General features: G+C 47.5%; 95 protein-coding genes (2 of these 95 only partly in view). 35 read left to right on the forward strand and 60 right to left on the reverse strand.

Translation table 11 applies throughout. The features are described 5' to 3' along the window. Positions 1–1,113, forward strand: the 3' portion of a protein-coding gene (tyrS, locus tag ACT6NV_RS08050; RefSeq protein ID WP_445383967.1) for a tyrosine--tRNA ligase. It extends 183 nt beyond the left edge of the window; only the last 1,113 of its 1,296 coding nucleotides appear in the window; its start codon lies off the left edge, out of view; the stop codon is at positions 1,111–1,113. 54 nt (positions 1,114–1,167) lie between these two features. On the opposite strand, the gene ACT6NV_RS08055 is transcribed toward tyrS, so the two are convergent. From ACT6NV_RS08055 to ACT6NV_RS08065, 3 genes are all read right to left on the reverse strand, one after another. Continuing rightward, positions 1,168–2,163, reverse strand: coding sequence for a LuxE/PaaK family acyltransferase (locus ACT6NV_RS08055; RefSeq protein ID WP_445383968.1), 996 nt, complete (start codon positions 2,161–2,163; stop codon positions 1,168–1,170). 54 nt (positions 2,164–2,217) lie between these two features. Continuing rightward, positions 2,218–2,532, reverse strand: coding sequence for a T9SS type A sorting domain-containing protein (locus tag ACT6NV_RS08060; protein WP_445383969.1), 315 nt, complete (start codon positions 2,530–2,532; stop codon positions 2,218–2,220). A gap of 175 nt (positions 2,533–2,707) precedes the next feature. Further along, positions 2,708–3,016 carry a T9SS type A sorting domain-containing protein gene (locus ACT6NV_RS08065; RefSeq protein ID WP_445383970.1) on the reverse strand — a complete coding sequence of 103 codons (309 nt, stop codon included), beginning with the start codon at positions 3,014–3,016 and terminating at the stop codon, positions 2,708–2,710. 233 nt (positions 3,017–3,249) lie between these two features. On the opposite strand from ACT6NV_RS08065, the gene ACT6NV_RS08070 reads away from it, so the two are divergent. The 9 genes from ACT6NV_RS08070 (at position 3,250) to ACT6NV_RS08110 (ending at position 9,644) form a co-directional block, all read left to right on the forward strand. Continuing rightward, positions 3,250–3,933, forward strand: coding sequence for a response regulator transcription factor (locus ACT6NV_RS08070; RefSeq protein WP_445383971.1), 684 nt, complete (start codon positions 3,250–3,252; stop codon positions 3,931–3,933). Continuing rightward, complete coding sequence (locus tag ACT6NV_RS08075; protein ID WP_445383972.1) at positions 3,933–5,012, forward strand: sensor histidine kinase; 1,080 nt, start codon at positions 3,933–3,935, stop codon at positions 5,010–5,012. The genes ACT6NV_RS08070 and ACT6NV_RS08075 overlap by 1 nt, the downstream gene beginning before the upstream one ends. A gap of 36 nt (positions 5,013–5,048) precedes the next feature. Next, positions 5,049–5,726: a tRNA (guanosine(46)-N7)-methyltransferase TrmB gene (gene trmB / locus ACT6NV_RS08080; protein ID WP_445383973.1), complete on the forward strand. Its 678-nt coding sequence runs from the start codon at positions 5,049–5,051 to the stop codon at positions 5,724–5,726. After that, complete coding sequence (locus ACT6NV_RS08085) at positions 5,723–6,352, forward strand: LysE family transporter (protein ID WP_445383974.1); 630 nt, start codon at positions 5,723–5,725, stop codon at positions 6,350–6,352. The genes trmB and ACT6NV_RS08085 overlap by 4 nt, the downstream gene beginning before the upstream one ends. Positions 6,353–6,363: 11 nt before the next feature. Further along, positions 6,364–6,705 carry an MGMT family protein gene (locus ACT6NV_RS08090; RefSeq protein ID WP_445383975.1) on the forward strand — a complete coding sequence of 114 codons (342 nt, stop codon included), beginning with the start codon at positions 6,364–6,366 and terminating at the stop codon, positions 6,703–6,705. A gap of 99 nt (positions 6,706–6,804) precedes the next feature. Continuing rightward, on the forward strand, positions 6,805–7,944 hold the full coding sequence (locus tag ACT6NV_RS08095) for a P-loop NTPase (protein WP_445386680.1): 1,140 nt from the start codon (positions 6,805–6,807) through the stop codon (positions 7,942–7,944). Between the two features lie 2 nt (positions 7,945–7,946). Beyond that, a complete protein-coding gene (locus ACT6NV_RS08100; RefSeq protein ID WP_445383843.1) occupies positions 7,947–8,186 on the forward strand; it encodes a NifU family protein in 240 nt (79 codons plus the stop codon). 41 nt (positions 8,187–8,227) lie between these two features. Continuing rightward, on the forward strand, positions 8,228–9,289 hold the full coding sequence (locus tag ACT6NV_RS08105) for an NAD(P)/FAD-dependent oxidoreductase (RefSeq protein ID WP_445383976.1): 1,062 nt from the start codon (positions 8,228–8,230) through the stop codon (positions 9,287–9,289). 22 nt (positions 9,290–9,311) lie between these two features. Continuing rightward, on the forward strand, positions 9,312–9,644 hold the full coding sequence (locus ACT6NV_RS08110; RefSeq protein WP_445383977.1) for a ferredoxin: 333 nt from the start codon (positions 9,312–9,314) through the stop codon (positions 9,642–9,644). A 112-nt stretch (positions 9,645–9,756) separates the two neighbouring features. Here the strand turns inward: ACT6NV_RS08110 and ACT6NV_RS08115 are convergent, their stop codons facing one another. The 3 genes from ACT6NV_RS08115 to ACT6NV_RS08125 form a co-directional block, all read right to left on the reverse strand. Then, entirely contained in the window at positions 9,757–10,134 is a 378-nt protein-coding gene (locus ACT6NV_RS08115) for a HEPN domain-containing protein (protein WP_445383978.1), read from the reverse strand. Positions 10,135–10,189: 55 nt separating this feature from the next. Next, the gene (gene nifJ, locus ACT6NV_RS08120) at positions 10,190–13,720 is read right to left on the reverse strand and encodes a pyruvate:ferredoxin (flavodoxin) oxidoreductase (protein WP_445383979.1); all 3,531 of its coding nucleotides are present in this window, start codon (positions 13,718–13,720) and stop codon (positions 10,190–10,192) included. 226 nt (positions 13,721–13,946) lie between these two features. Then, positions 13,947–14,300, reverse strand: coding sequence for a 4Fe-4S binding protein (locus ACT6NV_RS08125; protein WP_445383980.1), 354 nt, complete (start codon positions 14,298–14,300; stop codon positions 13,947–13,949). A gap of 148 nt (positions 14,301–14,448) precedes the next feature. Here ACT6NV_RS08125 and ACT6NV_RS08130 point away from each other — a divergent pair, with 148 nt between their 5' ends. Further along, entirely contained in the window at positions 14,449–16,308 is a 1,860-nt protein-coding gene (locus ACT6NV_RS08130; protein WP_445383981.1) for a 2-oxoacid:acceptor oxidoreductase subunit alpha, read from the forward strand. 2 nt (positions 16,309–16,310) lie between these two features. Next, entirely contained in the window at positions 16,311–17,321 is a 1,011-nt protein-coding gene (locus ACT6NV_RS08135) for a 2-oxoacid:ferredoxin oxidoreductase subunit beta (RefSeq protein WP_445383982.1), read from the forward strand. 22 nt (positions 17,322–17,343) lie between these two features. Here ACT6NV_RS08135 and ACT6NV_RS08140 read toward each other — a convergent pair whose 3' ends face one another. The 7 genes from ACT6NV_RS08140 to ACT6NV_RS08170 are packed head-to-tail and all read right to left on the reverse strand — an operon-like array spanning position 17,344 to position 22,777. After that, positions 17,344–17,919, reverse strand: coding sequence for an electron transport complex protein RnfA (locus ACT6NV_RS08140; protein WP_445383983.1), 576 nt, complete (start codon positions 17,917–17,919; stop codon positions 17,344–17,346). A 1-nt stretch (position 17,920) separates the two neighbouring features. Beyond that, positions 17,921–18,526, reverse strand: a complete 606-nt coding sequence (locus tag ACT6NV_RS08145) for an RnfABCDGE type electron transport complex subunit E (RefSeq protein WP_445383984.1) — start codon at positions 18,524–18,526, stop codon at positions 17,921–17,923. Positions 18,527–18,530: 4 nt separating this feature from the next. Then, a complete protein-coding gene (locus tag ACT6NV_RS08150; RefSeq protein WP_445383985.1) occupies positions 18,531–19,127 on the reverse strand; it encodes an RnfABCDGE type electron transport complex subunit G in 597 nt (198 codons plus the stop codon). 2 nt (positions 19,128–19,129) lie between these two features. Continuing rightward, positions 19,130–20,140, reverse strand: coding sequence for an RnfABCDGE type electron transport complex subunit D (locus tag ACT6NV_RS08155; RefSeq protein WP_445383986.1), 1,011 nt, complete (start codon positions 20,138–20,140; stop codon positions 19,130–19,132). Beyond that, on the reverse strand, positions 20,137–21,471 hold the full coding sequence (gene rsxC, locus ACT6NV_RS08160) for an electron transport complex subunit RsxC (RefSeq protein WP_445383987.1): 1,335 nt from the start codon (positions 21,469–21,471) through the stop codon (positions 20,137–20,139). Before rsxC ends, ACT6NV_RS08155 begins: the two co-directional genes overlap by 4 nt. Then, a complete protein-coding gene (locus tag ACT6NV_RS08165) occupies positions 21,464–22,342 on the reverse strand; it encodes a Fe-S cluster domain-containing protein (RefSeq protein WP_445383988.1) in 879 nt (292 codons plus the stop codon). Before ACT6NV_RS08165 ends, rsxC begins: the two co-directional genes overlap by 8 nt. Before the next feature lie 6 nt (positions 22,343–22,348). After that, positions 22,349–22,777 carry a SoxR reducing system RseC family protein gene (locus ACT6NV_RS08170; RefSeq protein ID WP_445383989.1) on the reverse strand — a complete coding sequence of 143 codons (429 nt, stop codon included), beginning with the start codon at positions 22,775–22,777 and terminating at the stop codon, positions 22,349–22,351. Between the two features lie 223 nt (positions 22,778–23,000). On the opposite strand from ACT6NV_RS08170, the gene ACT6NV_RS08175 reads away from it, so the two are divergent. Continuing rightward, entirely contained in the window at positions 23,001–25,178 is a 2,178-nt protein-coding gene (locus ACT6NV_RS08175) for an acylase (protein ID WP_445383990.1), read from the forward strand. A 14-nt stretch (positions 25,179–25,192) separates the two neighbouring features. Here the strand turns inward: ACT6NV_RS08175 and ACT6NV_RS08180 are convergent, their stop codons facing one another. From ACT6NV_RS08180 to ACT6NV_RS08200, 5 genes are all read right to left on the reverse strand, one after another. After that, positions 25,193–25,843, reverse strand: a complete 651-nt coding sequence (locus ACT6NV_RS08180) for a hypothetical protein (protein ID WP_445383991.1) — start codon at positions 25,841–25,843, stop codon at positions 25,193–25,195. An 83-nt stretch (positions 25,844–25,926) separates the two neighbouring features. Further along, complete coding sequence (locus ACT6NV_RS08185) at positions 25,927–27,045, reverse strand: D-TA family PLP-dependent enzyme (RefSeq protein WP_445383992.1); 1,119 nt, start codon at positions 27,043–27,045, stop codon at positions 25,927–25,929. Positions 27,046–27,048: 3 nt separating this feature from the next. Next, complete coding sequence (locus tag ACT6NV_RS08190) at positions 27,049–27,513, reverse strand: RidA family protein (RefSeq protein WP_445383993.1); 465 nt, start codon at positions 27,511–27,513, stop codon at positions 27,049–27,051. A 7-nt stretch (positions 27,514–27,520) separates the two neighbouring features. Then, on the reverse strand, positions 27,521–28,837 hold the full coding sequence (locus ACT6NV_RS08195; RefSeq protein ID WP_445383994.1) for a gluconate:H+ symporter: 1,317 nt from the start codon (positions 28,835–28,837) through the stop codon (positions 27,521–27,523). Between the two features lie 174 nt (positions 28,838–29,011). Continuing rightward, entirely contained in the window at positions 29,012–29,905 is an 894-nt protein-coding gene (locus ACT6NV_RS08200) for a metallophosphoesterase (RefSeq protein WP_445383995.1), read from the reverse strand. A 128-nt stretch (positions 29,906–30,033) separates the two neighbouring features. Here ACT6NV_RS08200 and ACT6NV_RS08205 point away from each other — a divergent pair, with 128 nt between their 5' ends. After that, positions 30,034–32,394, forward strand: a complete 2,361-nt coding sequence (locus ACT6NV_RS08205; RefSeq protein ID WP_445383996.1) for a GAF domain-containing protein — start codon at positions 30,034–30,036, stop codon at positions 32,392–32,394. On the opposite strand, the gene ACT6NV_RS08210 is transcribed toward ACT6NV_RS08205, so the two are convergent. Next, a complete protein-coding gene (locus ACT6NV_RS08210; protein ID WP_445383997.1) occupies positions 32,395–33,600 on the reverse strand; it encodes a Pycsar system effector family protein in 1,206 nt (401 codons plus the stop codon). Positions 33,601–33,637: 37 nt separating this feature from the next. On the opposite strand from ACT6NV_RS08210, the gene ACT6NV_RS08215 reads away from it, so the two are divergent. Beyond that, positions 33,638–37,363 (forward strand): metallophosphoesterase, encoded by a 3,726-nt coding sequence (locus ACT6NV_RS08215; RefSeq protein ID WP_445383998.1) that lies wholly within the window; start codon positions 33,638–33,640, stop codon positions 37,361–37,363. On the opposite strand, the gene ACT6NV_RS08220 is transcribed toward ACT6NV_RS08215, so the two are convergent. Beyond that, positions 37,337–38,146 carry a hypothetical protein gene (locus tag ACT6NV_RS08220; RefSeq protein ID WP_445383999.1) on the reverse strand — a complete coding sequence of 270 codons (810 nt, stop codon included), beginning with the start codon at positions 38,144–38,146 and terminating at the stop codon, positions 37,337–37,339. The two genes, ACT6NV_RS08215 and ACT6NV_RS08220, sit on opposite strands and share 27 nt — an antisense overlap. Positions 38,147–38,396: 250 nt before the next feature. Between ACT6NV_RS08220 and ACT6NV_RS08225 the strand changes: the two genes are divergently transcribed. Continuing rightward, positions 38,397–40,049, forward strand: a complete 1,653-nt coding sequence (locus ACT6NV_RS08225; protein WP_445384000.1) for a solute:sodium symporter family transporter — start codon at positions 38,397–38,399, stop codon at positions 40,047–40,049. 33 nt (positions 40,050–40,082) lie between these two features. On the opposite strand, the gene xylA is transcribed toward ACT6NV_RS08225, so the two are convergent. From xylA to ACT6NV_RS08270, 9 genes are all read right to left on the reverse strand, one after another. After that, the gene (gene xylA / locus ACT6NV_RS08230) at positions 40,083–41,408 is read right to left on the reverse strand and encodes a xylose isomerase (RefSeq protein WP_445384001.1); all 1,326 of its coding nucleotides are present in this window, start codon (positions 41,406–41,408) and stop codon (positions 40,083–40,085) included. A 3-nt stretch (positions 41,409–41,411) separates the two neighbouring features. Next, the gene (locus ACT6NV_RS08235) at positions 41,412–42,893 is read right to left on the reverse strand and encodes a xylulokinase (protein WP_445384002.1); all 1,482 of its coding nucleotides are present in this window, start codon (positions 42,891–42,893) and stop codon (positions 41,412–41,414) included. Positions 42,894–42,989: 96 nt separating this feature from the next. Then, positions 42,990–43,895: an AraC family transcriptional regulator gene (locus ACT6NV_RS08240; protein WP_445384003.1), complete on the reverse strand. Its 906-nt coding sequence runs from the start codon at positions 43,893–43,895 to the stop codon at positions 42,990–42,992. A gap of 55 nt (positions 43,896–43,950) precedes the next feature. Continuing rightward, a complete protein-coding gene (locus ACT6NV_RS08245) occupies positions 43,951–45,312 on the reverse strand; it encodes a vanadium-dependent haloperoxidase (RefSeq protein ID WP_445384004.1) in 1,362 nt (453 codons plus the stop codon). Positions 45,313–45,324: 12 nt separating this feature from the next. Further along, positions 45,325–48,564, reverse strand: a complete 3,240-nt coding sequence (locus tag ACT6NV_RS08250) for a VCBS repeat-containing protein (protein ID WP_445384005.1) — start codon at positions 48,562–48,564, stop codon at positions 45,325–45,327. Further along, entirely contained in the window at positions 48,561–51,902 is a 3,342-nt protein-coding gene (locus ACT6NV_RS08255) for a VCBS repeat-containing protein (protein ID WP_445384006.1), read from the reverse strand. The genes ACT6NV_RS08250 and ACT6NV_RS08255 overlap by 4 nt, the downstream gene beginning before the upstream one ends. An 8-nt stretch (positions 51,903–51,910) precedes the next feature. Then, positions 51,911–55,192, reverse strand: coding sequence for a VCBS repeat-containing protein (locus tag ACT6NV_RS08260; RefSeq protein WP_445384007.1), 3,282 nt, complete (start codon positions 55,190–55,192; stop codon positions 51,911–51,913). Positions 55,193–55,367: 175 nt separating this feature from the next. Then, positions 55,368–56,975 (reverse strand): RagB/SusD family nutrient uptake outer membrane protein, encoded by a 1,608-nt coding sequence (locus ACT6NV_RS08265; protein ID WP_445384008.1) that lies wholly within the window; start codon positions 56,973–56,975, stop codon positions 55,368–55,370. Positions 56,976–56,994: 19 nt separating this feature from the next. After that, the gene (locus ACT6NV_RS08270; protein ID WP_445384009.1) at positions 56,995–60,120 is read right to left on the reverse strand and encodes a SusC/RagA family TonB-linked outer membrane protein; all 3,126 of its coding nucleotides are present in this window, start codon (positions 60,118–60,120) and stop codon (positions 56,995–56,997) included. A gap of 353 nt (positions 60,121–60,473) precedes the next feature. Here ACT6NV_RS08270 and ACT6NV_RS08275 point away from each other — a divergent pair, with 353 nt between their 5' ends. The 5 genes from ACT6NV_RS08275 to ACT6NV_RS08295 all read left to right on the forward strand — a co-directional run bounded on the left by ACT6NV_RS08275 (position 60,474) and on the right by ACT6NV_RS08295 (position 68,400). Then, positions 60,474–61,508 carry a LacI family DNA-binding transcriptional regulator gene (locus ACT6NV_RS08275; protein ID WP_445384010.1) on the forward strand — a complete coding sequence of 345 codons (1,035 nt, stop codon included), beginning with the start codon at positions 60,474–60,476 and terminating at the stop codon, positions 61,506–61,508. A gap of 111 nt (positions 61,509–61,619) precedes the next feature. Then, the gene (gene pgmB, locus ACT6NV_RS08280; RefSeq protein WP_445384011.1) at positions 61,620–62,291 is read left to right on the forward strand and encodes a beta-phosphoglucomutase; all 672 of its coding nucleotides are present in this window, start codon (positions 61,620–61,622) and stop codon (positions 62,289–62,291) included. 4 nt (positions 62,292–62,295) lie between these two features. Further along, complete coding sequence (locus tag ACT6NV_RS08285) at positions 62,296–64,602, forward strand: glycoside hydrolase family 65 protein (RefSeq protein ID WP_445384012.1); 2,307 nt, start codon at positions 62,296–62,298, stop codon at positions 64,600–64,602. Positions 64,603–64,684: 82 nt separating this feature from the next. Continuing rightward, the gene (locus ACT6NV_RS08290; protein WP_445384013.1) at positions 64,685–66,508 is read left to right on the forward strand and encodes a glycoside hydrolase family 13 protein; all 1,824 of its coding nucleotides are present in this window, start codon (positions 64,685–64,687) and stop codon (positions 66,506–66,508) included. Continuing rightward, the gene (locus ACT6NV_RS08295; RefSeq protein ID WP_445384014.1) at positions 66,505–68,400 is read left to right on the forward strand and encodes an alpha-amylase family glycosyl hydrolase; all 1,896 of its coding nucleotides are present in this window, start codon (positions 66,505–66,507) and stop codon (positions 68,398–68,400) included. The genes ACT6NV_RS08290 and ACT6NV_RS08295 overlap by 4 nt, the downstream gene beginning before the upstream one ends. A 51-nt stretch (positions 68,401–68,451) precedes the next feature. On the opposite strand, the gene ACT6NV_RS08300 is transcribed toward ACT6NV_RS08295, so the two are convergent. After that, positions 68,452–68,883, reverse strand: a complete 432-nt coding sequence (locus tag ACT6NV_RS08300) for a hypothetical protein (RefSeq protein ID WP_445384015.1) — start codon at positions 68,881–68,883, stop codon at positions 68,452–68,454. Between the two features lie 178 nt (positions 68,884–69,061). Here ACT6NV_RS08300 and ACT6NV_RS08305 point away from each other — a divergent pair, with 178 nt between their 5' ends. Continuing rightward, positions 69,062–69,772, forward strand: coding sequence for a glycerophosphodiester phosphodiesterase (locus tag ACT6NV_RS08305; protein WP_445384016.1), 711 nt, complete (start codon positions 69,062–69,064; stop codon positions 69,770–69,772). Continuing rightward, positions 69,772–71,058: an NAD(P)/FAD-dependent oxidoreductase gene (locus ACT6NV_RS08310; protein ID WP_445384017.1), complete on the forward strand. Its 1,287-nt coding sequence runs from the start codon at positions 69,772–69,774 to the stop codon at positions 71,056–71,058. The genes ACT6NV_RS08305 and ACT6NV_RS08310 overlap by 1 nt, the downstream gene beginning before the upstream one ends. On the opposite strand, the gene ACT6NV_RS08315 is transcribed toward ACT6NV_RS08310, so the two are convergent. Together ACT6NV_RS08315 and glpK are read right to left on the reverse strand one after the other, a co-directional pair. After that, positions 71,055–71,786 (reverse strand): MIP/aquaporin family protein, encoded by a 732-nt coding sequence (locus ACT6NV_RS08315; RefSeq protein WP_445384018.1) that lies wholly within the window; start codon positions 71,784–71,786, stop codon positions 71,055–71,057. The two genes, ACT6NV_RS08310 and ACT6NV_RS08315, sit on opposite strands and share 4 nt — an antisense overlap. Position 71,787: 1 nt before the next feature. Next, positions 71,788–73,305 carry a glycerol kinase GlpK gene (gene glpK / locus ACT6NV_RS08320; protein WP_445384019.1) on the reverse strand — a complete coding sequence of 506 codons (1,518 nt, stop codon included), beginning with the start codon at positions 73,303–73,305 and terminating at the stop codon, positions 71,788–71,790. Positions 73,306–73,407: 102 nt separating this feature from the next. Between glpK and ACT6NV_RS08325 the strand changes: the two genes are divergently transcribed. Continuing rightward, positions 73,408–73,968 carry a DUF1697 domain-containing protein gene (locus ACT6NV_RS08325; RefSeq protein WP_445384020.1) on the forward strand — a complete coding sequence of 187 codons (561 nt, stop codon included), beginning with the start codon at positions 73,408–73,410 and terminating at the stop codon, positions 73,966–73,968. Here ACT6NV_RS08325 and ACT6NV_RS08330 read toward each other — a convergent pair. Next, the gene (locus tag ACT6NV_RS08330; RefSeq protein ID WP_445384021.1) at positions 73,965–74,447 is read right to left on the reverse strand and encodes a TspO/MBR family protein; all 483 of its coding nucleotides are present in this window, start codon (positions 74,445–74,447) and stop codon (positions 73,965–73,967) included. The two genes, ACT6NV_RS08325 and ACT6NV_RS08330, sit on opposite strands and share 4 nt — an antisense overlap. 75 nt (positions 74,448–74,522) lie before the next feature. Between ACT6NV_RS08330 and ACT6NV_RS08335 the strand changes: the two genes are divergently transcribed. From ACT6NV_RS08335 to ACT6NV_RS08355, 5 genes are all read left to right on the forward strand, one after another. Further along, positions 74,523–75,605, forward strand: coding sequence for a diphosphomevalonate/mevalonate 3,5-bisphosphate decarboxylase family protein (locus tag ACT6NV_RS08335; protein ID WP_445384022.1), 1,083 nt, complete (start codon positions 74,523–74,525; stop codon positions 75,603–75,605). 151 nt (positions 75,606–75,756) lie between these two features. Continuing rightward, positions 75,757–76,695: a mevalonate kinase family protein gene (locus ACT6NV_RS08340; protein WP_445384023.1), complete on the forward strand. Its 939-nt coding sequence runs from the start codon at positions 75,757–75,759 to the stop codon at positions 76,693–76,695. A gap of 11 nt (positions 76,696–76,706) precedes the next feature. Then, on the forward strand, positions 76,707–77,612 hold the full coding sequence (locus ACT6NV_RS08345) for a geranylgeranylglycerol-phosphate geranylgeranyltransferase (RefSeq protein ID WP_445384024.1): 906 nt from the start codon (positions 76,707–76,709) through the stop codon (positions 77,610–77,612). Then, positions 77,609–78,571: a carbon-nitrogen hydrolase family protein gene (locus ACT6NV_RS08350; RefSeq protein WP_445384025.1), complete on the forward strand. Its 963-nt coding sequence runs from the start codon at positions 77,609–77,611 to the stop codon at positions 78,569–78,571. Before ACT6NV_RS08345 ends, ACT6NV_RS08350 begins: the two co-directional genes overlap by 4 nt. A 29-nt stretch (positions 78,572–78,600) precedes the next feature. After that, a complete protein-coding gene (locus ACT6NV_RS08355) occupies positions 78,601–79,482 on the forward strand; it encodes a pseudouridine synthase (protein WP_445384026.1) in 882 nt (293 codons plus the stop codon). A 7-nt stretch (positions 79,483–79,489) separates the two neighbouring features. On the opposite strand, the gene argH is transcribed toward ACT6NV_RS08355, so the two are convergent. The 10 genes from argH to ACT6NV_RS08405 all read right to left on the reverse strand — a co-directional run bounded on the left by argH (position 79,490) and on the right by ACT6NV_RS08405 (position 89,895). After that, positions 79,490–80,776: an argininosuccinate lyase gene (argH, locus tag ACT6NV_RS08360; RefSeq protein ID WP_445384027.1), complete on the reverse strand. Its 1,287-nt coding sequence runs from the start codon at positions 80,774–80,776 to the stop codon at positions 79,490–79,492. A 31-nt stretch (positions 80,777–80,807) separates the two neighbouring features. After that, positions 80,808–81,887: a M20 family metallo-hydrolase gene (locus tag ACT6NV_RS08365; protein ID WP_445384028.1), complete on the reverse strand. Its 1,080-nt coding sequence runs from the start codon at positions 81,885–81,887 to the stop codon at positions 80,808–80,810. Beyond that, positions 81,884–82,663 (reverse strand): acetylglutamate kinase, encoded by a 780-nt coding sequence (gene argB / locus ACT6NV_RS08370; protein WP_445384029.1) that lies wholly within the window; start codon positions 82,661–82,663, stop codon positions 81,884–81,886. Before argB ends, ACT6NV_RS08365 begins: the two co-directional genes overlap by 4 nt. After that, positions 82,660–83,604 carry an acetylornithine carbamoyltransferase gene (locus ACT6NV_RS08375; RefSeq protein WP_445384030.1) on the reverse strand — a complete coding sequence of 315 codons (945 nt, stop codon included), beginning with the start codon at positions 83,602–83,604 and terminating at the stop codon, positions 82,660–82,662. The genes argB and ACT6NV_RS08375 overlap by 4 nt, the downstream gene beginning before the upstream one ends. Then, positions 83,601–84,728, reverse strand: a complete 1,128-nt coding sequence (locus tag ACT6NV_RS08380) for an aspartate aminotransferase family protein (protein ID WP_445384031.1) — start codon at positions 84,726–84,728, stop codon at positions 83,601–83,603. Before ACT6NV_RS08380 ends, ACT6NV_RS08375 begins: the two co-directional genes overlap by 4 nt. A 2-nt stretch (positions 84,729–84,730) precedes the next feature. After that, positions 84,731–85,525 (reverse strand): pyrroline-5-carboxylate reductase, encoded by a 795-nt coding sequence (gene proC / locus ACT6NV_RS08385; RefSeq protein WP_445384032.1) that lies wholly within the window; start codon positions 85,523–85,525, stop codon positions 84,731–84,733. Between the two features lie 27 nt (positions 85,526–85,552). Continuing rightward, a complete protein-coding gene (gene argC, locus ACT6NV_RS08390; protein WP_445384033.1) occupies positions 85,553–86,527 on the reverse strand; it encodes an N-acetyl-gamma-glutamyl-phosphate reductase in 975 nt (324 codons plus the stop codon). Continuing rightward, entirely contained in the window at positions 86,524–87,711 is a 1,188-nt protein-coding gene (locus ACT6NV_RS08395) for an argininosuccinate synthase (protein WP_445384034.1), read from the reverse strand. The genes argC and ACT6NV_RS08395 overlap by 4 nt, the downstream gene beginning before the upstream one ends. Next, positions 87,711–88,325 carry a GNAT family N-acetyltransferase gene (locus ACT6NV_RS08400; RefSeq protein WP_445384035.1) on the reverse strand — a complete coding sequence of 205 codons (615 nt, stop codon included), beginning with the start codon at positions 88,323–88,325 and terminating at the stop codon, positions 87,711–87,713. The genes ACT6NV_RS08395 and ACT6NV_RS08400 overlap by 1 nt, the downstream gene beginning before the upstream one ends. Before the next feature lie 208 nt (positions 88,326–88,533). Further along, a complete protein-coding gene (locus tag ACT6NV_RS08405; RefSeq protein WP_445384036.1) occupies positions 88,534–89,895 on the reverse strand; it encodes a mannosyltransferase in 1,362 nt (453 codons plus the stop codon). A gap of 137 nt (positions 89,896–90,032) precedes the next feature. On the opposite strand from ACT6NV_RS08405, the gene ACT6NV_RS08410 reads away from it, so the two are divergent. Further along, positions 90,033–90,542 (forward strand): VOC family protein, encoded by a 510-nt coding sequence (locus tag ACT6NV_RS08410; RefSeq protein WP_445384037.1) that lies wholly within the window; start codon positions 90,033–90,035, stop codon positions 90,540–90,542. Positions 90,543–90,550: 8 nt separating this feature from the next. Here ACT6NV_RS08410 and ACT6NV_RS08415 read toward each other — a convergent pair whose 3' ends face one another. Genes ACT6NV_RS08415 through ACT6NV_RS08430 form a run of 4 tightly spaced genes read right to left on the reverse strand, consistent with a single transcriptional unit; the run spans position 90,551 to position 95,655 of the window. Continuing rightward, complete coding sequence (locus tag ACT6NV_RS08415) at positions 90,551–92,035, reverse strand: cellulose synthase family protein (RefSeq protein WP_445384038.1); 1,485 nt, start codon at positions 92,033–92,035, stop codon at positions 90,551–90,553. A 2-nt stretch (positions 92,036–92,037) separates the two neighbouring features. Next, positions 92,038–92,727: a glycosyltransferase family 2 protein gene (locus ACT6NV_RS08420; RefSeq protein ID WP_445384039.1), complete on the reverse strand. Its 690-nt coding sequence runs from the start codon at positions 92,725–92,727 to the stop codon at positions 92,038–92,040. 43 nt (positions 92,728–92,770) lie between these two features. Next, on the reverse strand, positions 92,771–94,354 hold the full coding sequence (locus tag ACT6NV_RS08425) for a 4Fe-4S binding protein (protein ID WP_445384040.1): 1,584 nt from the start codon (positions 94,352–94,354) through the stop codon (positions 92,771–92,773). After that, positions 94,351–95,655, reverse strand: a complete 1,305-nt coding sequence (locus ACT6NV_RS08430; protein WP_445386681.1) for an NAD(P)/FAD-dependent oxidoreductase — start codon at positions 95,653–95,655, stop codon at positions 94,351–94,353. The genes ACT6NV_RS08425 and ACT6NV_RS08430 overlap by 4 nt, the downstream gene beginning before the upstream one ends. A 106-nt stretch (positions 95,656–95,761) precedes the next feature. Here ACT6NV_RS08430 and ACT6NV_RS08435 point away from each other — a divergent pair, with 106 nt between their 5' ends. Both ACT6NV_RS08435 and ACT6NV_RS08440 read left to right on the forward strand, forming a co-directional pair. Next, positions 95,762–96,760 carry a glycoside hydrolase family 113 gene (locus tag ACT6NV_RS08435; protein WP_445384041.1) on the forward strand — a complete coding sequence of 333 codons (999 nt, stop codon included), beginning with the start codon at positions 95,762–95,764 and terminating at the stop codon, positions 96,758–96,760. 29 nt (positions 96,761–96,789) lie between these two features. Beyond that, on the forward strand, positions 96,790–97,830 hold the full coding sequence (locus ACT6NV_RS08440) for an N-acetylmuramoyl-L-alanine amidase family protein (protein WP_445384042.1): 1,041 nt from the start codon (positions 96,790–96,792) through the stop codon (positions 97,828–97,830). Here ACT6NV_RS08440 and ACT6NV_RS08445 read toward each other — a convergent pair. From ACT6NV_RS08445 to ACT6NV_RS08480, 8 genes are all read right to left on the reverse strand, one after another. After that, the gene (locus tag ACT6NV_RS08445; RefSeq protein WP_445384043.1) at positions 97,793–98,524 is read right to left on the reverse strand and encodes a TIGR04283 family arsenosugar biosynthesis glycosyltransferase; all 732 of its coding nucleotides are present in this window, start codon (positions 98,522–98,524) and stop codon (positions 97,793–97,795) included. The two genes, ACT6NV_RS08440 and ACT6NV_RS08445, sit on opposite strands and share 38 nt — an antisense overlap. Beyond that, entirely contained in the window at positions 98,521–99,276 is a 756-nt protein-coding gene (locus ACT6NV_RS08450; protein ID WP_445384044.1) for a DUF547 domain-containing protein, read from the reverse strand. Before ACT6NV_RS08450 ends, ACT6NV_RS08445 begins: the two co-directional genes overlap by 4 nt. A gap of 63 nt (positions 99,277–99,339) precedes the next feature. Continuing rightward, positions 99,340–100,164: a purine-nucleoside phosphorylase gene (locus ACT6NV_RS08455; protein WP_445384045.1), complete on the reverse strand. Its 825-nt coding sequence runs from the start codon at positions 100,162–100,164 to the stop codon at positions 99,340–99,342. Position 100,165: 1 nt separating this feature from the next. After that, positions 100,166–100,786 (reverse strand): TIGR04282 family arsenosugar biosynthesis glycosyltransferase, encoded by a 621-nt coding sequence (locus tag ACT6NV_RS08460; protein WP_445384046.1) that lies wholly within the window; start codon positions 100,784–100,786, stop codon positions 100,166–100,168. 189 nt (positions 100,787–100,975) lie between these two features. Beyond that, positions 100,976–101,107 carry a hypothetical protein gene (locus ACT6NV_RS08465; RefSeq protein ID WP_445384047.1) on the reverse strand — a complete coding sequence of 44 codons (132 nt, stop codon included), beginning with the start codon at positions 101,105–101,107 and terminating at the stop codon, positions 100,976–100,978. Positions 101,108–101,165: 58 nt separating this feature from the next. Next, a complete protein-coding gene (locus ACT6NV_RS08470) occupies positions 101,166–101,336 on the reverse strand; it encodes a DUF6747 family protein (protein ID WP_445384048.1) in 171 nt (56 codons plus the stop codon). A 412-nt stretch (positions 101,337–101,748) separates the two neighbouring features. Beyond that, entirely contained in the window at positions 101,749–102,279 is a 531-nt protein-coding gene (locus ACT6NV_RS08475) for a GyrI-like domain-containing protein (protein ID WP_445384049.1), read from the reverse strand. After that, entirely contained in the window at positions 102,279–103,676 is a 1,398-nt protein-coding gene (locus tag ACT6NV_RS08480) for an alpha/beta hydrolase family protein (protein ID WP_445384050.1), read from the reverse strand. Before ACT6NV_RS08480 ends, ACT6NV_RS08475 begins: the two co-directional genes overlap by 1 nt. A gap of 348 nt (positions 103,677–104,024) precedes the next feature. Here ACT6NV_RS08480 and katG point away from each other — a divergent pair, with 348 nt between their 5' ends. Then, complete coding sequence (gene katG, locus ACT6NV_RS08485; protein WP_445384051.1) at positions 104,025–106,271, forward strand: catalase/peroxidase HPI; 2,247 nt, start codon at positions 104,025–104,027, stop codon at positions 106,269–106,271. A gap of 117 nt (positions 106,272–106,388) precedes the next feature. On the opposite strand, the gene ACT6NV_RS08490 is transcribed toward katG, so the two are convergent. The 5 genes from ACT6NV_RS08490 to ACT6NV_RS08510 all read right to left on the reverse strand — a co-directional run bounded on the left by ACT6NV_RS08490 (position 106,389) and on the right by ACT6NV_RS08510 (position 111,526). After that, complete coding sequence (locus tag ACT6NV_RS08490) at positions 106,389–106,763, reverse strand: VOC family protein (RefSeq protein WP_445384052.1); 375 nt, start codon at positions 106,761–106,763, stop codon at positions 106,389–106,391. Between the two features lie 28 nt (positions 106,764–106,791). Beyond that, positions 106,792–108,321, reverse strand: coding sequence for a glycosyltransferase family 39 protein (locus tag ACT6NV_RS08495; RefSeq protein WP_445384053.1), 1,530 nt, complete (start codon positions 108,319–108,321; stop codon positions 106,792–106,794). A gap of 4 nt (positions 108,322–108,325) precedes the next feature. Further along, complete coding sequence (locus ACT6NV_RS08500) at positions 108,326–110,497, reverse strand: molybdopterin cofactor-binding domain-containing protein (protein ID WP_445384054.1); 2,172 nt, start codon at positions 110,495–110,497, stop codon at positions 108,326–108,328. A gap of 14 nt (positions 110,498–110,511) precedes the next feature. Beyond that, entirely contained in the window at positions 110,512–110,985 is a 474-nt protein-coding gene (locus ACT6NV_RS08505; RefSeq protein WP_445384055.1) for a (2Fe-2S)-binding protein, read from the reverse strand. 73 nt (positions 110,986–111,058) lie between these two features. Continuing rightward, complete coding sequence (locus ACT6NV_RS08510; RefSeq protein WP_445384056.1) at positions 111,059–111,526, reverse strand: GNAT family N-acetyltransferase; 468 nt, start codon at positions 111,524–111,526, stop codon at positions 111,059–111,061. A gap of 204 nt (positions 111,527–111,730) precedes the next feature. On the opposite strand from ACT6NV_RS08510, the gene ACT6NV_RS08515 reads away from it, so the two are divergent. Further along, positions 111,731–112,264 carry a DinB family protein gene (locus ACT6NV_RS08515; protein WP_445384057.1) on the forward strand — a complete coding sequence of 178 codons (534 nt, stop codon included), beginning with the start codon at positions 111,731–111,733 and terminating at the stop codon, positions 112,262–112,264. Positions 112,265–112,315: 51 nt separating this feature from the next. After that, on the forward strand, positions 112,316–115,343 hold the 5' portion of the coding sequence (locus ACT6NV_RS08520; RefSeq protein WP_445384058.1) for a VPS10 domain-containing protein. 248 nt of this gene lie beyond the right edge of the window; 3,028 of the gene's 3,276 nt are visible here — the first part of the coding sequence; the start codon lies at positions 112,316–112,318; the stop codon falls past the right edge of the window.

Raw genomic sequence — 115,343 nt, forward strand, 5'->3', positions numbered from 1 at the left:
GGACACAAACCGATTGCCCTCATTGGTGGGGCAACAGGGATGATCGGGGATCCTTCAGGAAAGTCTTCTGAGCGAAATTTACTGGATGAAACCACCCTCAGACTGAACCAGGAAGCCATCAAAGGGCAACTCTCCCGTTTCCTGGATTTTGACAGTGAGGCAGCCAATGCGGCCATACTGGTCAACAATTACGATTGGATGAAAGACTTTAGATTTCTTGAATTTATCCGGGATGTGGGCAAGCATATTACGGTGAATTACATGATGGCTAAAGATTCCGTGAAAAAGCGTTTATCTGAAGACTCAAAAGAAGGGATGTCCTTTACGGAATTCACCTACCAACTGGTGCAGGGATATGATTTTTTATATCTGTACCGCAATTACGGATGCAGCCTTCAAATGGGAGGTAGCGACCAGTGGGGGAATATAACCACCGGGACGGAACTGATCCGCCGCATCGAGGGAGGGAAAGGATATGCCCTCACCTGCCCGCTTATTACCAAGGCAGACGGAACCAAATTCGGAAAAACAGAAAGCGGGAATGTGTGGTTGGATGCCCATCGCACCTCTCCGTATAAATTCTATCAGTATTGGCTGAATACTTCCGACCATGACGCTGCCAAATACATCAGGATTTTCACCTTTATGAGCCGTGCCGAAATTGAGGACCTGATCAGCCAGCATCAGGAGGCACCCCACCTGAGGCAGTTACAGCGAAAACTGGCAGAAGAAATCACAATCATGGTACATTCAAAACAGGATCTGGAAAATGCCGAAATGGCGAGTTCTATCCTGTTTGGTAAAGCCACTGCAGAAGAGCTGAAGAAACTGGATGAGGCCACTTTTATGGAAGTTTTTGAAGGGGTTCCCATGGCTGAGGTTAAGAGGGATGCCATTGAAAATGGGATGGACATGATTGCAGCCCTTTCCGCAGAAACAGGTTTTCTGAAGTCCAACGGAGAGGCGCGGAGGGAACTTCAGCAAAATTCCATTTCAGTCAATAAAGCAAAGGTTACGGATAATTATACGATTACCCCTTCGGACCTGATAAGCGATAAATTTATACTGCTACAGCGGGGGAAGAAAAATTACTTTGTGCTGATTGTACAGTAAGGCAGACAGTTGCTCCAAGGAGAACCTTTTGCCCTGTTAAAAAATACTCACCCTTTAGAGGGCCATCAGGTTGCATCCACGAATATCGGAATGGTCGAAACGACCGAGTACCTCAAATTGCCCCTTAGGTTTTAAGCGTCCCAGGTCCTGGGTAGCCAGAAAGGAACAGGAATACTGATTGGCCAGGTCAATAATATTGATCCCTCCTGTTCTCTCGGGTTCCAGAAAACTTAAAGGATCTTCGGTATCCCTGAGGAGTACCCGCATCCAGGGAGGGCTTTGGAATAAGCCATTTCCTTTTGAATAGGCCTGAGAAAGCAGTTCGGTCATCCCGTATTCGGAATGGATTTTAGGAAGGCCAAGACCCCTGCAAAGAATTTTGTGTAATTCTTCGCGAACCATTTCTTTTCTTCTTCCTTTCATGCCCCCGGTTTCCATGGCGATGGTATTTTTCAGGCTCAGGGGATGGTTTTGGGCCAGATCCAGCAGCGCAAAGGAGACCCCGATAAGCAGTACGGGGCTACCCTGATCATCTATTTTCTGCAGTTCTCTGGCGAAGGCCTTCAGATCTGTCTTAACAAAGCCACTCTGTGGATGCCCGCTGCGCCTGATCAGTTCGGATACCATATAAATCAGGGATGATCCGGGCCTTTCCTGGTAAGAAGGCAGGAGTGCGAGGACACAAAAATTCTGAGCCGGCCCATAGAAAAGTTCAAAGGCCTTTAAAAAACTCTCGCGATAGAGCTGCAGGTCTGCTACCGGGTGCCTGCTTAGCTTACTTCCTGTAGTTCCGCTGCTTGTGAAAACAGTTTCAGGTCGAAGCCCGTTTTGAATGATGGAATGGGTTTTGAAAAATTCAATGGGGAGAAACGGAATATTTTCAATTCTTTCAGTGTTGGAAGGGTTGCGCCCCAGGTAATCACAGAACTCCCTGTAGGGTGCCAGATGCTGGTATTGATTCTGAAAAGTTTTCAGGCAAAGAGCCTGAAAATCTGCTTCATTTTCAATTTGAAATATTTGTTCAGGATGCATTGGAAATACAATGCTCAAAAGTAGCTAAATTTCGGCTGTTTGAAAATTAGAGGGGCAGGAGAGGGGTCGTTTTTACCGGACGACAAGTTTTTTTGTAGCTACCAGGTCTTTCTGTCTGATCTGTACCATGTAGACCCCTGGAACCAACTGGTCTATCGTAAGGCTGTTGGTTGTGGTCCGCCGCTCAATAACCACCTTGCCAAAAAGGTCAAATATCATGATGGTTTTGGGCGATTTGTCTGAAGTTTCAATGTAGATCACATTCTCAAGTGCAGGATTTGGATGCAACTTGAACTCAAGTGCTTCCTTGCCGGCAGAATCGTCTTTGCTTTGGGCAGAAAGGGTATAGCAGCCCAACAGGCATATGAGCAGGTATAAATACCTCATTGTAGGTTATTGATTTGGGATCAACGCTTTAAATATAGAGCAAAGCCGAAAAGTCCAGTTGCTTTTGTTGTGTAATTCGCGTTTTTGTAGGTGAATTCAACGCCGCTTTCCGTTGATCGATAAATCAATACACTTTATCGATGGTATAAATGAGCCAACATCTCCCTTAAGAGAGCTATTTTACAATAAGTTTACGGGTAGCCACTTTATCTTTTTCATATACCTGTATCAGGTATACGCCTGCTTCCAGCCGGCTCAGGTTTAACTCGTTGCCCAGGATTTTTGTTTCAAGCACGGGAGTGCCTAAAACGTCGAATATCCGAATGGTTTTAGGGGCATTATTGGCAGTAACGATGTACAATTTACCCTGGGTAACCGGGTTTGGGTATAATTTGAAGCCTTCAATATCCCCCCTGCTCTGAGTTTGCTGCCCAAATCCAGTACTGACAATCAAAAAGAAAACAAAGGTGTAAAAGTGCTTCATACGCAAGTAGCAACAAATGCTGTGCCACAAAGATATTGTTTTTGCTTTCCAATAAACCTCCGGAGCCTTTAATTTAGGATAAAAATCGATGAAATGCACACTTAAGATTCCATTCGGGGAATTTTTGATGGACAGATGTTATCAAATTGTTAGGTTTACGAAAATCGGTCTTTGGGTTATTTGTCTTGCGGTATTATCTTTATTTTTGATAAGTACTCTTTAAACCTATCTTCATGAAAAAGCAGGATATCAAGATATTACTGGTAGACGATGAACCCGATATCCTGGAAATCCTCAGCTACAACCTCTCCTCGGTGGGATATCAGGTTTTTACGGCTAAGAATGGAGTGGAAGCCATAGAAAAGGCAAAAAAGAAATCGCCCCATCTGATCATCCTCGATGTAATGATGCCAGAGATGGATGGTATTGAAGCCTGTGAAATCCTCCGTAAGACCAAAGGGCTCGAGAATACAATAATCTGCTTCCTCACGGCCCGGTCTGAAGACTACTCACAGGTGGCCGGCTTCGATGCCGGGGCAGACGATTATATTACCAAACCAATCAAGCCAAAAGTATTCCTGAGCAAGGTAAAGGCACTGCTTCGACGCCTTAGGGAAGATGAGGGCCCTGCTGAGATCATGAAAGTTGGCAATCTGGTGATCAATCGTGAAGAATACAAGGTGGTCAATAATGGAGAGGAACTCATCCTGCCGCGAAAAGAATTTGAATTGCTGGCGCTTCTTGCTTCCAAGCCAGATAAAGTATTTAAGAGAGAAGTAATTCTGGACCGGGTCTGGGGTCAGGAAGTGGTGGTAGGCGGGCGTACCATTGACGTACATATCCGCAAGCTGCGGGAAAAAATTGGGGACGACCACTTTAAAACCGTAAAGGGGGTTGGCTATAAGTTCGTGGAATAATGGCCATAAAGCTTCGAAAATCCTATCGATTTGCACTTCGCTCCTCCGTATATATTTCTTTGGTAATCTGCTTTGGCGTCTTAGTATTCCTGTATTATGAAGATTTACTGAAGGAATACTGGCCCTGGTACCTGGTTTTTATTGTGCTCACATTCACCATGTCCTTCGTGGTGCTCCAAATTCGGGTGGAGAATTTTATTTACCGCCGCATCAAACAAATCTATGACGATGTTTCCCTTCTGGAGTCTTCCTCATTCGCTTCACGGCCTATCACCACAGATATGAAGACGCTAACCGAGGAGATTGAAAAGTTCGCAAAGGATAAAAAGGTGGAGATCGACACCCTTAAGATCCGGGAGGAGTACCGTAAAGAATTCCTGGGGAACGTCTCCCATGAATTAAAGACCCCCTTGTTTACCGTACAGGGTTATATACACACTTTGCTTGACGGGGCCATGGAGGATAAAAAAGTGCGCAAAAAATACTTGCAGCGGGCGGCCAAAGGGGTAGAACGCCTCATTTACATAATCAAGGATCTGGACCTGATCACCAAGCTCGAAATAGGAGACCTGCATCTGGAATGGGAAGATTTTGATATAATAGAACTCATACAGAACATTTTTGACCTGCTCGAAATGAAAGCTGCGAAAAAAGGGATTTCCCTGGTTTTTGATACCCGTTACACCAGCCCGGTTTACGTTCATGCAGATAAGGAAAAGATTCAGCAGGTGATCACCAATCTTCTGGTAAATTCGATCAAGTATGGCCACCAGGACGGCACTACGGAAGTAAGCGTGGAAAACCTTATCAAGAACAAGGTTATTGTCAGGGTTACCGATAACGGGGAGGGAATTGAACCCCAGTTTCTCACCCGTATTTTTGAGCGCTTCTTCAGGGTGGATCAGAGCGGAAGCCGGAAGGAAGGAGGCTCCGGACTGGGCCTGGCCATCGTAAAACATATTATTGAGGCGCACAATGAAAAAATATACGTGGAAAGCGTTGTGGATGTAGGTTCGGAGTTCTCATTTACCCTGGAAAGAGCCAGTGCCCCCAAAAAAGAAGAGACTGCCAAAGCCTGAATTTAACTAGTTTTGTGAAACACGCGAACGCTGTTTATGGGGAGTAAAAACAAATTAAAAAGATTCAGGGATAACGAAACCTTCAGGAACGTGGTTCAGCCAGGCAGGGAGGAATTGCTGGAAGGAAAATTTAAGCAGCGCGGAAGATGGCATGAATTTTTTGGCAACCCTAACCCTATCATCCTGGAACTGGGGTGCGGTAAGGGTGAATATACGATAGAGCTGGCCCGGCGCAGTCCTGAAGCCAATTATATCGGGATGGATATTAAGGGAGCACGTCTCTGGAGAGGCGCCAAAACGGCGCTGGAGGAATCGATAGATAACGCAGCCTTTATAAGAAGCCAGGCAGAATTGCTCGAGCAACTTTTCAAGCCGGGTGAAATAAGTGAAATATGGATCACCTTTCCGGATCCTCAGATAAAATACAAGCGGACCAAGCACCGGCTGACCAACGCAGCCTTTTTGGACCGCTACCGCCGGATTCTAAAGAAGGACGGCTTGGTCCACCTGAAAACAGACAGCGAGTTCCTGCATGGATATACCCTGGGGATGCTACAGGGAAAGGGTCTTAAGATCCATTATTCGAACCACGATATTTACCGCAACGGTGGGGCGCCCGACGAGGCGTTATCCATACAGACTTTTTACGAAAAAGGTTACCTTGAACAAGGGAAGGCCATAACCTATCTGCAATTTAGCCTGGAGCCATCATGACCCATCTGCTCATCCTTTTTTTTGCAACCTTTTCCGCTGCTTTTATGGCAACGGTACCCCCGGGGTTGTTGAATATGAACGCTGCTAAAACCTCAGTAGAAAAAGGGAAATTAAACGGGGTGATTTTCAGCCTTGGGGTATCCACTATGATCATGGTACAGGCGTATATTGCCGTTCTGATCTCTAAATTTTTGTACCGGAACCCGGAAATAATCAAATGGCTGCAAGTAGCAGCCCTTATCGTTTTTAGTTTTTTTGCTGTTTATTTTTTCCTGCTGGCGCGAAGGAGCAGCCAAAAACCCATTAAAATGGTTCGCGTAAGCAAGAAGAACAGTTTTTTTAAGGGATTACTGCTGGCGGCTCTGAATTTTCTGACCATCCCCTATTACAGCGCCCTGAATGCCATGTGGAATGCCTCCGGCTGGATTCAGTTTAAAATATCAGATATAGCCACTTTTATCTTTGCCGCCGGATGCGGCACTTTTTCAGTACTTTATCTGTATACGGTTTACTTCACCAAACTGGAATCGAAAACGGAGACCTTCTCCAAGAATTCCAATTATATCCTCAGTGTGCTAATGCTCATACTGCTGGTAATCACATTGATACGGATCTTTTATACCTGATGCTTTAGGAAATGGACAAAGAAGGCTTTTTTGAAAAGGTTTACGATGTTGTGCGGCAGATACCCTATGGCAGGGTAACTTCTTACGGTGCCATTGCCCGATACCTGGGAACCGGCAGAAGTGCCCGTATTGTTGGCTGGGCCATGAATAATGCCCATCACCTGGAGGATGTTCCCGCCCACAGGGTAGTTAACCGGAATGGCCTGCTTACCGGCAAACACCATTTTGCCGGCAGCAATTTGATGCAGCAACTTCTGGAAAATGAGGGGGTAATAGTAAGACAGGATCAAATTGTAAACTTTCAGAAGCATTTCTGGGATCCTGCCACGGAGCTTAGGGCCCCACTGGAGTAGTGATTGAATATTTCCACAGCTTTTAGAAAGGTGCTTTTGCATTTGGGTTTCAAGCCGTATCTTTGCAATTTAGAATGAATTTGAATAATTGCTATGGATGTGAAGCTCGATAAGAAAGATATCCTCCGCGCACTGGAGAAAATTACCGTTCCCGGCGAAGGGGAGAATATGGTAGCAAGCGGGGCTGTGCAGAACATCCAGGTTTTCGGGGATGAGGTGGTGGTAGACATCACCATTAAAAACCCGAGTTTACAGGCACGTAAAAAAACAGAGGTCAGCATATTAAAGACCATCCACGAAGAGGTTTATCAGAAGGCAAAAATTACGGTTAACCTGAAAGTGGATGCCCAGGCCAAGCCTCAGGCGAATCAGATCAAAGGAAAGCAAATCCCTGGAATTCAGAATGTAGTTGCCATAGCCAGTGGAAAAGGCGGTGTCGGGAAATCTACAGTTGCAGCCAACCTGGCTGTTAGCCTGGCCAAAATGGGTTTTGAGGTAGGATTACTGGATGCAGATATCTACGGCCCTTCCATGCCCATTATGTTTGATGTGGCCCAGGACAAGCCCATGGCAGTGCAGATTCAGGGAAAGTCCAAAATGCGGCCGGTTGAAAATTATGGAGTAAAGCTATTATCCATTGGATTCTTTACACAGCCAGACCAGGCAGTTATATGGCGGGGTCCCATGGCCTCCAAGGCCCTGAACCAAATGATATTTGACGCCCATTGGGGCGAGCTGGATTTCTTACTGGTAGACCTGCCACCGGGAACCGGGGATATTCACCTGAGTATCATGCAGGCCCTTCCCGTAACCGGGGCCGTGGTGGTTAGTACGCCTCAGCAAATTGCACTGGCCGACGCCCGTAAAGGGGTTGCCATGTTCCAGCAGGAGGCCATTAGTGTGCCTGTTCTGGGGATATTGGAGAATATGGCCTATTTCACTCCGGAGGAACTCCCTGATCATAAATACTATATTTTTGGCAAGCAAGGAGCAAAAAACCTCGCTGAAGACCTTAAGATTCCTTTTCTGGGTGAGATCCCATTGGTACAGAGCATAAGGGAAGCCGGAGATGTGGGCAGACCTGCAGCATTGCAGGAAGGAAGCCCCACCGAGGCGGCTTTTAAGCATGCTACAAGACAAATGGTAGAAGAACTGGTAAGGAGGAACAAAGACCTTCCGCCTACCGAGGCTATAAAGATTACGACAATGGCAGGTTGTGCTGCCGTAAAAAAGAAGTGAAAATGACCTCTCAGGAATTAAAGAGTAAAGTGGAGGCTGCCCTTGAGGAGATCCGTCCGTTTCTGCAAAGCGACGGAGGAGATATCTCCCTGGTATCCATAGAGGAGGACAAACGTGTTTTGGTCCGACTCCAGGGGAATTGCGTAGGGTGCAGCGTAAACCAGATGACATTGAAAAGCGGGGTGGAAATGACCATAAAAAAACATGCCCCACAGATTGAACAGGTTGTTAACCTGGATTGATTCTTGAGAGTTCATCTGAAAGATAAGACGGAGATTACTCAATGATTAAAACAGATATACTGATTATAGGTGCCGGCCCAACAGGGCTTTTTGCAGTTTTTGAGGCTGGTCTTTTACAGCTGAAGTGCCATTTGATCGATGCACTCCCGCAGGCCGGGGGACAATGTGCTGAAATTTATCCCAAAAAGCCGATTTACGATATTCCGGGATTTCCCGAAATACTTGCAGGAGACCTGGTGGCGAACCTGATGGAACAGATAAAACCCTTTCAACCAGGGTTTACCCTTGGAGAACGAGCAGAGACTATTGAGCCTCAGGAAGATGGCACCTTTATTGTTACCACTAATGAAGGCACCAGACACCAGGCGCCGGTTGTTGCCATTGCAGGGGGGCTGGGTAGTTTTGAACCCAGGAAGCCCATCTTAAAGAACCTGGAGAAATTCGAAAATAAAGGGGTTTCTTATTTGATTCGGGAGCCCGAAATGTACCGCGGGAAGCGGGTGCTCATTGCCGGAGGCGGTGATTCAGCCCTGGACTGGAGCATCTATCTCGCAGAAATTGCCGAATCAGTAACCCTGGTCCACCGCAGAAATGAATTCAGGGGAGCCCTGGATTCTGTTGAAAAAGTACAGGAACTGAAAAATCAGGGTAAAATCAACCTGATTACACCTGCGGAGGTTGTAGGTCTGGAAGGGGAGGAGCAGCTGCAGGCCCTACTGGTACAAAAGGTGGGGGAAGACGAGGAGAAAAGGCGGATAGAAGTAGATGCTTTCATCCCGTTATTCGGATTGTCTCCCAAGCTGGGCCCTATCTCAAACTGGGGTCTGGAAATAGAAAAGAACGCGATCCGGGTAAATAACAGTCTGGATTATCAGACCAATATTCCCGGAATTTATGCTATAGGGGATGTCAATACCTATCCTGGAAAACTGAAGCTGATTTTATGTGGTTTTCACGAAGCCACTCTGATGGTACAGAGTGCCTATCAGCGAATTTACCCCAATAAGCGGTATGTGCTTAAATATACCACAGTAGGCGGAGTGCAGGGGTTTGACGGCAGTAAGAAAGAAGCTCCCAAAGCAGTGGTGAAAACCATTGAATAGGAGATTAAATCACAATTTTGCTATGAGTGAAATACGGGTTCATATAACAGACCGGAAAGGAGTCAGCCACCAGGTGGATGCGCCTACGGATATGAACATGAATCTTATGGAGCTGGTCCGGGTCTTTGAACTGGCCCCGGAGGGAACCATAGGGGTTTGCGGGGGGATGGCAATGTGCGCCTCCTGTCAGTTTTATGTCAATTCCGATCACGACCTTCCCGAAAAGACAGAAGATGAAGAGGCCATGCTGTCTGAAGCATTTTTCGTGAATGAAAAAAGCAGATTGGGATGCCAGATCCACCTTACCAATGATTTGAACGGGCTGCAGGTAGAACTCGCCCCGGAAGGGTCATAATTACGGCTCGCTTTAAACCATATGGGCTAAAAGCCCACAAAAACCCTGTCCCGTTTTAACCGACGGGTTCCTGCCGCTTTGGGGCGGGAGCATATGTCCTGAAAAGGGATGCTCAGGCGATAATCTTCTCCCTTCTGAGAAAGGTGTCCAAACTATCTGCAATATCAAAGCACCTACTGAATTTAGAAGGCTCATTTTTAAAACGCGACTCGTCTTTGTGGTCGGTACATTTGAATCCGGACAGATGGATTTCTTCAAAATTCTTGTTGATACGTTTGCATTTTTCGTACATACCATCGATGCTCTCATCGGCATGTGGCTCAATGGAATTAAGAACCAGGAACCCTTTCAGGTAATTTTCAATAGCCGCATGCGAATTGCTGCAAACAAGGGGAGCAACAACATCTTCCTCCGGACGGCATAATTCATCATTTGCTTCCCTCAATTTTTGGATGGCATCCTCAAACAAGAGACTGGCTTGATTTTTCATGAGTGACAAATTTTATTATGGTTTACATATGTATATCTTATATGCTTATTAAGGGTTACATATTTCTGAACAACTCCAAACGTTCCCATCGGTTTTCGACTTCTTCCTGAGCCTTTTGCAACAATTCCTCCCCTAAATCAGCATCCTCCTTGGCAACCCTTTTGAAGCGGGTTTCATTATACATGAATTCACTGATAGGCATACTCGGTTGTTTGGAATCCAGTTTGAATTTTTTGCCCTTGGGTTTGGACGGATCAAATCTGAAAAGTGGCCAGTAGCCCGAAGCAACTGCTTTTTCCTGCTGCAAGGCCCCATCTTTCAAATCATAACCGTGTTCCCCGCAATGGGAGTAAGCTACAATCAGGGATGGTCCGGGATATTCCGCAGCTTCTTCTATGGCACGTAAAGTTTGCAGGTCTTTGGCACCCATGGCTACCTGTGCCACGTATACATTTTCATATGAAATGGCCTGCAGTGCCAGGCTCTTTTTACCGGTCCTTTTCCCGGATACGGAAAATTTGGCACTTGCGCCCAAGGGGGTAGCCTTGGAGGTTTGTCCGCCGGTATTTGAGTATACTTCTGTATCCAGCACCATTATATTGATGTCTTCCCCGGATGCCAGCACATGGTCCAGACCTCCGTATCCAATGTCGTAAGCCCAGCCGTCTCCGCCAACTACCCATACTGATTTTCTGCGCAGGTAATCCGTTAGTCGCAACAGTTTTTTGGCATCGTCCGATCCACTGGTTTTAAGGACATTTCGGAGGCGGTCCAGGTCTTTGAATTTTTGGCTGCGCTCCTCTTCATTGGTTTCAGGGTTTTCCAGAATGGCCTGCACCAATTCCTTTCCAACCAGGGATTCCTGGGAACGAAGCAGGGCAGCCGCTATTTCCTGTTTTTTCTTCAGGGCCAGTTTCATCCCGAAGCCAAATTCAGCATTGTCCTCAAACAGGGAGTTCGCCCATGCCGGCCCTCTGCCTTCTTTATTGGTCTTGTAAGGGGTGGTGGGTAAATTACCTCCGTAAATGGAGGAACAGCCGGTTGCATTTGCAATTAAGATGCTATCCCCGTAGAGCTGGGTCAGCATTTTTATGTAGGGGGTTTCCCCGCAGCCCGAACAGGCTCCCGAAAATTCGAATAGCGGTTCGAGGAACTGAGATCCTTTTACATTGGTTATCTGCAGGGCCGCCCGGTCGTAATCAGGCAGCTTAATGAAGTAGTCCCAATTGGCGTCTTCCACCTGATCTACCTCGATTTTTTTCCTCATGTTGATGGCCTTGAAGTTTTCAACCTGCTTACTCTCTGCCGGACAAACCGCCACGCAGAGATCACAGCCGGTACAATCTTCAGGGGAAACCTGTAAAATATAGGATTCAGTCTCGCTATTAAACGGCCTTCCCTTGGCAGGTACTGCTTTCAGGCTCGCCGGGGAACCTTTCAGGTAGTCATTCGGAACTACCTTGGCGCGAATGGCAGCATGCGGGCAGATGGCAACACATTTATTGCATTGGGTACAAAGGTCAGCATCATCCCAGACGGGGATAAAATTGGCAATACCTCTTTTTTCGTATTGGGATGTTCCTGTGGTAAAAGTACCGTCTACCGGGAACGCACTTACCGGGAGTTCATCTCCCCTGCCGGCCAGGATGGTCCCCAGTACTTCCTTGACAAAGGGATCCGTTGTTCCCGTCATCATGGATTTAAGGCCCATATTGCTGGTAATCTCATCGGGATAATCCACTTTTTGCAGGTGTTGCAGGGCAGTATCAACCGCCTCAAAGTTCATCTGTACAACCTTATCTCCTTTATGGGCATATGATTTCACGATGGCATCCTTGATTTTCTGAATGGCTTCTTCTCTGGGAAGAATTCCTGATATAGCAAAGAAGCAGGTCTGCAGTACCGTGTTGGTGCGCTTACCCAGTTTGGCTTCTTCGGCCACGCCGGAAGCATCGATAACGTAAAAATCCAATTGGTTTTCCACGATCTGTTTTTGCATCCCATGCGGTAGCTTATCCCAGATTTCTGTATTCGGGAAGGGGGCATTCAGGAGGAAAGTCCCACCTTTTTTGATATTTTTCAGGATATCGTACTTCTCTATAAAATTAAACTGGTGGCAGGCAATAAAATCGGCCTTGTGGATCAGGTAAGTGGAATGTATGGGATTTGGTCCGAATCTCAGGTGGGAAACGGTTTGTGCCCCTGCCTTTTTTGAATCGTATACAAAATATCCCTGCACGTAGTTATCGGTGGTTTCCCCGATAATTTTAATGGAATTTTTATTGGCCCCAACCGTTCCGTCAGATCCCAGGCCATAGAACATACAGTTGAAAGTGCTTTTAACAGTTTCAAGGCGCTGCCCTACTTCCAGGCTTTTGTGTGTAATGTCATCTGTAATCCCAATTGTAAAATGGTTTTTTGGTGCCTCCTTGTCCAGCTCGTCAAAGACCGCTTTTACCATGGCAGGATCAAATTCTTTGCTGGATAGCCCATAACGTCCACCAATAAGCAAAGGGGTTTTGCGATCGCTCTCTGCAAAGGCGGTGAGTATATCCAGGTATAAAGGTTCCCCTGTGCCTCCGGGTTCTTTGGTTCGGTCCATGACGGCAACTTTGGACACGGTTTTGGGCAGGGAGTCTATAAAATGTGCAATCGAAAAGGGCCTGAAAAGCCGGACAATGACGGCTCCTACTTTTTCGCCCTTTTTAACCAGGGTGTCTACCGCCTCAATAACCGGTCCCTGACCGGAGCCCATAATTACCATTAATTTTTCAGCTTCGGGGTGGCCGATGTATTCAAATAGCTTGTATTGGCGCCCGGTATGCCGATAAAATTCATCCATGGTATCCTGCACGATTCCCGGCACTTTATCGTAAAAGGGGTTGGATGCCTCTCGGGCCTGAAAAAATACATCCGGATTCTGGGAGGTCCCGCGCACTACAGGGTGGTCAGGATCCAGTGACCTTTCCTTATGGGCCATGATGGCCTCCTCTGGCATCATTGCCTTGATGATGTCATCGGGAATGGCATCGATTTTGGAAATTTCATGTGAAGTCCTGAATCCGTCAAAAATATTTAAGAAAGGTACTCTTGACTTAAGCGTGGCAACTTGCGCAATAAGTGCAAAATCCATTGCTTCCTGTACAGAACCGCCAAAGAGCATCGAAAAGCCGGTTTGCCTCGCAGCCATCACATCCGAGTGATCCCCAAAAATGGACAGGGCATGCGTGGCAACCGTTCGGGCTGCAATGTGTATAACGCCCGGGAGCAGTTCCCCCGCTATTTTATACATATTCGGGATCATTAACAACAATCCCTGAGAAGCTGTAAAAGTGGTGGTTAGCGCCCCTCCCTGTAAGGATCCGTGAACGGCACCGGCCGCTCCGCCCTCACTCTGCATCTCTACAATCCTGGGCACATTGCCCCAGATATTCTTTTCGCCTTTTGAGCTGAATATATCTACATGCTCCCCCATGGGCGATGCCGGAGTGATGGGGTAAATGGCGCAGACCTCATTGGTTTTATGCGCTATTCTGGCTACTGCTTCATTGGCATCGCAAATGAGCTTCGGGAATTCTTTTTTCATGACAGGAAGGTTTATTATAATGCTGGATGTTCAAATAGGAAGCCTCTCTGTACGTGCATGTGTTTGGTTTACACCCCTTGAGAGTCCACCGATTCTTATAAAAATACGCAGCCTAAGAATCTCATAATATGATATTTATCATCGATATAAGTATCCTTGCCGGCTGTAGCCACGGATAGCATATCTGAAGGTTTCCGACAGATACGACAACTAATGGGATCCCGGGTTATTCCCCGTGCAGCCAGGCTTTTTTGGTGAGGAGTTCTTCCTCGCTTTCCTGATGGGCTTCGTCAGGGACACAACAATCCACCGGACATACGGAGGCGCACTGGGGCTCATCGTGAAAGCCTTTGCATTCCGTACACTTTTCGGGGACAATGAAATAGAATTCATCGGATATGGGGTCGTTCTGGGCGTCGGCATCCACCTCACTTCCGTCAGATGGAAGGCTTACGTTCCCGCTAAGGGCTGTTTCATCGGAATAGGACCATTCCTCTCCGGGTTCGTAGATAGCATTATTTGGACATTCCGAAATACAGGCGTCACAATTAATACATTCGTCTGTGATAATAATGGCCATGGTATTTTATTTATAAGGTTACCTGTAAAATTAGGGCTCATAAACGCCGCTTTAAATGATAAAAGTCAGGATTTCTTCCCTGCAGCTATGGTATATTTAGTGTATCGTCCTGAAATACATTTTGGACCATCTTAAAGCAGTGGAAACCATGATCAATGTAAAAAGCAAAAAAAAGGAAAGCACGGCACTGGAAGCGGTTGTAATCAGATTTGTAGGGGATTCCGGAGACGGAATGCAACTAACCGGTACCCAGTTTACAGATACTTCGGCCATGTTTGGAAATGACGTTGCCACCTTCCCCAACTACCCTTCAGAAATCCGGGCCCCCCAGGGGAGTCTGTACGGGGTTTCCGGCTACCAGGTGCACATAGGGAGTATTGAGGTAAGTACCCCCGGGGATAATGTTGATTTGCTGGTTGCCATGAACCCGGCAGGTTTGAAGACCAACTTATATGCAGTAAAGCCTGGTCATACACTTATTGTTGACACTGACTCCTTTACGAAAAAAAATCTTGAAAAAGCGCATTATTCCTCCAGCCCCCTGGAAGATGGAAGCCTGCACAATTACCGGATAATTGAAGTCTCCATGACAAGCCTTACAAAAGAAGCGCTGCGGGATGTGAAGGGGCTGGACAACAAAACCATTAACCGGAGCAAAAATATGTTTGCCCTGGGCATGGTGTACTGGATGTACCATCGTTCCCCGGAACACACTATCGATTTTTTCAGGAAAAAATTCGCAAAACAACCCGAATTGGTAGAGGCGAACACCAAAGTGCTGAATGCGGGATACTATTACGCAGAAACACTGGAACTCATTCCCAACTCCTATAATATTGCCCCGGCAAAAATGACCCCGGGCACCTACAGGGTCATTATGGGAAATACTGCCACAGCCTGGGGATTTTTGGCTGCAGCTGAAAAATCTGGCTTGAACCTGTTTTTGGGGTCCTACCCGATTACCCCGGCTTCCGAAATCCTGCACGAATTGGTAAAACACAAGCACTTTGGGGTAAAAACCTTGCAGGCTGAAGATGAAATTGCGGGGATTACCTCCGCAATAGGTGCCTCGTTTGCAGGCAGTCTGGCCGTTACCACCACCTCCGGCCCCGGACTGGCCCTCAAAGGAGAAGCCCTTGGCCTGGCAATGATGGTTGAATTGCCACTGGTTGTAGTAAATGTTCAAAGGGGAGGTCCCTCTACCGGGCTGCCAACCAAAACAGAACAATCAGATCTGTTGCAGGCCATGTATGGAAGAAACGGGGAAAGCCCTGTTATTGTAATTGCTGCCAGTACACCTGCAAATTGCTACAATTTTGCCTATCAGGCGGCCAAATTGGCCCTGGAACATATGACCCCGGTAATCCTTTTGACCGATGGCTATATTGCAAATGGTTCGGCTCCCTGGAAAATCCAATCGGTTGATGAGATGCCGGAAATAAAACACAGAATTTTGAAAGAAGCCCCTGAGACCTGGCATCCTTATGACCGGGATGAAGAGACACTGGCACGCAACTGGGCCATCCCCGGTACGGCTGGTCTGGAACACCGGGTAGGTGGGCTGGAAAAGGACGGAACCACGGGGAATGTTTCCTATGTGCCCGAAAACCATGAAACCATGGTTAAGGTACGAGCCGAAAAAGTAAGGCGTGTGCAGGAGTATATTCCGGAGATCGTGCCTGAATTTGCACAGGAAGGGGAACTTCTGGTAATTGGCTGGGGGGGCACTTATGGCGCCCTTCATACCGCCGTAAAACAACTTCATGAGGAAGGTATTCGAAGTATTGGCTTTGCCCACTTCAATTATATCAACCCGCTCCCCAAAAATACAGGGCAAGTGATAGGACGCTTTAAAAAGTGCGTTGTCTGTGAGTTAAATAACGGACAATTTGTACAGCTTCTCAGAACCCGATTTACCGAGCAGGACTTTTATCAGTATAACAAAATTCAGGGCCTTCCCTTTGGTAATGAGGAACTGGTTCAGAAATTCAAACAAGTATTGGCATAGTTATGGAAACACAAGAAAAGAAATACACGTTTAAGGATTTTGCAAGCGATCAGGAAGTAAGGTGGTGTCCGGGCTGTGACGATTATGTGATATTGCGGTCTATACAGAAGGCCCTTCCCGAAGTTGGCGTAAAGAAGGAAGATGTGGTGTTTATATCCGGTATTGGCTGTTCATCCCGATTTCCGTACTACATGGATACTTTTGGCATGCACGGTATTCATGGAAGGGCTCCTGCCATCGCTTCCGGGGTAAAGCTGGCCAATCCGGCACTCAGTGTTTGGGTAATTACAGGTGACGGGGACAGTATGGCTATAGGTGGAAACCACTTTATTCATGTTTTAAGACGCAATATTGACCTGAATATGATCTTGTTCAACAACAGGATCTACGGACTGACCAAAGGACAATTTTCGCCAACTTCCTCAGTTGGGCAAAAGACAAAATCCTCCCCTTATGGGAACACACAGCCACCATTCTCGGCCGGGGAACTGGCCCTGGGGGCTAAGGCCCGTTTTTTTGCCCGGGTTGCGGGTAATTCACCCAAAGAAATGACAGACATCTTTATCGCTGCAGAAAATTTCAACGGGACCTCCCTGATTGAAGTACTTCAGAACTGCGTCATTTTCAATAACGGGTGTTTTGATCAATTTACGGATAAAGGCGTACGGGAAGACAGGCAGTTGCATGTAGTGCATGGGGAACCCATGATATTTGGAAAAAACCGGGATAAAGGCATTGTGCTTGAAGGGCTTAAACTGAAAGTTGTGGAGCTGGGGAAAAATGGAATAACCGAAGCGGACCTGCTTGTACATAACGCTGAAGAAGAGGACCCCACCCTGCACCAAATGCTGGTTCGCTTAGAGGATCCAATAGTTACCGGAATTATCAGGAGTTTTCAGGACGTTACCCTTGAGGAGCGCGCCAATGCACTCATGGAACAGGTTAAGGCAGATTCGGATTTCTCCAAAACAGATGACCTTTTCTATTCAGGAGAGACCTACGAGGTCAGATAAAGCAACCAAAAAAATACAGGGGTCAAACCATTCCGGCAAAGCCAAGGAAGGCCAGAGACAGGAGCCCGGCAATCAGCAAATTAATGGGGACACCCTTCATGCCCTCAGGTAGGTCGGCAAGCTCCAGATATTCCCGTATGCTGGCAAATAGAATGATAGCCAGGGCAAAGCCGATAGAACTGGAAAATGCAAAAAATACAGCTTTCAGCAAGGTTCCGTCTGCCAGGCCCAGGGCCAGGATGGCTACCCCCAATACTGCACAGTTTGTCGTGATTAAGGGGAGGAATACCCCAAGGGCCTGATATAAGGGCGGGCTTACCTTTTTGAGAATGATTTCCACCATCTGTACCAAGGCTGCGATGATCAGGATAAATGAAATAGTCCTGAGATGCTCCAGGCCCATAGGAGTCAGAATATAATTGTGTAATAAATAGGTGGCCGTGGTGGCGATAGTCATCACAAACAATACAGCACCCGACATCCCCACTGAGGTTTCTATTTTGCTGGAGACCCCTAAAAAAGGACAGATACCCAGGAATTGCGACAGTACAATATTGTTGACAAAAACGGCGCTAATAAGAATGATCAGAAATTCCATTTCAGGCGATTTTACGGGTTAATCTGTTAAAGGCCATAGCCAGATAGGCCAGGGCGATAAAGGCCCCGGGGGGAAGAATGAACAGGATAAGGGTATTGGCCTCTTCAGAAATGAATCGGTATTCAAAAATACTGCCGTTACCGAGGATTTCGCGTGTTGCTCCAAGAACAGTCAAAGCCAGGGTAAATCCCAGGCCCATGCCCAACGCATCTATGAGGGATGCTCCCAGCCTGTTTTTGGATGCAAAGGCTTCTGCCCTTCCCAATATGAGGCAGTTTACTACTATTAGTGGGATGAATATTCCCAATTGCTCATATAAAAAGGGAAGGTAAGCTTCTAAGACCATTTCCACCACTGTCACAAAAGAGGCAATAATCACTATAAAAACCGGGATTCGCACCTTTGCAGGTACCTGAGATTTAATAAGCGAAACAACGGCGTTGGACATGAGCAGTACAAACAAAGTGGCTATCCCCATACCAAGCCCGTTTACGGCAGATGAGGTGACCCCCAGAGTAGGGCACATCCCCAAAAGCATAACAAATACGGGGTTTTCTTTGATGATCCCCTTCAGGAAGTTTTGTCGGTAATCCGTGTTTTCAGCCATGGCTCTAATGAATGGGTTGTTCTGCTATTTTCCTGTTTTTCATAAAGTGGTCATAGGCCTGTTGAGCCGCCTCACCGAAGGCCCTGGAACTGATTGTAGCTCCTGACAGGGCATCTATATCACCCGCATCTTTTTTAACCTTCAGGCTGTATTTGCCCGGATCCTGGTCCCTGAATTGATCCAGGAATCTGTTCCCGGTGATTTTGTTGCCTAAACCCGGAGTTTCTTTCTGTTCGAGGACTGCTATTCTGATAATGGTGCCCTCTGCATTAAAACCCGCCATAAGTTTGATCAATCCGTTATAGCCCCTGTCCGAACTGCCGGTAACGGCAGCTCCAATAAATACACTATCGCGAAAGGCCGGATATATTTCTATACTGTCTTTCCCTTCTTCAGAAGGAACCCGAATGACTTCGGAAAGGGGGTTGTTGTCATATGCATTCAGGACCGCATTGATGGCATTTACTTTTTTGGCGAGTTTGGCGCGGGCCCTCGGGGCCTCAGTCAGGTCGTTTACATACCCCAGAGACAGGCCTGAGACCAGGGTAGTCATAAAGAGCACCAGGATCATGTTCGGGAGTGTTGATTTTTTCTGCTTCATCTTTACATGATTTTGGCTTTTATTCGGGCTCCGAACCTTCTGGGTTTAAAAGCTTTGTTGATCAGGGGTACGAATGCATTCATAATCAGAATAGCAAAGGATATCCCTTCCGGATAGGAGCCAAATAGCCGGATAACCACGGTTATCAAACCTATACCGATGGCAAAAACAACCATCCCCTTTTTTGTTACGGGGCTGGTGACCAGGTCTGTAGCCATATAAATGGCCCCCAGAATTGCTCCGCCAGACAGGAGGTGTATCAAAGGGTTTGCGTACTGTTCAGGGTTTATACTCCAGAAAATACCGGTCAACAGGACGATGGTGGCCAGTACGGTCAATGGAATATGCCAGGAAATCACTTTTCGCGCTATCAGGAATACTCCTCCCAGAATCAGGGCAATTGCCGAAATCTCCCCCAGTGACCCTGCGGTAACACCCATAAACATGTTAAGGGTGGATGGGATACGGTCGCTTAAAGAACTAATAGTCTCTCCATATTGTAAACCTTCCTTGAGTATCCCAAGGGTAGTGGCACCGGTTACGGCATCCACTACAGAGGTATTATTTTCAACAGCCGTGGGCCACAGGGTCATCTGCACTGGAAAACAAATCAGGAGAAAGACCCGGCCCACCAGTGCCGGATTGAAAACATTATAGCCCAGCCCTCCAAAAGATAGCTTGGCTACCCCTATGGCTACCAAACTCCCTGCTGCAATCATCCATATCGGAATCCCGGCAGGCAGGTTAAAGGCCAGTAAAATTCCTGTGATGAGCGCCGAACCATCTGCGATGGTAACTTCCACTTTCATTATATATTTCTGGATGACGTATTCAAAGAGCAAACAGAAAATTACAGCTGTAGCGGTTGCGATCAATGCGCGAAACCCAAAAACATAGATGGAAACCAGAAAGGCAGGAACCAGGGCAATGATCACATCGTACATGATCTTTCTGGAAGTTCTGTCTGAATGAACATGAGGAGAAGCGGAAACAATTATGGAAGGATCGCTCATACCTGCTTTTTTTGATTTTTGGGCTGCCGGACAACAGACTTTCCAAATCGTATGTAGTCCAGCAGGGGTCGGTGTGAAGGACATACATAGCTGCAGGAACCACATTCAATACAAGTCAGGATATCTTCTAATCCGGCTTTTTCAAACATCCCTTTTTCAGTGAGATTCATCAACAAATGGGGCTCCAGCCCCATTGGGCAAACGGAAACACAATCACCGCAACGAATACAGGCCTTGGGCGCCCCTCTGCTGGCTTCATCCTCAGGAATCACCAATATGCCTGAGGTGCCTTTGGTTATGGGCACATCCAGGCTTTTAAGGGCTTTTCCCATCATGGGCCCCCCACTTACAATTTTACGGGTTCCCTCCGGGATACCCCCTGCCTCATTAATCAGGTCCTGCACAGGGGTGCCGATTTTTACCCAGAAGTTGGAAGGTTGTTGCAGCTTTTTGCCACTTACCGTAACCACCCGCTCAATGAGTGGCTTGTTGTGCTGAATACCCTGATAGATGGCAAAAACGGTTCCCACATTATGAACCACTACTCCTACGTCAAGAGGCAGGCCGTTTTTGGGCACCTCGCGATTGAGCAATGCCCTTACCAGTTGCTTTTCACCTCCCTGCGGGTATTTGACCTTTAAAGAGGCTACCTGTATTTCAGGCTCCTTCCGCGTAAGGTCCCTGAAAATGGCAATGGCGTCCTTTTTGTTGTTTTCAATCCCGATGATAGCCCTTTTTAAATGGAGGGCATGCATCAGGATTTTAATACCCACCAGAATTTCCTCCGGCCGTTCCAGCATTAGCCGGTGGTCTGCCGTCAGGTAGGGTTCACATTCCACCCCGTTAATTACCAGGCAGTCCAGCGGCTTATCATCCCCAACATTCAGTTTAACGTGTGCCGGAAAAGTAGCTCCTCCCAGGCCTACTATGCCGTACTCCGAAATACGTTGGAGGATTGCAGCCGGTTCCAGTTCAATTTCTTTTTTCAGGGGCAGTTCCGGCACCTCTAAATTCGATTCATCTTTGAGGTCTGTCCGGATCACGATACATTGCTTTTTGTAACCCCGGGTATCTACAATCTTATCCAGTTTGGTAATTGTTCCGGCCACCGGAGCATGTATGTTTGCAGAAACAAAACCGCCGGATTTCGCAATAACCTGACCCAGGGTAACCTTGTCCTTTCGTTCAACCACAATTTCAGCAGGAATACCGATATGTTGGGAAACTGGGACGTATACCACTTTGGGAACCGGGAGTCTTTTAATGGGCCGGGAAGCTGTCAGTTTGTTCTCCGGAGGATGTATACCTCCTTTTGGGAAGGTCTTAAGCATTGTTCTCAGGATTAAGCTTTTCGGCTTTCGGTTCTGTTATCTTTTCTTTTCTGGGGGGGAAATTTGTCTCGATAATTGAATGTGTGGGACAAACAGGGACGCATTTCCTGCACAAAGTACAGATTTCGGGATCTATATAGGCCAGATTATTTTCCATCACTATGGCCTCTTTCGGACAGATGTCATAACATTTGGAACAGCCAATACAGGCTACCGAACAGGCTCTTTTTGCAATACCTCCCTTTTCTTCGTTCAGACAACCCACAAAAATCTTCAGGTCGCGCTTCTGCTTTGGCCGCATTTCAATGATATCCCTTGGGCAGGCATCCACACAAAGGCCACAGGAGGTACATTTATCTGTAATTACCACCGGCAGTCCTGTGGCTTCGTCCATATACATGGCATCAAACTGGCAGACCGCCACGCAGTCCCCCTCCCCAAGACAACCGTACTGGCAATCGGTTTCCCCGCTGTATATAAGGGATGAAATGGCACAGGATTTCGGACCCTGATATTCCGAGGTACGGGGACGCACCTCGCAGCTTCCCTGGCAGCGGATTACCGCCACGGTAGGGTCCTGCTCCTTTACCTCCTTGCCAAGGGCTGCCGCGACCTGAAGCATCACGTCATTACCCCCGACCGGGCAAAAAAGCTCAGAAATATCCTCTGTGGTAACCAGTTTTTCAGCAAATGACCGGCAACCGGGATACCCGCAACCTGCGCAATTGGCTGCAGGAAGCAGTTCTTCAACCTGTGCGATCAGCGGATCTTCATAAACGTAGAATTTTTTGGAGACCACATAGAGTATCAGTGCAGCAACCACTCCCAGGAGGGTCAATAACAAGACGCTGTATATAATGGAATCTCCCATGGTGTTTCAGTTGCGTTGTAGTGTAATTTTAAAAGTTTCTCTGAAATACAGTTTCAGGCTATATATCAGAGTGAAATAAGGAATAAGGACCAGAATCGACAGCAGGCCTGCTAGCCATTCCTCCAGAAAGAATGAAGCGATTACAAGGGTTATCAGCATCAGGAAAAAGGGTAAGATATAAGCCCAGACAACCGCTTTGTAGCCCAGATTCTTTTTAAGGATCACCTCTACAGGCTCATCAATGGCATATTTGGACCCTGGAGCTACAATTTCAACAGACCTGTCAACCCCTTCAGAAACCCCGCACGCACCTTTCGCAGAACAGGACTCGCAATGAATATTTTTATTGAGGGTAACCGTTACCGTTTCAGCCGTAAGCCCGCTAATTACTCCGGAATGAATAAACACATCCTTCTCTGTTGCTGTTAAACTCATGACTCTCGAAGTTGTCCAATCCGTTTATAAAGTGAAGCTACTGATATTAGGCAAGGCATTTTATGATATATGTCAGCGATGAAAAGCAGCCTTTGATGCCATTCTGCACAAAAAAAATATTTTAGCCCTACATTTATAGGGAAAAGGAACAGCGTTCCACAACCTTAAAAAATATCAGGAAGCTATTTCAGTAACCAGATAAATAGCAACTAAATATCTAAGTATGAGAATTTTTGTACTGTCAGTGTTCATAGTCCTGGCTTCATGCAGCCAAAGCCCTCAGAATGAAATTGAGAGATGGGAAGAACAGGCCTCCAGAGTGACGATCATCCGGGACGATTTTGGCATCCCTCATGTATATGGAAAAACAGATGCCGACGCTGTTTTCGGCATGTTATATGCCCAGTGTGAAGACGATTTTAACCGGGTGGAACAAAACTATATTTGGGCCATTGGCCGCCTCGCCGAGGTGGAAGGGGAAGAGGCTTTGTACAGCGACCTGAGGGCCCGCTTGTTTATGGACCGGCAGGAAGCTGTTGAGGCCTATGAAAACAGCCCTCCCTGGCTCAAAAAGTTGTGTGATGCCTTCGCTGACGGGATCAATTATTACCTGCATACCCATCCCGAGGTTCAACCAAAGTTGCTTAGCCGTTTTGAACCCTGGATGCCCATGTATTTCAGTGAAGGTTCAATAGGGGGGGATATTGAGCGGATCAGCACCCAAAAACTAAAGGCCTATTACGAGGAAGGTATTGATTTCCCGGAGGCTGAAACCACGGAAATGGAGCGAAAAAAAGCCGAACTGGAACCACAGGGCTCCAATGGCATCGCTATTTCAGGAGACCTGACGGCTTCCGGAAATGCCATGTTGCTGATTAACCCACATACTTCCTTTTATTTTCGGGGTGAGATTCACGTGGTAAGCGAAGAAGGACTAAATGCTTACGGAGCGGTTACCTGGGGGCAGTTCTTTATTTACCAGGGCTTTAACGAGAAAACCGGCTGGATGCATACCTCTACCTACACGGATGTTATGGATGAATTTAAAGAGAACATCACAACAATTGAAGGGGTACCCATGTATCAGTACGGAGAGGAATGGCGCCGGGTTAAAAAATCAGAGGTAAGCCTGTCCTATAAGGCCGGGGACAGCCTTAAAAAGAGAACTTTTTCCATGTACCATACCCATCACGGGCCCATAACTCACCGACAGGATGGAAACCCCGTGGCTTCTGCCATGATGTGGGATCCCGCAAGGGCGCTGGAGCAGTCCTTTATTCGGACTAAGCAAGACGGATACAAAGGCTTTCGGGAGATGATGGATATACGAACCAATTCTTCAAACAATACAGTTTATGCCGATGCTGGTGGGAATATTGCCTACTTCCACGGCAATTTTATACCACGCCGGGATACAACCTTCAATTACCGCGAGGCTGTGGATGGCAGCAATCCGGCAACAGACTGGCAGGGATTGCATACCGTGGATGAAAACATCCTGGTTCTGAATCCTCCGAATGGCTGGATACAGAATTGTAATTCAACACCCTATACCTCAGCTTTGGAATTCAGCCCCAAAAGGGAAGATTACCCAAAATACATGTCTATGGATCGGGAAAATTTCCGCGGGGTACATGCCATTGAATTGCTTAAGGGTCGTTCCGGATACACCCTGGACAGCCTGATCAAACTGGCTTATGATCCCTATCTGCCTGCTTTTAAAGCGCTGGTCCCGGGACTGATAGCTGCTTACGATGCCAGCCAGGGAGCAAACACAGACCTGAAAGAGGCTATAGAAGTATTAAGGGCATGGGATTACCGAACCTCGGAAGCATCTGTAGCCATGACCCTGGCCCATTATTACGGGACTTACTTTGCCCGGATAGCTGCACGGCCTGATGGGCTGAGCGATATGGAACTGATGCAATATCTGGGATCCAGTAGCCCCATGCCGGAAAGACTGGATGCACTCAGGGACGTGTTAACGAGCCTTAGTACGGATTTTGGCAGTTGGGATATCCCCTGGGGGGAAGTAAACCGGTATCAACGTCTCAATGGAGACGTCCGCCAGCCCTTTGATGATGACAAACCGAGTATTCCTATCGGATTTGCCTCGGGCAGGTGGGGTGCTCTGGCGGCTTATGGGGCACGGTATAACAACAATACCAAAAAAATATACGGGACAAGAGGGAATAGCTTTGTAGCCGTGGTGGAATTTGGCCCCAAAGTTATCGCCAAATCTTTGTTGGCGGGAGGCCAGAGCGGGGACCCTGAATCGCCGCATTTTGATGATCAGGCCAAACGCTACGCCGATACAAATTTCAAGGAAGTTCCTTACTACAAGGAAGATGTGCTGGCCAGGGCAGAAGAACAATATCAGCCCGGTAAAAGGGGAAAATAAGTAGTAGTGGTGGGTTAGTTGTCCCTGACAATAATCAGTGAAGCTTTGGAACCGGTAGAAAGCAACCATTTATTGGAATAAATCAGCTTTCCAAGCTCGTCGTACACGTCTACCTGGGCCGTATTCGGGCCGGAAGACCCCTGGTTGAGCGCTTCAAAATCCAGGCGGTTAAACCCCTTGTCGAGATCCAGGTTGAGCCCTTTAAAGGAACCGGTTAACAGTATATTCGGTTCTACCACCACCCCGTTAAGATAGATCCGCACCCGGTCTCCGTCTACAAATTCATGGTCCCGGCACACAATACCCACAAATTTGGAAGAACTCTTAACGTCTCCCAGATACATGTCTCCAAAGTGTTTTCCGGAGTTGCCTTTTTCACCTTCCCCCATGTTCGGTTTTAAAACCAGATCGTGTCCGGCCTGTTTTAATTCCCTTTCCGGCAACATATTTACCGTGCTTTTATTCTTGGAGTCTTTCAGGTCAAAATTTGGTGTAGTACCGAATCCAGGAGGTAAACTAAGGCCAGGGCCTTTATTCGGATTCAGATTGACACCCTTATCCGGTTTCGCTTCAATGCGTAGCTTTTTGGTCTCAGGTACATCGGTCTGGCCCCGGGTACTGAAGATGCCGCAGATTAATAAAATGGATAAGAGTAAAGGGCGCATACATGAGTATTACGCTATAAAAGTAGCAAATACCGGGCCATATCATCATTAATTTTCGTTAAAATGCACCCTTTGCCTAAGCCTTAAAGGCTTAGTTGGTAGTCCCTTGCGGCTATTTCCCAATGATCTGTTACCTCCGCATTTACAACCACTCCCGCCCTGGGATATTTGATTACGGTAGGGCAAATATGCATGGGGATAGCATAAAACTCCTGCCCGATATCAAAATTTGAAGCCTTTTCAGTTCTTAGTACCAGGTGTTCTTCACTCTGACTTATCTGAGTAGCTCCTTCCAGCCCTGGGATAACAGCCCTTGGAAAAGGCATTTCCGCAGCAAGAGCTTTATGCCCGAGATCCAGGCAAAGTATATCCTCAGAGGGTTTGCTGATTAGTCTGCATAATACTGTAGCCGCCGCTAAAAAGGGCATTTCCGGAAAGGAGCTTGCATAGCGCGCATCCCACAATAAGGTGGTCCCCGGGCTTAATTCGACCTCTTTTCTCCGGGCATGGATAGGAAAGCTGGGAGAGCCTCCTGCAATGACGGTGTCCACCGGGAAGCCTGCTTTTTTTAATTGGTCTTTAAGATCGAGGACAGCTGCAAAAACCTGGTCGCATTCAGCAGTTCTTTTCAAGGGATCCGGGTTTCTGAGATGCCCGTCGTAAATATGCAGTCCTCTGGGATGGACAAAGGGATCTTTGCACAGGGCTGCATACAATTCAAAAGCGGTCTTTCCCGGGGCAATTCCCGTGCGATTCATCCCAACGTTCAGGTCCAGGAATACTTCAAATGAATCTGCTTTCTTTTCGGCAAGCTTATGTAACCTTTCCAGGGTGTGGAAATGGTCTACCAGACAGGAATAGCGAGTCCTGGGATAGGCTTTCTGGATTTGCAGGAACCTTTCAGGCCCGGGTCCTACCAATGGGTAAGCAACCAAGACATCCCCTGCCTCACACCTGCCCAATAATTCGGCCTCTGCCAGGGTGGCACACTTAAATTTCGAGATTCCGGCCTGTTGTTGCATACGGATGATCTCGGCCATTTTATGTGTTTTGATGTGGGGGCGCAGCCGGGCTGCACTTCCGGCAATCTCCAGCATTTTGTCAATATTGTGTTTTATGCGATCCGGATAAATCAGCAGGGAAGGGGATATCTGCGCCTCCGGATGACTAAGGGCATACCATTTTTTTCCGGCCTGTTTCATGCGTTATTTCAATTTAAAAATTGCCTCAATTTCAACTGCAACGTTCCCGGGAAGTTCCATCCCGACAGCAGAGCGGGCACCTACTCCGGCATCTGGTCCGAACACCTCAGCCATCAGTTCGCTGTACCCGTTTATCACGTAAGGGTAATCGTGAAAAGCAGCACTGCCATTGACCATGCCCAGGGTTTTAACCAACCTCTCTATATCGTTCAGGGAACCATAGTGGGTCCTGATGGTAGCCAACATGGTCAGCGCAACTTGCCTGGCTGCTTTTTTAGCCTCCTCCCTGTTCAGATCAATCCCGGCTTTTCCCGTAATATATGATCCATCAGGTAACATGGGTGCCTGCCCGGATACGTACAAGTATTTTCCGGTTACCAGCAAGGGTTTGTACAATCCTGCAGGAGGAGGGGCAGGAGGAAGTTCCAGGCCAAGGGCCGCAATACGCTCTTCATAATTTTGTTCCATAAAGCTTTCAGATAAAAGTGTCCAGAAAAAGTACCCCTACCAGCCCCATGATTCCAACGGTGGTTTCCATTACCGTCCAGGTACGGAGGGTATCCTTAACAGACAGGTTAAAATATTCTTTAAACAACCAGAACCCACTATCGTTAACGTGGGATAGCATCAGACTACCCGAACCAATGGCCAGTACCATCAGTTCAGGGGAAACATCGGATTGGGCTACCAGGGGTAAGACGATGCCAGCGGCAGTGAGGCCGGCTACCGTAGCCGATCCTACACAGACCCGGATAACCGTGGCAATTCCCCAGGCCAGTACCAGTGGAGAAATACTGCTGTTTTGGAGCAGGCCTCCTATGTATTCACTTACCCCGCTGTCTATCAGGACTTGTTTCAGAGCTCCTGCCCCGGCAATGATCAGCAGTACCATGGTGATACCACTTACCGAACTGGATGCGGACTTCATCACTTCTTTCATCGGTTTACCATGGGCAAGACCCAGTGTATATATAGCCATTAAAACGGACAGCAACATTGCAATAACAGGGTTCCCTACAAAACCAAGCAGTTTTTTTACGGGGCTTCCGGCTGGCAATAATAGTTCACTCAGCGTTGCCAGGCCAATGAGCAATACCGGTAAGAGGGCTGTAAATATGCTGACACCCATTCCCGGCATTTCCGCATCGCTCAGGACTTTCGGATTTACAAATTCCTTTAAGGGGCTGGCCGGTATATTTTTAAAGTTGCGCGAAAGCAGTGGGCCGGCAACGATGATGGCGGGGATGGCTACCAAAATCCCGTAGAGCAGGGTTTTGCCGAAATCTGCCTGAAAAATTTCAGAAATAGCTGTTGGTGCCGGATGCGGGGGCAGATATCCATGGGTGACGGAAAGAGAAGCCAGCATGGGCATCCCAACATATAACAATGGCAGCCGGGTAGTTGCGGCAACTGTAAATACAAGGGGCACCAGGATCACAAAACCAACCGTGTAAAACATTGGAATTCCGACTATAAAACCGGTAAGGACCACGGCCCATTGTACATATTTTTTACCGAAGCGGTTAACCAGGCCGGAGGTAATGCGTTGTGCTGCCCCACTGTCTGCTACCAGTTTCCCCAGCATGGCCCCAAGCCCCAGAATGATGACCAAAAACCCCAGGGTATTGCCAATGCCATTTTGAATGGCGCTAATAAGCGCATCCAGGGGCATACCTTCCGCCAGCCCCACGAGCAGCGAGATGATAATAAAACTGATAAAGGCATTGAGTTTAAAACGGGCTATAAGCAAAAATAGCAGCAGGATACCGCCAATTACAATGAGTAAGGGCATGCGGGCTGGGTTCTAAGTGTTTCTGATTTAAAGATACTAAATCCCGGTGGGTGACCTGCCAATTTCAAGCCACTGAGGTAAAAATTCCTGTGGCCGGTCATTTCGGGCATAAAGAACCACAACAGTCGTGACTTAATATTTTATGTATATGCCTGTGAGCTTATTCCTTCGGCCTCAGAGCGCATAGTCTTTAAGGTTTTGCGGCCCCTCAAGCAATACCCGGACCACCCTTAAAACCCCTTCTTCGGTTGTTGCGATATGCCATTTAATCAGGCTGATCTGACCATTTTCTATTTCAATGCCTGTTATACTTCGGGGGTGTACGCAACTGCCATCGTTAAAAAACGGGATTTCTCCCGGTTCGGGAAACCGGGGCCGGTGCGTATGGCCGGCAATTGTGATTCTGAGATTATGTGCCACGATCCATTTTTTAATCCGCTTTTCCAGGCGGATCAATTCTTTGTAATTCTTCGCCGGCGAGGTAGGGTCTGCAATACCCCACACCTGCAGGGGTTTCCAAAGCACCCTTACGAGAAAACGGCTCCATCTCCAGAAGGTGTAATTCCACCAGTCTGCCTGATGTCCGTGGCAAAGGAATACTTCCTGCCCGCTGTTTTCGTGTTTCAGGACAATTGCCTCATTGTACTGAATTCCTTCCAACAGCTCTTTATTTTTACCTTCTATGGGTTCAAAATAACTGCTGAGGTGTTCCCTGACATATTTAGGATCCTTGTAAACCATATCGTGATTTCCCCAGACCATGTGGAGGCGGTTGTCCAGATAGAATTTTCGAAGGAGCCCATAAACATTTTTGTGCGCCTCAAAAATGGCTTCGAAATGAAGGTTTTCCCAAAGTTCATCTCCGTCACCCAGTTCACAATAAATAAAACCTGCTTTGTAGTAATGCTGCAGGGCGTGAAAGTAAATATTCCGGTTGTTGGCAAAATCGTCTGCAAAACTGTTATCTCCCCTGTGGCAGTCGCTGAAGAGTATAAACCTTGAGCGATCGTTGAAGGGGATGACTTTCGCCCTATGATAGGCACGGCTAAGCCGTTTTTGCGAGGACATGGACTTAAATTTCCATAAAGATCACAAAAAAGTGGAAATACAGCAGGAATCCCTAAAATTAAACAATGACGAATTCTTTGTAATTTTAAAGGGAAAATGCAGACTAAGGTGTTTACAGACGTCCATATATGAACAAAGAATTACCCATTAAGCCACTAATAAGTTTTGATAAGTACCTGCGTCATTATGACCAGCTGCTCAAGCAGGGCTCTGCATTTGAACGGGAGAAGGCCGGAAAAATACTAAGCGCACAAAAGCCCTTCCCTTTTTTGAGGGATGGTTTTGCAGATGTAAACCTTTTGGAGGAGCACGAAGATGTGATACAGGTGATCCTGCAGGATTCCTTTGCGGATGTGCTGGGCGATAATGAAATAAAGGCCGTATCCTTTCCCTATTTCAATGAAATGTTCAATCCATCGCGCCGGCTGCGAAAGATACTTCAGGAAGCGGGTCCGGATTTTACCCCTGAGTTAAAGAATCAGCAGGAGGGGCTGGATTATATCATGGCCTGTACGGTAATCCTGAACTTCCATTACGGCTACCATCTCGATTTCAGCCGGCCTTATTTCTTTGAAATCCCGGATGCAAAGGGTGTGATAAATTATTACCGCGTCCTTTACAATGCGGATTTTATGGAGATCTTTCCAACCGAAAAATCCCCGGAAATCACCCAGGATATTGTTGATGAGTTACTGGCCCGTCCGGAAGACGTGGAGTTTTGGAAATCCAAAATCCCGCCTGAGAGTTTTGTAGGGAAGGGATTTGTGATTGTCAATATGTTCAACGTGACGGCCGACCACTCTATTTCAGCAATTAAATCCGAACTGATTGCCAGCGACAAGAGGGGGAGCGATCGTTTTATGGACGAACTTCAGGATATATTTCGTTCTTTTTTCAGGTTGAAGGATCTCAAGGTTGGGTTTATAAAATACAATCATAAGGATAACCGCTTCGAGCGCATTTATGGCAATGGAATAAAAAGTTTTATCCTTCATGAAAAGGATACGGAATTTTGCAAAGAAGCCCTATGTAATGGTTCTTATGATAAACTCCTTCGGCAAAAAACCTATTTTGTAGTACCCGACGTTGAAAAATTTGCCGCCATGTCTGAAGGCAAAGGGTTTTACAAAGGTCTGGAAGAACAGGGTATCGGGAGCGCCATTTTTGCACCCATAGCCAGCGCCGGGGAATTGCTGGGCATACTGGAGGTGGTCTCGGGCGAGAAGAAAGTACTCAATGGGGTAAATGCGACCAAACTGGACGATGTTATGCCTTACATTGTGTCTGCCGTGATACGTTCCAGGATAGAAGAGGAAAACCTTATTGATGCGATCATTCAGCACGAGTGTACCACAGTTCACGATGCGGTGCTCTGGAGGTTCAAGGAAGAGGCAAAACAGTTTATAATTGATGAACTGGAAGGCCGGCAGCCTTCCTTCAAGGAAATAGTATTCGATGAGGTCTATCCCTTATATGGGCAAATCGATATCAAGGGGTCATCAACAGCACGCAATGCGGCTATTCAGCGCGATCTCATTATCCAATTATCCAGGATTAATTCTATAATGGAGAAGGCGAAGGCTTCAACTTCCCTGCCCATTTATGAAGAATTAAGCTTCCGGTTGGCAAACCATATAGATGAAATCAAAGAGATACTCCACACCAACAGTGAACAGGCTATTTTTAATTTCATTCAGGAAGAAATGGTGCCTGTTTTAGCCCATTTAAAAGAGCAAAACACGGATTTGGCTGCTGAAATCGAAGCATATGAAGTGGAGATAGACCCGGAGACACAATCATTTTATGACCATCGGCGCAATTACGACCAAAGCGTGATGCGCACCAACAAAACCCTGGCAGGCCTGCTCGATAAAAGGCAGGTGGATGCCCAGGAAATGTTTCCGCATTACTTTGAGCGCTACAAGACAGATGGGGTTGAACACAATATGTATATAGGGCATTCCATCTCCTCTGGCAAGAAGTTTGACATGCTCTATCTGAATAACCTGAGGTTATGGCAATTGCAGGTGATGGTTGAAATGGAAAATGCGTATTACAACCTCAAGAAAGAGTTGCCCGTAAAGCTGGATGTGGCTTCCCTGATATTGGTGTACAACACTTCTCTGTCCATTCGTTTCCGCATGGATGAAAAGCGCTTCGATGTGGACGGGACTTACAATGCGCGGTATGAGGTGATCAAAAAGCGGATAGACAAATCTTATATCAAGGGTACCGAACAAAGACTAACGCAGGCCGGGAAACTGGTAATTGTCTATTCCCAAAAGAGCGATGAACTGGAATATTTGAGGTATGTTTCCTTCCTGAAATCCAAAGGGTATTTTACAAACAATATTGAGATTGTTGAATTGGAAGGCCTTCAGGGAGTTTCCGGATTGAAAGCCATAAGGGCCGAGATTTTATATAAATCCGGTGAAGATAAGGACCGCATGTATACCTATGAGGACCTGATGGAAACCCTTAAAAACTGATCAGGCCGGTAAATCCAGAATCCTTTCCGGGCCAAAATACCTTAGGGCAATAAAAAAGGCCAGCACGGACAGGATCATGCCTATCATAAAAAAAGTGTAGGTCCACCTTAGCAATTTGTATTTGCGGTTTAGTACCACGCCGAGAAAATAGAGGTCTTTGGTGAGCGAATCGTATACGTATTGCTTATCCTTAATCAGTTCCTGCATGGCCCATTCGTAGTCCTGCAATTTCATCTTGTGAAAGTTCCCGAAAAACAACAGATTTACTCTCTTTTTGGCAACGTCTTCCTTGGTAAATTCCCCGCTGGTGACATTAGGGCGGGTCGCCAGTATTGAAAGGATCATGGAGATAATACTGAATATCAGGAATACGACCGTGGGGTAGATCAAATAATCATTTGATGGGTTGTCCAGTTTCGGGATCAGGTTGGCAATCACAAGTGAAATTATAATGGCATTTACGGATAACAGGATGTTGGCCTTGGTATCTGCAATATCACTCAGTTTCAGGTGGTTTCGCATAGAAACCCTGTAAAGGGTTTGTATCCCCCTTTCCGGACTTTCACTTTTAAACTTAGCCTTTAACTGCTCTTTTTTAGCCAGTTTTTTCCGGGCTTTTTTCTCCTTTACCAGTTTTCGCACGTTCTTGTCTTTGCCGCCTTGCCAGTGCTCCAGGGCATAATCCGTATAAAAGCGATGCTCCGTCCGGAACATTTGCATATTCAGTTCCCTCCATTCTTCCAGGGAGTATTCTCCGATTCCGAGTAATTTTAATTCTTCCCGCAGCAATTCGGCAGTTTCCGGATAACTTTTTTGAGCCAGGTGGGAAGCGTCTGCATCCCTGATAATCTTCTCCAGAATACCAGTCGGCTCGTGGTAGCGTCGGGTGGCCAGAATCAGATCGCAAATGAGTTCTGTGGTTTCTGAGGCTACACCGGCTTTTTTTAAATAGGCCTTCGCAATTTCACAACTACTCTCCTCGTGATTGGTATAACCCCTGGTATAACCTGTATCGTGAAACCAGGCAGCCATAAGCAGTGAATCCTTTTCCTCGGCGCTTAATTTATGGTTGTCCAGTAATTCTTTTGTACTTTGAACGACTCTTTGAGTGTGCCTCAGGTTATGGTACAGGAAGCGTTCGTCCAACTCTTCTGTTAGAAGATGGGTTACGTATTTTTCTGCATCTTCCAGAATCTGGGTGGTCATACATTAGGTATTAAAGTGTACAAATTACAAAATTTAAATGGCTTCACCTTTTACAACTGTAAAACAATATTTAGGCCTTTTACTGCTGCTGATAACAGCATCCTGCGCAACCTATACCCCAAAATATGCAGATAAGCAGCAGGTTCAAAGCGGGGTTGCCGGAGAGCTTTTGCACCGGTTTTACCTTATTGGAGATGCCGGATATTCCCCTATAGGGGGCCTTAACCCGGTTTTGATGCGGTTTCGGGACCGCCTGGCGGCAGCCCCTGAAAACAGTACGGCTTTTTTTCTTGGAGATAATATCTATCCTTCCGGGTTGCCGGATGAAGACGAGGATCCGGCCGGGTATACCCTCGCCAGGAACCAACTGGATGCGCAAATCAGTACTCTGGAACGTTTTAAGGGAAGGCCTGTGTTTATTCCGGGTAATCACGACTGGTACAGTGGCGGTATCAAGGGCCTGAAACGGCAGGAAAAGTACATAGAGGATATCCTGGACCAGAAAGATGTTTTCCTTCCTGAAAACGGCTGTCCGCTGGAAACCATTGAGTTAAATGATGAAATTTTCGTAATTGTTCTGGATAGTGAATGGTACCTGACCAACTGGGATACCAAACCCGCAATTAATGATGATTGCGAATTAAAGAGCCGCGATAAATTCTGGGCGGAACTGGAAAGCGAGATTAAAAAAAATGCAGATAAAACCATACTGATCACGACCCATCATCCCGTTTTCAGCTACGGGGTACACGGGGGGCAATACACCCTTCAGGAACAATTCTACCCCTCAAAAGGGAAAGGCCCGCTTCCGGTGATTGGCAGTGCAATTAACCTTTTCCGCAAAACGACAGGTGTGTCTACCGAGGATCTCTTTAACAAGCGGTATCTTGAATTGCGTAAGCGACTGGTTACGCTTGCGCAGTACGGGGATCGCGTTATTATTGCTTCCGGCCATGAACATACCCTTCAGCATATAGTGGAAGAGGGGGTCACACAAATAGTCAGTGGTGCCGGGGCCAAACAGGGAGCAACCCGTTTACTGGGGGGCAGCCGGTTTTCAACCGGGATGTGGGGTTATGCCGAACTGGATATCTATAAGGACGGGAGTTCCCGGGTAACCTATTATGGGGTAGACAAGAACGGCAGGGAAGAGCAACTATATCAATCAGAGGTTTATCAGAAAGCTGACTACGCCGATGGCCGGCAGTACCCTTCCGAATTTGCCGAACAGGTTCAGGCATCGGTTTACCGGCCCGGGGAGGTTGACAAGAGCGGCCTGTCCAGGTTTATTTGGGGCAAGCGATACAGGGAATATTATGGAACGCAAATTTTAGCACCCACAGTAAGCCTGGATACGCTTTACGGGGGGCTGGAGCCTATTCGAAAGGGTGGGGGGCAGCAATCCAAATCCCTCAGGTTAAAACATTCGAGCGGTAAGGAATACGTAATGAGAGCCCTCAGGAAACAGGCCGAACAATTTCTGCAGGCTGCGGCTTTCCAGGAGCAGTTTGTTATGGGTCAGTTTGATGGAACCTTTACTGAAAACCTGCTGGAAGATTTTTATACCGGAGCCCATCCTTACGGACCCTTTGCCCTGGATGTTATGTCCGATTCCCTTGGGTTGTACCATACCAACCCCAGGATATTTTATGTCCCCAAGCAACTTGCCCTTGGAAAATACAATGAAGATTTCGGAGGGGAATTATATATGATAGAAGAGCACGTATCCGAGGGGCACGAAGAGCTTGCCAGTTTCGGCTATGCCAGGGACATTGAGAGTACTTATGACATGCTCAATCAGCTCAGGGAAGATGAAAAATACAAGATTGATACCGACTTATACCTGAGAGCGCGCCTTTTTGATATGCTTGTAGGCGACTGGGACAGGCACCAGGACCAGTGGCGCTGGGCCGAATTTAAATTAAAGGATGCTGACCGCGTTATTTACCGCCCCATTCCAAGGGACCGGGACCAGGTTTTTTCCAATATGGGAGACGGTGCCCTGATGGGACTTCTGGTGCGCTTAATGCCCCCCATGAAGAAATGGGAAGGTTTTAACGAAGAGATCCGCAATGTACGAACATTCAATGCCAATGCCTTTGCCTTGGACCGGGTTTTGCTTAACAATACCCGCCTTGAGGACTGGCTGAAACAATCTGCATTTATCAGGGAAAGGATAGACGCCGCAGTCATCGATGCTTCTTTCATGGGGTTTCCGCCAGAAGTTCGCGGAAAAACGACAACGGAAATCAAGCGAATCCTGCTGGCCCGCTTATCCCGCCTGGATTCTTTTGCTGAAAGCTACTACAGGGTGCTGCAAAAGTATGTGGTTATTTATGGAACCGACAAGGACGACTGGTTTGATATCAAGAGCCCTGCTCCCGAAACGGTTCAGGTACAGGGATACCGAATCATTGACGGGGATAAGGAAAAAAAATTCTACGATTATACCTTCGACCCTTCGCTGACCCGGGAAATCTGGATTTACGGACTGGATGATAAAGACCGATATGTCTTTGACCTGCACCCGAAAAATAAAATCCGAATTCGTGTTGTAGGTGGTCGGGGAAAGGATTATTACGATCTGAACGGGACCCGCAAAGCAACCATTTACGACTATAAAAGCAGGGAATCTGTCTATGAAGGGCAGGCTTCCCGTACCCGAATTGTACGGACAGATGATTACGAGCTCAACACTTATCAGCCTTTTAAGCTTGCGAACTATACCAGCCAGTTCACTCCCGGCTTTGGGTTCAACCCGGATGACGGGGTTCTCCTGGGACTGGGGTACACCTATACGCATTATGGATTCCGAAGAAACCCCTTTACCTATCAGCATACCCTGAACGGGGCCTATTTCTTTGCCACCAGCGGGTATGATTTGAGTTATACCGGGGAGTTCGCAAACCTGCTGGGCAATTGGAACCTGCAGCTTGAGGCCCGTTATACCAGCCCGAATTTCAGCAGGAATTTCTTTGGGTTTGGTAACCAAACAGAGAACCCGGATGACGATTTAGGTCTGGACTATAACCGGGTACGGCTCAGAAACCTGCACTTCAAGCCCTCCTTGGTATGGAGAGGTGCATTGGGGGCACAGTTTAAAGTGGGATTGTCCTATGAGAATATCTCTGTTGAAGAAACCTCAGACCGGTTTATCAATGTGTTCCTGACGGCCAATGGGGAAGAAAGCCAAACTGAATTTCTGGGAGTGCATGGCGCCTATTTTTACGAGAACAGGGATAATGCGGCCTTTCCTACTTTGGGTATGAGCAGCAGCCTGGAATTTGGTGCAAAGTCTCAGTATTTCGGTTCCGGGGCAACTTTCGCTTACCTAATCCCCAGCCTGAGCCTGGACCACCGCCTGGTATCTTCCGGAGCCCTTGTACTGGCAACCAAATGGAAAGCCCATTTTAATATCGGGAATGGCTATGAATTTTACCAGGCAGCCCAGATCGGGGCCAATAATGGCCCCAGAAGCTACAGGAATGAACGTTTTACAGGGAAGTCTGCCTACTATCAGCTCACGGATTTGCGCTTGCAGTTCAGGCAGATGAAAACCGGACTTTTCCCCCTCTCATTTGGCTTGTTTTCCGGCTTCGATTACGGGCGGGTATGGGAACCATCGGAGTCCTCGTCAAAGTGGCATACCTCTTACGGAGGAGGGTTTTTCCTGAACGGGGCCAATGTGAGTAGTATCAACTTTGCCCTTTTCCATGGAGGAGACGGGCTGCGGTTTTCATTCGGGCTTGGTTTTGCCTTTTAAAGGAAGGGGAATGGTAAAGCTGTAAATATTGCCGCCGCTCCCGTGACTGCGTTCATCGGTAAGGTAAAGCTCGGTCTCACTTATAAAGCAGATAGATTCCAATTGGGTACTGGCACCCAGGGCTATCATCCGGGTGGGGCCGTTTTTAAAGCCACGTCTCCTGAAATCCTCGAACACCCATAAATTACCGTATCCCAGTAAGACCAGTCGGTTCCCCTCAGGAGAAATCGCAGCATCTGTAATCTGACACTGCCGGTAATCTTTACAAGTTGTAAATTCGGCAATCCATTCGGCTGTATAGTTGCCAGGCTGGTCTGGCACTCTGTAAACCCTTGCTTTCCCGTTAAAGGGGCGCCCCCTGTTTTTATTGATTATATAGAGAAAACCCTCGTAATGGAAAAAAGCCTCCGCATCGTAATACAAGGCGTTTTTTTCAGGCGGATAGGCATCCTGATCGGGGTAACGAAAGCTGATTTTGCTAGCTTCGATCTTATCCCCGGGCTCTATGACAGGATTCGGAACTTTATAGATGCGCAGGTTTTTCCGTTTATTAGTATTGTTTCCAAAATCCCCGATATATACGTGCCTGTCAAGGTCCACGGTCAGGGCTTCCCAGTCGTCATTTTTAGCTTCTTTTACCTTAAAGGATTTCAGCATTTGCCCGCTGCTGTCTACCGCGTAGAGTATATCCGGATTGCCATTGTCCTCAATAAGCCAAATTTCATTGGGTCTCAGGCTGATGATTCCAGAACATTCATTTATGCCTTTTGGTAATTCTGCCACATAACGCAATTGCCCGTATTGGGCGCAACTCCAACCCAGCAACAGGCAGCTTAATACGAGAATGCGGTTTAATTTCCTCTTTGCTTTAATAGCGGCAACGTTTTTTGTAATCGAATGCTTTAAAAATACAGTTTTAATTGTGAATGGCGGCTTGAAAAGGCTCCGGACAAAGGATAATTGCCACGGCTTTTTAAAAGTTTAGGAATAAAGGGATATATTTAGGGATCCAAACAAACCAATACCGACAATCATGATAGGCATTCTTTCCTTTGTGGGTTTTACCCTGCTCGTAGCAATTATATCCTATTTCGCTACCAGAACAACAAATGAAACAACTTCCGATGGCTATTTTTTAGGGGGCCGAAGCCTGACCGCAGGAGTGATTGCAGGATCTCTATTGTTGACCAACCTCTCAACAGAACAAATCGTTGGCCTGAACGGAAGCGCCTATTTGGATGGCCTTTCAGTAATGGCCTGGGAAACGCTTGCTGCGATCACCATGGTAATCACTGCTGTGTTCCTCCTGCCCCGCTATCTGAAGGGTGGTCTTACGACGGTTCCGCAATTCCTGGCTAAAAGATTTGATGTTACCACCAAGACCATCACTTCCGCCCTTTTTCTGACGGGATATGTTGTGGTGTTGTTGCCGGTAATCCTGTATTCCGGATCGGTAGCAATCAGTGGGATGTTTGATGTTCCCGGTTTACTCGGGGTCTCCGAGTCCACTGCCCTCAAATTATGTATTTGGGGAATAGGGATAGTAGGTTCAATCTACGCTGTATTCGGAGGCCTGAAGGCGGTAGCTGTTTCAGACAGTATTAACGCTATTGGTTTACTGATCGGGGGGGTCCTTATTCCCGTTTTCGGACTGATGGCTATTGGGGATGGAAGTGTCCTGGAAGGCCTTAACAATTTATACGAATCTGACCCGGCCCGTTTTGATTCAACCGGGGAGCATGGACAGGAAGTGCCCTTCAGCACTATTTTCACGGGGATGATGCTGGTACAATTGTTTTACTGGGGAACCAACCAGCAAATCATACAACGGGCCCTTGGTGCCAAGAACCTGGCAGAAGGGCAGAAAGGCCTGCTACTGGCTTCCTTTGTTAAGATCCTGGGTCCGATAATTCTCGTACTTCCGGGCATGATCGCTTATTATTATTTTGAGGGAGACCTGGCCTCCAGCAACATGGCCTATCCGGAACTGGTTCGGGCGGTATTGCCAACTTACCTGGTTGGCTTTTTCGCTGCAGTCCTTTTCGGGGCTATCCTGAGTTCCTTTAACAGTGTCCTGAACTCTTCTGTTACGCTCTTTGGGATTGATATATACAAGCAGCACATTAACAAGGATGCTACTGAGGCCACCACCGTCAAATACGGAAAGGTATTCGGGGTAATCCTGGCCCTGGCGGCAATGTTTGTTGCCCCTGTCATAGAAAGGGCAGGAAGTATCTTTGAATACCTGCAGGAGGTAAACGGGATTTATAATATTCCGATACTCACCATCATAGTTGTGGGCTACCTCACGCGACGGGTTCCTGCGATCGCTGCCAAAATATCCATTTTCCTGGGATCCGGGTTGTACATCATCAGTCAGTTTATCATTGGCCCGAACATGGTGGACAATGCCCTGCAGGCCGCCAAGGATTCTGGAATTACAGATGCTGCCAGCCTGAGGATGGTAGAAGCAGATGCCTACCCGCATTACCTCCATATTATGGCAATTCTCTTTATCCTGAATGTGGCTGTGATGATTATTATAGGCAGGATTTGGCCGAATAAAGATCCTTACCAGCTCGAGTACACAGGCCAGGTAGAGATTACTCCATACAAATATGTGAAGCAGGTTGGGATTTCCATAGTGGCCGTTGTGGTTGTAATATATATCGCCTTTGCTAAATAACCCGGCAGCTTCTTTGACCGGGACAGCTAAGGGTTAAATATATTGATTGATCAGGTTTTCAAATAACTCCTGTTTTCCGCTCTGAAGCGGGATCTTGCCCTGTTCCATGGCTATGTGGTACAGGTCTTTAAAATTGAGTTCCCCCGCTTCAAATTCCCTGCCCTTGCCCCAGTCATAAGACTGATAGCGCTCCTTGCGCATAACCCTGTAGGGAGAGGAATCCAATATTTTTTCAGCAATCAGCAATGCCCTGGCAAAGGTATCCGCCCCACCAATATGGGCCAGGAAAAGGTCTTCCGGGTCTGTGGAATTCCTCCTGAGCTTGGCATCAAAATTAATGCCACCCCCCTGCAGGCCTCCTGCATCCAGAAAGGTGAGCATGGCCAGGGTCACTTCATTGATGTTATTTGGAAACTGGTCTGTATCCCATCCATTCTGATAATCCCCCCGGTTGGCGTCTATGCTTCCCAGCATTCCATGGGCAGCTGCAACTTCCATTTCGTGTTGCATGCTGTGCCCGGCCAGGGTGGCATGGTTTACCTCCAGGTTGAGTTTAAAATCGTCCTGTAAACCATACTGCTTAAGAAAACCAATAACAGTGGCGGCATCATAGTCGTATTGATGCTTCATCGGTTCCATGGGCTTTGGCTCTATAAAAAAGGTGCCTTTAAACCCCTGAGCTCTGCCGTAATCACGCGCCATCCCCAAAAATCGCCCCAGGTGGTCCAATTCCCGCTTCAGGTTAGTATTGAGCAGGGACATATAGCCTTCCCGTCCACCCCAGAAGACATAATTTTCTCCCCCGAGTTTAATAGTGGTGTCCAGTGCCAGTTTGATCTGGGCCCCTGCACGGGCCAGAATCCTGAAATCCGGATTGGTGGCAGCCCCGTTCATATACCGGGGGTGGCTGAAACAGTTAGCCGTGCCCCATAACAGCTTTACCCCCGATGCCTGCATTTTTTTTAGGATATAGTCGCTAATCTGTTCCAGTCGCTGTTCTGAGGCAGCCAGGTTATCTGCCTCCTGAACCAGGTCAAAATCGTGAAAACAGAAATAGTCAAAACCCAGTTTGGTGATAAATTCAAAGGCAGCATCTGCTTTCAGGCGGGCTGCTGCCAGTGGGTCTGAAGGGGCATCCCAGGGATGGACCAGTGTTCCGGGCCCGAATGGGTCTGAGCCGGTTCCACAGAAGCTGTGCCAGTAGGCTACCGCAAATTTAAAGTGTTCCCGCATGGGTTTTCCTGCTACCAGCTGTTCCGCATTGTAATACTTAAAGGCCAGGGGGTTGTCTGATTCGTTCCCTTCATACCTGATGGCTCCTATCCCCTTAAAAAATTCTTTATCCCCGAGTAGTATCATGATTTAGGTATTTAGTATCGTTTCCAGTTTCTCTTTCCAATAATTATATGCCCGCAGATATGGTTCGCTTTCCTTATCCGGGATAACAGTTTTAACATAATCCCTTTCCTGTGCCTGGGAAACCAAAAAAGAGATGCCTCTTTCCTGAACGGAACAGGCCCGGGCAGCACCTATTGCCCCGGTTGTATTGTATAGTTCTACCGGTTTGCCGGAAAGGCTGGCTATCGTTTTTGCGAAAACCCCGGATTGAAACAGATTATCTGTTCCGGCACGTATTGCAGAATCTGCTGCTGCTTCTGAGGCGGTAAACTGCATATCATAAATTAATGCAAATGCTATTCCTTCCAGAGCGGCCCGATAAAGGTGCCCCTTATGATGCCGGTTAAAATCCAGATACGTAAAACTACCCCCGGGGGAGCGCCCGCCCAGGAGTCGTTCTGCACCGTTTCCGAAAGGGTAGCACAACAGCCCCCCGGAACCAACAGGAATGGCGGCTGCCTGCACATTCATGCTGTGGTAATCCGGTGCTGTCGTTTGTTCTTTAAGCCAACGATATTGTATTCCGGCACCGTTAACACATAGCAGTTTTCCGATACGCGGTCGTGTCCTGCTGTGGTTAGGGTGAGCGAAGTTATTGACACGGCGGATTTCAGCCGGCGGAAGCTTATCAGTGATTCCGTAAAGTACGCCCGATGTTCCGGCAGTAGCTGCCCACTCCCCGGGCTCAAATACATTCAGGCTAAGGGCATTGTTGGGCTGGTCGCCAGCTCTGTAAAGGAGCGGAGTTCCCGCAGCAAGGCCACTTTGAGAGGCTGCTTTTTTGCTTACCGTCCCCTGTATTCCAAATGAAGGCACATGGGCGGGGAGCAAATCGGGGGAAATATTCCAGTGATCCAAAAGGAAATAGGCGGGCGTATCTGCCTCAAAATCCCAAAGAGTACCCTCAGAAAGACCGCTGGCAGTGGTTGTATGGCTTCCGGTGAGTTTAAAGGCCAGGTAATCTCCGGGCAGGAGTATCTTTTTGATCTTTTCGAAAACTTCCGGTTCTTCTTTTTGTACCCACCTGAGTTTAGAGGCTGTAAAGTTTCCGGGTTCATTCAGGAGCCTGCTCTTACAGACTTTTTCGCCCAGTGCCTTTGCAGCATCATCCCCAATGGAAACGGCCCGGCTGTCGCACCAGATAATGGCATCCCTGGCGGGCTTCCCGTGAGCATCTATGCCAACCAGTCCGTGCATTTGATAGGCAATACCGATGCCTTTGATCTGATTTGCAATTAACCCATTTTTACGAATAATTTCCTGTGTGCCCGCGCATAAGAGCGACCACCACATTTCCGGGTCCTGCTCAGCCCATCCGGGCCGTGGAACCTTTATGGGGATTTCAGTCTCCGGGTATTTAACAAGGTCCTTTAATTTGCCGCTTTCCTGTTCTACCAGTGCAATTTTGAGTGAAGAACTACCTAAATCATATCCGAGATAATACATAAGGAGCGGTTAACCTTTGCTTAACAGGTGCTTATGTAAGATATAAAAAAACCCTGACGATACTTCGGCAGGGTTCAGGGTTCTTTAAGGAATCGTTTATTCCTCAGGGGTCTCCGCAATGGGCAAATAAACATCGGCCCGCCACTTCAGTGCATCCCCTCCCATATTTGGGTTGTTGAAGAAGAACTCTATGGGGTTTAATTCAACCGGGATATCATTGCGCTTAGCGTAATCTGCCAGGGCATACCAGGCCCGGTCCGAGGTAATGTAATTCCCATTGTAAATGGCCTTGAGGGCTTTTTTCTCAAAAAGCCGCTTGTATTTGATCCTTGGATGGTTCGGAAGTTTTTCCGAACGGATGATGGGGAAACAAAAATTAAAAGTAATACTGTCATTGGCCTGATTCCACTCTGTAACCTCTACAAAGGGGGTACCGTTGAGTTCTACGCCTGCATTGGTCAGGGATAGCCCAAGAAAATCTATATTGTCCATCATTCCGGCTGCTTTTCGCAATTGCGTTGTTTTAATGGTCGTATAGGCATAGTAGGTGCTTTTTAATTCCTCCTCCCCAACAATAGTTACCCGGAACTCGGAGAGATGCTCTTCCAGACCTTGTAAGAATTCTTCCAACTTGTTTAAGGTGGCTTTTTCAATTACAGATTCTCCGAAGGGCGCTTTCATTTTGTTCATCAGGCTGTGCTGCGGGTCTTTTACCTTTACCACTACCCTTGAGGTGCTGTCCGTAAGCGGCTCTATGGTCCAATTATAGAGGTGTACCGAATCTCCGACCTGTACCTGCTGTTGCAGGTTGTATAAATCTTCCTGTTCTACCGGGGTGTTCACAACTCCGGCGGTATCATGCCATAGTTTTATACTCTGGTTGATGGTGCCGGGGAAGGTATCGGCCTTAAAACGGACAATGTAATCATAAGGATAAATAAATAAATAGCCAACCAATGCGAGGCCTGCAATAGCAAGGGTTCCTATAAGTATCTTTTTCATATTCTAAACTGGGCTTTTACTGTTTTGGAGCAATTCAGCTGCTCTGGGTTTTATTTTAGGATTGTGGTTTATTTTCGGCCAATTCGCCGGTCTTTCGCATGCTGAGCTGGTCATTGATGAACCGACCCAGTGATTGCCCCTGATCAATGCCTATTTCTACGGCTGCGCGGTAATGAATCCCCCCGTACATCCGGCTGATAGCCGCTTCTTCCGAAGCTTCTATAAAAGAATTGAAACTGCGTACCGGAAGGCCATATTGTAATTCGGTGTCATCATCAAAAGCAAAATCTTCACCGAATATACTGGTCAGGGTTACTGCTGCGGCCCCTGAGACCACACTGTGCCCGCTGGTGTATTCCGGAAAGGGAGGTGTTTGCAAAACGGGTTTCCAGTTGTCGTCTATATGCTCATTTATCAGCGTTTCCGGCCGGATCAGATTAGAGCGGTATTTTTCATCCCAGCAGCTGATAAAACCGTCGGCAATGGCGATGGACGTTTTGGCATAGGCAAAAACACTGTCGTCAAAACCATAATCCACTTTCCTGCAGGCTATTTTGGTGATACCGATCCAATGGGCTCCGGGGCTGATTTTTTTGGTTGCAAACATCAGGTGTCCCCGGTTTACGGAGACATAAGGGTTGCAATCCCAAAACTGGGCAATAGCTACTTCTTCGGAACTGTCCCCTTTTGCAGTAATCTCCCTGCTTACATCGTAGACCTCCTTCACTTCCTTGTAAAAGGCAGATCCCTCCTCCATTGAAAAGGGTGGGGGCGGGGCAGGCCTGAACTGAGAGGCTGAATCCAGCACAAAAGGCCTGATCTTATTCCAATGGGGCTCTATTCCTTCCATATAGGAAGGCGGAGTAGGTTGCCAGCGCGCCGGGTCTTCTGTATCAACCGTAAATTTGGACATGGTCCGGGTTTGTTTGTAGTTGTCCTGGTCCATCCAGCCTGCGATAAATTCGGCTACCTCCAGGCCATAATCCCTGGAAGCTTCAAATTCCCTTTTGTTCTGATCGTTCCATCTGCCGTACAAACTGTCCCGGTAGGTTTCTATGCGTTCTTCAGAAAAAATCAGCCTTTTACTCAACTCTATATGAGCGATAAGCGCTGAAAGCTTGTAGTTGACGGCCGCCTGCTCATCCGGTTTCGGGATGCTCCCAAGGCCATCTACCTGGCCCTGAAGGGAATTGTATTTTTCGTTTTGCAAAGCCATGATTTCATAGGCGGCAATATTGGGGTACGCATAAATACGACTGGCAACCGGCGGGCTGAATATGTCGTGCACCATCACCTCCGTAACTTTATCTACCGAGGCGTGAAAATCTTCAGCCGTAATCTCAATGGGTTCTGCAGGTTTATTACAGGAAACCATTACAACTGCTGTACAAAGGATTGATCCGAAAAAGGCTTTCATCTTATTGTTTTATCAATTCATCAATTCGTAAACTTCTGCAGGAGCGTTATTGAAAACGACCAGCAGACAAGGTTTGTTTTTTAATTGGAAAATGGCCATATGCCTGACAGATTTGTGAATCAGGTCCAGCCCTAGTTGGTTTGCTAAAATAATGGTATTTTCATTTTTTATCAAGGCCCCGGGGAAGGAATCCAGGCGCCCCTGATAGGGCTTTAAGCCGAAATAATTTCCTGCAGCCAGTATCTCCTGCTTTCCGTCCCCGTCAAAATCAGCGTTAAGGAAATCCATTATGGGGGCTGTTTGAAGCGGGTTTGCAAAAGGCACGAAGCTAAAACGGCCGGTATCATTTCGAAGAAATCCGGAACGCAGTTCTGATATTTCAAATTTTTCAGCGGCCTCAAGGGTTTCCTCCCCGAAAATTGCCGTCAGATCCTGCCCGGCAAAGGCACTGTACTGTGTATATTTCTTTCGGAGCATTACCATCTGTGAAGCCAGTTCGTCCAGGCCTGCCAGGGGAAAGTACTTGCCATTTTTTGCGGTGGCTATGAGCGTTTCCGTACTTCCGTTACCATCGAAATCAGAGAAATACATTTGCAACGGATAACTTTCAGAAGCAGTGAATTTGGAATTCAGACCCCAATTTCCAAGAGCGTAGTCAATATCTCCGTCCCCATCCATATCAAAGGGGGCAATACGTTGCCATAATCCATTTAACTGCGGTGATTGATACGGCCTGAACCCATTACCATCATTTTCGAAGAAGCGCGGAGACATCCATTCCCCAACCACAATCAGGTCGCTGTCTCCGTCCCCGTCAAAATCGGTCCATAGCGCATCGGTTACCATACCAAGGCTGCGGCCGTCAAATTTGGCGGATACTTTAAATACCCCATCCTCGTTTTCCAACAGGAAACTATCCGGCCGCTTGCCAAACTTCCCGGTGATGGTCTGGTTTCCTACAAAAAGATCGAAATCCCCGTCCCCGTCGAAATCAAAAGGCCGGATAACGGATGTGTTTGCAAAATCTTTAGGAAATGCCTTTTTCACAAAGCCGGTATCGGTCTGTATATAATAACGGTTCTGTAATGGGGGCGTTTCCCCATAGAAATCCCCTCCTCCATTGCCAATGAGTAGATCCATTTTGCCATCTCCATTCAGGTCCTCAATAACCGCTGCTATATTTTCATCTATACTGTCGTTTTGGATTGCCGGCAGGGATACCTCGGCATACTCTCCGTTCCTTTGCAGAAATATTTGTGCCGGGTTGGATTTGGAACCGCCGAAAAACAAATCGGGTTGGCCGTCATTGTTCAGGTCGCCACTGGCGAAGGCGGGCCCGCGGTCTGCCAGGCTGTAGGGCAGTAATTTCTCACGGTTAAAGTCTGTGTAATTATCTTCCATATGTTCAAAAGGAAGAACGGCGGAATCATTTAGCTTCTTAAAAAGAAGCGCCGGATGCGAGGCAGCCAGAGGTCTTTTAGCAAGGGCGGGTCCTTCGGCCCGGATTGCCAGACTTTGGCCGGTTTCAAGGTTTTTTAGTATCTGGGATTCTCCTCCCGGCCATATAATTCTGAGGGAATCGACGGTTTTCAAATTTCCGAAACCAAAATGTACTACCGGCTCCGAGGAGGCCTGGAAGCCCCTGACCGTGTACAGTTCGCGAAATTGCATTTGCCCCCCGGCCCAGGCGTAAACTTTGCTTCCAATCCCATAGGGGTTTTTATCTGAGTAATGCAGACGGAGTTTGAGGGATTGGTTATTTTGTGGGTTTTTATTTTCCAGGATACTGGCCTTGCGGTTCAGGTTGTTGATCACCAGATCCAGGTCGCCATCCTGGTCAAGGTCTGCCCAGGCGGTTGCTCCGGACAAAACCGTATCTTTTTTAATCCATTCCCCGCTGCGATCGGTAAATTTCAAATCTGAGCCCCCTTCAAATACATAGTTGTGCACATTCCCGCTGGGCATCATTTCAAGGGCCTGCTGATCCATCAACTTGGTGTTGTTGATTTTGGCGCGGATCTGCTCGTTTGAGATGAATTTTACAAAATCCAGGTCATTTGGCCGTTTGGGGATACCATTGGATATGAATAAATCCTGCCTCCCATCCTGGTTCCAGTCCCCGAAAAGGGCGCTCCAGCTCCAGTCGGTTGCAGCCACGCCGCTCATCAGGGCTGTTTCCATAAACTTCCCGTCGGGCTGGTTGATGTAGAGCATATTACGGGTAAACTGGTAGTAGTAACCAAAGTTCTGGATACGGATCCGCTGCGTCTGTACATTGTCATCTCCTTCCGAAGATTTCAGGGGGACTTCTTCTTCCGGCAGCATATCCAGTGAAATCAGGTCCGGCCGTCCGTCATTGTTGATGTCTGCCACGTCACTACCCATAGAAAAGCGGCTGCTGTGGCCAAAATAAGTCCGCAGGCTTTCGGCAAAGGTTCCGTCCCCGTTGTTCAGGTAGAAATAATCATCCTCATGAAAATCATTTCCGATATACAGGTCAGGATACCCATCCAAGTTGAAGTCTGATACCGCCAGACCCAGGCCGTATCCGTTAATCCCCCCGTAAATACCGGCTTCCTCGCTAACATCAGTAAAACGGTCTCCGTCATTGCGAAGCAATTTGTCCCCGGTATCGTAGTTACGATCGTACCTCAGGGCTGCCCTGCCATAGGAATCCTGCGTATGTACCGCATGATTGAGCAGATATAAATCCAAATCCCCGTCCTGGTCGTAATCCAGGAAAGCCGCATTGGAACTGAAGGTGTCGAAATCCAGACCGTACTGCGCAGCACGCTCCGAAAAAGTATTATCCCCGTTATTGATATACAATTCATTATGTCCCGAAAAGCCGTTGATCCCGACTACTGCGCACACATAAATATCAAGCAGCCCATCCCCGTTTACATCGCCCATCACTGACCCGGTATTCCAGCTGCTGTTTCCGGCCACCCCGGCCGCTTCGGTAATGTCTTCAAACTGTAAGTTGCCTTTGTTCAGGTAAAGCTTATTTTTAACCTGGTTCCCGGAAAAATACAGGTCAGGAAGTCCGTCCTGGTTGATATCACCAACGGCTACCCCGCCTCCGTTATAGAAATAGAGGTAGTCCAGTATGTTGAGGGCATCCGTTTCCTTCAGGTCATTCGAAAACGCAAGGCCGGTTTTATCAGGGTCCACTTCCTGGAACTGGGTTGTGTTGTCCTTACAGGCCCAGAAGACACTTATTGATAATAGTATGTATATCGTTTTTTTCATTGCAGGCTAAAGAGCTTGGGAACATTTTCATTTAGTGCGGCCAGAACATAAATGTTGCCGTCTTTATCAGATAGTTTTCGCAAATACTTTACTTCTCCGTCTATCATAAAACCGCTTTTCTTGAAGTCCTGCCATTGAAAACCGGCTTTGCCGTCTCCCAGCAGTACGTTTCCGTAACCTGCATCCAGCCTGGAAAACTGCGGCTTGAATTCATAGTTGTTCCCGGCCATCACCAGGTCGGTATTTCCGTCGGCATTTACATCCATGCAGGCAATGTCACAAATACAGGACAATTGTACGCGGCTCGGGAGTTTCTTTATCGTAAAAGAACCGCCCCCTTCGTTAATGGCCACCACCGATTCAGAGAGGGTTACGCGTTTAATGATAGAGTTGCTCACCAGCTCCTGCGGGAACAATTGCTGAATGGTCCGGGTAGCATAAACAGATGCCTTCAGGTTTTCTTTTTTGAGGGAAACCAGTTGTCCTGTGAGTTCTTTTTTCTGATGAATAGGGTAGTCTCCTCCCTTATCAGACAGGGTCATGATCTGTTCCAGGGTCCCGTTGTTGTCAAAATCATTAATCCATAAGCGCATGGGTTTTCCGGGTTCGGGTTTGTAATGGATATTGGAGCCCTGATTCCCCAGTACCAGGTCCAGATCCCCGTCATTATCGAGGTCTGCACTTTGAACAGAATTCCACCAGCCGTGCAGGCTGTCCAGGGAGGTATTGATGCGGGTCAGCCGCCTGCCGTTATTCCGGAAAATTTTGGGGCTTCCCCAGTCCGACACGGTAACCAGGTCGGGTTTCTGGTCTCCATCCATATCTGCCCAGAGGGAACCGGTAACCATCCCGGCCTGTTTCAGGTCATTGGCCATACGGTCTGTGGCATTGCGGAATTGGCCATTTCCAACATTCTCCAGAAAAAGGTGGTCCGGGTCTACCCCGTAAACACCCACTACGGAGCGCGATCCGATAAATACGTCCATATCCCCATCCTGGTCAAAGTCCAATGGACTGACTGTTGACATATTCTTCAATGCTGTGGGTAGTTCTTCTGGGGATTTTTGGAAATTCCCCTTACCGTCATTGAGATAGAGGCGAGGCCTGTAGGTTTGTTTTTGGGAAACCTCGTTCCCCCCGCTTGCTACCAACAGGTCTATATCGCTGTCCCCGTCAGCATCAAAAAAGGCTGCAGCGGTATCTTCATACGAGGCATCCTGCTCAAATGAAAGGTTTCTTACAGGCCTTAATTGTCCTTTGCCCATATGGAGATAGAGTTTTCCGGACTGGTTGCTTGCACCACCCAGGTAGAAATCATCATTACCGTCTCCGTTCACATCTCCTACGGCCAGGGCGGGCCCTTCCTGCGAAAGTTTGTGGGAGATCAGCCCTTCATGGTCAAAATCATTGTAGAGGTTTTCTTTATGCGCCTGCACATTAGTAAGGGGGATTTCTGTCATAAGGGTTTCCGTCCTTGGCGGGGGAAGTGGCCTGTAGGTTTCATTCGCATCTGAATACCTTAACAGCAATTCCTGGTTGGGTTGTACTCCTGTGAGTAGCTGTGTTTGGTCATCCGGCCAGATAATGCGAACCGAATCGATCAGGCTGGTTTTTCCAAGGCCCAGTGCCATGGTATAGTCTACCGAAGATTGAAAACCCCTGGAAGGAATTAATTCCTGTACGATGACCTGATCATTAAAATAAACCCTGGCAGTGGTGCCGATCGCGAACGGGTTTTTCTCCGGTCCGTTAAACCGAAGACGGATGTAGTTGTTGTTTTTCTGTTTGTCCGTATTGTTGCGGTATATAAAGGCTTCCATATTGACATTGTTGATCACCAGGTCCAGGTCGCCGTCATTATCCAGGTCGCCGTAAGCGGCGCCATTGGAGCGGGTCGGTAAATCAAACCCCCAGTATTCATTGGCCTTGTCAAAAGTTATGTCCCCCTTGTTGCGATAGGCGTAGTTCGGCTGGGGTTCGATGGGCATTTTCTGAATGATGGAATCAATGGACTCCTTGCGCCCGGTAAGGGCCATTTTCTGAATGATTTCATTCGCGAAAAAGTCTACAAAATCCAGATCTGTGAGATCGTGGTTGATCCCGTTGGTGATAAAGATGTCTTTCAGCCCGTCGTTGTCCATGTCAAACATCAGGCCAGCCCAGCTCCAGTCCGTTGCATCCACCCCGCTGTAATAGGCCACTTCCGAAAAGGTGCCGTTTCCATTGTTGAGCTGGAGGGTGTTCTGAATATATTGCTGGAAAAAATCTTTTCCCCTCTTGAGGTTGTAAACATTATAACCCTCAAATTCCATAACCGATTTAACGCGCTGCTCGGGTTCTGGCAACATATCCGTTATAAAGACATCCTGGTAACCGTCATTATTGATGTCTCCCACATCTATCCCCATGGCTGACAGGCTCAGGTGACCCGTCCAGTCTTTAATCTGTTCCGAAAAAGTGCCGTCCTGGTTGTTGATGTATAAATAGTCCCTTTCGTAAAAATCATTCGATATATACAGGTCTGGGTAGAGGTCCTGGTTAAAATCGGTAACCATTACCCCCAGGCCAAAGCCGATCAGGCTCCCGTAAATCCCAGCTTCTTCACTTACGTCTACAAATTTACCCTCGTCATTCCGGAGTAACATGTCTCCAACACCCCTGAATATATGCGGAACACCTTCCCAGTCCTGGGCACGCACTTCCCGTTGTTCGGCGTATCCCAGGCTGCTAACAGGGATGTTGCTATTGTTGAGGATATAGGCATCCAGATCCCCGTCTTTGTCGTAATCAAAAAAGGTGGCGTGAGTGGTAAAACCGGTTTCGGCCAGGTTATACTCGGCAGCCTGTTCCGTAAAAGTCAGGTCCCCGTTATTGATGAAGAGATCGTTGTCGTGATTGTTGCCCTCCATGTTCCCGGCGTTGCTGACATAAATATCCAATAAACCGTCTGCATTGATATCTGCCATGACCACTCCTGTAGACCAGGGTTTGTTCCCGGTCACACCTGCTGTTTCAGATATATCCTCGAACCGGAAATCACCTTTATTCAGGAATAATCGGTTAGCGACCATATTCCCGGTAAAAAAGATGTCTACCAGGCCATCATTGTTAATGTCGCCCAGGGCCACCCCGCCACCGTTGTAAAAATTCCGGTATTTGAAAATATTGAAATCCTTCTGGTTTTCAACAGAGTTCACAAAGCTTACCCCGGTACTGTCACTGCTCAGGAGGGTAAACAGGGTTTCTTCCTGTTCAGGGGTTACTGCTTTGGGCTGTTCTTCGGCACAACTGGCCAGGAGTGTTACTATTCCAAGTACGATTAATCTATTGAACTTCATATTCGTTTTCATTGTATTCTAAAAAAGACCGGGCTGTCATCATTCCTTCCGATCACATAAGTTTTTACCCCTTTGATGTTAAGGGATGTTATATTTCTGGCGGCCCCTGAAAGGGGGATCGTATTTCTTCTGTCCCATTTAAACCGGGCATTGCCCTGGTTGATCAAAATTAAACCATTCAACCCGTCCAATCTACCGAGTTGTGTATTAAGTTGATAGTGATTTCCGACCGGTAGCAGATCTACTTCCCCATCCTGGTCAAAATCATCCAAAGCGAAATCGTAAATAACGGAGGCCTGGGCCAGAAGGGGTAAGCGTTGCTTGTGGTACTTTCCATTCCCGTCATTGATAAAAAGACAACTGGCCAACTCTGTGACTTGTTTTTGATCTGCCTTTAAAAGCGCTTCCCGCCCGAACAGGTCCTGCAGGTTTGCCCTGGCAAAGCTATTATAGGTACGATATTTTTTATTTAGGAACGGCATTTGTTTGACTAGTTCGTCTTTGGAGGCAAAAGGGGTTTCAACTCCCTTGTGGTAATAGGTTACCAAAGGTTCAATGGAGCCATTCTGATCAAAATCGTAACGATACAGTTGAAGGGGTTCTTTGTAGGAGGCTTCAAGTTTGCTGTTCAACCCCCAATTTCCACCCAGGATGTCCAGGTCCCCGTCCTGGTCTATATCTACAATTTTAATAGTATTCCATAAGCCTTTATGGGTTTCCAGGCCGTTGCCTTGCTGCAGTTCCCAATGTCCTGCCTTGTTTAAATAAACAGCCGGGGCGTTCCAATGACCAATCACTATGAGGTCCTCAAGGTCATCCCAGTTGAGGTCCTGCCAGAGGAAATCCTGAATATTACCGTACTCCTGAAGGCCCGGCAGGTATTTTTCCGTAAGGTCGGAAAAGTGACCCAGGCCATCATTTTCCAGGAGGTAGTGCCTGGTATTTTTTCCGAAGTTCCCTGCAATCCCATCCGAACTGATAAATACATCCAAATCCCCATCCTTATCTATATCATGGGCCCGAACCCTGGAAGCATTCAGTTCCATCTCCGGGAAGGAATCGGATCTTTGAAAGGTTTTGCCTTGCAGGTTTAAATATAAGCGGGGTTGCAGTGCTTTGCCCTGCTGAAATTCGTTTCCTCCGCTAACAACCAGTATATCGGGCCATGAATCACCATTTGCATCAAATACTGCCTGGGAGGTATCTTCATATAGGGCATCTTCTTCAAACACCTCTGTTGCCAGGGGTGCGAAGGATCCATCGGGTTGTTGCAGAAAAAGGGAGGAAGCTTGTTTTTTGGCACCACTGATAAATAAATCATCAAGCCCGTCCCGGTTGAAATCTGCCACGGAGATATCCGGTCCTTCATTGGAATTGGCAAAGGCTATTAACGGCTCCCTGTCAAAATCGATACTGATATTTTCCTTGTGTCGAAACGGAAGGAGGGAATCATTGACCTGCCAGTATGAATCTGTGGCCAGGCGAGCATAGTAATTACCACCGGCCTCTTTTTCATGCAGGCTGAGATGGTCCCCTGCCGAAATCCCGCTAAGCTTTTGGTAAGCCCCTCCGGGCCAGACAACGAGCAGGGAATCTAGCTGTTTTGCCTTCCCAGGGGCGATATGGATTTGGGCCGGGACTGCAGAGAGGTACCCCCTGCTGCTGTAATTTTCGCGGAATTGAAGGGTATCCCCCGAATAAGCCAGGATTTTGGCCCCAATGCCCTTGGAGTTATCTCCGGATCCTTTCAGGCGTACTGAAAGGGCCGAAGGATATTGTGAAGTATTCTCATAAACTGCCGCAATGGCATCTACCTGGTTTACGATTAAATCCAGGTCTCCGTCCTGATCCAGATCGGCGTAGGAACATCCATTGCTATAACTGGGAGTGGTTCCTATCCAGGCTTCCGTCTGGTCTGAAAAATTTAAGCCCCCGGTATTCCTGTAGAAATAGTTTGGGACCTTTTTGGGAGGGATCTCCTGGGTCAGGGGTAAGTCGTCTGTGTTCATGCCGCTGTCGATACGACGCTGAATGGCCTCGTTGGCTATAAAATTCATATAGTCCATGTCATTGGTGGCCCCTTTGATCCCATTGCTGATAAAGACATCTTTCAGTCCGTCATTGTCAAAATCTTCGATCAGGGCACCCCAGGACCACTCGGTCGCAGCAAGCCCTGAAAGCTCCGCAATTTCTGAGAACTGTTCCCCTCCCATATTTAATTGCAGGGTGTTTTGCATGTATTGAGGTGCAAAGCCATTGTTCAGGTACTGCCTGTAGATGGGGTAGGGGTATTCCAGGCCGGAAGTTTTATAGGTAATCAAATCTTCCGGGAGCATATCCAGTGAGAGAATATCAGGAAGACCGTCATTGTTGATATCCGATATATCGTTGCCCATACTAAAGTGGGAGGTATGGCCTATGCTGCCTGTCTCTTTGGATATGACCTCCTGAAAAGTTCCGTTTCCGCGATTGAAATAGAGATAGTCATTTTCAAAGAAATCATTGCTGATATAGATATCCGGGTAACCATCATTATTCAGGTCACTTATGCCTATGCCCAAACCGTAACCGGCCTTGCCCTGGTATATACCCGCTTCCCGGCTTACGTCCGTAAAGGTGTCCCCTTCGTTTCTGAATAAGCGGTCCCCGGCCAGCGGGTCAAATTCACTGCGTTGCGAGCCTTTTCCGTAATTCCGGTTAGGATGCACCGAGTGGTTGAGCAAAAACATATCCAGGTCTCCGTCCAGGTCGTAATCAAAGAAAGCAGCCTGTGTAGAGAGACCACTGAAATCCAGCCCGTATTCTTCAGCCATTTCCTTAAAAACAGGAATGCCTTTTTCGTTGTTCCCCTGGTTTACGAATAAAAGGTTTCGACCCTCTAGACTGCGGTAACCGGCGGCTTTACAAATATAGATATCCTGAAGGCCATCTCCGTTAATATCCGCATGGGTTACCCCGGTGGTCCATCCTTCAGAATTTATAGTGTTTGCTTCCTGGCTGACCTCTTCAAAGCGGAAATTCCCTTTATTTAGGTATAAGGCATCTGCTCCCTGGTTTGCGGTAAAGTAAAGGTCAATTAGCCCGTCATCATTAAAATCTGCAGCGGCCACACCGGCCCCGTTGTAATAATACAGGTAGGTGAGTATATTGAGATCGGGCGTTTCCGTAAGTTGATTTTTAAATGTAATACCAGTCTCAGATGGAGTGGTTTCCCGAAACAAAGGTGGCGCGGTATTGTCGCAACCACTCAGAAATAAAACAAAGGCTATTCCAATTAATAGAATTCTCATAAGCTCCTGAAGACAGCTCACGAAATTAAGCAGAAACCCTAAGAAAGGCCAATGAATCCTATTGTGTTAATATTTCATTAAGTTAAAGTTTAAGGAATAGAGGTGAAGTGTGAAAAGTTCTGTAAAATAAAAAGGCTGCCCGAAGACAGCCTTTTATTATTATTGGAACGCTGGATTAGTATCCAGGATTCTGTACCAGATTTGGATTCGCCAGTATTTGTGGCAGTGGGATAGGGAACAACAAACGGGTTGGATTGTTGGTTGCACTGGCACCTTTAAATTCCCAATCTCTCAGGTATGCACCAAAGCGAACCATATCGTTTCGTCTCCAGCCTTCTGCGAAAAGTTCTCTCGCTCTTTCGTCAAGGATATCTGACTCCGTTACTGATCCCAGAGGACTAGCTCCTCTTTGGGTCCGTAGAGCATTGATCATAACAGTTGGATCACCACCACTTCTAAGCATAGCCTCAGCTTTCATAAGATAAGCATCGGCATAGCGGAACATGATGTTGTGATTCGCAAATCCGTCATTGTACTGTGCCTGATACTTCTGGACGCGAATACCGGTTGTTTCACTGTTGTTGATAAGACTGGTTGCTCCGCTTCCATCAACAAAATCACGGGTAAAGGCCAGTGGCCCTCCCTGACGATCTTCGAGAGGTGTCCCATCTTCAGCGTATTGCTGCCCAATCAGGAAACCAACCCCTACGTTGGAACCGGCGTTTCCGTTTCCAATCTGAGGAACCCCACCACGGCGCTCTTCCTGGTTACTTACCTGTGCAGAGAACAGTACGTCATCAAAATCGTTGTCGTTGGGGTTACCTTCGAAAAGGTCGTAGTACTCTGCCAGAGTACTGAAACCATTCCATCCCCCTCCACCTAAACCGGTAGAGTTGTAGTGCAGGCCGTTGTAAATACGGTTACATACACAAGCTTCGGCCCACCAGATCGTTTCAGTATCCGGGGTATCGCGGAACATATCAAAATAATCATCCTCCAGGGCATACCCTTCAGCAGTAATGGCATCCACTAAAGAAATTACCTCTGCCATATCCGATGCGGCTGGCGTTGGAATACTTAGTTCACCTGCGGCCAGAGCTAACTGGTTGTCGTAAATATGACGATTCAGTAAAACCTTGGCCTTTAACATCCTTGCGGCAGCTTTGCTGGCGCGATTTAAACTGGCAGTAGACGTTCCTGTAGCCGGGAGGCCACTGATCGCTGCATCCAGATCAGCCAGTATAAAATTAACTGCGTCCGCCCCTGAAAGAACTTCAGGTACTACGGAAGAAGACAGGGTTACATCCCTGAAGGGTACCTGCCCGAACAAATCCAGAATAGTGAACATGTTATAGGCTCTCAGGAAATGTGCCTGAGCGGCTACATCAGCTGTGGCAGCAGACCTGGAATCCAGGATCTGAGAGGCCAGTAACTGGTTCGCGTTGTACTGGTTGAAAGGCGCAATGATATCAGCTTCTTCCAGACCCCATTCGTGCTGGTGTAATTTTCTCCAGCGACCGTTGTCCCCCCAGTCAGCACCCCTGGTAGGAACCAAAAGTGCGTCAGTGGTTACTTCGTAAAGGGCGTAACGGGCAGCCTGGTCGGCCCATTGGCCATAAACCTGTCCGTATAATTGATTAAGGGCTGAGGCCGGATCCTCCAACCCCTGGAAACCCTCACTGATAAAAGAGTCGGTTTCCTCAATCTCCAGGTCAGTACAAGAACTGAGTCCGAAGACTGCGAGTAATGTTAGTGTTAGTAATTTAAGATTACATCTTTTCATGATCTACAATTTTTTTTAATTAAAATGTTGCATTAATTCCAAATGTAACAGTTCGTGGGTTAGGGAAGGCTGCCCAGTCGATTCCCCTGGTTGGAATTCCTGATCCCAGTGATCCGGTTGCTACAGTTACCTCGGGGTCTATTCCGCTGTAATCCGTAATCAGGAACAGGTTTTGTCCGGTAAGGGAGAAACGTAAACTTTTGAACGTCCCGTCTCCACTTAGAGGCACATTGTACCCAAGGGTTGCGTTTTGGAATCTAACAAAATCTCCTTTTTCCAGGAAACGGGTAGAAACAGCTGTTGAAGCCCCTCCGTTTTCGCCTGCATTGGCAGCAGCAACCGTCACGTTACGAGCGGTAGTAAGCTGTCCTGCATTGAAGAAGGAGTTGGCTGTGTTGTTATAAACAGAGAATCCGAATTGGGCGTTAAAGAAAGCACTAAAGTCCCAGTTTTTATAACCGAAGTTCAGGGACAAACCTGAAGTTACATCAGGTAATGCATCTTCTCCTACGAAAGATTTATCTGAATCAGGATCTCCGATTCCATTTCCGTCAACATCTGTGTATACAGGGTTTCCATCGCTGTCAAAACCTTCGAAAGTAGCCATGTACCAGGAGAACAGGGACTGGCCAGCTTCAAAGCGCTGGGCAAAAGCTCCTGAAAGTCCGGGTCCGGCAATCTCACCTGTGTTGATGGATCCTTCGAAATCCTGAATCTCGTTTTTGTTGTATGCAATGTTAAAGGACGCGGAGAAAGAAGCATCCTCAGATTGCAAAAAGTCGTACGAAAGGGCCAATTCAATACCCTGGTTCAGTACAATTGCATCTACGTTACCAAATTGGAATGGGTTAACCGATGGAGCAGCAGGAGGTGTCTGTAACAGAAGGTCCTGTGTTTCGGAGCGGTAAACATCAATACTACCACTAAAACGGTCCAGATTGAAACCAAAGTCAAGACCAACGTTAAAGTTGACAGTAGACTCCCATTTCAGGTCGGGAACATCAGTAGCAACAATAGACAAACCATTTTGGTTTACAGTGGCATCGGCATTGATTCCCAGACCGGCAAAACGCTGACGGGCAACAAAGTTACCATAACCCAGTCCATCCTGGTTACCGGTAATACCAGCACTCAATCGAAGCTTCAGGGTAGAGATATTTTCCCCTATGAAGTCTTCTTCCCCAATTTGCCAGGCAAAAGCACCGGATGGGAAGTAACCATACTGATTTTCAGGACCGAATCGTGAAGATCCGTCTGCCCGCATGGTAGCTGTAAATAAATATTTGCTGGCAATGCTGTAGTTTACCCTACCGAAGAAGGATTGCAGCTCGTCAGTATTATCCCCTGTGTCGGCAGTAATGGACTGAACCTCGCGCAGGAACTGGAAAGGAATAACCTCCCCGGCAACCACATCAGGAAACAGCCTGTTTATAACTAAGCCGGAAGTATTATTTCCGTAGTAGAACTGCTGATATGAACCATCAATGGAACTTGCAGCAGCATTAACGGTATTTTTCAGGGTTTCTGCCATCAGGTTGAGGTCAGAAGTACCAAAACCACGACCTGCTGCACCCCGTCCAGAGGTACGGAAGTCCTGGTAGGCATAACCCACAAGGGCATCCAATTTAGAATTATTGAAGTCCTTTACATAACTTAAAGTAGCTTCAAGGGTTTTATTTTCCCTGTAAAGCGTGTTGTAAGTACCGAAACCAGTGCCTTCTATTCCATTGAAGTTTTGCAGTCTGGAAGACAGAACAGAAAGATTCTGGCTTTCAGACTTGTCATAACCTAAATTCACTTTACCGGATAATTCGGCGGTGAATTTATATTCGGCAGAGCCGTTTATCAGGAAACGATCTGTGTTCGTTTTGTTTTGAGTTTCTCGCAGATAGTTGGCTGGCTGGATTTGACCTCCACCATCGTCAAAGAAGGGGTCACTAGGCCAGGTAGGATTAGCCGAATAGGCTGCTCCCAGAATATCCCCACGGAATCCGGCACCACCGGCAAGGGGTGGCTGGTCCCTGTTTACGCGAGAAACAGAGGCCTGAAGCCCTAATAACAGGCGATCCTGGAAAAATTTGTGACTTGCATTAAGTCGCCCGGTAATCCTTTCGAATTCGGATTTCTCCACAACACCAAATTGTTTCTGGTATCCAAAGGTTGCCCGAACGTTCCCATTATTATAGCGGTGTGAATAAGCAATATTATTGTTGGTAGAGGCTGCGGTCCGCAACACTACCTCCTGCCAGTCTGTATTAGCTCTGTAATCCACATTGGCACGGTTACCTCCATAAGCCTCAACGGCATCCAAGAAACCTTCTCTCCCAAGCAGGTCGTAATTCCCACGTGGAGTAGAAATACTCAGGTTGGAAGAAAATTCAATAATGCCTCCTTCTGCACCCTTTCCACTTTTTGTGGTAATGATCACAACCCCGTTGGCACCCCGTGAACCGTAAATGGCGGTTGCAGAGGCATCCTTAAGGATACTGATACTTTCGATATCACTTGGGTTCAGGAAGTTCAAGGGGTTACCTACATCACTTCCTCCCTGTCCGGTGTCTCCGGATGCATCCGTATTCTGTCCGAAAAGCGGCACTCCGTCCACAACGAAGAGCGGGTTGTTATTGGCCCGAACAGAGTTAGCACCACGGATGTTTACCTGGATACCAGCACCCGGCTCACCACTGGTTTGCTGGATGTTAACCCCGGCAGTTTTACCCTGGATTAATTGTTCAGGGGAGGAGATCACACCTCCGTTGAAGTCTTCAGAAGTAACTGCGGTCACAGAACCCGTTGCATCTTTAACTGTGGTCTGACCGTAACCGATTATCACCACTTCGTCCAATGCCTGGGCATCTTCCTCAAGGGTGACGTTTATGGTGGAACGACCATTTACAGGGACTTCCTGGGTAGCGTAACCAATGTAACTGAAAACAAGTACTGCATTGGCATCTACTCCATCAAGGGTATAATTCCCATCGAAGTCGGTTTGCGTACCAGTGGTAGTTCCCTTAACCACAACGCTTGCCCCTGGCAGGGGGCCCGTTGCATCAGAAACAGTACCTGATACTTCTTGCGCTTGAGCAAGTCCGAAGCATAAAAATGCCCCAACAAGCAAAAAGCTCTTGAGTAGCGTAATCTTCATAAATAGTTAAATTTTAAGTTTAGTTAATTTAATTCAAGAGGTCAAAGTATGTAAAAAAAATGTTAATATCCTATTTTTAGAGGGGTTAACAAGTACGAAAACGGTTTCGTGTTAATAACTTATGGTTTATATGAATACTATATTTTTTGGTTGGTTCACTTGCCAATTCAATAATGTGGAGGTGTTTGAAATGGCAAATCACTGTCAAATATAGTATTTTTTTATTCCCCTGACAATTTAGTTTTTTTTGAGAAGCATTTGCAATTACGGCGATTAGCGAACTTTTAGGGGAATAAATATTAAATATTGTAATAATATGTACCTTCACCTATATAATTAATCCCATAGCTAAGGTGCGCAGGAAAATTACACTTAAGCACATCGCTCGAGAATTGGATGTTTCGATATCCACGGTATCCAAGGCTTTAAAAAACAGCGAGGAAATAAGCCGGGATACCAAAGAGAAGATTCAGGCTTTCGCAAGGCTATACAACTACAAGCCCAATAATATTGCGATAAGCCTTAAAAATAAGCGCACCAAGAATATAGGTGTGGTTATTCCGGATATTGTCCATCATTTTTTCACTACGGTTTTCAGGGGGATAGAAAAATATGCAAATCAGAAAGGCTATAATGTAATTGTCTGCGTTTCCGACGAATCCTTTGATAAGGAGGTCATCAATATGGAAATGCTCGCTAATGGGAGTATAGACGGTTTTATTGTAGCATTATCTGCAGAGACACAGCAAAGGAATGATTTCAACCATCTGCGGGAAATTACCGAACAGGGAATCCCACTGGTGTTGTTTGACAGGGTCACAGACGAAATTGAATGTGACAAGGTTATCATCAACGATGAAGAAGCAGCTTGTGAGGCAGTTGAGCGTCTGATTCTATCCGGGAAAAAAAATATTGCACTCTTTACCACAGAGAGTTATCTGAATGTTAGCGAGAAGCGGACGATGGGATATCTAAAGGCCTTGCGCAAGCACAATATCCCGATTAGGGAAGAACTTATCCTGAAATTACCTTTCCAGTTCGAAAACGAAAATTTAAGCGAAAAGTTTTTTAAAGAACAGTCCTTTGATGCGGTATTAAGCGTAAATGAAATTTTTGCCATCAGGGGAATGCGACTGGCTCAGAAGTACGGATTCAGGATCCCACAGGACATCGCCTTTGTTGGTTTTACTGACGGCATACTTTCCAAGAACTCCATGCCAACACTTACCTCAGTTGCTCAACACGGCGAACAAATGGGAGCCCTTGCTGCCGAAATGCTCATTGAAAAAGTTGAACAACAAAATGAGGAGAACGATAAAGGTAATTATCAGACAAAAATTATTAAGGCCTCGCTTATTGAGAGAGAGTCTACTTTGCTCAATAGCTAATATACGTGCTTGCGAACCGGCCGAATGGAGTCCAAAATCAAATTCCTTTCTATATTTGGTTCCGGGATCTGATAATCGTATCAGAAAGATTCCCTACATTATATATCTGAAATGAGAGGATTTATTTTTGATCTGGATGGCGTGATAGTAGACACAGCCAAATATCATTATTTCGCATGGAAACACCTGGCGGATGAATTGGGAATTTCTTTTACGGAGAAAGACAATGAGAACTTTAAAGGGGTAAGCAGGAAACGCTGTCTTGAAATTCTGCTCGAAATGGGCAACAAAGAGGTCTCAACAGAACAATTTGATCGTTGGCTTGCCGAAAAAAATGAGGACTACCTTCAGTATATTTCAAAAATGAACGCCTCCGAGATTCTCCCGGACGTACCCAAGGTACTCAATTACCTGAAATCAAAAAATATTCCCATGGCACTTGGATCTGCGAGTAAAAATGCGCGCCCGATCCTGGAAAAAGTTGGATTATTATCTTATTTTGATGCCATAGTTGATGGTACAGCCGTAACAAGAGCGAAGCCAGACCCGGAGGTTTTTCTCATCGCTGCGGATTTACTGAATGTTGTACCGGAACACTGTGTGGTATTTGAGGATGCCCTAGCCGGGATAGAAGCGGCCAATGCTGCCTGCATGCTTAGTATTGGCATAGGGGAGGCTGAGGTGCTCAGTGAAGCAGACAGAGTTTTCAGGGATTTTACGGAAATAGACCTGGACTTTATAGAACAACTTACGCAAATGGAACATAAACCCAGAAAATCATAATATCATGAATCAGGATTATATACTACCCAATGACTGGTCAATAATTGAAGAGGGCTTTGATCCCGGCCGGGTGAAATCCTCGGAAAGCTTATTTAGCCTGGGCAACGGTGCCATGGGGCAGCGCGCCAATTTTGAAGAAGCATACAGCGGGCATACTTTTCAGGGTAGTTATATCGGTGGGGTTTATTATCCGGATAAAACCAGGGTAGGCTGGTGGAAAAACGGTTATCCGGAATATTTTGCTAAGGTTATTAATGCCCCCAACTGGATCGGTATCGGGATTGAACTCAACGGCGAGGTACTGGACCTGCATTCCTGTAAGGTTGTCAATAATTTTCGAAGAGAATTCAACATGAAGGAGGGATGGTATCAGCGCTCCTTTGAAGCGGTTCTTCAGAACGGGACGGAAGTAGCTGTAGAGGTGACCCGTTTCCTCTCCATGACACGGGATGAGCTGGGAGCGATCAGATACCGTATCCGAGTACTGGACCAAAAAGCTGATGTGGTTGTAGAACCCTATCTGGACAGCGGGATAACCAACGAAGATACGAACTGGGACGATCAGTTTTGGCAAACCACAAATGTACAGTCAGATGGGAGCAAAGGCTTTATAGAAGCTCATACCCTTAAAACAAATTTCCATACCTGCACTTTTATGGATACGCGCTTCGAACTGGATGGGAATGGCCTGGAGTTGGAAGCGGAAAGGATTCAAAAAGACACCTATCTCGGCCACCGGTATAAAATGGCTGTTGCCGGTGGGAGTACCCTCTCTATCTATAAGTACGGAGGCTATACCGTAGACACCAATCACCCGGCAAAGGAATTGATCAGTGCAGCAACCAAAATTCTCGACTCAGCTACTGATACTGGTTATGACGGACTGCTGGCCGAGCAGCGGGAGGCCTGGGCTCGCATCTGGGAAATGAGCGATATTACCATCGAAGGAGACGTAAAGGCACAACAGGGGATACGGTTTAATATTTTGCATTTAAACCAGACCTATACGGGACGGGATTCCCGTCTGAACATTGGCCCGAAAGGATTCACAGGCGAGAAGTACGGGGGAAGCACTTACTGGGATACAGAAGCGTATTGTATCCCGTTTTATATGGCTACCAAAGACCAGCATGTTGCCCGTAACCTGTTGAAATATCGGTATAACCATCTGCAAAAAGCCATAGAAAATGCACGGAAACTCGGCTTCAGTAACGGGGCGGCGCTCTATCCGATGGTAACTATGAATGGTGAGGAATGTCATAACGAATGGGAAATCACTTTCGAGGAAATTCACCGGAATGCGGCCATAGCCTTTGCCATTTATAATTTTTACCGCTTTACGGGAGATTACAGTTATATTCCTGAAATGGGGCTTGAGGTATTAATTGGCATCGCCAGGTTCTGGCATCAGCGCGCGAGCTATTCCGAGCCTAAGAAGCAATACGTTATTCTTGGGGTTACCGGTCCTAATGAATATGAAAACAATGTAAACAATAACTTTTACACTAATTATGCTGCCCGCTGGTGTATTCAATACACCCTTGAGCAGCTGGAAAAGGTCAAGGAAGGATATCCGGAAGATTACGAGCGCATCATCGGGATTACTAAGCTTACAGAAATAGAAACCGACAAATGGGCTGAGGTAGCGGGCAATATGTATCTGCCCTATTCAGAGGAGCACGGCATTTATTTGCAACAGGATGGATTCCTGGACAAAGAACTGATTACGGTTGAAAATCTCGCTCGAACCGAGCGGCCCATCAATCAAAAATGGAGCTGGGACCGCATTCTTCGTTCACCCTATATCAAACAGGCAGACACCCTTCAGGGATTTTACTTTTTTGAGGATCACTTTAGTCTGGAGCAGCTGGAAAAACACTTTGATTTCTACGAGCCCTTTACCGTTCACGAATCTTCCCTGTCTCCATGTGTACACAGTATACAGGCGGCCAAACTGGGCAGGATGGAACAGGCCTACAAGTTTTATCTGAGAACCTCCAGGCTCGATCTGGATGATTACAACAAGGAAGTGGAGGAAGGCCTGCATATCACCTCCATGGCGGGTACTTGGATGAGTATAGTTGAAGGTTTCGGGGGAATGCGAATTCTGAATGACAAGCTTTCCTTTAGCCCCAGGATTCCGAAACAATGGAAATCGTATTCATTTAAAATAAATTTTCGCAACCGGATCCTTACCGTGAAGATCTCATCCGAGGGCAGCAGTTTTGAACTGGATGGCAAAGAAGATATGTCTATCCGGGTCAACGGGGAGAGGGTGGTACTGACCCCTCAAAAAACGGTTCATGTTTAATGGTAGGTTTTCCAGGGTGCACTTTCTACTCAGATTTCCTTACAAGGGGATGCTATGCTTACTGCTTCCCGCAATATTATTCATGAGTAATTCAATGCAGGCACAATTGCGCGTAGAACCGCCCAACTGGTGGGTAGGTATGCGAAATACCCGCCTGCAACTTATGCTGTACGGGGAGGGACTAGCACAGTACACCCCCGGGCTCAACTATGAAGGGGTTAGCCTTATGGCCTGGCATCCGGGGGCCAGTGATAATTACCTGTTTATAGATTTGGAAATTGGGTCGGCTGCCTCGGCAGGGACCTTTGTGATCGATTTAAGGCAGCCTGAAAAAAAACCTGTTTCCATCACCTATCAATTAAAGAACCGCAGAAAGCCCGCTGAATCATTTAAAGGTTTTGACGCCTCTGATGCCATCTACCTGATTACTCCGGACCGCTTTGCCAACGGGGATCCGAACAATGACATCGTAAAAGGGATGCGCGAGGAAAAGCTGGACCGGAAAAATGATTACGGGCGCCATGGAGGCGATATAGAGGGTATCCGCCAGCATCTCGATTATATTGAGGAGATGGGCTTTACGGCAATCTGGCCCAGCCCCCTGCTGACCAATGACATGCCTGAAGCTTCTTATCACGGATATGCTATTACCGATTTTTATGAAGTAGACCCGCGCTTTGGCAACCTGGAAACCTATCAAGAATTGGCGAAGGAGGCGGCTGAAAAGGGGATTAAACTGATAATGGACCAAGTGGTGAACCATTGCGGCCTGTACCACTGGTGGATGGAAGATCTACCTTTTCCGGACTGGATTCACTACCAGGAAAATTTCCTGAATGATGCCCCCTTTACGGTTACCAACCACAGAAGGACGGTTAATCAGGACCCCTATGCGTCCCATGCGGATAAGCAGCGTATGAACCAGGGCTGGTTTGTACCCTCAATGCCCGATCTGAACCAATCCAATCCATTTCTGGCTACCTACCTCATTCAGAATAGTATTTGGTGGATAGAAACTTTGGAACTCGGAGGGATTCGTCAGGATACCTACCCCTATCCAAACAAGCACTTCATGGCAGACTGGGCCCGGTCTATTATGGAAGAATACCCGAATTTCAATATTGTAGGGGAAGAATGGAGTTATAATCCTTTACTGGTGGGTTACTGGCAACACGGTTCCAGGACCACCGATGGCTATGCATCCCATTTGAGAACGACCATGGATTTTCCGCTACAGCGTACCTTGGTTGAAGCCCTGAACACTGAGGAAGAATGGGATAGCGGGTTGAACCTGCTCTATGAGGCCCTGGCCAATGATTTTTATTACCCCAGGCCTATGGACATCATGCTCTTTGGGGATAATCATGATATGGACAGGCTCTTTACCCAATTAGGGGAAAGTCCCTTGAAAATGGAAATGGCCCTGGCTTTCATCGCTTTGGCACCCAGGATTCCCCAATTTTATTACGGCACGGAAATACTCATGGAAAATTCGGCAAAACCGGGAGACCATGGTTTGATTCGAACAGATTTTCCGGGTGGGTGGAAAGGTGACAGGAAAAACGCCTTTAGTGGAAAGGGCCTTTCCGGACAAGAACTGAAGATGCAACAATACCTGAGGAGGATATTGCAATTCAGAAAAACGAGCAGGGCACTTACCAAAGGAACCACCCTTCATTTTGCTCCGGAGGACGGTATATATCTGCTGCTTAGACAATACAATGATGAAACCGTACTACTGCTGCTTAACAAAAATGAGGGATCTGTAAAGATGGAGACCAGCCGGTTTGCAGAATTGGGGCTGGCAGGGAAGGAATTAGAAAACCTCGTTACCGGGGAGGTGATTACCTGGGATACCGAAATAGAGGTTCAGAATCCCGGAGCATATATATGGATGGTTAAATGAAGATTCAGTTAAGATCGTTTGCGATATCTGGCCTGGCATTTGTCAGCCTGCTGTATATGGCATGTCAGCAACCAAAAGAAAATGTTTCTTCAAGCGAGAATACAATTGAAATGGAAAAAAAGCATAAAGCTGTAATTTATCAGGTTTTTACCCGCCTGTTCGGGAATACAAATACCACCAACAAACCATGGGGTACCCTGGAGGAAAATGGGGTTGGTAAATTTGAGGACTTTACACCCAGGGCGCTTTCAGAAATAAGGGACCTGGGGGTAACGCACATCTGGTATACCGGGGTGCCACACCATGCAATGGTCACTGATTACAGTGATTACGGGCTGCCTGGTGACGATCCGGATGTGGTCAAGGGCAGGGCGGGGTCTCCTTATGCTGTAAAGGATTATTACAATGTAAATCCGGACCTGGCAATGGACCCGGCCAACAGGCTTGAAGAGTTCCGTTCCCTGGTAGAACGTTCACACGCTGCCGGATTAAAGGTCATTATAGATATTGTGCCAAACCATGTTGCGCGCAACTATGAAGGGAAATCCACCCCGCAGGGAAAGCAGCCCTTTGGCGCAACAGATGATACTTCCGTCGCATACCTTCCTACCAATGACTTTTATTATATCCCCGGACAGGACTTCCAGATGCCTCAATGGCGGGATGGTTACGAGCCTTTGGGAGGAATGCCTCACCCCAAGGCAGATGGCCGGTTTTTGGAAAGCCCTGCCAAGTGGACCGGGAATGGATCGCGCCTGGCGCGCCCGGATATGAATGATTGGTACGAAACGGTTAAGGTGAATTACGGGGTGAGCCCCGAGGGAGAATTTGCATTCGAAACGCTACCCGATTCCTACTCGGAAATGGATTATCGCGAGCATTTTGAGTTCTGGAAGGATAAACAACTCCCTCCAAGCTGGATCAAATTCAGGGATATCGCCCTTTATTGGCTCAATTTTGGGGTGGACGGCTTTCGCTACGATATGGCTGAAATGGTCCCTGTGGAATTCTGGAGTTACCTGAATTCCAGTATTAAGATGAAGGACCCACAGGCTTTTCTGATTGCGGAGGTTTATAACCCAGCCCTTTATCGCACCTACATCCAAAAGGGAAAGATGGATTACCTCTATGATAAGGTAGAGCTCTATGACAGTTTGAAACACATCATGCAGGGTCACGGTTGGACCGATCATATCCCTGTTGTCCAGAATGGGTTGCTGGATATTGAACACCACATGCTGCATTTCCTTGAAAACCATGACGAGCAGCGCATTGCCAGTCCGGAGTTTGCAGGGGATGCCAGGATAGGTAAACCAGCCATGGTGGTTTCAGCTACCCTGAGCACTTCTCCCACCATGCTGTATTTTGGACAGGAAGTAGGAGAGCCCGGAGCGGAGGATGCGGGTTTCGGTAAACCTTCCAGGACCTCCATCTTTGATTACATAGGGGTTCCTCACCATCAGCGGTGGGTAAACGGGAAAAAATTTGACGGAGGAGCTCTTTCTGAATCCGAGAAGGAGCTCCGGGATTTTTACAGGAGATTACTGTCTTTTGTTATTCAAAGCGATGGGTTGATGGGCTCTTATGCAGACATACATTACTACAACAAAGAGCACAGCCCAGGTTATGACCATAGAGTTTATTCCTTTGTAAGATGGTCTGCAAATGAAAGGCTTGTAATCGTAAGTAATTTTGACACGCACCGTTCTTATAACATTACCTTAAAAATCCCGGAATCAATAGTTTCGGAATGGAACCTGGCCCCCGGGAACCAACCACTGGAAGAAATGCTATATGGCGGGAGGGACTTGCAAATGAACATTAGCGGGGGAACGGGAGCAATTCCACTCAGTCTGGCCCCCCTGGAGTCAGTAATCCTCAAATTGAAATAAAAAAACCGGCCCTTCAAAGGGCCGGTTAATATGCTTAAACTGTTTTGCCGATCAGGCAGCGGCCTTAGGTGCACTGGCAGTATAAATAAGGGCAATTATGGCACCGGTTACCCCATAGTACAGAATATCCACGATAGCCTCTGCGATATGACCGGTCATATCCATAAAATTGGATGTTCCCAGCCAGACGAGGCCCATTCCCACCCCGATCAGGAATCCAACCCAGGCACCAAACTGAAAGCCCTGTGCGGCACTGTGATGACCACGTGCCCACTTCCCGTAAAGTGTGCTAAGTGCAAAAGCGGTAGCCAGATTGCCGAGGAAAATCATCCCCAGGCTCATCTCTTCATCGCTTTTCATAACATCCACAATGCTGTGCTCTTCAAAAAATGACATCAGGGCCATCCCCCAAATGAGGTACCCCAGGATGAACATAGCAATGGTGGCTGCCACCGTTGCCAATAAATTTTGTTTGCTAAACATTTTGCTTGGTTAATTGGTTAATAATGAATTAAATATACCAAAAGATTTCTGAGTTTGGGTTGCAGGAATCAAAATTTATTGGGGTCAGCAGGATTCAAAAATCCAGGGACTTTGTACTTTAGAACTTTCAAAATGATAGAAAATGAGAATATTTGGATGCCTTTTAATTATCGCTTTTATGAACGGGTGTAAAACAAGTTCTGATTCCCCGCTGATTATTGGTCATCGCGGGGCCATGGGTTACGAAACAGAAAACAGTATTGCCTCTATTGAAAAAGCAATGGAACTGGGGGTGGATATGATAGAAATAGATGTCTTCAGGATCAAAAGTGGAGAGATTGCGGTATTTCACGATGAGAAGGTAGACCGGTTAACAAATGGTGAAGGCTTTGTGGAGGATTATTATATGTTGGAATTAAAGCAACTGTTGTTGGACGGTGGCCACCAGATACCGATACTTCAGGATGTCCTTAAAGCAATTGATAACCGCGTGGCGCTCAACATAGAACTTAAGGGGGCGGGTACCGCCAACAGAGTACAGTACATAACCGATTATTACAGTACCAAAAGAGGCTGGGATAGCAGTAATTTTCTGATATCAAGCTTCAACTGGGATGAACTCAGGGAGTATCGAAAAATGGATCCTGAAGCTCGAATTGCTGTTCTTACGGAAGGAGATCCTCTGGAAGCCCTTGAATTTGCCAGGGAATTAAATGCAGAGGCGATCAATCCGCATTTCTCTCAGCTAAATGCAAAAAATGTGAAACAAATACATGAAGCAGGGTTTAAGGTATACACCTGGACTGTTAACGAGGCTGAAGTATATCGCAAATTGGAACAGATGGGAGTAGATGGTGTTTTCAGCGATTTCCCAGATCGGATGCAATAATGTATGATCTGCTGGTAATTGGAGGAGGAGCTGCAGGTTTTTACGGTGCAGTACACACAGCCAGGAACGCTCCCGCATTGCGTATTGGTATCCTGGAACAGGGTAAACAGGTTTTGGGTAAAGTAAAGGTTTCCGGAGGCGGACGCTGTAATGTGACCCATTCCCCTGCTGCCCCTGAAGTATTTGCCCGGAATTATCCCAGGGGGTCCCGAGAATTGATAGGGCCTTTTTACAGACATGGGAGCTCTGAAGTGATGGCCTTTTTTGAATCCCTTGGAGTATCCCTGAAAACAGAAGACGATGGCCGGGTATTTCCGGTTACCGATAATTCACAAACCATCATTGACCACTTGCTCGGCGAAACTTCTCGTTTGGGTATAGAAGTACATACCCAAAAGAAGGTTTTTGAAATAAGCCCCCCCGGCCCTGAATCTGATCACTGGGAATTGCAGACTTCTTCGGGTGCGATGAAAGCCAGGCGGATACTGGTTGCCAGCGGCAGCAGTAAAAAAGTATGGGATATGTTATCCGGCCTGGGGCATACCATCGTTTCCCCGGTCCCCTCCCTTTTTACCTTTAATGTTGCCGATAGTCGCCTGCAAGGCCTGCAGGGCCTCAGCTGCGAGGCAAAACTGGAAATATTCCCGGATATCCCGGATGGCCAGAACGAAATAGGTATTTACTATCGGCATGCAAAAAAAGCCAAGCAACTACAGAGTGAAGGCCCTTTACTTATTACTCACTGGGGATTGAGCGGACCTGCTGTACTAAAGCTTTCTGCCATGGCTGCAAGGTTTTTGGAAAAAGCGCACTATCGTTTTGCGCTTCGGATTAACTGGGTTCCGCAGTACCATGCAGATGGGATGAGGTCCTTTCTCGAAGGAGTAAAGCAGGCAGATGCCGCCCAAAGGGTGGAAAAGAGCCGGGCGGTTTCTCTTCCAGGAAGATTGTGGAGGCGTTTGGTGGAAGCATCCGGGATCACCCCTGAAACACGTTGGGCGGAGGTAAGTCGGGAAGCACTGCAACTTCTCTGTAAGGAGCTTACGGCCGGGGAATTCAGGATACACGGAAAGAGTACCTTTAAGGAAGAATTTGTTACGGCCGGAGGGGTTTCCCTGAAACAGCTCAACTTTAAAAGCTTTGAAAGCAAGATACATCCCGGCCTCTTTCTTGCCGGGGAAGTTCTGGATATCGATGCCGTTACCGGGGGATTCAATTTCCAGAATGCCTGGACCGGAGCTTACCTGGCGGCCCAGGGTATTGTCGAATCCCTCAAACCTGATTAAGCCGAGAGCAGGAGGTACAGGCCCGCAGCAGTGAGCGACCCGAGTACAGGCCCCAAGACAGGAACCCAGCTGTATCCCCAATTGCTGGTTCCCTTGTGTTTTATAGGTACAAGGGCGTGCACAATACGCGGTCCGAGGTCTCGGGCAGGGTTTATTGCATAACCCGTTGTGCCTCCAAGCGAGAGGCCGATTCCCCAAACCAAAAGGGCAACGGGCAGTGCCCCAAGAGAACCGAGGCCAATGACCGAGGCGGTTTCCAGGATACTGGCATCCGTAAAATAGAGGACGGTAAAAACCAGTACAAAAGTACCGGCAAGTTCGCCCAGGATATTTAATAAGGGATTGCGTATAGCCGGAGAAGTACTGAAAACGGCCAGTTGCATACCCTCTGCCTGGGTTTTGTCAAAGTGGTCCTTGTAGATTGCCCAAACGCAGAAGGCCGCCAGCATGGCTCCAATAAATTGAGCGAGTATGTAGGCAGGTACCTGCTCCCAGGGAAAACTGCCGGCTGCTGCCAGGCCTATACTAACCGCAGGATTAATATGTGCGCCGCTGTAAGGGGTGGCAACCACTACCCCTACATAAACGGCAAATGCCCAGCCGGTCGTAATTACCATCCACCCGCTATTTTGACCTTTGGTACCCTCCAGTACCACATTGGCATTGACGCCGCAACCGAGCAGCATCAACAAAAAAGTACCTATAATTTCGGCAGTGAATGCACTCATATCATGAATTTAGGTTTATTTGATTTTCATCTGCAGACCAGGTTTCCAGGGCCCTGATTGCACGGTACCAGCCTTTAATCCTGTTTTCGATATCGGCTCGTTCGGTGGTGGGGGTAAAGCGGGTGTCGGTTTGCCAGATTTCTTTGATTTCTTCCACTGAGTCCCAGTAACCAACTGCCAGGCCGGCAAGAAAGGCCGCCCCCATAACCGTGGTTTCTATGATTTTCGGACGGATCGTTTCTGTATTCAGAACATCGGCCTGGAACTGCATCATCAGCTTGTTCACTGTAGCCCCGCCATCCACCCGCAGTTCCCGGATGGGTATTCCGGAATCTGCTTCCATCGCTTTGAGAATATCCATGGTCTGGTAGGCAATAGATTCCAGTGCAGCCCGGGCAATATGTGCATCGGTGGTGCCGCGGGTAAGCCCGAACATACACCCCCTTGCCTGCTGGTTCCAATGGGGTGCCCCCAGTCCGGCAAATGCCGGTACAAAGTAGACACCCTCCGTGTCATTTACACTTTCAGCGAGGGGCTCCACATCCTTTGATCTCTCAATAATTTTCAGGCTGTCTCGCAACCACTGTACCACTGCTCCTGCTATGAAAATACTTCCCTCCAGGATGTAAGTAGTTTGGCCGTTTATCTTCCAGCCAACCGAAGTAAGGAGGTTGTTCTTGGAAACAATGGGGGAGTGTCCGATATTCATCAACATAAAACATCCCGTCCCATAGGTGTTTTTTACCATGCCCTGCTCTATGCACATCTGTCCGAATAAGGCTGCCTGCTGGTCCCCGGCTATTCCTGCAATGGGGATGCCCTCTTTAAGAAAGCCCTCGTCGGTAGTTCCGTATACCTCACTGGATTCACGGACTTCCGGCAACATGGATTCGGGAATTCCAAACAGCTCCAGCAGCTCAGGGTCCCAGGCCATCTCGTTGATATTGAATAGCATGGTCCTGCTTGCATTGGTGACATCGGTTATATGGAGATTGCCCCCTGTCATTTTCCAAATTAGCCAGGAATCAATGGTACCCACAAGCAAATCCCCGGCTACTGCTTTCTCCCGGGCCCCCTTAACATTATCCAGGATCCATTTCACTTTTGAACCTGAAAAATAGGAGTCTATTACCAGCCCGCATTTATTGCGAATCCATTCTTGCCGTCCTTCTTTTTTCAGGGTTTCGCAATATTGGGCGGTTCGTTTGTCCTGCCAGACAATGGCATTGTAAACGGGGTCGCCGCTGTTTTTGTCCCAGACCACAATCGTTTCCCTTTGGTTGGTAATACCAATGGCTTTAATTTGCTTGGGCTTAATCCCTTTTTTAGCCAGGGCTTCAGCTGCCATTCCGGACTGAACGGCCCAGATTTCCTCTGCGTCGTGCTCAACCCAGCCGGCTTTTGGAAAGTGTTGCCTGAATTCTTTTTGTGCGGTGGAAACTATTTTGCCGGTCCTGTCAAATAACAAAGCCCGGCAACTGGTGGTACCCTGGTCCAGGGATAAAATATAGGTATCCATAAAGAATTTAACTTTTTAGCTCCTTTTTTGGGCTGCCTAAAAATAACAGATTTATCCCTATATACACAATTCACTACCTTGGATAGGATTATAAGTCTCCAAATGCAGCAATTAAAAGTGTTTATTGGTCTTCTGAGAGGGATAAATGTAAGCGGAAAAAACCCGGTGAAAATGAAAGATCTGAAAGCCCTGTTACAGGCGGCAGGATTTAAGGAGGTGATAACCTATATACAAAGTGGAAATCTGGTTTTCAAAACACCGCCAGAATCCCATGCATCACTGGCCTCCCGTATTGAAAAAACCCTTGCGGACCAGTTTGGGGTAGAAATACCTGTATTGATATATTCCCCGGAGCAATGGGAATCCGTTCTGGCATCAAACCCGTTTATCCAGTCCGTTGAGCAGGATACGGCCTCCCTGTATTATATATTCTGGAAATCCCCTCCGGGGCAGGAAGTGTCGGACAAATTAAAGGCCGCAAACATTGTCAGCGAAGAGTGGGCACTGGGAGCAAATTGTCTTTACATCAAGTGTCACAAGGGGTACGGAAATGCAAAACTGAACAATAATTACCTGGAACGTCTGGCCGGAGTAAAGGCCAGTACCCGGAACCACCGGACCCTTCTGAAATTGGCTGAACTGGCCTCAGACCAAACCGGTTAATTCAATTCAATGATTTTATAGTTGAGAATCCCGGCAAAAATCACCCAGAGTAAATAGGGGAGCATCAAATAGGCAGACAGTCTATTTACTATTCGAAACCACTTGATTGTAAATCCGATGAGCACAATCAGGGCAAGGAGGATTACCAATGCCCAACCCGGATCCTGCATTCCAAAGAAAACGATGCTCCAGGCAGCGTTAAACAACAACTGAAAGCCAAAATAGTAAAGGGCGGTTTTGACCCATATGTGATGAAACCCCCGGGACCAGACCAGGCCGGCTGCTACCCCCATCAGGATATAGAGGACCGTCCAGACAGGCCCGAAGATCCAGTTTGGCGGGTTAAAAGTGGGTTTATTCAGGCCGGCATACCAGGTGTCTACTGAACTTTGGGTGGCAAAACCTGAAAGGAAGCCAATTAAAAGGCATACCATTACGGCAATTCCTATGCGGACCATATTTTTTTTGCGAAACTGCATCTCTCTAAATTAGCAATTTTTTGGAATGTAGGTGTGCCAAAAGGCGAAGGCTTATCTTTGCCAAAATTGCTCGATATGACAGCAGCTGAATTCAAGGCCAAAAAAACGGAAGATTTACCGGAAAAAGGGCGTTTTAAATGGGAAGCTCCCAGTAATATTGCCCTGGTCAAGTACTGGGGAAAAAAAGGGGAACAGCTCCCAACAAATCCTTCGGTAAGCTTTACACTCAATGCTTCTGCTACCCGGACAGAACTCACATACCAGAAATGTTCTGAGCCCTGGAAAACCCCGGATTTTGAGATCTTACTGGACGGGCTTGCGGCCCCGGATTTTAAACCGAAGATAAGCGCCTTTTTCAATCGGATACTGCCATACATGCCGTTTTTGCAAGAGTACCGCTTTGAGATCAGCACTGCCAATACCTTCCCGCACAGCAGCGGAATTGCCTCCTCGGCGAGTGGTATGGCCGCCCTGGCCCTCTGCCTGATGGATTTGGAACGTGAAATATACCCGGAAACTGATGGGGATTATTTCCATACCAAGGCTTCTTTTATTGCCCGGCTGGGATCAGGTTCTGCCTCCCGGAGTATTCTCGGACCTTTGGTTTTATGGGGATCGCATCCATCTCTCAGCGGCAGCTCCGATTTATATGGAATTCGCTACCCCCTTGAAGTTCACCCGGTGTTTGAATCTTATCAGGATACCATTCTTCTGGTGGATAAAGGGCGCAAAACAGTTAGCAGTTCGGTGGGGCACGGACTTATGAAAGGGCACCCCTTTGCCAGCCAGCGTTTTTCGCAGGCAGGCAGGCATCTGGAAGAGCTTCTTCCCATTTTTAAATCCGGGGACCTGGAAAAGTTTATGTCGGTAGTCGAGTCTGAAGCCCTGAGCCTTCACGCCATGATGATGAGCAGCATGCCGTATTTTTTACTGATGAAACCCGGCACCCTGGAAATCATCGAACGGATTTGGAGTTTCAGAAAGGAAAGCGGTCACCCGCTGTGTTTTACCCTGGATGCGGGAGCCAATGTTCATGTTTTGTACCCCGAAAGCGCTGCAGGTCCGGTATATTCCTTTATCAGGGAAGCCTTGTTGCCTTTCTGCGAAGGCGGACAGCACATCTGTGACCAGGTGGGTAAGGGGTCCCGGAAATTATAGTAAAGGCGGAAATTAAACGAGTGGAAACCATCCCTGATAAGTTGAATAGACACCTCCTAACTATTTGATTGAAAATGACCTACCCTATCAATATTAACAGTACCTTTAGAAGAAAGTTTTATATTTTTGTGAGCGTTTAGAATTGCTGTTTATGAAAGGACCCCTGTTTTACTCAAAAATCCTGCTTTTTGGCGAGTATGGAATTATTAAAGATTCCAGAGGCCTGTCCATCCCTTACAATTTTTTTAAGGGGGCATTGAAGAAGTCCAAAAATCTCAGTGGTGCAGCCCTAAAGTCAAATGAGAATCTGAAGCGTTTTGCCGGGCACCTGGAAACGGTGCAGGAGGACACAAGCATTGAAGTGGCTTTTGACCTGGAGTTATTGCGTTCAGATCTGGCAGAGGGGATGTATTTTGACAGCTCTATCCCACAGGGTTACGGAGTGGGAAGCAGCGGTGCCCTTGTAGCAGCTATTTACGACCGCTACGCTATCGGGAAAATTACGGTGCTGGAGAATCTCACCCGCGAGAAGCTGTTGAAATTAAAAGGGATATTCGGCCGGATGGAATCTTATTTCCACGGCAAGTCTTCCGGACTGGATCCATTAAACAGTTATCTGAGCCTGCCTATCCTGATCAATTCACAGGACAATATCGAATCTACCAGCATCCCTTCCCAGCACTCAGAGGGAAAAGGCGCCGTTTTTTTGCTTGACAGCGGTATGGTGGGGGAAACAGCCCCAATGGTTCAGATATTCATGGAGAAGATGAAGCAGGAAGGGTTTCGGCAGGTGCTCAAAGATCAGTTTATCCGGTATACGGACGCCTGTGTGGAAGACTTTATCAGCGGAAATGTAAAATCCCTGTTTGGGAACATCAAGCAGCTTTCCCATGTGGTTCTTGATCATTTCAAACCGATGATTCCCAAAGAGTTCCATCAGCTTTGGAAACAGGGAATTGAGACAAATGCCTATTACCTGAAACTTTGCGGTTCAGGTGGTGGCGGATATATACTGGGTTTTACAGAAGATCTCAGCAAAGCGCGTAAAGCGCTTAAAGGCCACCGGCTGGAAGTGGTTTACAACTTCTAGGGCCGCCCGGGATGCTCAACCGGAGGAACAGACTTATACTGCTTAAGACCATTAGTCTTATTTCAATCGTAAGGGGTTACAACATCCTTGTTATAATACTGGCACAGTACCTTGCGGCCATTTACATCCTTTCTCCCAACCTGCCGCTCAGGGAGGTTATTTTGGACAGTAACTTATTTGTCATTGTCCTGTCTTCGGCCCTGGTTATAGCCGGGGGTTATATCATCAACAGTTTTTACGATTCGGAAAAGGACCTGATCAACAAACCCCAAAAGAGCATGCTGGACCGCCTGGTGCGGCAGCGGACCAAAATCTACGCCTATTTTGTGCTCAATTTTATAGGGGTCTTATTGGCCAGTTATGTTTCGTTTAAAGCTGCCTTATTTTTTGCTTCCTATGTTTTTGGGATCTGGTTGTATTCCCACCGGCTTAAAAAGATCGCTTTCCTGGGGAATTTTGTTTCTGCAACCCTCGCCATAGCGCCCTTTTTCGCTGTTTTCGTTTATTACCGGAATTTCGAACTCGTAATTTTTGTGCATGCCCTCTTCCTTTTTTTGCTGATTTTAAGCCGGGAAATGGTCAAGGATATGGAAAATATTGCAGGAGACCTGGCTCAGAATTACCGTACCCTGCCGGTGCGATATGGAAACCGGTTTACAAAGTGGTGCATAACTGCATTGATCCTCCTTGCCCTTATCCCTGCCTTTTTACTGATCCGATATTTTGATGTGGGCTATATGTACCTGTATTTTATAGCCTGCAGCCTTTTGCTTTTGCTCTTCCTGTTTTTGCTCTGGCGATCCAGCACCAAAGAGCACTATGTCTGGTTGCACAACATTATTAAGTTTATAATTGTTTCCGGGGTTTTTGGCATCCTGCTGATAGACGTAGACCTGGTTTTAAACCGAATCTTATGAAAAATGCAGAGCTGAAAGTAGGGATTGCACAATTGTCACCCGTGTGGCTAAATAAATCAGCTACAGAAAAACGCATCCTGCAGGCCATGGAAGAGGCTTCCACCAGGCAGGTAGAACTACTGGTTTTCGGGGAAGCCCTCTGGCCGGGATACCCATACTGGCTGGCCTATACGGATGGGGCGGCATGGGATACTAAAATCAACAAGGCCTTGCATGCCCACTATTTGGCCAATGCCATAAGCCCTGAAGCCGGAGATCTCAAGCCTATATGTGAACATGCAGCCAGGTATCGGATGGCGGTATACCTGGGAATCGTTGAGCGCCCTGTTGACCGTGGTTCTCACAGCCTTTACTGTTCCCTGGTCTATATCAATACTGAAGGAGCTGTATGTTCCGTGCACCGCAAATTACAACCCACTTATGATGAGCGCCTTACCTGGTCCCCCGGGGATGGGAACGGGCTGAAGGTTCATCCGCTGAAATCATTTGGGGTCGGAGGCCTGAATTGCTGGGAAAACTGGATGCCACTGGCACGCACTGCCCTGTACGGACAGGGGGAGAATGTGCACATTGCCGTTTGGCCCGGCAGCGATTACAACACCCGGGACATCACACGATTTATCGCAAGGGAGTCCCGCTCCTATGTGATTTCCGCATCGGCGCTGATGCGAAAGGAAGATTTTCCCAAAGACACGCCTTTTGTTCAGGAAATTTTAGAGAAGGCCCCTGCAATTCTCTCCAATGGCGGTTCCTGCATTGCCGGCCCGGATGGAGAGTGGGTTATGGAACCCCGAACGGATGAGGACGGCATATTTACGGCCAGCCTCTCCCTGGAACGCATCTTTGAAGAACGCCAGAATTTTGATCCCTCAGGACATTACAGCAGGCCGGATGTTACCCGATTGACGGTAAACACCTCCCGTCAATCTATTCTTGAGATCAACCCTGAGAAGGAGTAGCAATTTCATACCTTTGTCAAAAAGTATTTATGAGCAGATCGGAAGGGAACAAAGGGAGGAAAACCTCCGGGAGACAATCCACAGGGGGGAACAGTGATCGCAAGGCATCCGGCAGACAGGGTGGCACCTTCCGCAAGAAAAGCTATTCCAGGGGTAATGCGCCCATTCGTTCCACAGATAAAAACATACAGGCTTCCGATGGCCTGATCCGCCTGAATAAATATATTGCCAATTCCGGGGTTTGTTCCCGTAGGGAGGCTGACACCTATATCGCCGCAGGGAATGTAACAGTAAACGGGAAGGCGGTAACGGAAATGGGCTTTAAAGTCAGCAAGGATGACGAAGTTCGGTTCGACGGCCGATTGCTTAAACGGGAGAAAAAAGAATACGTACTGCTCAATAAACCTAAGAATTTTATCACCACCACCCGGGATGAAAAAGGAAGGCGCACCGTGATGGAACTGGTTTCCAAGGCCAGCGCCTCCAGATTGCTGCCAGTAGGACGATTAGACCGGAATACTACTGGCCTGCTGCTCTTTACCAACGATGGGGATTTGGCCAAAAAACTGACACATCCCAAACACGGGGTTCGTAAGATCTATCACGTGGAATTGGATAAAAACTTTAAATCTTCCGATATGCAGCTGCTGAAAGAGGGATTGGAACTGGAAGACGGCCGTATACAGGTAGATGAAGTCAGTTATGTAGACGGGAGTCCCAAACGGGAGGTAGGTGTGGAAATACACAGTGGCAGGAACCGCATTGTAAGGCGCATATTTGAACACCTGGGCTACAAGGTTGTTAAACTGGACCGGGTTGTATTCGCAGGTTTGACCAAGAAAGACCTTCCCAGGGGGCATTGGCGGCATTTAACCCAGCAGGAAGTAATTAACCTGGGGATGATTCAGTAGCCTGTTATTAGCCGGAAAGTGCTGCATCCATTTTCAGGCGTATTTCTTCGAGGCATAGGTTTCCAAGGCTTCCTTCATGAGTATGTTTGGCGTCTCTTACGGGCCTGAAAGTGCCCGCCTCAATTGCCGCACCCATTTTTTTATAAGCATCCCTGAAGGGAACCCCGTTCAGGACCATTTCATTGAGCGTATCTACGCTGAAGAGGTAATCGTATTTGGAATCTTCGAGTATATTCTTTTTGACTTCTATTTGCTTCAGGCTGGTGTGCATCATTTCGAGGCAGGCCTTCAGTTGTTCAACCGCGGGAAGCAATACCTCCTTGGTCAGTTGGAAATCCCGGTGGTACCCGCTGGGCAGATTGGCGGAGAGCCGGCTGAGCTGGGTGGGGACAGCCTGAATCAGGTTGCATTTGGCACGGATCAACTCAAAAATATCAGGATTTTTTTTGTGCGGCATTATACTGCTGCCCGTAGTAAGGCTGTCCGGAAAAGCAATAAACCCGAAATTCTGGCTCAGGTAGAGGCAAATATCCGTCGCAAATTTTCCAAGGGTTGCGGCAATGGCAGAAAGTGCTGTGGCGGCTGCCCGTTCTACTTTGCCCCGGCCCATCTGGGCTGCCACCACGTTGTATTTCATGGTGCTGAAATGCAGTTCCCTGGTAGTAAACTCCCTGTTAATCGGAAAAGAGCTTCCATAGCCGGCTGCACTCCCAAGCGGGTTCTGATCGGCAACCCTTACTGCTGCCCTCAGGAAATAAATATCATCTATCAGGCTTTCCGCGTAGGCCGAAAACCAAAGCCCAAATGAGGAGGGCATTGCAACCTGCAGGTGGGTGTACCCGGGCATTAAAACAGCTTTATGTGTTTCGGCCAGCCCCAACAGACTATCAAAAAGACTGGATACCAAATCCGAAATTGAGGTAAGTTCAGCCTTGATATACAGTTGCAGTGCCACCAGCACCTGGTCATTCCTGGAGCGGGCCGTATGGATTTTTTTCCCCGTATCCCCCAGTTTCTCAATCAGGAGGTATTCGATTTTGGAATGCATGTCCTCGAAAGACTCCTCAATGCTAAATTTTCCATCTGCTGCCTCCTGCAGCATCAGGTCCAGTTCGGCAACCAGGGCAAGCATTTCTTCCTTGCTGATCAGCCCGGTATGGCCCAGCATTTTGGCGTGCGCCCTTGAGGCCAGCAGGTCGTATTTGACCAGAACCAGGTCCAGTTCCCTGTCATTGCCAACCGTAAACAGGTCCGTTTTGTAATCCGGACTACTTCCTTTGTCCCATAACTTCATAATGGTATCTTTTTGTTTTCCCGCTTATATATTAGTGTTTTTTCGGGATTAAAAATTTTTCGAGCATTGTTATATAGAGCCGGACTCCCTGTTGAATTTCTTCAAGATAAATAAATTCATCCGCAGAATGCGAACGGGTACTGTCTCCGGGCCCTAATTTCAGCGAAGGACAGCTCAGTGCAGCCTGATCGGAAAGCGTGGGGGAACCGTAAGTGCCCTTTCCCAGGCCAATCCCGGCCTGTACCAGAGGGTGTTCCCTGTCTATGGAGGAAGAATTCAACCGCAGCGATCGCACCTTAAGCTCACAGGGAGCTTCCCGCTTCAGGATTTCAGCGATTTCTTTATTGGAATAACAATCATTAACCCGAACATCCACCACCAGGTCTACCTTGGCAGGGACCACATTGTGCTGTGTACCTGCACTTATCTGGGTAACCGTCATTTTTACAGGGCCCAACACCTCAGAAACCTTTGAAAATTCATAATCCCGAAACCATTTAAGGACTTCGATAGAATTGTAAATGGCATTGTTGGGATTGGGATGGGCTGCATGGGATGGGGTACCTTTTACGGTACCATCAAAAATAACCAGGCCTTTCTCCGCAATGGCGAGTTCCAGTAAAGTAGGCTCCCCTACAATGGCCACATCGATCTCAGGCAGTATTTTCAGCATGCTGTTCAGCCCGTTTGGCCCGGAATTTTCCTCTTCGGCAGAAGCGACCAGGATCAGGTTATGTGAAAGGTCTTTTCTGGGATACCAGTAAGCGAAACAGGCCAGCAGGGAAACCAGGCAGCCCCCTGCATCATTACTTCCCAGACCGAATAATTTACCATCTGAAATTTCAGCCTTAAAGGGGTCGCGGGTATAGGCGTCATTGGGGCGAACCGTATCGTGGTGTGAGTTCAGCAATAGATTGGGCTTCTTTGCATTGTAATCTGCATTAAAAGCGTAAATGTTGTTCTTACTCCTTTTAAAGGGAATCCCTGCAGCTTCAAGCCAGGCGGCAATACAATCTGCGGTATGCTGTTCTTCTCCGGAAAATGAAGGCGTTTCAATAAGTTGCTTCAACAGGCTTATCGCCTTTTCTGTAAGATCTTCTATCTGACTCATAGCGTAATTTCTGTTTTAGGTGATTCCGGGGAGGAGAGCATTTGTTCAGAGCCAATAAAAACCCTTTCCACTCCTTCCTGCAGGGCGTGGAAACAATTGTGAAGCTTGGGGATCATCCCGGATGCAATCTTCCGGCTTTGGGAGAGTTCCTCATAGGTTTTCCTGTCGATAGTACGTATCAGGCTATTTTCGTCTTCAATATCAGCGAGGACCCCGGCTTTGTCAAAACAATAGTAAAGCTTACTTCGGTATTCCGAACTCAGGGCAATGGCCAGTTCGGCGGCTATGGTATCGGCATTCGTATTGAGGAGCTGCCCTGCCCCGTCATGGGTTAGTGCACAAAAACAGGGAACAAAACCAGCCTGCAGCAGTGCCTTCAGACTTTTTGTATTTACAGAACGAATATCCCCAACAAATCCATAATCTATTGACCCTACAGGTCGTTTGCCGGCCCGGATCAGGTCCCCGTCAGCACCACTTACCCCCAGGGCATTGCATCCCTTTGCCTGTAGCCTGGAGACCAGGTGTTTGTTCGCCCATCCGGCGTAGGCCATAACGGCTGCTTCCAGGCTTTTTGCATCTGTAATCCTCCTGCCCTCTACCATAAGGGGCTCAAAACCAAGACTCCGGCTGAGGGAAGAAGCCTTCTGCCCGCCTCCGTGCACGATTATTTTCCGGCCTGCCAATTGTAAAAAAGCGACACAGAAGGCTTCCAGCTGATCGGGATCCTCCAGTAAAGCCCCTCCAATTTTGACTATTGTAACTTTTTCTTTCATGGATTCATGGCTTCCAGAAGATATAAAAGAGCCAGTTTGGCTGAAACCACCCTGTTGGCAGCCTGTTCAAAGACAAGGCTGTTTGGGCCGTTGAGGACCTCATCCGATACCACCACATTTCGTCTCAGTGGAAGGCAATGCATAAAGCGGGCCGAACCCAGTTTCTCAGGGGTCATCATCCAGCTTGCATCCTGTGACAGGACTTGTCCATATTGCGTAAAACTGCTCCAGTTTTTGACATATACAAAATCTGCTCCCTGCAATGCTTCTTCCTGTTCGTAAACTGGGGAATATCTTCCTACTAAATCCGGGTTCAATTCATAGCCTTTGGGGTGGGTAATGTGTAATTCAACATCCATTTTTCGCATGGCGTTAACAAAGGAGTTGGGAACTGCCTGTGGTAAAGCCCTCGGATGGGGAGCCCAGGAGAGCACTACTTTTGGTTTGGGTTTGGTCCTGTTCGCGTGAATGGTCAGCGAATCGGCCAGGGCCTGCAGGGGGTGACCGTTGGCACTTTCCAGGTTCAGAATGGGAACCCCTGAATAACGCACAAAACCCAGAAGCGTCTCTTCCGCCAGGTCCTTATTGCGGTCCTTCAGGCCTGCAAAGGCACGAATACCAATTATATCTGCATACAGCCCCACAACTGCCGCTGCCTCCCGGATATGTTCGGCCTTATTGCCATCCATGCGGGTACCGTCTTCAAACTCCAGCATCCAGCCCTCTGTCCCGAAATTCATAGTCATCACCTCCATCCCGAGATCCTTTGCCGCCTTTTGGGTGCTGAGCCGTGTACGCAGGCTGTTGTTAAAGAACAACAGGCAGATGGTTTTACCCCGGCCCTGTTTTTGAAACAAACCTGGATTTTCCCTGATCTTCTCCCCGAGCAGCAGCCACTGCTCAAAATCCCGGATATCTTCTATACTTCTGAAATGATTCATTCCAATTCTGTTTTAAGCGCCCTGAAAAACAATTCGAATTCTTGTTTGGTTATGTTTAAAGGGGGAAGGATGCGCAGTACCTTTTTGTCTTTGGCGCTGCCTGTAAATATTCGCTGATTAAAGATCAGCCTTTTTCTGAGGTCAGCAACCTCAAAGTCAAATCTCAGGCCCAGCATCAGCCCCCTGCCCTTTACCTCTTTTACAGCCTCAAATTCAGTCGCCTGTTTCCTGAACCAGGTCTCCATCTGAGCTGCGTGGGAGATCAGGTTTTCATTTTTGATTGTATCCAATACGGCTATTGAGGCCACGCAGGCCAGGTGGTTGCCGCCAAAGGTGGTTCCCAGCAGGCCGTGGGAAGCCTTAATGTCTTTATGTATAAGGATGCCCCCAACCGGGAAGCCATTCCCCATCCCCTTAGCCATACTGATGATGCCCGGCCTGGCCGTTGAGTGTTGAAAAGAAAAAAATCTTCCACTCCTTCCAAATCCCGCCTGGACTTCATCCGCAATTAATACGGCTCCGTGCTTCCTGCAAAGTTTATCGGCTGCTTTATAAAATTCAGGGGTGGCCATATCGAGGCCACCAACGCCCTGTATCCCTTCCAGGATAACGGCACAGACATCCTCTTTTTGCAGGGCTGTTTTTAGCTGTTCTATATCGTTTAGAGGTAATAGTTCTACCTGGTGCTGAGCGTTGAGCGGGGCAATTATGGCAGGGTTATCTGTTGCTGCTACGGCGGCAGAGGTGCGCCCGTGAAAGCTGTTTTTGAATGCAATCACCTTTGATTTCCCCGTATGGAAGGAGGCCAGTTTCAGGGCATTTTCATTCGCCTCGGCTCCCGAATTACAAAGGAAGAGCTGATAGTCCTCACATCCTGAAAGGGTCCCTAATTTAGAAGCCAGCTCCTGTTGAAGCGGGTTTTTTACGGAATTGCTGTAGAAGGCCATTTTGGCCAGTTGCTCCTGCAGCTTAGACACGAAATGCGGATGTGAATGCCCGATGGAAATAACGGCATGCCCTCCGTAAAGGTCCAGGTATTCCTTACCATCATCGGCAGTAACCCAACACCCCCTGGCACTTTGCGGGCAAATATCGTATAGCGGGTATACCTCAAATAGTTCCATAGTCAGCCTTTTCGGATTTGTGAGATTTTGTCAAAAGAAGTAATAATCCCCTTGATCAGAGAAGAACTCAGGCCCTGGTGCTCCATTTCGTTCAGGCCTTCTATAGTACATCCCATGGGGGTGGTAACCCGGTCTATTTCTTCTTCCGGATGCCTGCCCGAGCTAATAAGCAATTCAGCAGCGCCCCCACAGGTGTGCATAGCAAGTTCCTGTGCTTCCGCCGCATCGAAACCGAGCTGTATGGCACCCTGGGTAGTTGCCCTTATCAGGCGCATCCAGAAGGCGATCCCGCTGGCACAAATTACCGTGGCCGCCTGCATCTGGCTTTCAGGGATTACAAGGGAATGCCCCATCCTGTTAAAGATGGACTGCGCCAGTTTCAGGCGTTTTTCACCTTTTTGATTACTGCAAAGACAGGTCATGGACTTGCCCACCGAGATGGCCGTATTAGGCATGGCGCGAATGATATAATTTTCCACGCCAATGATCGCTTCGATCTTTTCAATACTAAAGCCTGTAATGGTGGATATGATCACGTGTTTTTCGGTGAGCAGTTCCTTTATGGATTCAAGGATGCCGGCAAAATGCCCCGGCTGCACAGCAAAAATCAGGATATCCGATTCGCGAACCGCCTGAGGGTTATCAGAACTTATTTTTACATTTCCATAGGATGCGAACTCCTGCAGCGATTCCAGATTCCGCCGGGTCAAATACATGGAGGTGGCACCATCGCTGTGCAAGATGCCTGTTGCAATGGAAAGACCAAGGTTTCCGGCTCCTATTATGGCTATTTTCATCTCTTTTGCTTTAATTAGTGTCTGCTTTTAAAATGCACTGGCTTTAAGTTGAAGGCCTGCTGCTTCATGTAGTCCGAACATTAGGTTCATGTTTTGCACGGCCTGTCCGGAGGCCCCTTTTAAAAGGTTGTCGATTACGGCTGTGACCAGCAATTGATCTTCGTGCTTGAGCAGGTGCAGGTAGGCCTGATTCGTATTCACCACCGCCTTGAGGTGGAGGGACTCCACTGAAACATGGGTGAATGGGGCATCCTTATAATAATCCGCGTACATCTTCCTGATCTCTTCCAAAGGTGCTTTAACCCGCGTAGTGGCAGTCGAAAAAATTCCCCGGCTGAAATTACCCCTTATGGGAAGAAATAAGAGTTTTGCAGCATCGGGCTGCAAGCTTTTAAGGCTTTCGTTTATCTCACCCAGGTGCTGGTGTGTAAAAGGCTTGTACCAGGAAATATTGTTGTCGCGCCAGCTAAAATGCGTTGTTTCCGATGGGCTGATCCCGGCCCCGGTACTGCCGGTAAGGGCATGAACGTGAACGGTGTCTTGCAGCAATCCGGAACTGGCCAGGGGTAAAAGTGAAAGTTGAATAGCCGTGGCAAAGCAGCCCGGATTGGCCAAATACCCGGTCTTTTTAATACGTTCCTTATTCAATTCCGGCAGGCCGTATACAAAGTCCATTCCCTGAAAATGCCGGTCTGCCGCCAGGCGAAAATCATTGCTGAGGTCTATGATGCGGGTCTTATCTGAAAATTTCCTGCCCTTCAGGAATTCTTTGGAATTTCCGTGCCCCAGGCAAAGGAAGACCACATCCACATCAGGATCCGGCTGATCAGTAAAGAGCAGATCGGTCTGTCCCAGCAGGTCTGCATGTGCGCTACTGAGGGGTTTTCCTGCCCGCGTGGTACTGTATACAAATTTCAAGCTAGCCCAAGGGTGGTGAAGCAGCAAGCGGATCAGTTCCCCGCCGGTGTAGCCCGAGCCACCAATTATACCTGTAGTTATCATGAGTCCGAATGTATTTCCTGTGCAATCTTCCCGGAATTGGAAAGCAACTTGATAAAACCTTTTGCTTCAGCTGCACTCCATCCTTTGTTCATTTCCCCATAACTCCCAAAAGAAGGATTCATGAGGTCGTTTTCTGAAGAAATCCCCTGCAGCTCAAAACGGTAGGGGAGCAGTTTAATATAAACCTCCCCGCTTACGTACTGCTGTGAACTCTCCATAAAGGCTTCAATGTTTCGCATTACCTCATCCAGGTACTGCCCTTCGTGCAGGAGCATCCCGTAAAAATTTGCAAGTTGCTCCTTTTGGAATTGTTGCCATTTGCTGAGCACATGCTTTTCCAGCAGGTGGTGCGCTTTGATGATAATCAGTGCGGAGGCAGCTTCAAAACCGACTCTACCCTTAATCCCGATTATTGTATCCCCAACATGAATATCCCGGCCAATAGCATAAGCGGAGGCAATTTCCTCCAGTTTAAGGATAATACTTACCGGATCTGCCTGCTCGCCATCAAGGGAATGCAATTCGCCATTCCGAAATCCCAGCCGGATTTGAACGGGCTCCTTTACTTTTAACTGGCTGGGGTAGGCCTCTTCCGGCAGGGCCAGTTTTGATCCCAGCGTCTCAACCCCTCCCACGGAGGTCCCCCAAAGGCCTTTGTTTATGGAATATTTAGCCTTTTCCCAGCTATAGGAGATTCCGTGTTCCTGCAGGTAGCTTATTTCGGCTTCTCTGGATAATTGCTGATCTCTGATAGGGGTTATAATCTCTATTTCAGGGGCGAGGATCTGAAAGATCATATCAAAGCGGACCTGATCATTGCCGGCTCCCGTGCTGCCATGAGCGATGTATTTAGCCCCCAGCGATTTCGCATAATTGGCAATTTCTATGGCCTGTACAATGCGCTCCGCACTTACGGACAATGGATAGGTGTTGTTGCGTAGCACATTTCCATAGATCAGGTACCTTACTACCTTTTCGTAAAAGGTCTGTACTGCATCTACCGCCTTATAGGAATGCGCACCAAGTGCCAGGGCCTTTGTTTCGATTTCCTCCAGCTCTGCGGGGTCAAACCCGCCGGTATTTACGGTAACGGCATGCACTTCAAACCCCTGCTGATGGGAAAGGGAATGGGCGCAATAGGAAGTGTCCAGGCCACCGCTATAGGCTAAAACTAATTTTTCCATTATTTCTTCTTCTTTAATAAAAGGGCTTCTTTAATACTTTTGAGCCGTTCAAAGGATTTCTTATTGATTGCTTTTTTTTGTGGCTGTTTATTTTTGGCCGGGTCGTATAGCATACCCGTACACAGGCACATTTTTTGTTCTGTCCGCGTCAGGATATCGAAGTTTTTACAGGTCTGACACCCTTTCCAGAATTCTGGGTCATCGGTCAGTTCCGAAAAGGTAACGGGTTGGTAGCCCAGCTCGTAATTCATCTTCATTACAGCCAGACCGGTGGTGATACCGAATATTTTCGCGTCTGGGAATTTCGATTTGGAAAGATCGAAAATGGCTTTTTTAATTCGCTTGGCGAGCCCCTGGTTACGGTAATCCGGGTGAACGATCAATCCGGAATTTGCAACATATTTTTGATGCCCCCATACTTCAATATAGCAAAAGCCTGCAAAGGTATCTCCGTCAAGGGCGATGATGGCATTGCCGTTTTTCAGCCTTTGAATAATATATTCCGGGCTTCGTTTTGCAATCCCTGTCCCGCGAACCTTGGCAGATTCGGCAATGGTATCGCAGATTACCTGTGCGTATTTAATATGTGAAGCATCAGCAACAATTATGTTCATTGCCAATTGATTATTGATTATTGATAAGATTTATGTGAAACGGTTTTGCGGAAATGGACTCACCTAATTCCAAAGATACAGTACACCCTTACGGGCGGCGGCGTAAACGAGGGGTTGCAGACAGGAAGCTGCCGGGGTTTTCAGAAAGAATAATATTCCTCATATCAATCAAATGTACAAATATAATTGGAGTAGCCTCCTGAAATCATTAATTTTTAAGGATGGGTAATCGAAAGCGTTTATTTCTGAATAATTCATAAATGATAAAGGCGAAAACTGCAGAATACTCAATAATTAAAACAAAACTGCTCTCCTCCACAGGGCTGTTCGCATAAGCGGTATAACTCAAAACTACGGTTGCCGACCATACCAGAACAAATCGGAAGTCCGAAAAAATGCCCAGCAACAAAGGGAAAATAATATACCAGGGATGTACCACGGCGGCTGTAAAAAAGTAAACACAAAGGATCAGAAGTGAGCCTCCGATAAAACCGCCACGGGTTTTAATTTTAGGATAAAGGGATACCGCCAGGCTGGTTAGCAGGGTCAGAAATGGAATATATTTCCCGTAGATCCGTATGTATTCCCAGGCCCTCAGATCTTCTCCTGTAAATAAAGCCTCGCTGAGATTGTAGAGGCTGGCATTAAACTCGAAATTTGAAAACCACAGCCGCAGGGTTTGGCTGTAATGCGAGGCGAAATCAGGGAAATAGAGCGGATACAAACAGGCCAGGACAACCCCGGCAGTTACAAGAAAAAATACCGGACTCTTGCGTAAACCGAGAAAAGGAAGGAAGAGCGGTAAAAACATCAGGGGGATCAGTTTAAGGCTAATGGCCAGGCCATAAGGGATGGCGGCCAGTAACCAGGACCCGCGGAACAACAGGAACATTGCCAGCACGTAAAAAAACAACATTACCCCTTCAAAATGCAGGTTACCACTTAGCTCAATGATTACCAGCGGATTCAGAAAATACCAGAGGATCAGATGCGGAGACCTGTTAAGCTGCTTCAAAAGCTTTCGGCCAAAATACAGGATTCCCAGATCGGCCAGCAGGATCATGAGTTTCATTGCAATCACAGACCCCATAAGCGTTTTCCCCCCCAGGGCAACAGCTGCAGCAAAGCCATATTGATTCAAGGGAGGGTAATTGCTGTAATTTTGCTGGCTGAGTTCCCCCATTCCTGCAAAAAGTTCGTTTGCCAGGGGGAATAAATTTTCTGCTCCAGCCATCAGAGCTTCCGGCTTAAAGGCATAGGGATTGATTCCCTCCAGTATTAAATACCCATCCCACACAAAGCGATAGAAGTCTTGTGAGAGCCCCGGCAGGGACCATAAGAGCACCAGCCGGAACAATACGCCACTAACTACCAGGAAGCGAAAGTTCCATTTCTCGAATTGAATCAGCTTGTAGCAGAGAAAGAAAAGAGCGGCGTAAAGCCCCAGCAGTTTTAGGGAGTCGGACCGCTGCAAATCGTAGCCAAAAGCTGTGTAAAAACCCAGGCTGATCAGCACCATCAGAATAGAGATCCTGTGCAGGTTCCAGAAGGTCAAGAGCGCATTGGGCATTTCGGTTGGGTATTGGTCTTGCAAAGAACAGGAAAATTTGAGAAATCAGGTAACAAATAGTGGACCGCCCTTCTGAACCCATACAAATTGCGAATGCTTTTGTACCTTTTAAGTGTCAGAACGCAAACACGACCAGAATGAACGCATCAAAAATCATTTCCACGGCAATCCTGTTTTTTATTTTTCAGTGGAGTCCCTCTCAGGAAAGCCCGGCAGATTTGGGTGTTGCAGGGGTTGGACTGGTGGTATCGGATATAGATATTTCCCAAAACTTTTACAAGAATATTATAGGGATGAAAGAATTGGGGGGCTGGACCACAGATTCCATTTTCAGCAGGGAAGCCGGTTTTTCAAACAACCGGCCTTTTCAGGTTAAGGTTTTTAAAATGGAAGACAGGCCCGAGGCGAGTGAGGTTAAACTCGTTCATTTTAAAGATACCGGGGAGCGGCCCCGGCAGACGGGCATAGACACCTATCCCGGAATGAACTACCTGACCTTGCAATTCAACTCCCTGAAGGAAGTCAGCCAGCGCCTGAAAGAAGCAAAGGTCCCCATTGTGGGCTGGGTAAAAAGGGAGAATTTCCAGGTGCTTATCATACGCGACCCGGACGGGGTTTTTGTGGAACTGGTGTCCCCCCCGGATTAAGTGCCAGATTAAGCCTTCGCGGTAAGGGATTTAAAGAATACAAAGCCGAAGCCCAGGAAAAGCATAAAGTGGAATGGAAATAAACCGAAATCATTCAAAGGAATGGCGCTGTACATTCCGAAGAGGAAATACAGCATCAGGGCGAATTCCAGAATCATATTGGGCGATAACTTCTTTGCCAGGTATTTATTCCCTTTCCAGCTGTCGGTGATATTGTTGATGTTGAATTTTGGGGTACGGACAAATTCGCTGCGCTTGCCCATATGCCCTTCCAGCACGGCAACCGTATTGTGAAGGGAAAAGCCCAAAGCTACAGAAAAGAAGGTAAAAAAGAGCTTTATATAGTCCACGAAACTGTCAAAACTACTTCCCTGAATACTCTTGTACGTAAACCAGTAACAGACAAACAGGATGATGGTACTGACAATAAAGAAGCTGGTTACCTCAAATACCCAGTCCAGGTGTCCGAAGGTATTTTTGATATAGAGCATCGGGATACTCAAAAGCGCCACGGTAAATACACATAAGAACATGGAACTGTTCAAAAGGTGCATAACTCCGTGAAATTTTGTTTTAAAGGAGATATTTTTGGCCGTGATGACACTCCAGACCGTTTTCCGGAAGTTTTCGGCTCCACCTTTATTCCATCGGAATTGCTGTGAACGGGCTGCACTGATCACAACGGGCAGTTCGGCAGGGGTCTCAACATCCTCCAGGTATTTGAATTTCCAGTTTTTAAGCTGTGCCCGGTAGCTGAGGTCGAGGTCTTCAGTAAGGGTGTCTCCCTCCCAGTTCCCTGCATCCAGGATACACTCCTTCCTCCAGATACCAGCGGTTCCGTTAAAATTGATAAAGTGTCCCTTTGCGTTTCGGCCAACCTGCTCCAGGGTAAAGTGGGCATCCAGGGCAAAAGCCTGTATCTTGGTTAAGGTAGAGTAGTCGCGGTTGATGTGCCCCCAGCGGGTCTGTACCACCCCGATTTCCTCATCCTTAAAATAGATGACCGTCTTTTTTAACCAGTCTGCAGCCGGAAGGAAGTCTGCATCAAAAATGGCGATAAACTCACCTTTGGCAATCTTAAGGCCTTCCTTCAGGGCTCCCGCTTTAAACCCTTCGCGGTTTTCCCTGCGAATGTGCTGTATATCCAGGCCTGTTTTCTGTAAATCTTCTATAAGGCTGGCAGTGTGCTCTACCGAATTGTCTGTGGAGTCATCCAGAACCTGAATCTCAAGTTTGCTTTTAGGGTATTCGAGCTTGGCAATATTTTCAAGCAGCCGCTCCACTACGTATTCCTCATTATAGATCGGAAGTTGAATGGTCACAAAGGGAATTTCCTTTGGGTCCATCAAGTTGAATTTAGGAGCTACTTTAACACTCCTTCTGAAGCTCAGATAATTCAACAGCAGATTCAATTGCGAAAGGCTGTAGAAAAATATCAGAAGCAGCGCAAGGCTGTAAATTCCGATGATGATGTACGTTATTGTTATTGCCATTTTTATCTAAAACTGTATTTAAAAATCCAACCCAAAATTTTTATGCCCGCAAATATACTACCTTTTACTGTTCCTGAAACTTTTGAGACCCCAATTCTTTTTTTGTAACGAACTGGGACTTCGGTATATGCAAGTTTTTTCCTGAGGGCTTTTAACTGCATTTCGACAGTCCATCCATAGGTCTTATCTTCCATATTCAGGCTGGTAAGGGCGTCAAATTTAATGGCCCTGAATGGTCCGAGATCCGAAAATCGGGCTCGGAATAAAAGGCGCATTAAAAAAGTTGCCAACCAGTTTCCAAAGATCTGCTGCGGGGTCATGGATCCGGGTTCCCTGAGTTCCTTGCAGCGGGCCCCGATAACAAAATCCAAATCGTTTTTGTCTATGGGGGCAATCACCTTGAGGAGGTCTTCGGGATAATCCGAATAATCACCATCCATAAATACGAGAATATCGGGTTGCTTGGATTTTTCGGACAGGTAATTAATTCCTTTCAGGCAGGCATAACCGTATCCCTTTCTGGGTTCACTGAGTACCGTGGCTCCTGCATCTGCCGCCACACGGGCCGTCTGGTCCGTTGAAGCATTGTCAACAACAATGATTTCAGATACAATTTCGGGCACTTCAGCCAATACCAAACCGATGGACGCAGCCTCATTATGAGCGGGAATAATCAGCTTGATGTTCTTCATAGAGATGAAATCTGCTGCAAAAGAAGTAAAACTTTAAACAATATCAGGAAGATTTATTTACCAGTTCCATCAGGTCCACATCATTTCCCAGAAGGACCTCCTGGCTATTAATACGGCCGGGAAGGGGTCCGTTTTCAAGCTTGAGAACCCCTCTGGGGCAAACTGCAGAGCAGATACCGCAACCCACACAACTGGCCCGGACAATATTGGCTCCTTTTTGCGCATAGGCCCTTACATCTATTCCCATCTCGCAATAAGTGGAACAATTCCCACAGGAGATACACTGTCCGCCGTTGGTAGTTATTCTAAAACGCGAGAACAGGCGTTGCTGCAGTCCGAGGATAGCCGCCATCGGACAACCAAAACGGCACCAAACCCGGTTCCCGAAGATTGGATAAAAGCCCGTGCCGATTACCCCTGAGAAGATACTTCCGATAAGAAAGCTGTACGATTTTCTGAGGGTTTCGGATTTAAACAGGAAGACGTGTTGCGAATCGCCTATAAAATGGAAGGCCAGCAGACCCAGGATGATTACAAAGTAACCGACAGCTCCATAACGCGCATCCTTTTTGAGCTGATCGCGTTTGAAGAGCATTACCAGGGCGAATATTAGGGTGAGCAGCGAACCAACGCCAATAAGGAACTGGGATTTGCTCAGCCAGTATTTTGAGTTATCCGGGCCCAGGTATGAATAAACCACTGCCGTGGTCATTAAGACTACAAAAACAAGTACGGAATGCACCACCCATCTTTCCACTTTCCAGGCAAAGGTGCTTTTGTCACTGAGATGGCGGAACGAATCCCCTGCAGTTTCCGCCAGCCCGCCGCAACCGCAAACCCAGGAACAATACCATCTTTTTCCGTAAAAATAGGTCAGTACAGGGGTTATAACCAGGATTGAGGCAACTCCGAAAATGAGCATGGCAAGCCCTATATCCCCGGCATCAATGAAGGCATTTATTCTGTAGCGCTCAAAATTGTAGTAGTTAAGCGGCCAGATATTCTTAAGGTCGTAATAGGGTAAATCGCCATTGAGCCTGGCCATAATTTCCGGGATGATAAAGGCGAAGGCAGTCTGGAAAAACACAACACTGAGGGTCCGGATCACCTCGTAGCGGTTGTGCCTGTATTTCCATATAAATTTAATTCCGAATGCCAGGATGGCAAGCGTGTAAAGCGTACCGTAAACAAACCATTGGCTCGCGGGGTTACCGCTTAAGGCCCGGCTAAGCGGATCAAAGAGTGAAATGAGCCCTTTGTTCGGGCCATCGGCAACCAGACCGAGGTATTGCGGGTAAAAGTACAGGACAATATAAAACCCTGTGAGCATAATACCGGTTGCCCAACCCAAGATTCCCCGGGCTGAAACGGATTTAAACCATACGCCGTTGTTCTTTATTCCCTTGGGTATTCCTTTATAGGCCTCGCGGCTGAACCACACTACACCTACCAGAATGCTTAGCAGTGAGGCAAAGAGCCAGGCTGCACGGTTCGGGAAATCCAGACCAAAGCCAGACAGAGCCATTATAAATAAGCCAGCGAACCCAATGAAAACCGCCAGACGTTGGGAGGTGTTGAGGCTTTTTGGAGGTCCTGATCCCAGGGCCATGGATTGGTAATCACTCATATTTCAATGGGTTGTTGTTTTCGGAAGGCAGCCTGTATGTCGGATTCATACCGTTTGTACCATTCAGGGTCGAAGTTTGCACTCCGCAGGTTTTCTACCGCTTTTTCAATAGAGATTTTTTGAGATAACCAGGTATCCAAAACGTCATGCCGCATTCGAATTCCAAAAGTATTCAATCCCAGAAGTTCCCTGTTGTCCTTGTGATAGGCGAGCGTCAGACAGATTTTTTCTTTAGGATGCCTCCAGTGAAAATGCATTGCCTCCTCGGATTTTCGCTCCTCACTGAATACCCAGCCGTAGGTCTGGTACTCTATATCAAGGAATTTAGCCGAATTAAACCAATGCCCCGGCCGGTACTCCCGTTTGTTGCCACAAATAGTATGCGCTACGGTCTCGCCCATCATACGTCCGGTATACCAAACAGCTTCCACCGGACGGCGCTGGCCTATGGGCTCCTTTTGTTCGGCGCAATCCCCTATGGCAAAGACATCCGGAATATTCGTTTCCAGATACCGGTTTACCAAAATTCCTTTCCCAAGCCCTATCCCGGAATCCTTCAGGAAGGATATATTCGGGCTGACTCCTGCGGTGAGGCCCACATAATCGCAGTCTATGGTTTCCCCTTTGTCAGTAATCACCGCCCTGCAATGCCCGTTTTCATCCGGCAGGATTTCTAGCAGATTGGTATCCAGCTTTAAGTCAATATGGTGCTCTCGTATGTGTTCATTGATCATTTCGGATTCCCCGGATGGCAGTACACCATTCCAGAAACTGCTTTCCCGGACCAAAAAGCTTACCGGGATCTCGCGGCTTCTCAGCATTTCCGCCAATTCTATCCCAATGAGCCCGCCTCCCACAATAACGGCCCTTTTACATTTGTGCTTATCAGGTGCCTGTTGTTCCAGATATTCGAGGTCCTGCTTGGAATAGAGCCCCCTAACCCCCTCCAGGTCCTGTCCCGGCCATCCGAAAAGGTTGGGTTTTGACCCGGTTGCCAGAATCAGCCTGTCGTAGGACAGGGAGGATCCGGAGTCCAGGAGGGCAGCCTTTTTTTCAAAGTTGATGCTTTTTACCCGGTCCCTGAGCAGTTCAATACGGTTCTTTTTCCAGAAATGGTCTTCATAGGGCTTGGTGTGCTCAAATTTCATATGCCCCATGTAGATGTACATCAGGGCAGTTCGGGAGAAGAAGTGATCCGATTCGGCCGAAACCACAGTGATCCGGTAATCCGACAGTTTTCGAATGTGCCTGGCGGCAGTGATCCCCGAAATTCCGTTCCCAATGATTAATATGTGCATAATTGGCTGTTGCTTCTAAAGCTCGGTCGGAGTCAATTTACAAACTTAACAGAACCTTTTAATTTAGAATCGATATAAATATTTACTTTTAATCTTAAATCCACTGGACATGCGGCAAATAGGTATCCTGCTTCTGTTTTTTCTACAGTTTTCCTGTGGACAAAAGCCTGAAAAGATTAACGGGGTAAGTTTTGTCGGTTCCCGGGAACCGGCCGATCAGGAACATGTTGAGGCGGTAATGAACGTAAATGCAGATCACGCCGCGGTAATGCCCTTTGGCTTCATAAGGGAACTGGGAAGCCCTGAGATTATTTTTGATACAGATCGGCAGTGGTACGGGGAAACCCGTGAAGGAGCCCGGCAGTACATCAAACTACTGCAGAAGAATGGGATACAGGTAATGCTCAAACCACAGCTCTGGATTTGGCGGGGGGTGTTTACGGGAGACCTCAAAATGAATTCAGAAGCAGACTGGAAACGTCTGGAAGAAGAATATTCCGATTTTATCCTCACCTATGCAGATCTGGCAGAAGAAACCGGGACAGCCATTTTTTGTATAGGAACGGAGCTGGAGGAATTTGTAAAGGCCCGCCCGGAATACTGGAAGTCACTCATTAAGGAGATACGATCCAGGTATCAGGGAAAGCTGACCTATGCTGCCAACTGGGACGAGTACCCGCGGACGCCATTCTGGAGGGAACTGGATTATATTGGGATGGATGCCTATTTTCCGTTGTCAGAAGAACGAAACCCCGGTGTGGAAGAGCTCAGGGAAGGATGGCAGAAATGGAAAAAGCAAATCAATGAACTATCCCGGTCTGTGGGAAGGCCGGTATTGTTTACTGAATATGGCTACCGCAGCATGGATTATGCGGCAAAGAAGCCCTGGCTGGTAGACCGGGGGGAGCAGCAGGTAAACCTGACAGCCCAGGCCAATGCCAAAAAAGCCCTCTTTGAGGAATTCTGGAAGGAATCCTGGTTTGCGGGGGGCTTTGTATGGAAATGGTTTATACACCACCCCAGAGCAGGAGGACCTTCAGACAATCGGTTTACCCCGCAGAATAAACCTGCTGAGGCTGTGATCCGGGATTATTACCGAAAACAATAAAAAGTATATTTGAATAGTAGTTATCCAAGATGGAGGAAGCAATTAGAAAGAATTTTGTTCTGATCTTTTTCGGTTTACTGGCAATGCCTGGCCTAATCGCGCAGGATTCGCTGAAAACGGTGATTGCTGAGAAGGGAGACGGGGTGTACTCCCTGCTTCGCAAGCACGGGGCAGATCCCTACAACCAACTGGATGAATTTATAGCCCTGAACGAGGACAACCTGCGCGATGGCCTGCATTTATTTGAAGGGGTCAGTTACATGATTCCGGTAGACCGGGAGATAACCGAGGCAGCCGTGGAAGCTGTTCCGGGGGAGGCTGAAGAGGCTGTGGCCACGGGTACTTTTGAAATTTTTGGAAAAGATTATGAGACGGTCCGGTTCAGGGATAACAAAATGGAAGGGGCTGTTTTTTACCTTGTTTCCGGGCATGGAGGCCCTGACCCTGGTGCCGTAACATCCTACGGGAATACCCGTATTTCGGAAGACGAATACGCTTATGATGTTACCCTCCGCCTGGCCCGCCTGCTTTTGGAGCAGGGTGCTACGGTTTACATAATTGTAAGAGATCCGGATGATGGGATACGGGATAAAAGGATACTGGAAATGGACCGGGATGAAGTGATTTATCCGGAACAGGAAATCCCTTTGAATCAACTACAGCGCTTAAAACAACGCACCGAGGCCGTCAATGAACTGTACCGTCAGAATATCGGAAAATATCAGCGACTTATTGTTACCCACGTAGATAGCAGGAGTAGTGGGCAGAATATCGATGTCTTTTTCTACCACCACCATAAAAGCAAAAGCGGGAAATTACTTGCAGAGCGCATTCATGAAACCTTCCGGAAAAAGTACGCATATTACCAGCCCAATAGAGTTTATACGGGCTCCTTTGAAGACAGGAGCAGTTTGTACCTGGTTAAAAAGACCCTGCCACCGATGGCCTTTATCGAAATTGGCAATATCAGCAACAGCAAAGACCAGCGGCGCATCCTGGAACCGGATAACCGACAGGCACTTGCCAATTGGATTAGCGAAGGCCTGCTTCTGGATTTTGAGTCGCGTTAACCTTCCTGGCAATTTTCCTGCTATAATATTCATGTAGTTGCTCAGGCCCTGCCCCCAGGAAATATTTAAGGTGAATGATCCCAAAATAATATTGCAGCCGGAACATCCCTACCTGCCTGTATTTTCGTGCTGAGGTAAGCACGCGCTGCTTCAGGATGGCAAAAGGAAATTTTTTACAGATCCGCTGTATAAATTCATTGTCCTCATATACCCTGTAGGCTTCATTAAACCCCTGAAGTTCATCAAACCACTCTTTTGGCAGGAAGAGGGACTGGTCTCCCCCACGGCAAAGGCTGAAATTAAAGCGGGTCCACCAGGCAAAAAACCTCAGAAACCAGCTGTCCTCATCAAATTGGAGTCTGAAACATCCCGCGGTAATTTGCCTGTTCATGGCCTTTAGGATCAGCTGGTCAAACCCCCTGGGAGGGCACGAATCTGCATGCAGGAAATAGAGGATGCTGCCACGGGCCTGCCGGGCACCGGCATTGAGTTGAACCGCCCGCCCCTTTGAGCTGTTAATTACCCTGGCGCTGTGCAGTTTGGCAATTGAACTGCTTTCATCCCTGCTGCCCCCATCCACGACCAGAATTTCCAGGATATTGGAAGGGCTGCTGTTTCCGTGTAAATAGGGAAGAAGCTTTTCTAGGTTTTTGGCTTCATTGAGAACCGGGATGATGATACTGATCTCTTTCAAGGAGTTTTTATTTCATTCAGGTCCCAATTATAGGGAAGGTAGCTGATTTTGATTTTGGTATCCAGGGGCGTGGCCAAATATTTGTTCAGAAAATCGACCAGTTCCTGGTCTCCGCCTGCAAAATCTCCCTTATACCATTTAAAAATTTTACTGAGTTCCAGGCCGTCTGCGGATACCTTATTGCGCTCAGGATCTGTTATAAAACCAAGGGTAGCCTGCTCCAGTTGTTTGTTGAGGTCCCGGGCGGTGAATGCCTCCCGAAGCAGTTTCGGGCAGGAATAGGAAGCGCAGTTAATGGCAAAGTGAATACGGGGTTCACCCATTTCACGGAGCAGTTCATGTTCAAGCATGCCCAGGGAAACTTCCCGGCTGCCCATTCGCAGTATTTTTTGACCCCAGGGGCGGTTTATCTCCTTAATGCTTCCCAGCGGATAATGGTCCAAAATGAGTTGAACCGTTCCGGCATTGTACAGGTTGATATAGTAAGCGAGAATTTCTTCCCTGTTCCATTTCTCAGTTGGCGGATGATCAGCAAGGTCCTTCAGGTATTTGCTTAGTTCCGTATAATCGTTTTGAAAGGATTTGTAGTCCACAAGACCGGATTCCTGTACATGCCTTTTTAAAAGCTGGTCCCACAAATGATGGCTGGGTACTCTGTCCTGATGATAAACCAAATCAGCCTCAGTAAAAATTTCTGACAGCGAGCCGGCCTGTACGGCGAGCAGGAAACAAATGAAAATCCCTCTGAGCATATCTTGAATAATATACCTCCTAAGTAGTTAAAATGATTAAAAACTTACACCTATACCTCAGGATCAGGCATCCTTTAACCCGGCAATTAGCAGTTTAAAAAGTTTGACCAGCTCCGGTTCGGCCTTTGCTGCTACCGCCAATATTTCTGAAACATTAACCGGTTGCAGGTTATCAGGGTCGCATTCATCGGTCAGAACAGAAACAGCTATAACGGGCAATTCAAGGTGATTGGCCACAATTACTTCGGGAACAGTGCTCATGCCAACGGCATCGGCCCCCATCCTGCCTAACATGCGGTATTCGGCCCGTGTTTCCAGCTGAGGCCCGACCACTGCCGCATACACCCCGGTTTGCAGCCTGATGTCATTTTCAGAGGCAATATCCATCAGCATCTGACACATTTGCCTGTCATAGGGTTCGCTCATATCCACGAAGCGATTTCCGAATTCGGCAACATTCTTGAAAGCCAGGGGGGAGCCTCCCTGCAGATTGATGTGATCGTCCAGCAGCATCAGGTCTCCCTTTTTAAAATCCAGGTTAATAGCCCCTGCGGCGTTAGAAATCAGGAGTTTTTTGATTCCGAGTTGTTGCATTACCCTGATGGGGTAGGTGATATCCTTAAAGTCATAGCCTTCATATAGGTGAAAGCGGCCTTGCATAACCACAACCTTTTTCCCAGAGATGTTTCCATAAACCAGTTTCCCGCTGTGAAATTCAACGGTTGCCAGCGGGAAAAAAGGGATATTATGGTAGTGTGCAATTAGAGGGGCCTGTATCTCTTCCACCATCCGTCCCAGGCCAGAGCCAAGGACTATTCCAATTTCCGGGGCTTCGAAGCCCTTATCTTTAAGATACTTTACAGAAGTCTCTAATTGTTTTAAGGTCATCTTAATGCGCTTTTAAATAGGATTTAAATTCGGGTCGTCCGGAAATATCTTCGTAACGGTCTATATCGTTGCGAACTGGTAAAAGAAAAGAGTCGATTTCCTTGAGGTCTTCAAGGGTGTCCTTAAGTACGCTGTCACTACCCCAGTCTTTCCCCTGAAACAGACCGGGATGCAGTGCTTTCATCCCCAGCAGATAGTATCCGCCATCTGAGGCTGGCCCTATTACTATTTCATATTCATCCAGTTTCTTAAAGGCAGTTTCTATGTCCTTGCTGCTAAGGTCTAAAAGGTCGCTTCCAATAATGACAACTTTTTCATAGCCTTCGCCAAAAGCCCTGCTAAAGGCAGTGTTCATTCGTTCTCCAAGACCGGCACCTTCCTGTACTTTAAACTGGAATTGCAGCGGGTCCCAAAGCGTTCCATCGCCCCGTTTCTCGCTAAAATAAACATACTTGTCTGCCCCTTTTACCTCAGTGCAAACGGAAGCCGTGTGTTTCAGTAAATAAATATAGATTTCCAGTGCAGCCTGCTCGCCTATTGTTGCAGCTAGGCGGGTTTTGCATTTGCCCAATTCCGGATTTCTTGTAAAAATAAGCAGGGCTGAGGTGGACTTTCGGGGCAAAGAAAATGGGTGTTTTGACTGATATAACTATTGGATAGTCATCAGCCGTGTTCACCCACAAATATATTGTTTTGAAGCAAAGTATCCCCTTACGTTTACAGTATTTTTAACGTTTGCGGGAGTGCTCCGGAAGGCACATTGGCATTACGGGCCTGCAGGTTCCGCTACAAGTTTTATTTCAATTCTTTCCTAGACCGTTACTGCCTGATAGGAATAGACCATAATGGCTACTAGATAGAACCAAAAGAAAAAAGCGGTTCGGTATCGCAATATAAATTGCCAGACCCTTTGAATATTTTCAAAATAGTGTAGTTCTTTCATAATCTAAGTGTTCTCGTAAAAGAGTAATTCTGTAATTCTGGACAGGACTACAAAAGGCCTAATCCCAAACGAAACCTGTAAAAAGCCTGAATATAAAGGCATAGAGTACTATAAAGAATAGTGCAAAGCTAAACCAGGTAAATGCCTTGAAATAATTGCGGATTACAAAGTTCCCGAAATCCCTGAAAGCTTCCAGGTAGAGTTCTTTAAAGAGTAAAACTGTTTTCATAAACGTGTCTTAGAGATTAACTTTTTCATTCAGGACAAAGCTTATGCCTTTATTGTAAACTTTGGGTGTATTTGGATTTTGTGATAAAAAAGCTCGATCAACTGCTGGTGCAGCAACAAAAAATCGAAGAAATATGTCATTTATCGGGAAAACACAATTTCGAGTTATTCCATAAACCCCGGAATTTATCGCTCAAAAGCACCTTAATAGGACCGTTTTCTTAAGCAGCAGCCACTTCTATTTTTTGAAGCACTCTTAAAAAACAAAAACCGGCACCTGAAGTACCGGTTTACAACCAAACTAACTCAAACAACTTGTAGGAATGAATGAGATGCTAAAATTCAGGAAATTTTGTGTTATCCGGGTTTCCTAAACATTAAGAGATGGTTTCGAAAATATGTTTTCTGCATTCCTATTCCTTAACAACCGGAATATAGATGTCTTCCTCAGACTGCGGATCTGCGTTTCGATATTCCTTTCCCATCAGGCTGAAATGGGGCCGGTGGTCTAACTGATAGTCGCTTTGTGGCAACCACTCCGAAAAAATATACCAATAAAAGGATGAAGCTTCTTCCGGGCGCCCCTTATATCGAAATATGGCGTATAAACCACCTGGAATACTAAGGCTTTCCATTGACTCGGGAGGGCTGCTCTCCGGTTGGGCCGCCACCGCGGCCCATTTAACAAAAAGCCGTTGGGGATCAAAATGATCAAAATAGCCCGTGGGATAAATTTCAACCGAATAGTGCAGATCGGGGATGTGGTTTTCAATTTGCTTTTTGTACGGCATAAATCGCTTCCAAAGCTCCCCGGTTTTACTCTCAGCAATGGACATTTCGCAGTGGATCCCAATCAGCAGGAGGGGTCTTATTTCTTCGATTCGGGGTTTTTTGGTTACCGGAATCTTTTTATTGCGGGGGTTCTGACGTTTTCCTGCCTGCATTATTCAACGGTCTTAAGAATCCAGTCTGAAATCTCCTTCAGGGCAACGGGAGAAAAGGTTTGTTCAATTGTCGCATATTCGGATGGGGAACCACTACCGGCTTCCTGGAAAAGATGGTTCAGATTATCCATGCTTTTTACAGTTACATTTTTATTTCCGCCTTTCTGAAGCGCATCCCGAATAGCATTTAGATTCTGGGTTGCCGGCACCTGTAAATCTTTGGATCCATTGAGGGCCAGGACCGGGCAGCTGATTCGCTGGAGGGACGGAACCGGATCATAGGTCAGGAAATAGCGCATCCATACAGTGCCCAGGCGGCTCGCATAAGTTTGTGCAAGGGCTTCAGCTGTCATCCCTTCTGGAACCTGAGAGGGGTTCTCTTCAAATTTTTGCAAATAATACTGGTTTAACTCCGGCTGCAATGCGGTTTCCTCACGGGTGTTTACAATAATATCCAGCGCTCCCTGAAGCAGGTCTAATTCGGCCTGTAATTCTGAAGCTTCCATACCATTGGCCCGGTAAATTAGTTCGGTCTGCTGCAGGAGAATGTCATAGCCACTCACTCCGGGCCCGGCCAGCAGCACAATAAACCCAACCTCCTCGGAAGAAACGGCAACCATCGGGGCGATCAGCCCTCCTTCGCTATGCCCGATCAGGCCCAGCCTGGCAGGGTCTATTTCAGTGCGGGTTTTTAAATAGGCCAGTGCTGCTTCTGCGTCCGAGGCAAAATCCAGGCTGGTTGCCGAACTGAAATCGCCACCAGAAGAGGCGGTCCCGCGGTCGTCAAATCGCAAAACGGCAATACCATTTCGGGTCAGATGATCGGACAACACCAAAAAGGGTTTATGCCCCAAAAGACTTTCATCCCTGTCCTGCGGACCACTCCCGCTAATCAGGATTACGGCTGGAAAATTTTCACCGGCTTCTGGCAAGGTCAGTGTTCCCGCGAGGGTGATCCCGGCTTCGGGATTATCAAATGTGATGTCTTCTGAGCGGTAGGGGAGCGGCTCTTTAGGTTCCTGAGGCCTGAGGACCGGGGCTTTTTCAACTATTTCACGACGAAGGTCCAATGGCAGAGCCTGTCCCGCCTGCCTGAAAGTGCCTGATATTTCCTGCTGTTCAGTTAGCATTCCTTCATACCGGATTCCCGCCCGGAGTATGCTGAGTTTCAGGCTGTCATTTACAAATATGGTTTCATCTACCGGAATGCCCTTTGCACCCTGGTCCGGGCTGTCCATAGTGGCTGAGTAGGTGCCGTCCTCCGTTTGCTGTATATTGAATACTAGCCTGAGCTGCAGCCCCTGCACTTTTAAAACCCCGTTCCATTCTCCACTTATTTCCTGTGTCCAGGAGAGGGCCGTGCATAAAAGGAATGTGATGAGTATTGATTTTTTCATAGCGAGCCAATTATCTTTTAAAGTTAAATTATTAGGGGGTATCAGCCAATGCACAGGGATAAGAATCCTACAGGTCTGGAAAACGAAAAGGGATAGAGACAATCTGGCTGATCCAGGTCATTTGTAATTTCAGACAAATGCCATTTCTTTTGCGGGTTTTCGAACGTATCCTTTTAGGTCATTGAGCTAGCCATTGCTGAGCCTTAACAGACTGTTTTACAGAAGATAAAGGATGCATTGGAAATCAATATGGATAATAGTATTTATCTATGAATATTTAAGTTTTAATAGCTAAAATATTGGTATTTTAGAGGTCTGAAAGAATCAAACAAAAACACAATACGTCTTATGGAAGATCTGAAAAATAGTAACGGCTCCGGAGCTGCATATCATGCTAATGAAGGAGCTGATGCCAGCAAATGCCCGTTTTTGAATGGGGAAATGATGCAGGCTGCCGGTGGAGGAACTACTAACCGGGATTGGTGGCCTAATTCACTGAATCTTAACATCCTGCGTCAACATTCGGAAAAAGTTGACCCAATGGACCCTGACTTCGACTACGCTAAGGAGTTCAAAACGCTTGACCTGGATGCAGTTAAGAAAGATCTGACCGAATTAATGACTGACAGTAAAGATTGGTGGCCAGCAGATTATGGTCATTACGGGCCATTTTTTATCCGGATGGCCTGGCATGCTGCCGGAACCTATCGCATTGCTGATGGACGTGGCGGGGGAGGAACCGGAGCCCAGCGGTTTGCCCCGCTGAACAGCTGGCCGGACAATGCAAACCTGGATAAAGCCAGGGTACTGCTTTGGCCGATAAAACAAAAATACGGGAAGAGGATATCCTGGGCAGACTTGCTGATCCTTGCAGGAAATGTGGCACATGAATCCATGGGGCTGCCCATGTACGGATTTGCAGGTGGCCGGGAAGACATCTATCAGCCTGAAGAAGATATCTACTGGGGTTCTGAAACGGAATGGCTCGGCAATAAGGCTCGATACAATGAAAACGGAGAGCTGGAAAAACAAATGGGAGCCGCTCACATGGGACTGATTTACGTAAACCCTGAGGGGCCTAACGGTAATCCTGATCCTCTGGCCGCCGCCCACGACATCCGCGAGACTTTTGGACGGATGGCAATGAATGATTACGAAACCGTAGCCCTGATAGCCGGAGGACATACTTTTGGGAAGACCCACGGTGCAGCCAGTGATGCGGAGTATCTGGAGGCAGAACCCGCAGGGGCACCAATTCATATGCAAAGTCTGGGATGGAAAAGCAATTTTGGTACCGGTAAAGGATCAGACACCATCACCAGTGGCCTCGAAGGAGCCTGGACCGACACGCCCATAAAGTGGAGCCACAAATACCTGGAGAACCTCTTCGGCTATGAGTGGGAACTGACCAAGAGCCCGGCAGGCGCCTGGCAGTACAAACCCAAAGACGGGGCCGGTGCCGGAACCGTGCCGGATGCGCACGATCCTGAAAAGAAAAACGATCCGTTTATGCTGGTAACTGACCTTTCCCTGCGTATGGATCCTGCCTATGAAAAGATTTCAAGGCATTTCCTGGAAAATCCGGATGAATTCAAGGAAGCGTACCAGAAAGCCTGGTTTAAGCTGACCCATCGGGATATGGGCCCCAAGAACCGTTATCTGGGATCTGAAGTTCCTAAAGAGGACCTGATCTGGCAAGACCCGATTCCTGCGGTTGACCACGAGTTGATAGATGCAAAGGATATTGAAAGCCTGAAGAAAAACATACTTTCTTCCGGATTGAGTATCTCTGAGCTGGTTAAGGCAGCATGGGCTTCCGCTTCTACTTTCAGAGGCTCGGATTACCGGGGAGGTGCCAATGGAGCCCGGGTGCGACTGGCCCCGCAAAACGACTGGGAAGTCAATAATCCGGTTGAGCTTGGAAAAGTACTGGATACCCTAACCGATATTCAGTCATCCTTCAATAAAGCACAGAAAGGGGATAAAAAAGTTTCCCTTGCCGATCTGATTGTTCTGGGAGGATGTGCTGCAGTTGAAAAAGCAGCCCATGATGCCGGCTATAAAATGAATGTTCCCTTTAGTCCGGGTCGTACTGATGCGAGTGAGGAAATGACGGATGCCGAAGCCATGGAACACCTGAAGCCAGTGGCAGACGGATTCAGAAACTACAAACAGTCCGGAATTTCTGTGCGTGCAGAGGAACTCCTTGTGGATAAGGCGCAATTGCTGACGCTTACAGCCCCTGAAATGACAGTCCTTGTTGGGGGGATGAGAACTCTCAATGCAAACTTTGACGGTTCTCAACACGGAGTCTTTACAGACAAGCCGGAAACCCTGAGCAACGATTTCTTCGTGAATTTGCTTAATATGGATAACGAATGGAAGCCAGTGGATGATAAGGAGCAGGTATTTGAAGGCCGCGACCGCAAGTCCGGAGACCTGAAATGGACCGGAACACGGGTTGACCTGATCTTTGGTTCCAATTCTGAATTGAGAGCCCTGGCTGAGGTTTATGCCTGCAACGATGCGAAGGAAAAATTCGTAACGGATTTCATCGCCGCCTGGAATAAGGTCATGAATCTGGACCGCTTCTGATTCGCAAAACTGAACCGGGGAGGCAGCAACCTTTCCATAGAATTATTTGAATGCTGAAAGTGGCCCCATCCGGGCCACTTTTTCTTTTAGAGACTAATCCTGTAGAGGCCTTTATTCCTAAAGTTTCCAGGGAGGATCCTTTCGATTTTTGCCGGCGTAAAATAGCACCAGTGAATTACCATCGGGATCCCTGAGGCGGGCCTCCCGCCACAACCATGGTTTATCCTCAGGGAGTGAATCAAAAAGGACCCCCTTCCTTTGCAGGGACTTAACCCTTTCATCCAAATCTGCGCATTCAAAATATATCATAGCCCCTTCGCCCTGTGCCAACTCCTCAACCCGGTGCAGGGAAAAAGTTGCATCTCCCTCCGGGCATTCAAAGCGAGCATAATCCGGCAGGGCCCGAACAATGAGCTTTAACCCAAGGGCTGAATAAAAGGAAATAGACTTTTGAACATCCCTGCAGGGCAGGGTAACCTGATTCAGATTCATGGCTATTTTATTTTTTGTTTTTGGCTGCTTACTCTGCTTTTTCCCTTTGGATTTCTTCCCTCAGGATTTCATTTATAGAAACTTTGGCTCCTTTCAGCAACCAAACCCTTGTTCCAAATTCCCTGGCGTACGGATTGTTTATCTGCCCAATGAGTTCAACGCTTTCAAAAAATTCCCGCTCCCGCTCGCGCTCCGGGTCATCATCATAAGTACTCTTCACCAAAATTACGTTCCGAATTTCAAATGCATCCAGAGGGTACCAGTCAATGTAGTCGGCATTCGTGGAAACTGCATCTGTATAAAGCTGTTTTGAATAGTAATTGATCGCCCCTGCTTCTCCATAATTGTCACAATGGATGAGCGTATGTTCTTTGTCGGCAACCTTTTCTAACGCCTGGTCTGCGAGTCCGGCCAGTTCACTCCAGCCGAGCATATCCGCGAAATCCTGGGGTATCTGGTGGTTCCTGCCGTCCTCCCACCTGAGCAGGCCAAATTTTTCAAAAGTTTCCGATTTCTTGACAATTTCAGGAGGAGAAAGCACAGGAACCATTATACGGAACATTACAATAATGACCAGCAACGGAATAGCCAGCAACACCGGGCGGAGGTACCTTTTCCAGTTTCCGCTCAGCAAGCTTTCGGCATAAACTGCCCCAAAAGCGAATAAGATGGGGTAGAGCCCCATGGCGTAATAACTTTTGGCCTTAAAATAGGTGAACAGTATGAGCGTAAAGCACAGGTTCCAGAAAAACAAGCGATATTTTCTAAATGGGGGATGGGTGAAAAATGAAAATAAGGCAAGAAACAGCACAGGCAGACCTCCTACAAAAAACAAAAACTGCTCCTTCAGGAAATCCATTCGGTTTACATAGACCAACTGGGTCCTGGCTAACTCGCTAAGATGCCGAATTACCGGGAAATTCTGGGTGTATTGCCAATAGAGGTTAGGGGTGATCAGTACTAATACAAGAGCAAGGGCACCATATAATTGACGGTTGCTGAAAATTTTGCGTTGTGGCGAAACCAGTAATGCCAGAAAGAGCCCCAGGGCCAGGAAGCCAATATTGTATTTGTTCAGAAATCCGATCGCAAAAGCCAGGGCTCCGATCCAGATCCATTTAATGTTTTCTGTTCGAACAAACTGCAGAACTGTATAAAAGACCAGGGTCCACAACATAAATTCAAGGGAATTGGGCTGGTACAGGGTATTTATGCGCAGCAGGGCCGAAAAAAAGACACAGCTGCTGGCAAGTACCATCGCAAAAAGTCCTCCGTTAAGGGCCTCTGTAGCTTTCCATACAATCCAGAGGGTAATGGCCCCGAAAGCAGCGGGGAAAAACTTTACCCAAAAAACATCACTTCCCAGAAGGTGGATGAGATAGGACAAAAACCCGGTAATCGGGGGAACAGAACGGTATCCCCAGGCCAGGTGGTTTCCAAGGTCCAAGTGAAGATACTCATCCCGGTGGAGCTCGTAGCCTGAATCAATGGCCAGGTACTGAACCAGAAATTTGATCAGGACCAGGAAAATCAGGACCAGATTATTTCGGGATAGCATCTGCTCAGCTATTTAGAATCTCCAATACGCGATCCGGACTAAAGGGCAGATGCCTGAGGCGTTTCCCGGTCAATTTGAGGAAAGCGTTTGCAATGGCTCCCGCAACCATTGGGGTTGCTGTTTCCCCAACCCCCTGAGGCACTTCATCAGACGGGATTATTGCAACTTCAATTGCATCGGGGACTTCCTGCATTCTCAGGAGTTGGTAATCATTGAAATTGGATTGGCGCACCCGGCCATCCTCAATGGTAATTTGTTCTTTCAGTACACTACTCATTCCCATGATTATGCCGCCCTCCATTTGGGCAATAACATTATCGGGTTGTATCACCACCCCGGCATCCAGGGCAATCCAAAATTTATGTACCCTGATTAGCCCGGACTGGCGGTTAACTGAAATTTCGCAAACCCCGGTTCCCAAAGAACCATGCTCCACAAAGGAAAGACCTTTTGCCCTGCCTTCAGGAAGGTCAGCTTTCCAGTCTGATAACTCCAGAACCTTCTCAAGAGTTGCAAGGGCCCTGGGAGAGTCCTGCATCAATTCCCTCCTGAGGGCTGCCGGATCCTTTCCTTCCCCAAGAGCTACCTCATCCAGCAGGCATTCAATAGCAAATTTGTTTGGCCCATGGCCCACCGAGCGCCAGTGTTTTAATCGGATCCCGTGTTTTGCTTCCCGCCACTCGGCGAATTGATTCGGGATATTGTAATGGTCGTTTTTTACCCCGCTGGCCACCAGATTACCTCCGTCCCCAACCACACAGTGGGAAAAAGCCGTAATGTTCCCCTGGGAATTTACCCCTGCTGTAAGGCGTTGAAAGGATAAGGGCCTGAAAGCCCCGTAAGTAAGGTCATCTTCACGCGTCCAGATCAGTTTTACCGGGGCAGGGGCCATCTCACGGGCGAGCAGGGCACATTCCTCTACAAAATCATTCATGCTCCTGCGACCAAAACCTCCTCCCAAATACTGCAGGTGTACGTTAACTTTCTCGTGTGGAATCCCCAACAGGGTAGGTACCCCCAATTTGGTATCTGGCCCCTGTTGGCTGCCTACCCAAACTTCTGCCTCAGTATGGTCTTCCGAGACCCGAACCACTGCGTTAAGAGGTTCCATCTGGGAATGGTATACATAGTCATTCTTAAAGTCAGCCGAATACTTTTTCGGGGCAGATTGCAGCGCTTTTTGCACATCCCCGATCTCGGTAATCACCTGCCCGGGCCCTGCCTTGGCAGCCATTTTCTCATAATCGCCGAACGCTTCCTGGCTGTTGTAACCAGCCGCTATGGAGTCTTCCCACTGAATTTTCAGTAGTTTTTTGGCGGCAAGGGCCTGTTCCAGGGTCTCTGCTACCAGGCCAATGGCATAATCGAGCGTTACTACTTTCAGAACCCCTTGCTTTGCGAGGATTTCTTCTCTGTTCATCAATTTGGGGGCAGCCCCATGCAGCCGGCCTCTCTCCATCACCCCATACACCATTCCGGGAAGCCTAATGTCCATGGCAAACTGTGCAGTCCCATCCACCTTGGAAGGTATTTCCGTTCGGGGAATCTGCTTTCCTATCAGTTTAAATTCGCTTTGAGGTTTTAAATCGGAGGGGGTAATCTCCGGCATTTGGTCAGGCCAGCTCAGATGGGGAACAAGCGCCCCGTAACTGATTTTCCTGTTCTCTTTGGAATGGATGATCTCACTGTTCGAACTCGATAACTCTTCAATTGGAACATCCCACAACCGGGCAGCCGAATGCATTAAAACATAACGGGCCTGGGCACCTGCCTTACGCATTACCTGGTAATAGCTATTGGTGGTCCGGCTCCCTACGGTAAACATGAGCTTACTTCCCGGGGCCCATCCCGGGGAGCCATAGATGTCGGCTTCCTGAGGAGAGAACTCCACGCTTACCCTGGACCAGTCTGCATCCATTTCCTCTGCCAGGATCAGTGGCAGGGAAGTCATGGAACCCTGGCCCATTTCGGCAGCCGGGTTATAAATAACGATATCCCCTTCGGGACTTATCTGAACCCAGGCGGTTACCTTGTGTTTTTCCAGGGCCTCCCGTACTTTATCGGAATCCTCACAGGAAATAAATCCCGGCAATATGCCTGAGACTCCTATCAAAAGGGCTACGCCTCCGGAAGCTTTTAAAAAGTCACGTCGGCTTTGAATGGTTTGGGCTTTCATAATAGTTGTTTGTTCTAACTGATGGATTTGTTTTCTTTTGCCGCCTTTTCGATGGCCTTGATTATTCGCATATAGGTGCCACACCTGCACAGAATACCATTCATGTAGGATTTAATCTCGTCCCGGCTGGGATCCGGGTTGGATTTAAGAAGGGCCGCCGCCTGCATAATCTGCCCCGAATGGCAATAGCCGCATTGTGGCGCCTGTTCACTTATCCAGGCATTTTGAAGAGGCGTGTATTCCCCATTGGACAATCCCTCTATGGTGGTTATCTGTTGTCCTGACGCAAAGTTGTCTACGGGCAGAATACAGGCTTTCACGGGGTTTCCGTCTACGTGTATGGTACAGGATCCACACTGTGCAATCCCGCAACCGTATTTGGTCCCGGTAAGTCCTAAATGTTCCCGAAGCACCCAAAGCAGCGAAGTTCCTTCAGCCACGCTAACCTCATGGGATTCATTATTGACAAGAAGATTGAATGTAGCCATGCAAATAAAATTTAGTATAAGTTACTGAAAAAGTACAATTGCTACAGTTAAGAAATTTGAGGATCTGTTGAAATCAGGAAATAGCCTGGCCTGTAATGGATTTCTCAAATTGAATTTTCTGTATGCCTGCCTCCGCTATATACTGACCGACCTCCCTGAAACCCAATTTCCGGTAAAGGGTTGTTGCAGGATCATTCTGCAAACCCGTTTCCACAGTGAATCGCCTGGAAGGATATGTTTTAAAAGCAAATTCCACAAGAGCTTTTCCGATTCCTTTTCGAAAATGCGCCGGAAGGACCACAAGGCTCTGTATATGAGTAGTATCCTGCCTGAAAACAATCTCTATTACGCCCCAGATCTGCCCGCCGGAGGTATAGGCATAAAAATCATTTTTACTCTGTGTAAACCCTTCTAGCGGCCTCCGTAAAGGAGGGAAGTCCTTTGCTTTCAATAAAGTGGCCTCAACGACATAGGATTCCTGGAAAACCTGGTGTATTTTTTGGGCAATCCCCGTATCGGAATGATTTAGTTTTTCAATCAAGACACCTGTATAATGTGGGTTATAAACAGACGGCCCTTAAAATTCAGTTGGGGAACCGGGCTCAGGTTAAAAATAAGGTTTTAGTCAGAACTGGACAGTCGGAAAGAAAAGAAAATCCAGTACTGATTTCCGGAAGGCAGGTATCTTTTCTCGCAGGATATGGAGGGATTGAGTATCTTGTATCTGGCACAAAAGAATTGTATCATGAAAAATATCTTACTGGCTACTTTGTTGTTTGGAATCTGTCTGGGTTTTGGGCAGGAACAAAGGACTCCTAAAACCCCGTTTACACAAATGTATTTACCTGTTTGGGAAGAGGCCCGGGATCATTGTCTGCAAGTAGCCAGGGCAATGCCCGAGGAATTGTACTCCTACCGGCCTACCGAAGTCAGTAAGACTTTCGGAGAACAGATGGTACATATTGCCTATACCATTGAGTTATTGACAAAACGCTATGTCCAGGGAATGGAGGTTAGCCCGAATCCGCCGGATGCCGCTTCCCTGGGTAAAAAAGATATCCTGGAAATGCTCGAAAAAGGCTTTGCCTATGCCACTGAGGTGATCTATACCATTGAACAGGAGCAGTTAGATGAACCTTGTGTAATGTACCACAGCGGCAATACCGTAAGTCGCGCTTTTGCTTTGTTTTACGTGCAGGACCATATGGCAAATCATCGGGCAAAGGCCAATCTGTATCTTCGGATGAACAACATAGCCCCCCCTGAGTATACCTGGTAAGCAGCAGCTTTCATTATATTTACGAGAAACCAAATTTTAATAGTCCTCAAGATGAACAACCAACCAGCCCTTAAACCCCTCTTCCTTTTTGCTTTTTTATGCCTGTTTATTTCTGTAGAATCGCTGGCGCAAAGTAATAAAACCACTGTTGAGCAAGCCGTAAAAGGGCTTTCGATGCGGGCTGTTGGGCCTGCTGTTATGGGTGGGCGAATAGCAGATATAGCGGTTAGTCCGGATCATCCCAATACCTGGTACGTTGCTGCAGGTTCCGGAGGGGTTTGGAAAACAATCAATCGCGGCATTAGCTGGCAGGCGGTTTTCGAAGATCAGCCTTCTTATTCCATTGGAGCAGTGAGCATAGACCCGAATAACAGCCAGGTAATCTGGGTGGGAACAGGGGAAAATGTAAGCGGAAGGCACGTGGGATGGGGAGATGGTGTCTACAGGAGCCTGGATGGTGGCAACAGCTGGCAATCCATGGGCTTGAGTCGTTCAGAACATATTGGAAAAATTGCAATCGATCCGCGAAACAGCGATCTGATTTATGTAGCCGCAGAGGGACCCTTATGGGCTTCCGGGGGAGAACGGGGCCTTTATCGCTCTGAAGATGGCGGCAACAGCTGGGATTTGGTCCTCGAGATCGATGAGCATACCGGGGTAACCGATATAGAATTCGATCCTTCCAACCCGGATGTGCTTTATGCAGCTTCCTATCAGCGACGCAGGCACACCTGGTCCCTGCTGTCAGGAGGCCCTGCTTCCGGAATTTATAAATCCTCTGACCAGGGCAAAAGCTGGAAGCGCTTGCAAACGGGCCTGCCTAAAGGAGATATGGGAAAAATTGGCCTGGCTGTTACCCCTGCCGATCCGAACCTGGTGTACGCTACCATAGAGGCTGATGATGCTGAAAAAGGGTTCTATCGCTCCTCAGATAAAGGGGAAAGCTGGGAAAAACAAAACAGTTATATCTCCGGGGGGACCGGACCCCATTATTATCAGGAGATTGAAGCGTCTCCCACCAATCCGGATCTGGTATACCAGATGGATGTTTTTTTACACGTAACGCGGGATGGGGGCAAAACCATTGATTACCTCGGCACTGGAAGGGAGAAGCACAGTGACAACCACGCCCTCTGGATTGACCCCGCAGATGGGTCGCATTTGCTGGCCGGTACCGATGCGGGCTTGTACGAGACCTTTGACGAGGGCACAACCTGGCGGCATTTTCCAAATCTGCCAATATCCCAGTTCTACAAACTCGCCCTGGATAACACCCAACCATTTTACAATATAGTTGGCGGGGCCCAGGACCTTGGGACCCTGATCGGGCCTTCTGCGACCACCAATACTGAAGGAGTGCGGAACCAGGACTGGTATGTTCCCCTGGGCGCAGACGGCTATGATACAGCTGTAGACCCTGAAGATCCGGATATCATTTATATGGAGATACAGGAAGGACAACTGCATCGCTACCATAAAAGCAACGAAGAGGTTCTCAATATCCAGCCGAAGCCCGGGCCCAATGACCCTCCTGAGCGCTGGAACTGGGATAGCCCGATACTGATCAGCCCGCATAACCACAAGCGCTTGTATTATGGTTCCCAGCGCCTCTGGAGGAGCGATGACCAGGGCAATTCGTGGACTCCCGTAAGTGGTGACCTGACCACCAATACAAACCGATATGAACTGGAAATGATCGGCAGGGTCTGGAGTGTGGATGCCCTTTACGATAATGGCGCCATGTCCAAATATGCAACCCTTACGAATATCTCCGAGTCTGTCCTGGAGGAAGGGTTACTCTACACGGGCTCGGATGACGGCCTGATCTATATAAGTGAAGATGGAGGTCAGAACTGGAGAAAAAGTGGAGCATTGCCTCAGGTTCCCAACAGATCCTTTATCAACGATGTGGAGGCTTCCCTTCACAACTCCGGGGTGGTGTTTGCGGCTGCAGATGCACATAAGCTTGGTGATTTCAAACCGTACTTGTTTATGAGCTCAGACCGGGGTCGCAGCTGGAAATCCATTACCGGGGATTTGCCGGCCAGGACAATTGTTTGGTCCATAAAACAAGACCATTTGAATCCGGATTTGTTATTTATCGGAACGGAATACGGAATCTATTTCAGTCTCAATAAAGGCAGGAACTGGATTCAATTAACTGCTGGGGTGCCTACCATCCCTTTCAGGGATATTGAGCTGCACAGCAGGGATAATGACCTGGTTGGGGCTTCCTTCGGCAGGGGCTTTTTTATCCTGGACGATTACAGCTCACTGCGCACGCTTGCCGGCATGCCGCAGGCAGGAAAAAATACGCTTTTCCCGGTACGGGATGCCTGGTGGTATATCCCCAATGCCCCCATGCAGGCAAAAGGGATGCCTACCCTTGGCAGTACCAGTTATGTGGCAGATAATCCGCCCTACGGAGCCTTAATAACATTCCTCCTGCAAGACATTCCGCAAACTGCCAAAGCGCAAAGGCAGCAAACCGAAAAAACCCTGCGCAAAGAAGGAAAGGACATCCCCTTCCCCGGTTGGGAAAACTTACTGGAGGAAAACAAGGATGAAGCGGCAAGCGCCCTGGTGCTCATCCGAAATGCCGCGAATGAACCGGTCCGCTGGCTGAAGGCTCCGGCTTCCAAAGGCATGCACCGTATAAACTGGGATTTGCGATACGCTGCGCCCGATCCTATTGATTTGAGCCAGCCCGGGTTTGTACCCCCCTGGGCAGGGCAGGAACAGGGCCCCCTTGCGGCACCTGGAAGCTATACGGCAGAACTCTTTGTGATGTTTTCCGGCACCCTGGAACCCCAGGGACCACCACAGAAATTTGAGGTAAAACCCATTCCTGCTCTTTTGGGAAGCGCTGATTTTGAGGAGGTAGCCACTTTTCAGCAGCAAACCAGTGAACTTTCCCGCCAGCTTGCTTCTGCAAACCGCCAATTACGAGAAGCCGAGGAACGGATGCGCTATATGAAAGCAGCCCTGACACAAACCGCCAAAGCAGGCCCCGATTTCTTTAACCGGCTTAAATCTTTGGAAGACCGCAGGGCAGACCTCCAAACAGAACTCTCGGGGA

This window comes from Robiginitalea insularis (genome assembly GCF_052497835.1).

Coding starts and splice junctions, on each gene's coding strand:
- ACT6NV_RS08060 (WP_445383969.1), bottom strand. CDS start 2,532: ATGAGGTATTTATACCTGCTCATATGCCTGTTGGGCTGCTATACCCTT.
- ACT6NV_RS08065 (WP_445383970.1), bottom strand. CDS start 3,016: ATGAAGCACTTTTACACCTTTGTTTTCTTTTTGATTGTCAGTACTGGA.
- ACT6NV_RS08070 (WP_445383971.1), top strand. CDS start 3,250: ATGAAAAAGCAGGATATCAAGATATTACTGGTAGACGATGAACCCGAT.
- ACT6NV_RS08075 (WP_445383972.1), top strand. CDS start 3,933: ATGGCCATAAAGCTTCGAAAATCCTATCGATTTGCACTTCGCTCCTCC.
- trmB (WP_445383973.1), top strand. CDS start 5,049: ATGGGGAGTAAAAACAAATTAAAAAGATTCAGGGATAACGAAACCTTC.
- ACT6NV_RS08085 (WP_445383974.1), top strand. CDS start 5,723: ATGACCCATCTGCTCATCCTTTTTTTTGCAACCTTTTCCGCTGCTTTT.
- ACT6NV_RS08090 (WP_445383975.1), top strand. CDS start 6,364: ATGGACAAAGAAGGCTTTTTTGAAAAGGTTTACGATGTTGTGCGGCAG.
- ACT6NV_RS08100 (WP_445383843.1), top strand. CDS start 7,947: ATGACCTCTCAGGAATTAAAGAGTAAAGTGGAGGCTGCCCTTGAGGAG.
- ACT6NV_RS08105 (WP_445383976.1), top strand. CDS start 8,228: ATGATTAAAACAGATATACTGATTATAGGTGCCGGCCCAACAGGGCTT.
- ACT6NV_RS08110 (WP_445383977.1), top strand. CDS start 9,312: ATGAGTGAAATACGGGTTCATATAACAGACCGGAAAGGAGTCAGCCAC.
- ACT6NV_RS08115 (WP_445383978.1), bottom strand. CDS start 10,134: ATGAAAAATCAAGCCAGTCTCTTGTTTGAGGATGCCATCCAAAAATTG.
- nifJ (WP_445383979.1), bottom strand. CDS start 13,720: ATGAAAAAAGAATTCCCGAAGCTCATTTGCGATGCCAATGAAGCAGTA.
- ACT6NV_RS08125 (WP_445383980.1), bottom strand. CDS start 14,300: ATGGCCATTATTATCACAGACGAATGTATTAATTGTGACGCCTGTATT.
- ACT6NV_RS08130 (WP_445383981.1), top strand. CDS start 14,449: ATGATCAATGTAAAAAGCAAAAAAAAGGAAAGCACGGCACTGGAAGCG.
- ACT6NV_RS08135 (WP_445383982.1), top strand. CDS start 16,311: ATGGAAACACAAGAAAAGAAATACACGTTTAAGGATTTTGCAAGCGAT.
- ACT6NV_RS08140 (WP_445383983.1), bottom strand. CDS start 17,919: ATGGAATTTCTGATCATTCTTATTAGCGCCGTTTTTGTCAACAATATT.
- ACT6NV_RS08145 (WP_445383984.1), bottom strand. CDS start 18,526: ATGGCTGAAAACACGGATTACCGACAAAACTTCCTGAAGGGGATCATC.
- ACT6NV_RS08150 (WP_445383985.1), bottom strand. CDS start 19,127: ATGAAGCAGAAAAAATCAACACTCCCGAACATGATCCTGGTGCTCTTT.
- ACT6NV_RS08155 (WP_445383986.1), bottom strand. CDS start 20,140: ATGAGCGATCCTTCCATAATTGTTTCCGCTTCTCCTCATGTTCATTCA.
- rsxC (WP_445383987.1), bottom strand. CDS start 21,471: ATGCTTAAGACCTTCCCAAAAGGAGGTATACATCCTCCGGAGAACAAA.
- ACT6NV_RS08165 (WP_445383988.1), bottom strand. CDS start 22,342: ATGGGAGATTCCATTATATACAGCGTCTTGTTATTGACCCTCCTGGGA.
- ACT6NV_RS08170 (WP_445383989.1), bottom strand. CDS start 22,777: ATGAGTTTAACAGCAACAGAGAAGGATGTGTTTATTCATTCCGGAGTA.
- ACT6NV_RS08175 (WP_445383990.1), top strand. CDS start 23,001: ATGAGAATTTTTGTACTGTCAGTGTTCATAGTCCTGGCTTCATGCAGC.
- ACT6NV_RS08180 (WP_445383991.1), bottom strand. CDS start 25,843: ATGCGCCCTTTACTCTTATCCATTTTATTAATCTGCGGCATCTTCAGT.
- ACT6NV_RS08185 (WP_445383992.1), bottom strand. CDS start 27,045: ATGAAACAGGCCGGAAAAAAATGGTATGCCCTTAGTCATCCGGAGGCG.
- ACT6NV_RS08190 (WP_445383993.1), bottom strand. CDS start 27,513: ATGGAACAAAATTATGAAGAGCGTATTGCGGCCCTTGGCCTGGAACTT.
- ACT6NV_RS08195 (WP_445383994.1), bottom strand. CDS start 28,837: ATGCCCTTACTCATTGTAATTGGCGGTATCCTGCTGCTATTTTTGCTT.
- ACT6NV_RS08200 (WP_445383995.1), bottom strand. CDS start 29,905: ATGTCCTCGCAAAAACGGCTTAGCCGTGCCTATCATAGGGCGAAAGTC.
- ACT6NV_RS08205 (WP_445383996.1), top strand. CDS start 30,034: ATGAACAAAGAATTACCCATTAAGCCACTAATAAGTTTTGATAAGTAC.
- ACT6NV_RS08210 (WP_445383997.1), bottom strand. CDS start 33,600: ATGACCACCCAGATTCTGGAAGATGCAGAAAAATACGTAACCCATCTT.
- ACT6NV_RS08215 (WP_445383998.1), top strand. CDS start 33,638: ATGGCTTCACCTTTTACAACTGTAAAACAATATTTAGGCCTTTTACTG.
- ACT6NV_RS08225 (WP_445384000.1), top strand. CDS start 38,397: ATGATAGGCATTCTTTCCTTTGTGGGTTTTACCCTGCTCGTAGCAATT.
- xylA (WP_445384001.1), bottom strand. CDS start 41,408: ATGATACTACTCGGGGATAAAGAATTTTTTAAGGGGATAGGAGCCATC.
- ACT6NV_RS08235 (WP_445384002.1), bottom strand. CDS start 42,893: ATGTATTATCTCGGATATGATTTAGGTAGTTCTTCACTCAAAATTGCA.
- ACT6NV_RS08240 (WP_445384003.1), bottom strand. CDS start 43,895: ATGAAAAAGATACTTATAGGAACCCTTGCTATTGCAGGCCTCGCATTG.
- ACT6NV_RS08245 (WP_445384004.1), bottom strand. CDS start 45,312: ATGAAAGCCTTTTTCGGATCAATCCTTTGTACAGCAGTTGTAATGGTT.
- ACT6NV_RS08250 (WP_445384005.1), bottom strand. CDS start 48,564: ATGAAAAAAACGATATACATACTATTATCAATAAGTGTCTTCTGGGCC.
- ACT6NV_RS08255 (WP_445384006.1), bottom strand. CDS start 51,902: ATGAAGTTCAATAGATTAATCGTACTTGGAATAGTAACACTCCTGGCC.
- ACT6NV_RS08260 (WP_445384007.1), bottom strand. CDS start 55,192: ATGAGAATTCTATTAATTGGAATAGCCTTTGTTTTATTTCTGAGTGGT.
- ACT6NV_RS08265 (WP_445384008.1), bottom strand. CDS start 56,975: ATGAAAAGATGTAATCTTAAATTACTAACACTAACATTACTCGCAGTC.
- ACT6NV_RS08270 (WP_445384009.1), bottom strand. CDS start 60,120: ATGAAGATTACGCTACTCAAGAGCTTTTTGCTTGTTGGGGCATTTTTA.
- pgmB (WP_445384011.1), top strand. CDS start 61,620: ATGAGAGGATTTATTTTTGATCTGGATGGCGTGATAGTAGACACAGCC.
- ACT6NV_RS08285 (WP_445384012.1), top strand. CDS start 62,296: ATGAATCAGGATTATATACTACCCAATGACTGGTCAATAATTGAAGAG.
- ACT6NV_RS08290 (WP_445384013.1), top strand. CDS start 64,685: ATGAGTAATTCAATGCAGGCACAATTGCGCGTAGAACCGCCCAACTGG.
- ACT6NV_RS08295 (WP_445384014.1), top strand. CDS start 66,505: ATGAAGATTCAGTTAAGATCGTTTGCGATATCTGGCCTGGCATTTGTC.
- ACT6NV_RS08300 (WP_445384015.1), bottom strand. CDS start 68,883: ATGTTTAGCAAACAAAATTTATTGGCAACGGTGGCAGCCACCATTGCT.
- ACT6NV_RS08305 (WP_445384016.1), top strand. CDS start 69,062: ATGAACGGGTGTAAAACAAGTTCTGATTCCCCGCTGATTATTGGTCAT.
- ACT6NV_RS08310 (WP_445384017.1), top strand. CDS start 69,772: ATGTATGATCTGCTGGTAATTGGAGGAGGAGCTGCAGGTTTTTACGGT.
- ACT6NV_RS08315 (WP_445384018.1), bottom strand. CDS start 71,786: ATGAGTGCATTCACTGCCGAAATTATAGGTACTTTTTTGTTGATGCTG.
- glpK (WP_445384019.1), bottom strand. CDS start 73,305: ATGGATACCTATATTTTATCCCTGGACCAGGGTACCACCAGTTGCCGG.
- ACT6NV_RS08325 (WP_445384020.1), top strand. CDS start 73,408: ATGCAGCAATTAAAAGTGTTTATTGGTCTTCTGAGAGGGATAAATGTA.
- ACT6NV_RS08330 (WP_445384021.1), bottom strand. CDS start 74,447: ATGCAGTTTCGCAAAAAAAATATGGTCCGCATAGGAATTGCCGTAATG.
- ACT6NV_RS08335 (WP_445384022.1), top strand. CDS start 74,523: ATGACAGCAGCTGAATTCAAGGCCAAAAAAACGGAAGATTTACCGGAA.
- ACT6NV_RS08340 (WP_445384023.1), top strand. CDS start 75,757: ATGAAAGGACCCCTGTTTTACTCAAAAATCCTGCTTTTTGGCGAGTAT.
- ACT6NV_RS08345 (WP_445384024.1), top strand. CDS start 76,707: ATGCTCAACCGGAGGAACAGACTTATACTGCTTAAGACCATTAGTCTT.
- ACT6NV_RS08350 (WP_445384025.1), top strand. CDS start 77,609: ATGAAAAATGCAGAGCTGAAAGTAGGGATTGCACAATTGTCACCCGTG.
- ACT6NV_RS08355 (WP_445384026.1), top strand. CDS start 78,601: ATGAGCAGATCGGAAGGGAACAAAGGGAGGAAAACCTCCGGGAGACAA.
- argH (WP_445384027.1), bottom strand. CDS start 80,776: ATGAAGTTATGGGACAAAGGAAGTAGTCCGGATTACAAAACGGACCTG.
- ACT6NV_RS08365 (WP_445384028.1), bottom strand. CDS start 81,887: ATGAGTCAGATAGAAGATCTTACAGAAAAGGCGATAAGCCTGTTGAAG.
- argB (WP_445384029.1), bottom strand. CDS start 82,663: ATGAAAGAAAAAGTTACAATAGTCAAAATTGGAGGGGCTTTACTGGAG.
- ACT6NV_RS08375 (WP_445384030.1), bottom strand. CDS start 83,604: ATGAATCATTTCAGAAGTATAGAAGATATCCGGGATTTTGAGCAGTGG.
- ACT6NV_RS08380 (WP_445384031.1), bottom strand. CDS start 84,728: ATGGAACTATTTGAGGTATACCCGCTATACGATATTTGCCCGCAAAGT.
- proC (WP_445384032.1), bottom strand. CDS start 85,525: ATGAAAATAGCCATAATAGGAGCCGGAAACCTTGGTCTTTCCATTGCA.
- argC (WP_445384033.1), bottom strand. CDS start 86,527: ATGATAACTACAGGTATAATTGGTGGCTCGGGCTACACCGGCGGGGAA.
- ACT6NV_RS08395 (WP_445384034.1), bottom strand. CDS start 87,711: ATGGAAAAATTAGTTTTAGCCTATAGCGGTGGCCTGGACACTTCCTAT.
- ACT6NV_RS08400 (WP_445384035.1), bottom strand. CDS start 88,325: ATGAACATAATTGTTGCTGATGCTTCACATATTAAATACGCACAGGTA.
- ACT6NV_RS08405 (WP_445384036.1), bottom strand. CDS start 89,895: ATGCCCAATGCGCTCTTGACCTTCTGGAACCTGCACAGGATCTCTATT.
- ACT6NV_RS08410 (WP_445384037.1), top strand. CDS start 90,033: ATGAACGCATCAAAAATCATTTCCACGGCAATCCTGTTTTTTATTTTT.
- ACT6NV_RS08415 (WP_445384038.1), bottom strand. CDS start 92,035: ATGGCAATAACAATAACGTACATCATCATCGGAATTTACAGCCTTGCG.
- ACT6NV_RS08420 (WP_445384039.1), bottom strand. CDS start 92,727: ATGAAGAACATCAAGCTGATTATTCCCGCTCATAATGAGGCTGCGTCC.
- ACT6NV_RS08425 (WP_445384040.1), bottom strand. CDS start 94,354: ATGAGTGATTACCAATCCATGGCCCTGGGATCAGGACCTCCAAAAAGC.
- ACT6NV_RS08435 (WP_445384041.1), top strand. CDS start 95,762: ATGCGGCAAATAGGTATCCTGCTTCTGTTTTTTCTACAGTTTTCCTGT.
- ACT6NV_RS08440 (WP_445384042.1), top strand. CDS start 96,790: ATGGAGGAAGCAATTAGAAAGAATTTTGTTCTGATCTTTTTCGGTTTA.
- ACT6NV_RS08450 (WP_445384044.1), bottom strand. CDS start 99,276: ATGCTCAGAGGGATTTTCATTTGTTTCCTGCTCGCCGTACAGGCCGGC.
- ACT6NV_RS08455 (WP_445384045.1), bottom strand. CDS start 100,164: ATGACCTTAAAACAATTAGAGACTTCTGTAAAGTATCTTAAAGATAAG.
- ACT6NV_RS08465 (WP_445384047.1), bottom strand. CDS start 101,107: ATGAAAGAACTACACTATTTTGAAAATATTCAAAGGGTCTGGCAATTT.
- ACT6NV_RS08470 (WP_445384048.1), bottom strand. CDS start 101,336: ATGAAAACAGTTTTACTCTTTAAAGAACTCTACCTGGAAGCTTTCAGG.
- ACT6NV_RS08475 (WP_445384049.1), bottom strand. CDS start 102,279: ATGCAGGCAGGAAAACGTCAGAACCCCCGCAATAAAAAGATTCCGGTA.
- ACT6NV_RS08480 (WP_445384050.1), bottom strand. CDS start 103,676: ATGAAAAAATCAATACTCATCACATTCCTTTTATGCACGGCCCTCTCC.
- katG (WP_445384051.1), top strand. CDS start 104,025: ATGGAAGATCTGAAAAATAGTAACGGCTCCGGAGCTGCATATCATGCT.
- ACT6NV_RS08490 (WP_445384052.1), bottom strand. CDS start 106,763: ATGAATCTGAATCAGGTTACCCTGCCCTGCAGGGATGTTCAAAAGTCT.
- ACT6NV_RS08495 (WP_445384053.1), bottom strand. CDS start 108,321: ATGCTATCCCGAAATAATCTGGTCCTGATTTTCCTGGTCCTGATCAAA.
- ACT6NV_RS08500 (WP_445384054.1), bottom strand. CDS start 110,497: ATGAAAGCCCAAACCATTCAAAGCCGACGTGACTTTTTAAAAGCTTCC.
- ACT6NV_RS08505 (WP_445384055.1), bottom strand. CDS start 110,985: ATGGCTACATTCAATCTTCTTGTCAATAATGAATCCCATGAGGTTAGC.
- ACT6NV_RS08515 (WP_445384057.1), top strand. CDS start 111,731: ATGAAAAATATCTTACTGGCTACTTTGTTGTTTGGAATCTGTCTGGGT.